This window comes from Sorangium sp. So ce296 (assembly GCF_051529605.1).
Classification (GTDB): Bacteria; Myxococcota_A; Polyangia; order Polyangiales; family Polyangiaceae; genus Sorangium; species Sorangium cellulosum_D.
Map to the genome: position 1 here is coordinate 3,398,117 of NZ_CP150325.1, position 115,343 is coordinate 3,513,459.

Below are 115,343 nucleotides of genomic sequence, written 5' to 3' on the forward strand. Positions count from 1 at the left end.
AGAGGCGAGGACCGTGCGCGGGGCTACCGCACCAGCTCGTCTGGATCGCGGCTGCGGCGCAGGCACCAGAGCACCCACGACGAGGAAGATCCTTTTATTTCTTCACCCAGGTCTGGGTCCTGCCGAGGAGGGAGATGCCCAAGAAGCCGCGCACCTTCAGCTTCTTCCCGCCCTCGATCGCCTCGAGCTTGCAGCTATAGGTCTCGCCGTTGTTCGGATCCAGGATCGTACCGTCATCGTACTCGTCGTCATCGCGGACCATGTTCTTGATGATGACGAGCCCCACAAGGGGCTTGTTCTTGTCGGCACCCTCACAGGCGGTGCAGAGCTTCGGCTTCCCCTTCGCGTCGAGCGGCTGCTTCAGGCTCACGATCTTGCCGAAGATCTTCCCGCCCTTCTCGTAGATCTCTACCACCGACTGCTCGACCCCCTGCTCATCGATCGTCCGCCACTGGCCGGTCACAGGGAGAGGACCCGCGAGCGCGAGCGAGGTGGCGAGGGAGCACCCCAAGGCCGCAAAAAGAGCCAAGAACCTCTTCATGTCGTCAGAACTCCTTTCATCGGTCTGCGAAGCCACGGCGTTCGGCCCTGGCGCGGTGGACGCCATTTTTCCTCCCAGGGTACCGAGCGGGCTGGTGGACCGCAACGGCGCCGTGCAGCGTGGCGCCGGGACGTTTGGTGGCCAGCCAACGGTTGATTCCAGGGGTCTGGAGCCCGCCGTGGCCAAGCTGCCCATGACCCGCGCCTCGGCCGCGCGCGTCCGTCCTGCGCGGGTACGATCTCGCCGACGGAGGCGGTCATGTAAGGTTTTCTATGTCAATCAGCGCAGCCCCCCGTCCCCTCGCGCGCGCTCCGCCTGCCGCCTCGCCAGGTAGCGGCTCAGCAGGACCCACCCGCCCGCGACCGGCACCATCAGGAGCGACAGCCCCGCCGCCTTCACCCCGAGCGCCGACAGCCCCGACAGCGCCCACGCGCTCGCGGCGTCCCCGCCCCGGAACGCCACGGTGTCGATGAAGCTCTTCGCCTTGTACTTCTCCTCTCGCGCGACCACCGTGAATAGGATCTCCCGCGCCGGCCGGTCCACCGCGTAGTGGATCGCCCGCCGGAGCCCCTGGAGCCCGGCGATCATCGAGAGGGTCGGCCGCGCCGCGAGCGCGAGGAACCCGACGCCCGTGACCACCGGGACCACCGCGAGCGCGACCCCGAGGCCCACCCGCGTCATGAGCCTCCCGGTCACGAGCACCTGCACGACGATGGTGATCACGTTCACGGTGAGATCGATGGAGGCGAACATCGCGGTCCGCCGCGCAGGATCCATCGACTCCGCGGAGACGATCCGCGCCTGCTCGAAGTAGAGCACCGTCGCGGTGATCGACAAGAAGAGCGTCTGCGCGCAGATCCCGAGGAGGTACGGCGACCCGAGGACAAGCGTCACCCCGCGGAATGCGCCCCCGCCGATGCGCTCCTCCGCGGCGCTCGCCTCGGGCGGCGCCGCGCCGCCGGCGAGCCGGCCCGCGAGGCGGTTCAGCCGCGTCACGCAGAGCACGGCGAGCTCGAGCAGCGCCGCCGACAGGAGCAGGAGGTTCGCGGTCCCGATCTGCCGCGCCTGCGCGGCCGTGACGAGCGAGCCGACGAGCGCGCCGGCGCTGCCGCCGGCGGCGATGACGCCGAAGAGGCGCTTGCCTTGCTCGCTGCGCCAGACGTCGGCCATGAACTGCCAGAACACCGACACGACGAACAGGTTGAAGACGCTCAGCCAGACATAGAATACCTTGCCCACCTCGACGCGCGGCGCGCCGAGCGCGAGCAGCCCGAAGAAGACGAGGAGGTTCGACGCGAAGAAGCGATAGACGATCGGGATGAACCGCCGCCGCGGCAGCCGCGCCACGAGCGCGGAGAAGGCCGGCACGGCCGCGAGCATCGCCGCGAACACCGCCGTGAACAGCCAAGGCAGCTTGTCCATGCCGCCCGAGATGCCCATCTCCTCGCGGACGGGCCGCAGGATGTAATAGCTGCAGAGGACGCAGAAGAAGTACGCGAAGCTCCAGAGCAGCGCGGAGACCTCGCCCTCCCTCACGTCGCAGACCCGCCGGAGCAGCGCGGCCGCCGGGCTCAACGGTCCGCCGCCCTCCCCCCGGCGGGGCGTCGCGCCGCAGGCGGCGTGAGGCGTGACGGCGGGCGCAGCATCGGACGCTCACTGCACGACAGCCCGCCCCGCGCGTCAAGGCGAGCGCCGGCGCCGGCCGCCCGCGGGCGCGAACCTCATCGGATGAGCAGCGCTCCCGGCGCGGAGCGGCTAAGCTCGGGCCGCGCAGCCCATGAAGTTCGTCCACGCCGCCGACCTCCACATCGACAGCCCCCTCCGCGGGCTCGACCGTTACCCGGGCGCCCCGGTCGAGCAGATCCGCGGGGCCACCCGCCGCGCGCTCGAGAACCTCGTGAGCCTCTGCCTCACCGAGGAGGTCGACCTCCTGCTGCTCGCCGGCGACATCTACGACGGCGACTGGAAGGACTACAGCACGGGCCTGTTCTTCGCCTCGCAGCTCTCCCGGCTGCGCGCCGCCCGGGTGGAGGTGGTGCTCCTGAGCGGCAACCACGACGCCGAGAGCCACATCACGCGTCACCTGGAGCTCCCCGAGAACGCCCGCCGGCTCGACCCGAAGAGCCCCGAGACGGTCCTCTTCGAGCGGCTCGGGGTCGCGGTGCACGGGCAGAGCTTCGCGACAAAGGCGGTCACCGACGATCTCGCCGCCGGCTACCCGGACGCGCGGACGGGCCTCTTCAACATCGGCCTGCTCCACACCTGCCTGGGCGGCCGCGAGGGCCACGACAACTACGCTCCTTGCAGCCTGAACACCCTCGTCGGGAAGCGATACGACTACTGGGCGCTCGGCCACGTGCACACCCGGGAGGTGCTCTCGGAGGATCCGTACATCGCCTTTTCCGGCAACCTCCAGGGCCGCCACGCCCGCGAGACCGGCGAGAAGGGCGCCCTCCTCGTCACCGTGGACGACGGGCGCGTCGCCTCCGTCGAGCACCGCCCCCTCGACGTCGTCCGCTGGTGCGCCTGCGAGGTCGATCTCTCCCCGGCCGCGAGCGCCGACGACATCGTGGATCTGACGCGCGAGCAGCTCGAGCAGCGCCTCGCGGAGGCGGACGGGCGCACGCTGGCCGCGCGGGTGATCCTGTGCGGCGCGACGCCGGCCCACGCCGCGCTCCGCGCCGACTTCGAGCGCTGGACAGGGCAGATCCGCGCGATCGCCAACGACCTCGGCGGCGGGCTCTGGATCGAGCGCGTGCTCTCCCGGACGCTGGCCCCGCTCCAGGTCGGCGCGCTCGAGGAGCGGGACGACGCCATCGGCCAGCTCACGCGGTCGCTGCGCGCGCTGCGCGACGACGAGGCGGGCCTCTCCTCGCTCCTGCGCGAGTTCGCGAGCCTCAAGAACAAGCTCCCCGCCGAGGCGCGCGAGGGCGACGACGCCATCCGCCTCGACGACCCGACGTACCTGCGCGAGGCGCTCGACGACGTGGAGCACACGCTGATCTCGCGGCTGCTCGGCGCCGGCGAGGCGCCGTGAGCGCCGGCGCGGCGGCCTGGGTCGGAGCCGGCCGCGAAGGCGGAAATCAGGAAATAAACTCAGCAATTTCCGCAACTTATCGTGTTCTCGCGAGCGCTGCACGGACGGCCGCGGCCGCGGCCCGCGCGGCTTGACGGCACGTCGATCTCCACCATGCACTCCTCCTGACGCGCCCTGCGCACGCGAGCATCGCCTCGGACAGCCGGACGCGACGGGACGGGGGAGTCATGGACGGGGGAGTCACGATCGACCAGAGCGCTTTTTCGGAGCTGTTCCGTCCGAGGGGCCGCGCCGAGCCGCACTCCATCTACGCGCGCATGCGGGCCGCGGGGCGCATCCATCGCCTCATCCACCCTCGCCTCAACGTGCCTATCTGGACGGCCACGCGCTACGACGACTGCGTGGAGCTCCTCAAGGATCCTCGTCTGATCCGGGATTGCCGCAAGCTCCCCGCCGAGCTGCGCGCGAGCTACCGCCCGCTCGGCGAGCGCTCGGTCCTGCTGAGTCATCACATGCTCGAGGCCGACCCGCCGGATCACACCCGGCTCCGGGGCATCGTCCAGCGGGCCTTCTCGACGCGGGCGATGGAGGGGCTGCGCCCGCGCATCCACGCCATCGTGGGTGAGCTCATCGACGCCGTGGCGGACCAGCGCCGCATGGATCTCGTGGCCGACTTCGCGTTCCCGCTCCCCATCGCGGTCATCTCGGAGCTGCTCGGCCTCCCGCGCGAGGATCGCGACCGATTCCGCCACTGGACCAAGCTCCTCCTCGCCGCCACGAGCGATCGAGCGCTCCTCGAGCCCGCGATGCCCGCGGTGAAGGAGATCGAGGCGTACTTCGAGGCGCTGTTCGCGGTCCGCCGCAAGGCCCCGCGCGACGACCTGATCAGCGCGATCGTGCTCGCCGAGGAGCAGGAGCACAAGCTGAGCTCGGCGGAGGTCATGAGCATGGTGTTCCTGCTGCTGGTCGCGGGCCACGAGACCACGGTGCACCTCATCGCGAGCGGCGCGCTCCTCCTGCTCTCGCACCCCGAGCAGCGGCGGCGGCTCGAGGCGGAGCCCGAGCTCATCGGCTCCGCGGTCGAGGAGACGCTGCGCTGCGAGGGGCCGGCCGAGATCTCGGTGGTCCGCTGGCCGCTCGAGGACGTCGATCTGCTCGGCGCGCGCGTGCCGGCGGGAGAAGGGGTCGTGGCGGGGCTCCTCGCCGCGAACCGGGATCCGGAGCAGTTTCCGGATCCGGACCGCTTCGACATCGGCCGCTCGCCGAACCGGCACCTCGCCTTCGGGAGCGGGATCCACTTCTGCCTGGGCGCGACGCTCGCGCGGATCGAGGCGGCCATCGCCCTCTCGACCCTCTTCCAGCGGCTCCCGGGGCTCGAGCTCGACACCTCGCCCGACGAGATCGAATGGGGCGAGTGGGCCGTGCTCCGCGGCCCGGCTGCGGTGCCCGTCGTGTTCTGAGAGACGGCGACGCGAGCGGCGCTCCGCCGGCCCCGGGACCTCGGCCCCGGGGCCCGCGCTCAGCCCGCCGAGCGGGCCGTCCGGGCGTAGGCCCGGAGCACCTCGGCCACGCTCCACGCCTGGGCGACGCACCCGCGGGGCGTGAACGGCGGCTCGGCGTCGAAGATCTCGCTGATCGACCCGGCGCAGGCCTCGTCGAGGTGCGGGGTGAAGCCCTCGAGCAGGCTCCGCGCCCCGGCGAGATCGGCCGGATACACCTTCAGCCAGGCGTCGATGAAGGGGCCCATGAGCCACCCCCACACGGTGCCCTGGTGATAGGCCATGTCCCGCGCGCGGAGATCGCCGAAATACTTCGGCTTGTAATCGGGGTGCCCAGGGGCGAGCGACCTGAGGCCCACGGGCGTCCAGAGCCGCTCCTTCACCTGATCGACGATCCCCTTCCAGCGGGCGGCGTCGAGGACCGGGTGCGGCAGCGAGATCGCGAAGATCTGGTTGGGCCGGAAGGCGTCGTCGTTGCCCTGCTCGCCGTCGAGCACGTCGTAGAGATAGCCCAGCTCGTCGGACCAGAAGCGCCGGTTGAACGAGGCCTTGACCTGCTCGGCGGCCGCGCTGTAGCGCCGCGCGGCGCCGTCGCCCTCGGCCTCGCGCACCCAGCGCTCGATGAGGCGCAGGGCGTTGTACCAGAGCGCGTTGATCTCCACGGCCTTCCCGCGGCGGGGCGTGACCACGTAATCGCCGACCTTGGCGTCCATCCAGGTCAGCTGATAACCCTCTTCCCCCTGACGGACGAGGCCGTCCTTGGGATCGACGCCGATCCCGAAGCGCGTCCCGCGGGTGTGGTGCTCGACGATATCGATCAACGTCGGGAGCACGAGCCGGAGCGTCTCGCGATCGCCGGTGTAGGTCAGGTAGCGATCGAGCGCGTGGAAGAACCAGAGGGTGGCGTCGGCGGTGTGGTAGAGCCCGTCGTTCTTGCCCTCCGGGAACATGTTGGGGATGAGCCCGTCCTTCACGTAATGGGCGAACGTGCGCAGGATGTAGCCCGCCTCGGTGTGGCGACCGGTGACGAGCGTCAGCCCCTCGAGGCTGATCATGGTGTCTCGCCCCCAGTCGGTGAACCAGTGATAGCCCGCGATGACGGTGCGCACCTCGTCCCCGGCGGCCCGCGCGCGGGCGGCGTCCTCGACGCGGCCCGCGGGGGTGATGAGGAACTGATCCGCGCCGAGGATGAGCTCCGCCGGCGGCCCGGAGCGGACCTCGGGCGCCGCGGCGAGCAGGAGCCGGGTGCGGCGCTTGCGCTCGGCGCGCTGCACCTGCTCCGTGGAGAGGGCGTTGATCGTCTCCCAGGGCTCGGTCGACGCGACGAGGGTCACGCTGCCGGAGACGGGGAGCTCGAGGCCGAAGCGGCCGGGGCTGTAGAACTCGCCGACCGCGTCGTACCCGCGGCTCTGCTCGATCCGGTAGCGCACGTTGCGCAGGCGGGCGCTGTCGATCCGGAATTCGGCCCGGGCGCCCTGGACCTTGAGCCGGAGCGGCGGCAGGTCGCTCGGCGAGGCGAGCTCGTAGCGATCCTCGACCACGGTGAGCGCGTACGGGCCCGCGACCGGCCGATCGAGCGCGCCCTCGTGCGGGCGGAAGTTCACCCACGGCTGGAGCTCGATCTGGACCGGCCCTTCGCCCTTGAGGAGCGTGTACGTGACGTGGACCGTGTTCTGCCCGTGGGGCAGGAGGAGGCGCCGCTCGAACGCCATCCCGGCGCCCTCGTAGCGCCACACCGGGAGCCCGGCCTCCAGGCGGAACTCGGCGAGCTCGATGACCTGCGCGGCGCTGTCGTCGAGCCAGGGCTCCTGACCGCCGACCTGAACCACCTTGCCGTCCGCGGTGATGACCCGGGTCGACAGATCGCTGAGCATCATGGTGCGGCCGAGGGGGGCCGGCAGCGCGGAGATCAAGAGCCCGTGGAAGCGGCGGGTCACCGCGCCGGAGATGGTGCCTGACGCGTAGCCGCCGAGGCCGTTCGTGACGAGCCATTCCCGCGTGAGCGGGTCCGACCCGTGCTCGGCGTCGTCGTGCGAGGCGGGGCCGGTGCCCCGGGACCAGACCATCATCCGGCAGATCTCGTCAGCGTACATGCTTTTTGGGCTCCTCTGGGCGAGGGTTGGCGCTCGTCTTCTCGGGCACCGGCGTCCCGACCACGGGGTGCAGGAGGATCGCCGCGTCACCCTGGATGTGGACGCCATCCTCGGTGATGACAGGTGGACTGCCTTGTCCCCCGTAACGGGGGGATTCGCTGGACCACAACGTCTCCCAGCGGCGCCCCGGCGGCGGGGCGATGAGCGGCTCCGGCAAGGACCCTCGATGGATGTCCCGCCCGAGGTTGACGAGGAGCAGGCGGTCGTCGCCGTCGTCGCCGAAGTAGCGGAGGAGGAACGCGTGGCCCGAGAGGACGGCCCCGTCGACGCCGCGCGGGCGCTGGGCCCGGATCACGGGATCGCGCCGGCGGAGCGCGATCAGGTCCTCGTGGAGGGCGTAGATGCCGGCGTTGCGCTCGCGCTCGGAGAAATCGAGCTTGCAGCGCTCGAACGTCCGCGGGTCGTCGGGGGCGTCGAGCCGCGAGGCGACCTCGGGCGAGGCGCACGAGGGGAACTGCGCCAGGAACTCCGCCCTGCCCTTGCGCACGAGCGGCGCGAGATCGCGGTTGTGGTCCGCGAAGAAGAGGAACGGCGCCGACGACCCGAACTCCTGCCCTTGAAAGAGCATGGGCGTCCCCGGGGCGAGCAAGAGGAGCGCCGACATCGCCCGGAACTTCCCCGGGCAGGCGAGGTGATAGAGCCGCTCGCCCTTGGCCGTGTTGGCGACCTGATCGTGGTTCTCCAGGAAGAGGACGAAGCGGGCCGGATCCACGTCGAGCGCGGGGGTGCCTCGCCGCTGCTTCTGCCACTGGTAGCGCTGCCCCTGGAAGAGGAACCCCCGCTTGACGGCGGAGATGAACTCCTGCGGGGAGCCCTCGTGATCCGTGTAGTACGCCTCGCTGTGGCCGGTGAGCGCCACCTTGGCGCTGTGGTGGAAGTCGTCGTTCCAGATGGCGTCGAGCCCGTAGCCGCCCCGCTCCGGGCCGCGGATCAGCCATTCTTCCTGGGACTCGTTCTCGGCCACGATGAACGTCTCCTTGCCCTTCGCGGCCTCCCGGACGCGGCGCGCGATCGCGGCGAGGATGTGGTCCTTCGAGCTGTCGTAGATGTTCTGGGTCGCGTCGAGCCGCAGGCCGTCGAGGTGGTACTCGTCGATCCAGTGGCCGGCGTTCGCGAGGAAGAACTCCCTCACCGCCTCGGATCGCGGGCCGTCGAAGTTGATGGCCGCGCCCCAGTCGGTCTTGTGGCGATCGGAGAAGTAGTCCTTGGAGAACTGGCCGAGGTAGTTGCCGTCCGGGCCGAGGTGGTTGTAGACGACATCGAGGATCACCCCGATCCCGACGCGGTGCGCCGCGTCGACGAAGCGGCGGAAATCGTCGGGGCTGCCGTAGAGGCGCGTCGGCGCGAAGAGGTTCACGCCGTCGTACCCCCAGTTGAACCGGCCGGGGACCTCGTTCACCGGGAGCAGCTCGATCAAGGAGATGCCGATCCGGGCGAGCTCGGGCAGCTCGCGCGCCGCGGACTCCCAGGTGCCCTCCCGGGTGAAGGTGCCGACGTGCATCTCGTACACGACTTGCCCCTTGAGCGGGGCGCCCGGGAAGCCCGCGTCGCTCCACGCGAACGCGGCGGGGTCGATCACCTCCGAGGGCCCGTGCGGCCCCTCCGGCTGCGAGCGCGAGGCGGGATCGGGATAGAGCTTCTCGTCGTCGTCGAGCCGGAACCGGTAGCGGGTGCCGGCCGCCGCGGCCGGGACGAGCGCCGCGAAGTAACCGCCCTCCTCGGGCCGCAGCGGCGCGGTCTCGCCGCTCCCCGGCCCGGCCTCCAGGACCACCTCGACCCGGCGCCGGGAGGGCGCCCAGACGCGGAAGTGCACTCCTTTTCCGGCTCCGGCGAGCACCTCAGCGCCGACAGGCAACCGTCTTTCCATCTTCTCCGGCATTGAGTTGCATTCTAAGCGCAACACACGTGACGTCCAGCGCCCATAGGCTCGGCGGTCCCCTTTGCAGCGGTCCTGTTCATGAAGCTCACCTGGCGAGCGATAACCCCTTACGGGGTCGCCTGAGAGGGATCGGGGATCGACCGACGATGAGAGACGGCACAGGCGAAGTGGTCTGCATTGCACAGATCGAGCGGACCCGGAGCGCGCGCGTGCCTCACCCAGGCTGGCGGGCTCCGAGGAGGAGAGCAGTGTCGATTCGCCTCATCGAGCGAGCGCCGGGAGGAGCGGACTCCGCGCCGGCGGGCCTCCGCGATCACGGGTGCGCGATGACCACGAGCGTGCGCGCGCGCCGCAGAACGCAGCGCAGCGCCTGCTCCAGCGTCTCGGGGTCGAGCGCCGCGAAGCTCTCGTCGAGCACGACGACCTCGGCGCCCTGGAGCAGCGCGCGCGCGATGTAGAGCCGGCTCCGCTCGCCGTGCGAGAGCTGCCAGCCCGTCTCGCCCACCACCTGCTCCAGCCCGGCGGGCATCCGGCCGAGCAGCTCGCCGAGGCCGAGCTCGCGGCAGATCTCCTCGGCCTCGGCGAGATCGTCGGGCCTCGGCGGCCAGCGCCGGCCCATCAGCAGGTTGTACGCGAACGTCCCGCCGAGGACGTAGTTCTCGTGGAACTGCGGCGCCGCGGCCACGCGGCGGCGCCACGCGGCGGCGCCCAGCATGTGGCGGTCGAGCCCGTTCAAAAGGAGCAGCCCCGCGTCGGGCGCGCGCAGCCCCGAGAGCAGCGCGCTCAGCGTCGACTTCCCTCCCCCCGAGGGCCCCTCGAGCAGGATGCGCTCGCCCGCGGCGATCCGCAGCGAGGCGTCGATCACGGCGGGGCGCGGCCTGCCCTTGTGGCGGAACGACAGCTCGTGCGCCTCCAGGACCGGCGCGCGGCGCTCCGCGTCCCCCGCGCTGCCCGCGCCGGGCGGCGTGCGCCCCGCGTCGGGCGGCAGGGGCGGCGGCGGCGCCCCGCCGCGGGCGGCCGCCTTGAAGAGCGTGGCGACCTGCTCCCACGCGATCGCCGCGCTGGCGAGGCTCGACAGGCCGGCCGACAGGCCCTGGAGCGCGCGGCTCGCGAGCAGGACGCCGCCGAGCGCCACCGCGTACGCCGCGGCCGAGCCGGTGCCCGCGAGGAACGGCGGCACGAGGCCGGCGATCCCCGCGATGAGCCAGCCGCGCGGCATCAGCGCGCCGATCTCGATCTGGCTCCGGTCGAGCTCGCGCGATCGCGCGAGGTACTGGGAGAGCGCCTCGTCCTCGCCGTGGTGCCAACGGCCGCTCCGCTCCTGGGCGAGGCGGGTGCGGTGGCCGACCAGGCGCTCGATGAGATCGTGGGTCATCGCGAGCCGCGCGGCGGTCCAGCGCGCGCGGCGCCGGTAGAAGCGCGCGCAGAGCGCGACGACGAGGACCGCCCAGGCGACGAGCAGGAGCGCGTGGAGGGCGCCCGCCGCGCCCTGGGCGAGCACGACCGCCGCCGCCGCGAGCTCGAACGCCGCCGCGACGGCCCCGACGCCGCCGCCCATCGCGAGCGCCTCGATCGCCTCGGACTCGATCACGCGCCCGAGGAAGCGGCCCGCGCCCTCGCTGCGCACCTCCTCGGCGTCGAGCGCGAGCGCGCCCGCGAGCAGGCGCTGCTTGATCAGCGCGCTGGCGTCGATCGCGACCACGCCGGACAGCCACGCCATGAGCTGGCGCAGCGGGACCACCGTCGCGAGCAGCAGCGCCCCGGCGTAGAGCCACCCCTCGTCGAGGTGGTCGTCGAGGATGCTGCGCCCCACGGTCGTCCACACCAGGATCCAGAGCGTGTAGGCCGACGCGTGGGCGGCCAGCAGGCCGAGGAGGCGGCGCGGGATCCGCGCGGCCGCGAGCTGCCGCCCGAACGAGGCGCCGGGCGGCGGGCGCAGGCTCCAGATGCCGTCGAGGACCACGGGCCCGAGCCGCTCGCGGAGCAGGGCCTGCCGCGCGCGGGCGCGCCGCCGCGGCCGCACGCCCGCGCGGTCGAGGATGCGATCGACCTCGGGGAGCACCTGCGCCTCGAGCGGGCGGGCGATGCGGCGGAGGATCGCCTCGACCGGCACACGCGCGGTGGAGCGGTCGGCGCGGAGCACCGAGAGGGCCTGCCCGCTGCGCCCCACGACGGCGAGGAAGCGCTGCGCCTCGCCGCCGCGCAGCCACACGAGCGCGGGCGCGACGCGCAGGAGCGCGTCGGCGACCTCGTCGTAGCGCGCCGCGATCGGCTCCGCCTCGACGCCGAGGTAGCCCGCGGCCTGATCGATCCACGCGCCGAGCGCGTCCGCGCTGCGGAGGTGCCCGGCGGTGGGGATGGGCGCCGCGACCGCGCGCGGGCGGAGGCCGCCCTGGAGCGCGAGCGCCTCGAGCGCGTCGCCGAGGCGCTCCGCCGGCCACTCGAGGGCGCCGAGCGCGTCGGCCGCCTCGTCCGGCCGAGCGCCCCAGCCGCGTCGCGCGTGCGCGCCGTCCGGCTCGGCCCCCCACCCGGGTTGCGCCTCCGCCGTCACCTCCGCTCGCCCTCCGGCGCTGCCGCGGCGGCCTCGGCCGCCGTCCCCGCGCCCTCCGCCGCCGCTCCGGCGATGCGCCCGCGCACGACCTTCAGCCGGCGCCACCCGCCGCTCGACCAGAGCCCTCGCTGCACGGCCGCCTCGGCGTCCAGCAGCGCGCGGTAGCGGGAGCCGGGGCGCGCCGCGAGCTCGGCCGGTGCCCCGTCCTCGACCACGCGCCCGCCGTCCACGACGAGCACGCGCTCGAACCCGCGCGTCTCGCCGACGTCGTGGGTGACGCAGAGGAGCGTCGCGCGACGGAAGCGCCGCCGCGCCCGGGCGAGCAGCGCGCGGCGGCGCTCCCGGTCGAGGCCGCGGAACGGCTCGTCGAGGATCGCGAGCCGCGCCTCGCTCCGCAGCATCGCCCGGCCGAAGCGCACGCGCTGCCCCTCGCCGCCGGAGACGAGCCCTCCGCCCTCGCCGAGCAGGGTCTTCTGCCCTTCGGGCAGCCGCTCCAGCACCTCGCGCAGCTCGGCCTCCTCGACGACCGCGCCGAAGTCGGCCGCGTCGTCGGGCGCGCCGTAGCGGAGGTTGTCGAGGAACGACCGGTTCCAGATCTGCACCGCCGGGTCGACCCACGCGGTCTCCTCGCGCAGGGCGTGGAGCCGCTCGCCGTCGAGCGGGCGGCCGTCGACGAGCACCCTGCCCTCGCTCGCCCGGTGCCACCCGAGCAGCACCCCGACGAGGCTCGACTTGCCCGCGCCCGAGGCCCCCACGATCGCCACGTGGCTGCCCGCCGCGATCCGGAGATCCACCCCGTCGAGGATCACGTGGCCGGCGGCCTGGATGCGCACGCGCTCGAAGGCGATCGCGCAGCCCGCGCCCTCGGCGCCGGGCCGCGAAGGCGGCGCGTCGGCCGCGGCGCCGCCGGCGCGCGGCTCCTCCGGCGCGCCGAGCGGCTCGAGCAGGCGCAGCGCCGTGTTGCGCTGCGCCGGGTACTGGAGCAGCGCGCCCGCGAGCGCCTGCCCGATGGCCGGCAGCGCGAGCGCCCAGTAGAAGAGCAGGAGCGCCCGCGAGAGCGCGCCCCCGCGGGCGAGGAAGTCGCCGAGGATCCACGCGGCGAGCGCGAAGCCGAGCAGCGCCTGCGCCCCGTCGACGGCGAGGGCCGCGCGGAGCAGCGTGCGCCCGGCGAGCGCCCACTCCCCGAGCAGGCCCGCGTGCTGCCGCCGCACGGCCCGCTCCGCCGCGTGCGCCCGGATCGGCACGAGGCCGAGCAGCGCGTCGAGGTAGAAGCTCGTGAGCGCGCCGGCGTGCGTGCGGACGCGCAGGTCCCGCTCGACGAGGACGCGGTTCCCCGCGAACGGCAGCGCCAGCGCGAGCGCGGCGCACGGCACGGCGAGGCGCGCGCTCGCGGGATCGATCCAGACGATCGCGGCCGTGGTGACCGCGAGATCGAGCGCCGAGCGCGCGATCTGGCCGCCGAACGCCGGCAGGGCGCGGAGCACGTGCAGGCTGTGGCCGCGCTGCGCCATGTCCGAGGCCGGGCGGCTGTGGAAGTAGCGATCGCCGATGCGCGGGATCTTCGCGAGGAACGCCATCCGCAGCCGCGCCTCGAGGTGCCGCCCGAGCCGGATCACCCCGGTGGTCAGCGAGAGATCGAGGGCGAGCTCCACCGCGAGGAACATGGCGAGGGCGCCGATGGCGGCGAGGCGCTGTTCGAACAGCGCGAGATCGTTCGAGATCTGGAGCAGCCCGCGGAAGAGGAGGCTCTCCAGCACCACCGTGGCGACGCTGAGCGCGAGCGCGCCGGCGAGCACGGCGGGCGTGAGCAGCCCGTCCTCGCGGATCATTCGGAAGAGCTCGCTCGCGGGCCGGGCCGGGCGCTCCGCGAGGGCGGCGGCGACGTCGGGGGGGAGGCGCGCCTCGACGCTCGGGCTCGCTTCGTCGGCGCGGGGCGGCGGCGCGGGCGCGGCGGCGCGCAGCCCGCGGATCCGCACGAGCACCGCGCCCCGCGCGACGACCCGATCCTCCCCACGCGGGCCTGCCGGCCCGGGGTGCGCCGTCCAGAAGGTGGGCGGGATCATCTGTTCCCGCGCGGCCTCGGGCCCCTGCTCGAGCAGCGCGCCCAGCACGCGCGCGGCCTCGCGACCGCGGTCGAGGCCGCCGGAGCGCACGAGCGACGTGACCAGGCGCGCGCCGGCGTCGAGCGCCGCGATCGCGCGCCACCCCGGGTCCGAGAGCGCCGCCTCGAGCGGCCGCGCCCCCGCGCCGAGCCAGGCGAGCCGGCGCTCGAGCGGCCGCGTGAACCCGTCGCTCGCCGCCCAGTCGCGGAAGTCCGCCGCCGACAGCGGCAGCTCGTGCTGGTAGAGCTCGCCCTCGAGCTGCCGTCGCGTGAGCCAGCGGCGCCCGGTGGCCGGGTCCATCACCTGCACGAGGCCGCCGTGCCGGCGCCAGAGCACGACCACGTGGAGCGGCCCGGCCGACTGCCGCACGATCGCCAGGGCGGGCAGCGCCTGCGCCTCGTCGAGCAGCACGTGCTCGGTCGGGACGAGGATCTGCTGGGCCACGAGCCCGAGCTGCCCCGCGAGGTCCTCCAGGGTGTCGATGGAGGTGCCGTCGACGTCGGTCTGGCAGGCCTCGCGCAGGCGGCCGTAGCTCACGCCGATGCCGAAGCCCTCGAGCACGCACTTGAGCGTGGCCGGCCCGCAATCCATCGCCGAGGTCTGCACGACCTCCGGCGCGAGGAGCCGCCGCTCCGGGCTCGACGCCCGGCGACGGGGGTTAGGTGATCGCTCCGGCGCGGATCGGGGATCGGCGTTCGTCGTCCCCTCCTTCACCCGCCCGCTCCGCCGCGGACCCTCACGATCTGCCCCGCGGCGCGCAGCACGAGCGAGGCCGGGGAGACACGCTCGGTCTCGATGACCACGCTGCCGGGGAGCCCGTGCTGCATCGGGATCGGCGACGCCGGGTCGGGCCGCACGCCGAGCTCCACGCGGATGCGGCCCTCCTGCGTCTCGCTGGCGACGCGGTCGACGGTGGTGGAGAGGGTGCCGTACTCGGTCCACGGGAACGCGTCGAGGCGCAGGCGCCCCTCCTGCCCCGCGCGGATCCGCCCGACGGAGGCGGGCGGGAACTCCGCGATCACCCGGAGCTCGCCGGGCGGCACGACGGCGGCCACGACGTCCCCTTCGCTCACGAAGGAGCCGGCGCGCAGCACCGTGATGTCGCCGACCCGCCCGGCAATCGGCGAGCGGATCTTGCGCCGGTCGATCTCGGCGAGCAGCCCCTTGATCGCCGCCTCCAGCACGAGCCGCTCGCCCTCGAGGGTGGCCGCCTCGCGGTCGAGCCGCGCGAGCTCGGCCTGCTGCTCGCTCTGCCCGGCGCGCCGCTCCACGTAGGCCCGCGCGGCGGCGCGGTCGAGCGCCTCGGTCGCCGAGCGCCTCGACAGCGCGTCGGCCGCGAGCCGCGCCGCCTCGGCCTCGGACACGAGCCCGTCCTGGCGCAGGCGCACGGCCCGCTCCGCCTCGAGCTCCTGGAACCGCGCGCCCGCCTCGGCCTCCCGCAGCCGCGCCTTCGCCTCGTCGACGTGCGCGCGCGCCGCCTCCTCCCCGTCGCGCAGCGCCCGCCCTCGCGCCGCGATCTCGGCCCGGAGCGGCCCCATCTGCCCCGCGATCGCCTCGAGCCGGGCCTGTTTGTCGTCGATCTCGCGGCGGAGCGGCTCGACGTCGAGCTCGATGAGGACGTCGCCCGCGGCGACCTCGGCCCCGAGGGCGAGGTGGACCGCGGCGACCTTCCCGCCGAGCGGCGCCTCGACGCGGTGCGCCGCCTGGCCCACCTCGAGTCGGGCGCTCACGCTCGCCTCGTAGCGCCCGACGCGCGCGAGGAAGAACCACGCGAGCCAGGCGGAGAGCAGGACCGCGCCGATCGCGACGCCGGCGATCGAGCCGCGGTGGCCGTCGGTGGCGATCGCGTGAATCGAGCGTGAGAACCCGGCGGGCATGGTGGTTGTGCAAAGGTACACGAGCGAAGCAGGCTCAGGAAGTCACGCCCATCGCCCGGGTGAGTCGATGAGCATAGCAAAACTTAACGTGCGCAGCGGGTCGGCTCAATCCATCCTGCCCACGGCGGCTCTGCCGCATGGCAGTACATCCACTCTGGAGGTTTCCCATGGCTGATATCGATCGCGATCCCGAGCAGGTCCCCTTCTTCGCTCGCTTCCTGGAGGATCAGAAGCGTGTCCGCACCGGCGTCAAAGCCGGCGGGTGTGTCACGACGATGAAATTCCCCTCGGACGGTGAGGATACCGGTGGTGGTGAGGCCGTCACCCTCAAGTTCCCCTCCGACAACGACGAAGATCTGGGCGTGAAGTGATCCGCGCGCCGCGCGGCGCAGATCACGCGATCGAGGCGCCGCGCGGCCGGGTTCGCCGACACGCGACCAGGCTCGACGACACGCAACCCAGCGCAACGAACTTTAACAATATTCAACACAGCCGAGCACCCCGCGACTGAAAGACGACCGCAGCAGCGGAATCGGTCGCAGCCACCGTGTTCAGGGTGCCCGCGGGCTTGCCTACCCGCCTGGTTGCTCGTTTAATTATCCCTCTTATCCTCGACGGCGCCGCCGTCCCAATCTGGAGGTATCCCATGGCTGATGTCGATCTCCGTGAGCCCGAGCAGCAGGAGCAGGAGGCCGCCGAGGCGGTGCCCTTCTTCGCCCGTTTCCTGGAGGACCAGAAGCGCGTCCGGACCGGCGTCAAGGCCGGCGGGGGCGCCGTGACGAAGAAGTTCCCCTCGGACAGCGATGACGATCCGCCCATCTACACCACGCTGAAGTACCCGTCGGACGGCGAAGACTCCGGCTCCGGGGTATGAGCCGCCCGGGCCCGTGCGAGAGAGGCAACCCGACGTGACGACCGCGGGCGAAAACGTCCTCCTGGTCTCGCATTCACAGGACGACTTCGGGATCGAGCGCGTGGCGGAGGCGCTGCGACGGCGCGGCGCCCGCCCCGTTCGCCTGAACGTCGACCGGTTTCCTCGCGACATCGCCCTCTCGACGGCGCTCGGGGCCGGCGGCGTTCGCCGCCGCCTGGAGGGCGCCGGGGCCGCGCTCGGCGGGGACGAGATCTCCGCCGTCTGGCTCCGGCGCGTCTGGGCGCCGAACCTCGGCGAGGGCGTCCCGGAGGCGTACCGCGCCGCCTGCGTGCGCGAGTCGATGGCGGCGCTGGCCGGCTGGCTGCGCGGGCTCCCCGCGCGGCAGTGGATCAACGAGCCGGCGGCCGAGGAGCGCGCCCAGGACAAGCTGCGCCAGCTCGCGGTGGCCGCGTCGGTCGGCCTGCGCATCCCCGAGACGCTGGTGACGAACGACGCGGCCGAGGCCCGCGCCTTCTTCGCGCGCCTCGGCGGGAACGTGGTCGCCAAGATGCTCACGCCCTTCTCGACGAGCCTCTCGGGCAACACTCCCTTCGTCTTCACGCACGCCGTCACGGCGGCCGACCTCGACGCCCTCTCCGGCCTGCGCCAGAGCCCGATGGTCTTCCAGGAGCGCATCCCCAAGGCGCGCGAGCTGCGCGTCGCCTGCGTCGGCGGCCGGTGCTTCCCCGGCGCGCTCGACGCCTCCCGCTACGAGTCGATCGCCGTCGACTGGCGCCACCCGAACGTCAGCGCCGCCGGCATCGCGTGGGAGCAGGACGCGCTCCCGCGCGACGTCGAAGCGCAGCTCGGCGCGCTCCTCCGCGCCCTCGGGCTCGCCTTCGGGGCCGTCGACCTCATCCGGACGCCCGAGGGACAGCACGTCTTTCTCGAGATCAACCCCGCCGGCGAGTGGGGCATGCTGGAGCGGGACCTCGGCCTGCCGATCGCCGACGCGCTGGCGGAGGCGCTGCTCGCTCCGACGGAGAACCCGTGACCGTCCTCATCATCACGCACAGCGAAGACAACGAGTGCATCGCCCGCGTCGCCGCCGCGATCGAGCGGCTGGGGGGCCGGGCCTTCCGCTTCAACACCGACCTCTTCCCCGGCGGGGCGCATCTCGCGCTCGCCTCGGGGCCCGGGGTGCGCCGCTCCACGCTGCGCGCCGGCGGTGGCGAGCTCGATCTCAGCGACGTGACCGCCGTCTGGTACCGCCGGGTCGCGTTCGGCCGCGGGCTGCCCGCGTCGATGGACCCGCAGCTGCGGAGCGCGTCGGTCGAGGAGGCGAAGCGAACCGTGGAGGGCCTGCTGGCGGCGCTCCGCGTCCCGCAGGTCGACCCGCTGCCGGCGGTGCGCTTCGCGTCGAACAAGCAGGTGCAGCTCGACATCGCCCGCGAGGTCGGCCTCGACACGCCGCGCACGCTCACCACCAACGACGAAGATGCGGCGCGGGCCTTCGCCGCGACCTGCCCGGGCGGGGTGATCGCCAAGATGCTCTCGTCGTTCGCCGTCTACCGCGGCGGCGAGGAGCACGTGGTCTTCACGAACGCCCTCCGGGACGAGGATCTCGCGGACATGCGGGGGCTCTCGCTCTGCCCGATGACGTTCCAGGAGAGGATCCCGAAGGCGCGCGAGCTGCGGGTGACGGTCGTGGGCGAGCGCGTGTTCGCGGCCTCGATCGATCCGGAGGCGGCTCCCGGCGCCGAGGTCGACTGGCGGCGGCAGGGGCTCGAGCTCATCGACGCGTGGCGCAAGGACGCGCTCCCGCCCGACGTCGAGACCGCGGTGCTCCGGCTGATGGATCAGCTCGGCCTCAACTACGGCGCCCTCGACATCCTCCGCACACCGGACGGCCGGCACGTCTTCCTCGAGGTCAACCCCGTCGGCGAGTTCTTCTGGCTGGAGCGGAGCCCCGGGCTGCCGATCAGCGAAGCGCTCGCCGAGGTGCTGCTCGGCAAGGCGCCGCGCCGCGGCTCGTGGAGCGCCTTCCTGCACGCCCCCGTCACGCAGCCCCGCTGAGCCGGACGGATAGCGTACAGCGCCGCCCGCCCGCCACCTCCAGCAGAACCCGCCCGCCCTCCGGCGGACCGAGCACGCGCGCCGCGAGGAGCGGCCTTGACATCGCGCGGAGGTTTCGCACTTGCTATCCGTTCAGGGGAGGGCACCCCCCCCTGGCCGGCGACCTCGTGAAGATCCTAGAGCTCCACCTCCTCGCGTTCGGCCCTTTCACGGATCTCCGGCTCGATTTCTCCTCGCCGTCGCCGGGCCTGCACGTCATCTACGGCCCCAACGAGGCCGGCAAGAGCACCGCGCTCCGGGCGATCCGCGGCCTGCTCTACGGCATCCCGCACATCACGCCCGACGCCCACCTGCACCACAACACCGATCTGCGCGTCGGCGGGCGGCTCGCGGGCAGGGGGGACGCGGCGCTCGCGTTCGTCCGCCGCAAGGGGCGCGTGAAGACGCTCCGCGATCCGGACGACAACCCCCTCGAGGACGCGGCGCTCGCGCCGCTGCTCGGCGGCGTCACGGAGGAGCTCTTCCGCACCTCCTTCGGGCTGGATCACGACACGCTCCGGCAGGGCGCCGAGGCGCTGCTCCAGGGCAAGGGCGACGTCGGCCAGAGCCTGTTCGGCGCGGGGCTCGGCGGGCCGGGGCTGCAGCAGCTGCTCGGCACGCTGCGCCAGGAGGCGGACGAGATCTTCACGCCCCAGGCGAGGACCCGCCCGCTCAACGAGGCGATCAAGGCGTTCGAGGAGGCGCGGGGCCGCGCCAAGGCCGCCGCGCGGCCGCCCGCGGACTGGACGCGCAAGCGGCAGGAGATCGACGAGGCCAAGGCCGAGCAGGAGCGCGTCGACGCGGAGCTCCGCGCGCTCCGGGCGACCGACAAGCGGCTGCGGCGCGCGCTCCGGGTGCTCCCGCTGCTCGAGGCGCGGCGCGCGATCGTCGGCCGGCGCGCCGCCCTCGGCGACGTCGTCCTCCTGCCGGAGGGCGCGCAGCGGGATCGCGAGGACGCGCAGGAGCGCGCCGCCGACGCGGCCGAGCAGGCGGCGCGGCTCCGCGCCGACATCGAGGAGCTCGAGGCCCGCCACGCCGCGCTGCACGTCCCCGCGTCGCTCGCCGAGCTCGATCCGGGCGCGATCGACGGCCTCGTGACCCGGCTCGGGAGCCACCGCAAGGCCGCCGTCGACCTGCCGCGGGTCCGCGCGGAGCTCCACGGCATCGAGGAGGAGGCGCGCGCGATCCTCCGCAGGCTCGGGCGGGACGCCTCGCTCGTCGGCGGCGCGGAGGCCGAGCGGATCGAGGCGATGCGCGTCGACGTCGCCACCGAGGCGCGCATCAAGAAGCTCGCCCGCGAGCGCGGCGCGGTCGAGGCCAAGCCGCGCGAGGTGGAGCGGCTGCTCGCGGCGAACCGCGCGCGGCGCGACGCGTGCGCGCGCCGGCTCGCCGAGCTGCCGCCGAGCGAGGACCCCGCCCCGCTCCGGGGCGCGCTCTCGCGCGCGCAGAAGCAGGGCGACCTCGAGCACCGCCGCCGCGAGGCCGCCGCCGCGGCGGCGCAGCTCGCGCGCGAGGCCGACGCGCAGCGCGGCCGGCTCGGGCTCGGCGCGCCTGCGCAGCGGGCGCGCCTCGACGTCGACAGCGCGCCGGCGCGCCTCGACGACGACGGCGCGGCCGGCGACGCCGCCGCTCCGGCGAGGCGGCCGCTCTCCGCCGCCGAGGCGAGCGCCCTGCCCGTCCCGCTCCCCGAGACGGTCGACCAGGCGGCGGCGCAGTGGGGCGCCATCGCGCGCGAGCGGGAGCGGCTCGCCGAGCGCGCGGCCGAGGTCGAGGCGCGCCTGCGCGAGAGCGCGCGCGAGATCGACGCCCTCCAGCGCGCCGGCGCGGTGCCCACGGAGGCCGACCTCGCCGAGGCGCGCGAGCGCCGCGACGCCGCCTTCAAGGCGCTCGTGCGCGCGCTCCAGGCCAAGGGGAGCGCCCGCGCGGCGGCGGCGATCCACACCGCCACGCTCTTCGACCTCGGCGCGGACGTGGCCGCCTCGCCCGGCGCGGGGCGCAGGCCGGCGCTCGGCGCGTCGGGCGAGGCGGCCGCGCGCGGCAAGGCCGACGAGTATGCCGAGCTGGTCCGCGTCGCGGACGCTTTGGCCGATCGGCTGCGCCGCGAGGCCGACCGGGTCGCCCGCCTGGCGCGGCTGCTCGCGGACAAGGCGCGGGCCGAGGCGGATCAGGCGCAGCTCGCCGCGGAGCGCGCCGCGCTGGCGCGCCGCGCGGAGGAGGCCGAGGCCGCGTGGGTCGAGCTGTGGCGGCCGGCGGGCGTCGCGCCGCGCTCGCCCGAGGAGATGCGCGGCTGGCTCGGCCGCCACGCGGGCCTGACCGCCACGGTCGACCGGCTGCGCGCGGCGGAGGCGGAGGCCGAGGCGCTGCGGGCGCGGATGCAGGCCCACGCGGCCGAGCTCCACGCGGCGATCCAGGGCGCCCGCGCCGCGTCGGGCGGCGCGCGCGGGGACGGCGGCGGCGCGGGCGCGGGCGCCGGCCCCGCCGGGCCGCTGGAGGACGCGGCCGCGCGCCTCCCGGCGCTCATCGAGGCGGCGGAGCAGAAGCTCGCGGCCATCGAGGGCGCGGCCCGCGAGCGCCGCGAGCTCGCGCGGGAGCGCAAGGAGCTCGAGCGCGAGCTCGAGGACCTCGAGCGGGAGCGGGCGGAGCACGCGCGCGCGCTCGAGGCGTGGCGGGCCGGCTGGGCGGAGAGCGTGCGGGCGCTCGGCCTGCCCGGCGACGCGTCCGCGGACGAGGCCACGGCGATCCTCGACGAGCTCGGCGCGCTGTTCCGCAAGGTGGACAGCGCGGCCCACGAGCGCCGCCGGGTGCTCGGGATGGAGCGCGACGCCCTGGCGTTCGCGGCCGACGTGGCCGCGCTCGCGGCCCGGCACGCGCCGGATCTGGCCGAGCTGCCGGCGGATCAGGCCGCCGATCAGCTGATCAAGCGCCACCACAAGGCGCGCGCCGACCTCCGCGAGCGCGGCGAGATCGAAGTGCGTATGGCCGAGAAGCGCCGCGAGCGGGACCAGCAGGAGGCGCGGCGCGCGGCCGCCGAGGCGCGCCTCGCGAAGCTGTTCGAGGCGGCGGGCGTCGCGCGCACGGGCGACGTCGCCGGCGACCTCGCGGCGCTGTCGCTTTCGGAGGAGCGCTCGCGCGAGGCGCGCCGGCTCGACCGCGAGCTCGTCGAGAACGAGGGCAAGCTCCTCGAGGCGGGCGAGGGCGCGGGCGTCGCGGCGCTGGAGCAGGAGACCGCGGGGGCGGAGCGGGACGCGCTCGCGCTCGAGCTCGACCGCGCGGAGCAGCGGCTCGCGGCGCTGGAGGACGAGCGGCGCCGGATCGATCGGGCGCTCGGGAGCCTGGAGCAGGAGCGCGAGCACCTCAGGGCGACGGTGGGCGCCGCGGAGGCCGCCGTGGAGGCGCAGATCTGCCTGTCGCACCTGCGCGGCGAGGTGCGCCGCTACGTGCGGGCGCGCCTCGCCGCGGTGCTGCTCGATCGGGAGATCGAGCGCTACCGGGAGCGCAACCAGGGGCCGATCCTGGCGCGCGCGAGCGCGCTCTTCCATCGCCTGACGCTGGGCGCCTTCGCCGGCCTCCGGGTGGGTTACGACGAGAGCGAGCAGGCGATCCTCCGCTGCGTCCGCGCGGCGCCGTCTGTCGCCGCCGCTCCCGCCGGCGGGGCGGCGCCGGCGTCGGCGGACGCGGCGGCGGAGCCCGCGAAGGCACCGGTGCAGCGCGAGGTGGACGTGACCGGCCTGAGCGACGGCACGCGCGACCAGCTTTACCTCGCGCTGCGCCTCGCGAGCCTGGAGCACCACGCGCGGACGGGCGAGCCGATGCCGCTCATCCTGGACGACCTCCTGATCCATTTCGACGACGACCGCGCCCGGGCGGCCCTCGCGGTGCTCGGCGAGCTGACGGCGACGACGCAGGTGCTGTTCTTCACGCACCACGCGCGTCTCTGCGAGCTCGCGCGGGAGGCAGTGCCGGCCGACGTGCTGCGCGAGCACCGGCTGCGGTGAAGCGCTCATCGCGCGTGCATCGCGCGTGCGCCGGCGCGGGAAGCCTGGCAGCGCCGCGTTCAGGCACTCATGATCCGCTGACAGTCCCGGTGGCGAGGGATGAAAGGCTTCTACTTCGCCTCGCGGCGCGCTCCCAGGCGGCGGTGCGGGTGGGGAGGTGCCCCGTCCTCCAGCCATCTGGAACACCCCTCTGGCTCGCGGCCGGGGTTGGCCCAGACGACGCGTTTCAAGGCGCGCACCTGCGTCGAGGCTGCGCTGAAGAGCGCTCGTACTTGCTCATCCAGCGAGACCACGATGTGGTCCGTCGCCTGTGCGGCCTCGATGAGGTGCGCGTCCTTCAGCATGGCGCGCCGATCGCGCTCGGTCGCCGACGCGCCGTCGATCGCATCGCGCAGCTCAACGTCCTCTGGAACATTGAGGAACAGCGACTGCTTGCGGGCGACCATCGTGGTTCGCCACTGCATCGCAAAACCGGACGCGTGTTTCTTCCACTCCGAGCTGACAGCGGGCGTGAGCACGACATGATGACCTACGGCGAGCGTCGTCTTGAGGAAGTCGCGGCACTGCTTGGGGAGGGGGTATGCAGCGTCCTCGCCGCCTGCGGCCCGGGCCACCGAGGCGTCGATGACGAGTCGACGCGAGACCTTGGTCCGCATCTCAGCGCTTGGCCTTGGCCATCCGCCTCTCGGCAGCGTCCAGGTAGCGGGCCTGCGCGTCGAGCGCCACCTCGGCGAAGTCTTCAGGCCAGTCGCCGAAGGCGCCGGCCTCGTCGAGGTCCGCGCTCCGCACCTGCGTCACGCCGTCCTTGGTGAGGGAGAACCAGTGCAGCGCGACGAGCTCGGGCCGGAGCGCTCCTTCGGCGACGAGCGCCTGCACGCCGAGCAACAGGAGCGAGCTGTGGGTCTCGATCACGACCCGGACACCGCGGCTCGCGGCGTCGGCGAGAATCTGCGCCAGCGCCACCTGCGCCCGCGGGTGCAGGTGGATCTCCGGCTCCTCGATGTAGACGAGCTGGCCAGGTCGAGCGGTCAACAAGGCCACGAGCACGGGGAGGCACTGCGAGACGCCGAAGCCTACATCCGCGATGCTCACGAGATCCTGCGCGCGGCCGCGCGCTCGCTGCTTCAGGCGGCCGACGCGCAGCTCGACACGCGTGTCGTCGATGCGAGCGGCCTTGATCGTCCAGTTCAGGCCGAGCTTCTCGAGCGCGGCCCCGAGCTGCTTCAGGCGGATGTCCTTCGTGGCCTGCCAGTGATGGATGATGCTTGCCACGTATGGCTCGAAGGGGCCGGGGAAGTCGCTGCCCACCGCGGTGGTCCTGTACGTCCGCTCGGGAATGCCGCGCAGCGCGGCGACATGGATGATGGCGCGCAGGTCGTCGGGAGCGCTCCGGAGCGCGCGCGGGACATAGCCGGAGCCGTCGTTCGTCTCGACAACGCTCAGCGTTTCTCCGGTCCGCTCGGACAGTTGGTACCAGAGAAAACATCGCTTACGGACAACAGAAATAACGTGTTCCCTATAATCGTGAACGATGCCGCGCCGCAACCTATCGCCCCTGCCGAGTGGGACGGCGACTGTCGTGTCGACCACGTCGAGGCCGCCCTTGGCCTGCCTCTGAAAACGGACATCGACCTTGCCCGTAGGCAGGTCGATGCCGACCGAGAATTGATTGCTGCTCCGTCCGCCAAAGCGCGAGAATAGCTGCTCGACCGCCGTGAAGCGGACGTGCGGGCCGTCGAGCAGCAGCGCCCCCGGGTCATAAAGCGCATCCAGCGTCTGCTTCATGAGCAGAGGGGGCTGCATGATGCTGGATTTGCCCGAGCTGTTGGTGCCGGCGAGGAGCGTCAGCGGCCGGACGGCGATCTGCGTGCGCTTGCGGATCGATTTGAACCCCTCGACCGTGATGGCCGAGATGCCGCCCAGCTCCGCTGGGCGGATCACGCTTGACTTGTCCGCCACCCTGCTCCTCCGCGTGCTGCGGCGACTATTTCACATGCCAGGACGCGGATCCAGCGGACACTCGACGGACGCACCGTCCGGCCCAGCCCAGGTGCGCGCCGGTGGGCCCGCCGATGCGGACGCCGCGGCCCGGGGCACGAGGAGCGGGCCTCACGTCATCGATTCGGCGCTCTTCAGCCTGACGCACTCGCCCATGCTTCCGGATCGCGGCGGAGCGCTTCGTCTTCAGCAGCTCACGACGTGAACAGCCAGGCGACGCTCGCCGCGCCGATCAGGAAGATCGCGGCCGTGAAGATCAGGATCGCCGTCCTGTCGGGCCGGTATGCCCCGCGCTCGATATCGCTGTACGCCCGCAGGTACCGCACCGCGGCCCACGCCATCAGCGCCATCCCGAGCAGGACCATCCCCGCGCCGAGGCCCACCACCTCCCGCAGCATCGACCGCGATCCCACCTGCGCGGCCCCGGGCGCCGCCTCCAGGAAGTACAGGCTGAACCTGTTTAGCGTGATGCCGAAGCTGAGCAGCGCGATCGCCGTGCGCACATAGGCGAGGTGCGTCCGCTCGTTGGCCAGGTGCTCCCGCGCATAGGCCTCCGTCCGCTTCGCGCTCTCCTCACCGGGCATGGCCGACCGCCCTCCTCACCGCGCCGGCGTGACAGCCGCTCACCCGCCCGACGCGCCCGCGCTCACCCGCCCTTGCGCCCCGAGAGCTCGACCGACGCCGAGTCCACCGACACCGACGTCGGGGGGCCGAACTTCTTCACCTGAACGGTGACCCCGAGGGCCGGCGTGTCGTCGAGCACGCGCTCGATGATCCGCTGGGCGAGTGTCTCGAGCAGCTTGTACGAGGCGCTCGTGCCCGCCTCGACGACCAGGCTCGCCAGCCCGTCGTAATCGAACACCCGCGCCCGCGCGTCGGCGCGGGGCAACAAGGCGACCGGGAGCTCCACCTCCAGGCACACCACGAAATCCTGGGGCAAGTCGCGCTCGGCGCGGGACACGCCGTGCTTGGCGCGAAAGCGGATGCCGTCGAGGCGGATCCGGTACGTCTGGATCGCAGACTCCATCCGCGCCCCCCTAGCACGCCTTCCGGCCGGCTTCCGCCGAAGGTTGCGCGGCCGCAGGCTCGCCCGCCCGCGGCGGCCCCCCGGGCGCGCTCCGACCGGGCGCGCGGCGCGCGGCGCCGCGCGCCCGGTCAGAGAGGCCGCTTGAAGCACACGGCGTCGATCTTCGCGGCGAGCTCGCTGCGCAGGAACTGCACCGGCTCCCAGCCCTCCTGCCCGAACCGCTTGAGGACCGGGTTCCACCCGGACGCGCTCGTCACCTCGAGGAGCTGGGCGTCGCTGACCTGCGCCGTCTCGGCGTCCACGCACCGCACCTCCCACCGGGGCGGATCGCTCCCCGCGTGCACCGGCGGCACCAGGAAGCGCGGCGCCACGTACGACGCGGAGCAACCGAAGAGAAACGCGACGGCGATGGCTGTTCCGGAGCTGAGCTTCGGCATGAGCAATCCTTTCCTGCGAGGTCGACTCGCGAAGGCGTATCGGCGCTTCGTGCGCCACGTCAACAGGGAACGGCGCGCGCGAGGGCGCGAGCGGCCGCGCGCCAGCGCGCATGTCCAGCGCGACATGGCCGAGGATCTCGCCGCTCGCGCCACCTCCGACGCCATCCGCGCATAGCGGCGCCGCGCGCCGGCGCGATCCGCGTCCACTACCGCTTCCGGGCGAGCGCCTCGCGATCCTTCACGATCAGCCGCCGCCCGGCCACGTCGAGCACCCCCTCCTTCCGCAGCGCGCCCAGCGTCAGCGTCACCGTCTCCCGCGTCGAGCCGATCACCTGCGCGATCTCGGCGTGCGTGATCGGCGCCGAGATCAGCGTCCCCCGCGGCGTCGGCACGCCCCAGCGCTCCGCCGCGTGCAGGAGGAACTCGGCCAGCCTCCCGCCCACGTTCTTGAACAGCATCGACTCGATCCGGTCCTCGGTCTCGCGCTGCCGCGCGACGAGGAGCGCGAACACCGCCCCCCCGAACCCCGGGTGCTGGGCGCAGAGCTCGCGGATGAGCGCGAGCGGCACGCGGACCACCTCGGCCTCGTCCATCGCGACGGCGCGCTCCGTCCGCGTCTCCAGCCCGCCGAGGCACGACTCGCCGAGCACGTCGCCCGTGCCGCGGTAGCTGAGCGGGAACGCGGCGCCCGCGTCGTTGATGCGCTCGACACGCGCCCGGCCCCGGCCGAGCACCACGAGCGTGTCCGCAGGGGCGCCCTGCTCGAAGATCGCCGCGTCGGACGCCACCACCTCGAGCACGGCGGCGTCGGTGACCGCGTCGCGCACCGCGCGGTCGACCTGCGCGAAGAGCGAGGAGAGCCGGAAAGCGCGCGCCACCCGCGCCTTCACGGGATCGGTCGGCGGGCGCCCGGTATCCGGCGCGTACTGGGAATCCAGATCGCTCACGGGTAGAGCAAAAGCGTAATCCATACTGCGTAGGTTGGCACACAGGAATCCCCGGGACCGGGGCGCTCGAAGAGGACGCGCGGGCGCCGGGATCAGCGTCCGTCGCGGTCGAGCAGCACGACGATGTCCCGGTCGAGCGCGCCGTCCGCCGCGCGGGCGAACTGCTGAAACCGCGGGTAAGCGTCCGGTTGCACGCGCCCCGCGGGCAGCTCCAGGAAGCGGTCGAGGAGCAGCGCGCCGCCGTCGAGGCGATCGTTCACCCGCACGGTGCGCCCGTCATTGTCCGCCGCAAACGGAGCGAGCCGCGTGGCCACGCGCGCGCCCGGGGGGAGCTTGACGCGGAGCCGCACCTCCGAGCGGGTCGCGATCTGCTCGGACAGGTAGAGCGGCGTCTCCCGGACCGGCAGGCTGGCGAGGCTGGCCACGCGCACGCCGAAGGGCGGCGAGAGCACGAGCTCCGGGCCCTGCGCGCGCGCGAAGCTCGCGGCCGAGATCTTCATCTTCAGGGTGAGCGGCCGGTCGATCTCGGTCAGCTCCTTCACCTGGATCTCCTGGAGCCGCGCCCCCGGCACCATCTGCGGCAGGAGCCGCGACTCGACCGCGTCCCGGAGCTGCGCGTCGGGGAGCGACTCCAGCGCCGAGCGCAGCGCGATCGCGAGCTTGCCCTCGTAGCGCTGCTCGATCGACAGCGACGCCGAGCCGTCCCGGGCCACCTCGGCGACGCCCTCGGTGACCACGCCGTCGTGCGCGCCGGACGAGGGCGTCACCTCGCGGGGCGCCCCGGGCCGCAGCACGATCGCCGGCTGCCCGCGGAGGGAGCTCGGCAGGTAGCCGTACGGCGCGAACTTGTCGCGCACGAACATCCAGCGGGCCGCGCTCGCGCCGGGCTTCTCGCCGGTGTCGACGCGCACCGCGAGCGCGCTCCACGTCTCGGCCTCGCTCATGGGGCCGCGCGGCGGCGGCGCGAGCCGGTCGCTCACGACGCCGTAGCCGGCGTCGATCCCGACCAGGCGGCACAGGTAGAGGAACGCCTCGGTCCGGTTGCCGCTCTTGCCGATGACCACGCGGCGGCCGTCGTTCTCGCGCCCCGCCTCCACGTTGGCGAGCACCCACCGGTAGATGCGGCGCGCCTGCTCGTCCTTCGACGGCGCCGCCCCGGCCTCGCCCCCCGCCGCGCCGCCGCCACCGGCGGCCTTCCCCGCCCCGCCGCCCGCGGCCGCGCCGGAGGCCCCCGGCGCGATCGGCGTCCGCGCGATCGCCCGCGCGATGCGCACGAGCCGCGGATCGCGCGGCGTCTCGTCGGCGGCCGCGTCGACCATGCGCGCGATCGTGTCCGCCAGGGTGATGCCCCAGCCGACGCGGACGTTCGGCAGGAACTCCGCCATCGGCGCGCTCGCCGGCTCCTCCGGGAGCGCGGGGCTCTTGTCGACGCGGTAGCGGCGGGTGACGAGCGCGCCGGACTCGACGATCTCCGGGGCGGGCACCGGGCCGGAGACCTCCACGTCGAGGGGCCGGCTCTTCGGCGACACGATGATGAACTCGCTCCGCCAGTACGGGACCTTCTCCTCGCGGAAGAACCAGCGCGGGCCCTGGAACGTGAGGCCCCCCTGGCCGTCGCCGCGCAGGACGAACAGGTTCTCCACCTCGATGTAATCGCCGACCTCGAGGTGCGGCATGGTCACGGTCGGCTTGTCCTCGATGAACTCCGGCTCGTGGATCGACCCGTCGCGCTTGACCGTGCGCAGCTTGAGCACGAGCCCGTCTGGCACGCGCTGCTCGGCGTGCTCCTGGATGGCCTCGCGCGACTGGATCCGGATGATCTCGTGCTGGAGCATCCGCGCCGAGCCGTCCTCGTGGATCCACAGGGCCGCGTAGTCGAGCACGCGCGCCGCCGTGCCCGGCATGACCTCGCCCGAGGCCTCGTGCTCGGCGATCACCCGCTTCCCGTCGAGCCGGTAGGGGCTGAGCTCGGTCGTGCCGTCGAGCAGCTCGATCGCGTCGCGCAGGCTCGAGGTGTCCGAGCCCGTCCGGATCGCCTCGATGAGCGCCTTCTGGAGCGCGTCGCGCTCCCCCCGGGCGAAGCGCGCGTCGGCGAGCGCGAGGCGCGCGTCCGCGTCGTCCGGCGACCTCGCGAGCGCGCGCTCGAGCTGCTCGAACGACTCGGCGCGCTTGCCGGCGCGGGTCAGGAGGTCGGCGATGCGCAGCGCGATGTCCTTGCGGTCCCGGCGGACGGCGCCGAGGCGCTGGAGCTCCTGGATGGCCGCCGCGTAGTCGCGCCGATCGATCGCCCGCTCCAGCTCGATCTCCGCGTCGGGGTCGAGCCCCCGGATGCGGGCGGCGAGCTCGTCCGCCTGCGCGACGTGCCCGTCGGCGTCGTGGATGCGGAGGAGCGCGCCCAGCACCTCGACGTCGTCCGGGAAGCGCGCGGCGGCCTCCTTCACGGTGCGGACCTGCTCGACGCGCCAGCCGAGCCGCGAGTACATCGCGGCGAGCGTCTTCAGGAGGTCGGGTACCTCGCGGAACTGATCGGCGAGCGCCTCGACCGTGCGGGTCACCTCGGACAGGCCCGCCTTGTCGGCCTCCTCGAGCGCGAGCCAGAAGCGGGGGTACCAGAGCTCCGGGTCCTTCGCCGCGGCGCGGGCGCGCACGTCCTTCACGAGGTCGCGGCCGTCGGACGGCGGGAAGATCGGGTCCTTCTCGAGGAAGACGGCCTGCGTCGCGAGCGCGGGGCCGGTGGCGCGCGCCGGATCGGCCACGAGCGGCTCGATCAGCACCGCGCTCACGTCGTCCTGGCCCTCGAGGTGCGCGATGGTCGCGGCGAGGTAGCGGGAGATCGGGTCGTTCACGTCGCGCTCGGGGCGCGGCGCGCCGCGCAGCCCGAGCGCGCGCGCCACCTTCGGCGCGGGCTGCGGCGGCACCCCGAGCGCGGTGAGGAACGGCTCGATGGGGTTGGGATCCGGCAGGACCTCGGGCGGGAAGAGCGAGTACGGGGGCGTCGGATCGGCGGACGTGGCCACGCCGAGGGGCGTGCCGTCCGGCGCGAGCAGCCGGATGGAGGTCTCGCCGCTCCCGACGCGGGCGAGGATGCGGTGCCGGCCCGGGCCGAGGCGCAGGCGCGCGCCGAACCTCGGCCAGATCCCCCACTGCTTCATGTCGCGCGTCAGCACCTCGACGTCGTCCACGAGGATGGCGAAGGCGCCCTGGACCGCGATGATCAGCTCGCGCTCGGCGGGCAGGTCGACGAAGGTCTCGACGTAGAAGATGCCCCTGGCCCTGCCCTCGCCGCGCGCGTCGGGCGCGACCGCGGAGAGCTGGCAGCCGCGGCGCTCGGCGCCGAGCACGCGCGGCGGGTCGGCGCGGCGGGGATCGCGCGGGAACACGGGCGGCCAGGGGCCGGCGCGCTCCGCCTCGTAGCGCACGCGGTGGTCGCTCTCGGCCAGGTGGCCGAACGGGCCGGCGAAGCGGGCGTCCTCGATGCACCCGTAGCGGCGCGCCGCGACGTCGATGAGCGGCGCGGCGGGCGCGGCGCCGGCGTCGCCAGCGCCGCCGGCGCTGTCCGCGCGCGCCGCGGCGGCCGCCTCCTCGGGCAGCCCCTCGATGCTCCACCACTCGACGAGCTCGGCCCGCGCGCGCCAGCCGAGGTTGCCGGGGCGGTCGATCGCGCGCAGGACGACCTCGCGGGACGTTTTCCAGAGGCCGACGACGCTGGACCGCAGCCCGAGCAGGTGATTGGCGGCGAACCAGCCCACGAGGGGGGCGTCGGGGTGCGCGCTCACCCGCGCCGCGTCCACCGCCTCGAGGTAGGCCGCCGCCGCACGCGCGTTGCGGCCGTGCGCCTCGTCGTCGATCGCGCGGCCCAGCGACGCGAGCATGGACTTCGCCCCGATCCCGTCGAGGCGCTTGCGCGCCGCCTTGACGCCCGCGGGCGTGCCGCCCGGGACGAGGAGCTCCCCGAGCAGCCAGCGGCCGACGACCTCGCCGTCGGTCGAGCGCGCGCCCGCGTCGCGGAGCGAGGCGATGGGGTCTGGCGCGCGGGGCGCGGTGGCCGCGCTGCATGCGCCGAGCGCGAGGGCCAGGGCGGCGGCGCCGGCGAGCCGGAGGAGCGAGGAGAGGGGGCGAGGTGCGCGCATCGGCTCGGTCCTTAGCGCGAGCGACCGCGTGCGCACAGGTACCCCGCGTTCACGCGGGTCGGGTGGGCCACAGCCCGCGGCGTCCTCGCTCACGCCCCCGCTTCGACAGCGCTGGCGACCTGCTGAAGGAGCACCGCCTGCTCGATCACCTCGGGCGGCACGCCCAGATCCTCGCGCGTGCCGGCCACGTCGTCGCGCGCCCCGGCCACGTCGTCGCGCGCCGCGCTCACATGGTGCGCCGCGCCCGCCTCCTCGCGCGCCGCGCCCGCCTCCTCGCGCGCCTCGCCGGCGTCCTCGGGCGCCGCGCTCGCGTCCTGGCGCGCCTCGCCCGCCGCGCTCCCGCCCACATCCTGGCGCGCCTCGCCCGCCTCTTCGCGCTCCGCCGCCCGGCGCAGCGCCGCGATCTCCGCCTGCGCGGCGACGAGCGCCTGCTCGAGCGCGTCGTGGAGCGCCTGGGGCGCGCCGGCCGTATCGCGCGCCTCGGACAGCTCGCGCTCGAGCTGCGCGACCTTCCAGCTCGCGGCGCGCAGGTCGGCCTCGCTCGCGGCGGCGCTCCGCGCCAGCGCGTCGAGCTGCTGCCGGAGCGCCTCCACGGCGTCGCCCTGCCCGCCGTTGCCCGGGAGCGCCCCGCCCGGCCCACCGCCCGTGGCCTGGCCCGGCCCGCCGCTCTCGGCCGTGCCCGACGCGAAGGCCGTCCCGAGCTCGTCGACGAGCTCCTTGCCCACGCGCTCGCTCTCGAGAAGCTGCGCCTTGAGCGACGCGATGACGTGGCCCCGGTCGCGGAGCGCCGCCTCGAGGCTCGCGATCTCGGCGGCCGCCGCCTCGCCGGGGTCGCGCTTCTCCAGCTCCGCGGCCCGCTGCTCCAGCGCGACGACGCGCTGCTCGAGCTCGACGATCCGCGCCTCCAGCAGCAGCCTGCGCGCGTCGAGGGCGCTCCGCTGCTCCTCCAGCGCGCGGTTCTCCCGCTCGATCCGCTCCACGCGCTCCTTGAGCCGGTCGCGCTCGCGCGCGAGCTCGGCCCGGGCGGCCTCGAGCTCCTCGTGCTTCGCCGCCGCGCGCCGCGCCTCCTCCAGCGCGCGCTCGCTCTCCTGCGCGCGCCTGCGCGCGGCGTCCCGATCCGCCGTGATCTTCGAGAGCTCCCGCCGCGCCCCCGCCGCGGCCGCCTCGAGCTCGTCGACGCGCGCCGAGAGCGCCGGGTCCGGCGCCGCGACGGCGGGCCTCGCCTCGAGCTCGGCGATCCTGGCGCGCGCGGCCTCGAGCTCGGCCGTCGCCGCGTCGAGGCGGTCGCGGGCGCCGGCGATCTCCGGCTTGTTGCGGATCATGCCGAGCTCGAGCTCGACCTTGGTCCGCGCCCGCTTCTCGTCGTCGAGCTGCTTGGCGAGCCGGGTCGCGCGGTCGCGCTGGCTGCGGAGCTCCTCCTCCATGTCGCGGATCTGGTGCGCCAGGCGCTCGGCCCGGACGTGGGCGTCGCCCGCCCTCGCCTCGACCTCCCGCAGGCGCGCCCCCCGCGCCTCGAGCTCGGCCTCCGTCTCGGCGAGGCGCGCGGCCGTGGCGACCGCGCTCTCGGCGCGGGCCCCCGCGTCCTCGCGGTCGCGCTGGTGCCGGGTGCGCAGCGCGGCGAGCTCGCCCCCGAGCCGCTCCGCGCGGCCCTCGGCCTCGGTGAGCGCCTCGGCCGACGGGCCGGCGGCCGCGACCGGGAACTCGGCGAACGGCAGCTCGATGACGGCGAACGCGTCGAGCCGCGGCAGGCGCTCGCCGGCCACGGCGATGAACCACTCCGGCTCCTCGGACCCGTCGAGGATCGACGTGTCCACGCTCACCTCGGGCTCGCCCTTCGGCGCGAACTCCGCGACCGTGTAGCCGACGAACGGCGCCTGGCCGACCATCCGCACCTGTTTGAACTGGAGCGCCACGAGGTCGTAGAGCGCGTAGTAGCCGGGCGCCGCGCCGCGCCGCGCGCCCGCGGGGAGCAGGCCCCGGGCGACGTCCGGGTTCGGCGACGCGATGATGGCGGCGCCGCTCGCGGCGGTGAGGCGGCGGGCGCGCCGGAGGATCTCGGCCGGGTCGGCGAAGATCGAGAGGTCGGGGATGACGAGGGTGTCGAAGGCGCCGTCGCGCACGCCGAGGTCGCCGTCGAACACGGCGAAGCTCGGGTGCGGCAGCCGGCCGGGCGCCGTTCGCGCGAGCTTCTCCGCGACGCGCGCGGCGTCCGGATCGTAGGCGTGGACGAGGCGCGCGCCGCGCTGGAGCAGCCGGTCGGCGAGGCCGATGGTGGCGTCACCCAGGACCGCGACCCGCCGGCCGCGCACGAGCGGCTCGAGGTACGCGCTCAGCACCAGGGCGGGGTGGAGCGCAGCGGGGGCGGCGTGCCGCGGCGAACCGGCGGCTGCGAGGGAGGACTCCGTCGTCATGGTCCCGTCCTCTTACGGCGCTGGGGGCCGGGAGTCCACAAAGCGCCGTGCAGAGTTGCAACGAGGCGCCTGGCGCCGGCCCCGCGCGCCCCGCCTCGAAGCTCGGCGGCCGCCGCCCATGACGCTGTGCGTCTTGCCCAACGCCGTGTTCCCCAACCCCGTGTTCCCCAACCCCGTTCGTCGCTCCCGGTGTCATCTCCATGACACGCGCGCGTCGCGGCAAGCGCTGCGATACGACACGCGCACGTCGCGGCAAGCGCTGCGAGGTCCCATTGCATGCGACCGGGCTCGACAATGCCGCTGCACCGAGAGAACCCGGAAGTCGACTTCTTGGCTCCTCGTCGCCTCGGCGGCTCAACGTTCGTCTTCTCGTGACGAGCATCTCGTGACGAGCGTCGCTCTGGCGCCGAGCGGGCTCTGCCGAGCGCGGTCAGCGGAGCACGGTCTCACAGCCGAGGAGGATCTGGATCTTCGCGGCGGACGCGTTCCTCGCGGCGTCGCAGGTGTCGGGGCATAGCACGAGCGCCGTGGGCGAGCTCGGGTTGTCGTAGCGCCAGCCTGGACCGTCGCAGCCGGGGCTCTGCGGCAGGATCTCTTGCGGCGCGCCGTCGAGCCCGAACAGGACGTTGACGTCGTTGAACGCGATCTGCCCGCCGGCCACCTCGGACGGGACCTCGTACTCGCACGGGAGCGCCTGGCCCGTCACCTTCGCGAGCGCGCTCTGGAACTCGACGGCGATGTTCGTCGCCTTGACGAGGACCGCGGTGTCGGTGCCGCCTGCCGCGGCGATCTGGTTGGCGATGCTCTGGTCGACGCCCGGCAGCCCGATGACGAAGGTGCGCACCGGCGGTCGATAGCGCGCGCCCGCCGCCGCGAGGGCCGCGATGGCCGCCGGATCTTCCGGGTTCGCGCCGCCGCACTGGGGCGCGGGCCCCTGCGGCTTCCCGTCGGTGACGAGCAGCACGGCGGAGGCCTCGTCGGGGTGGTTCTGTGCCACCTCGATGCCGTGGAGCAGCGCCCCGCCCAGCGCCGGGTAGATGGGCGTGCTCGGCCCGTCCGGCGACTCGTCCTCAATGGCGTCCACGATCGCGCCCGCGTTGCCCGGGAGCGGGCCGAACGGGACGAGCGGCGTCTTGTAGGCATTTTGGTCACACGCCGGCACGTCGTCCGCGGCGCGCGGGAAGAAGCGCAGCGCCACGCGCACGCCGGCGAACCGCGCGCTGTTGACGAACGCGGTCAGGCCGACCTTCGCGCTATCCCATTTGTCTCCCTGCATGGAGGAGGATTTGTCCATCATGATGTAGAGATTGAGGGGGACGGCGATCGCCTCCTCGGTGACGAGCCCGCAGGCGGCGTCCGGGTCGGGGCGGGTATCGATGGGCGCGTCGCCCAACAGCCCTCCATCCGGATCGAGGTCTCCGCCCGAGCCGGCCCCTTCCGACGAGGACGACGCCGCGCCGATCCCCGAATCCGGGGCGCAGGCACCGTGGAGCCCGGCGGCGGCAGCGAGCCCGAGCAGGGAGGCGAGCGAGAGTCGGTGGAGCGGTTCGAGGCGCATGGGCGTGCTGGCGTACGGCAGGGACGGCGCGGAGGCGGCGCAGGGGCGCAGGGGCGCAGACCCAGACTACCGGAGTCGGTGACGGGCGCGAGGGGCGAATCGCGGGATCGTGAGCTGGCTCGCGGCGGCGCAGCGCGGCACGGCGGTGTCGGTGCGTGCGGCACGGCGCGATGGGTCCATGGGGCGCGTGGGGCGATTACCGCCAGCGTGACAAAGTCTTTCCGAAAAGCGCGCGAAGGTGCAGAATTAAGCATGCGCGTGCGCTCCCTCCTCGGAACGGCTTCTGTGCTTGCGATGCTCTCCGCGCTCGGCTGCGCCGAGAGCAGCTCGATCGACGGTCCCATCGGGCCGGTCTCGGGCACCGGCGGCGGTTCCGGATCGGGCGGAGCGCCGAGCGCGAGCAGCGCAACGACGACGTCATCGAGCAGCAGCGCGGCTGTCACGAGCGGCACGAGTGGCGCGGGCGGCGAGGGCGGCGCGGGTGGGGAGGCGGGCAGCGGAGACGGGGGCGGCGGGGGCGAGGTCACCGACCCTTGCGCGATGGGGTGCCTCCCGGGCACGCACGATATCGACGGCAACCCGCTCACGGGCGAGTGCGGCTGTGAATACGCGTGTACGCCGACCTCGACGACCGAGGATCCGATCGACGGTGATTTCGTGGACGCCAACTGCGATGGCGGCGACGGGCTCGTGGAGCGGTGCGTCTACGTCTCGGCCAGCATCGGGGATGACGCCAACAGCGGGACGCGCACGGCCCCGGTGCAGACGATCGCCACGGCGATCCAGGTGGCGCAGGAGAGCGCGGTGCCGGCGGTCTGTCTCTCCGGCGAGCTGTACGAGGAGGCCGTCACGGTCGTGTCCGGCATCAGCATCTATGGCGGGTTCGACCACAACGACCCTGACTTCAAGTTCCGCAGGACCTCCGCGGTGACGACGACGGTGCGCGCGCCAGGCACGGTGTTCCATGCGCCGTCGATCGAGCAGCCGACGCACATCGAGGGCATCATGATCGAGGCGTTGAGCCCGACGTCGCCCGGCGCGAGTACCTATGGAGTGCGCCTGGGCGGCGGGCGCGCGCAGCTCTTCGTGCGGTACAACATCATCGACGTGGACGACGGCCAGGACGGCGCCCCGGGAGCGAATGGAGCGCCGCCCACAGCGGGGACGGCGCCGGGGGGGAACGCGGGAGAGGCCGGCTGCGACGCATGCAGCGGCTATGGATACGGGGGCGCGCAGACCACGTGCACCGAGTTCGGCGGCGCCGGCGGCCGGGGCGGCTACAACAATGGCACTGGCTCCACGGGCTCACCGGGGAGTGGCGGCGCGGCAGGCGGTCCGGGAGGCGCTTCGTCACGCGAGTGCGGTCCCAATAGCGCGGACGGCGGAACCGGCGTGGCGGGTGCAACTGGCGCGCAGGGAAATCCTGGCACCGGGGGGGCGAGCCTGGGCACCATCGCATCGGGCATCTACCAGCCGGCGAGCGGCACCAACGGACAGAACGGGGCAACTGGCCGTGGCGGCGGCGGCGGCGGCGGCGGCGGCGGTGGCTCGTGCGGGGTCGGTTGCTTTTGCTATGAAGATCGCGGCGGCGGCGGCGGCAGTGGCGGATGCGGCGGACTCGGCGGCCGCCCCGGGCTCGGCGGAAAAGGCGGCGGGGGGAGCTTCGGTGTCTTTGCGGCGGGCGGACGGGTGGTAGTCTCTGGCAATGTCATTACGGCCGGCGCGGGCGGCACGGGCGGTCCAGGCGGGAACGGTGGCGCGGGCCAGCTTGGAGGGAGCGGGGGCGTCGGTGGCCCGGCCCGCGAGGACTCCGGCGGCGGCGGCAGCGGCGGCCGGGGAGGCAACGGCGGCGCCGGCGGCCCTGGCGCCGGCGGCGGGGGCGGCCCGAGTGCCTGCCTGGCGCGGTCCGGCGGGGTAGACTTCACGTTCGCGGACAACAGCTGCACGACCGGCACGCCCGGCTTTGGCGGCGCGGGCGGCACGAGCACGGGCGGCGGCGTTGCGGGCGCGGGGCGGAACGGCATGGCGGCAGCGAATTTGCAGATCAACTGACCAGTTCCGCTACGTTCGACGAGCTATCTCCCGACCCGCTGAAGGTCGACTTTCGCCACAACAGAGCTGAAGCCGCCGGCAACCGCGGCCTTGATCTCATTGCCAAAATCCAGTACCCCATCGTTGATTCCAACGACTACGAGCGCCTTGGTCGCTGGATCGGTGTCAATGCCGGCGATCCCTTGCCCTGCCGCGGCATCGCCGAAACGCCTGCTCCAGAGATGCTCCCCGCCAGCGCTCAGCTTAGCGATCGTCCAGTCGCGATCCTGCCTCCCGCCGAGCGGCCCGCCCCCAAAGTCGACAGCGCTTGCAATCCCAGCACCAAGCACGACGTCTCCGGCGGCGTCGGCGGCGACGTGAATCCCGAAAGGCGACATGTAGCGGAAGCCCGCATCGATATGGAACTGAGGCAAATCGTCCCCGAATTTTAGCGACCACAGGTGGGTTCCCGCGGACGACAGCTTCACGAGCAGGAGGTCCGAATCTGCCAGTCCGCTGGTCTGCTGGGCGCCCCTAACCCCGTGCGTGGCTACATCGATCGCTCCTGCGAAAGCCGCAGCCGCAACGACATCCCCTCGCGCATCAACGTCGATATCCTTCAACCAGGCATCACCCTCTCCTTGGATGACAACGGACCAGTCCCTCTTCCCGGTGGGTGAGAGCTTAAGCAGGAAGGAGCCGGCCCCCGATGGGCTCGAGGCGGAGCTCTCGTCGAAGCCAACCTCGGTGAATCCCGTGAAGCGGCCCCCAACGACGATGTTACCGTCGCGATCTATGGCCACCGCCATCGCCTCGATGGTCGTCATCGTGGCTTCAGGTCCTCCCAAATGAAGATTCCATCGCACGTCACCTGTCTCGCCGTCCAATTTCACAATGAAGGCATCCCTCGATGCGGTCGTCAGGGTCGATGAACCTAGGCGCACTTCTCCGTCGAAAAAGCCGACCAGTACCACGTCACCGTCGTGCGTAGCCGATGAATCCATGACAGTGAGGCGCCCCGTCCCCGTGAACAGGTTGTGGCTCCAGATCAGCTCGCTGCTGGACAGGAATCTGGCCACGAAGCACCCATCCTCACCGGCAGTGGGCGCCGTGAGGGTAACACCGGAGCCGAAGTCGATGGCTTCCGCGTATGAGCCCGACAAGACGAGGCTATCGTCAGGCAGCACCGAAAGGCGCGATGCCAATGCACCATCGGAGTCAGCCACCGACAACCCCCGACTGAATACATGGCTGCCGTCCGGCTTCAACTTGGCGAAAAAGAAAGCATTATGCGACGATACCAGCGGCGGGCCGCCGAAATCCGTGGTACCTTGGAAGATCCCTGAGAGGAGGATGTTCCCCTTCGAGTCGACCCGAACGCTCTCGGCAAAGACGAGCTCATGGCTCTCGAAGCTCTTCGCCCAAACGACTCCCGAGCACGAGTCCGCATCACAGTCCTGGAACTCGTCGAGGCTCAGGACCTGAGCGCACGACGCGGTGCCCAGGAGGGCACCCAGGGCGAGCACGCGGGTGGCGTGAACAAGGGGCGGAGAAGACGGAGTGCGGCGCATGGTGATTTATGAGGCCCCAAGTTCCAACGCCCGTCAAGGGCGAAGCAAGGCGCACACGAGCCCCGCTGGCTCGCGCCGCAAGGCATCCTCGCGCGGCGTCTCCGCCGAACACCGGGCGGGCTTCTTCCGGTTCCGGCGGGTTCGCGGCGGGTGGACCGGTCGGAGCCGCTCGCGGCAGGCTCAAGCGACTGCCGTCGCTCGCGCGCGCACACCGCGACAGGCGCAGGCGATTCATGCGGATCGTCGACGGCGCTCACGGTCTCGGAGAACGCGACTGTCGTCGAGAGGGCGCCGTCACGCACCCGAGCGCGCGCAGTGGATGAACCGATGTGGCCGCCGTGTCAGCCGCAGCGACGGGCGAAGCGGAGGTGGGGGGCACCGGCGCTGGAGCAGGCCGCCCGGCCCAGCTCGCGCCCGCAGCGTCCCGCTCGCCCCGCGTCGGGCCGTCGTGCCCGCCGTACCCTCCCTGTCTGGCCGGGACGCAGCTCGCGAGCGTAGCCCAGGAGGAGCGGCCCGTCGCCATAGCGGACGCTCGTCCGCTCGAAACGCCCGCGCCTCCAAGCCCGTGGAGGCGCCTCCGCTAGACTGGAGCAAAGTGATGGGCGCCGGTGTGAACGCGTTGCTCGCGCACGAAGGCCGGCTAGAACGGCTCCCGGCTGCGACCAGCGCCGAAGACAGGAAGGCCCCCCATGACCACCGCGATGCAGATGCCCATGATGCCGCAGACGATGACCCCGATGATGGCGACGCCGGAGATGGCCGCTGGCGCATCAATGATGCCCAGCATGATGGGCATGGGCATGATGCCCAGCATGATGGGCATGGGAATGCCGATGATGCCCATGATGGGCATGCCGATGATGTCCAATATGATGGGCATGGGCATGGGCATGGGAATGCCGATGATGCCCAGCATGATGGGCATGGGCATGATGCCCAGCATGATGGGCATGGGCATGCCGATGATGTGCAAGATGTCCTGTGAGATGACGAAGGACGGAATGACCTGCAAGATGATGCCGGCCGAGGGCATGTCCATGGACATGCTCAAGGAGCGCTGCGAGGCCATGACGCGGATGATGTCGTCCGGGATGCCGATGATGATGATGTGCGGCGGGATGCCCATGATGATGGGCATGTCCGCCATGACCAAGTAGCACCGCCACAAGGCCTTTCTTTCTTGCAGCAAAAAAAACGCCGGCGACCGCCGGCGTTTTTTTGTCCTCCCCTCCACCCCCCGGGGGAGACCCGCCCTCAGGGGGCCGACAGCGAATACGTCATCACCAGGTACATCAGCGAATCGACGTTCGCCGGGTTGCGGTAGACGTGCGGGACGTCCGCCTGAAACACGAGCGCATCGCCGGTCGCGAGCAGGAACCGCTGTCCGTCGACGCTGATCTCGACCGTCCCCTGGTTCACGATGATGTTTTCCATCGTGCCGGGCGGATGCGGATCGGCATTCTCGATGCCCAGCGCGGCCAGGCGCAGCTCGTAGAACTCGACCGTTCTCGGCGCATCGAACGGGAAGAGCGCGCGCGACGTGAACTTTCCGTCGTGAGAGGTCAGCCGCTTCGCGCGGTCCCCGCGCAGCAGCATCGGCCCGCCGGACGAGCGATTGCTGACGAGCGCCGAGAACGGCACGCCGAGCGCACGGGCGATCTTCCACACGACGTTGATCGTGGGCGCGCTGCGGCCGAGCTCGACCTGTCCCAGCATGGCGCGGCTGACGCCCGAGACCTTCGAGAGCCGCTCCAGAGAGAGCCCGCGCCGCGTGCGGAGCCGCCGGAGATTCTCCCCGACCACAGCCGTGAGATCCGCCGGCGAGTCGGGGTGGGCGACCTCATACGTCCACGACTCGTCCAGCTCCGGATCGGGCGCGCCGGGCTTGGCCTGCTGCACGTCGAGCGCGACCGGCAACGCGCTGCTCACCGGAGGAAGATCGCTGTTCTGTCGGACGGATCTCATATCGCGATGGGCGCCACTCTACACGGAATCACCAAGCCAGCAACACAGCCAAGTTCGTCACTTCGGCGTAACGACTGTAAGCATCATCAGGTGATTTCCGTGACTCCTAGGATGATGCCTGAGCCCGCACGCAATGTCCCTGTCGCATTTCCCCGACGGCGCGCTCGCCTCAGCAGGCTCGCCCTCCCTCCCTGCGCGCCCTCCCTCCCCGCGCCCGGCGGCCGGCCGGCCTGGGGCCCCATCCAACCGTCCCTACCGCCAGGGCGCCGGAGCGGCTACAACCTGAGCTCGTTCCGCGGGCATGCTGGCGCAGCGCTCTCGGAACAGCGAGGACCTGCCGATGGACCACGACATCGACGACGTCATCGACGGCCGGTACAAGCTGATCGAGGTGGTCGGCCAGGGAGGCCATGGCGTCGTCTACCGCGCCCTGGACCAAGAGGCCGGCACGCACGTCGCAGTCAAGTACCTGAGGCCCGAGTTCTCCAGCGATCCCGCCCTGAAAGCCCGCATGCGGCGCGAGGCCAGCGCCATGGGCGCGCTCTCCGGCACCAGCGCGACGCAGGTCTTCGCCTTCAGCGAGGCCCCCGACGGCACGCTCTACATCGTGATGGAGTTCCTGAAGGGCAGCGACCTCGAGACGACGCTGCGCCGGCTCGAGGCGCGCAACCAGCGGCTCCCCCTCGCCCGGCTCCGCGAGCTCTTCCGTCCGATCATCGACACGCTCGACGCCGCGCACGCCCGCGGCATCGTCCACCGCGACCTGAAGCCGGCGAACATCTTCGTCCTCGACATCGACGCAAGCGGCCCGCCTTCTTCACGCTCGCCTCGCCACAAAGGTAATCCAGGACACGCGGCTCATGGCAGCCCCCCGGCCGGCGACCCGATCCGCGCTGCGGGCGCCGGCGGCGGCGCGCCGGCCGATCGCGGGGCAGCGAACCGAGGATGCGTGCGTTTGCTTGATTTCGGGCTTGTCAAGGTGATGCAGGCCGACCCCCTCACCCGCGAGGGGGCGATCCCGGGCTCGCCGAGCTACATCGCGCCCGAGGTCTGGAAGGGCCGGCCCCAGGAGATCGACCACCGGATCGACATCTACTCGCTCGGCGCGGTGATCTTCCGCGCGCTCGCGGGCCGCGTGCCCTTCGCCGGGGCGAGCCGGGTCGACATCCTGCTCGCGGCCGCGCGCGGCCCACGTCCCAGCCTGCACGCCTTCCGGCCGGATCTGCCGCCCGAGGTGGACGCCTGGGTGGCCCGGGCGCTCGCCGTCATCCCGGAGGAGCGCTTCCAGGACGTCCGCGCCCTCTGGAGCGCGCTGGAGCCGCTCCTCGACCGCGCCGCTCGGGCCGAGGCCGAGGCGGCCGGCGGCGGCGCGATCCCGCGGTGAGCACGTTCCCTACCCGTGCGCCTTGCGACGCAGGAAGCGGCGCTGGTAGCGTGTTCCAGACCATGTCTCAATCGAGGGCCGCAGGATGAGCTCCTCGCCCGGTCTGCTGCAGCCGAATACGCGGTTTCGCGATCGCTATCAGGTGCTGCGCGTCATCAAGGCGGGCGGCATGGGCGCCGTGTACGAGGTGATGGACGACGTCACCGCGGCGCGCCGCGCGCTCAAGGTGATGCTGCCCAGCCTCCTCGACAGCGAGGAGCTGCGCGCCCGCTTCGCCCTCGAGGCCCGCATCACCGGCATCATCGAGAGCGACCACATCGTCCGGACCTCGGACGCCGGGGTCGACGACGAGACCGGCACGCCGTTCATCGTCATGGAGCTGCTCCGCGGCGAGGAGCTCGGCAGCCTCCTCAAGAAGCGCGGCTCCCTCCCCCCCGAGGAGGTCGCGATCTACCTGTTCCAGGCCGCGCTCGCGCTCGACAAGACGCACGCGGCGAACATCGTCCACCGCGACCTCAAGCCGGACAACCTGTTCGTCACGGTCCGCGACGACGGCTCGCCGTGCGTGAAGATCCTCGACTTCGGGATCGCCAAGGTCATCGAGCAGCACCACGCCTCCACGCTGACCCGGCAGATGCTCGGCACGCCCGTGTACATGGCGCCCGAGCAGATCCGGGCCGAGCGCAACGTCGGCCCCCGCGCCGACATCTACGCGCTCGGGCACGTCGCGTACGCGCTCCTCGTCGGCGAGTCGTACTGGTCCCAGGAGGCCGAGGCGATCCCGTCGCCGTACCTGCTCGCGGCCGAGCTCCTGCGCGGGGCGATGGAGTCGCCCAGCGTTCGCGCGGCGCGCCGGCGCTCCATCACGCTGCCGAGCGCGTTCGACGGCTGGTTCTTCAAGGCCACGGCGCTCAAGCCCGAGGACCGCTTCGACCGCGCGTCCACCGCGGTGAGCGCGCTCGCCGTCGCGCTCGAGGTGCCGCTCCCGCGGGCGTCTCGCGTCGTGCTCCTGCCCGATCCGCCGTCGCCGCGCCCGAGCCCGAGCGTGAACCCGAGCCCCACCGACCCGACGCAGCCCTCGCGGCCCGGCAAGTCGGCGGGCTTCGCCGACGTGCCGACCGTCACCGTGCCCGAGCTGTCGAAGACGCCGCCGTCGCGCCGCACCCCGCTCTCGCCCCCCTCGCCGACGCCCACGTCGAGGGCCCCGGAGACCCGGCCGCGGCCCTCGGAGGCGCCGGGCCGGACGAGCTCCTCCGCGGGCGAGCCGTCGAGGAAGTCCGATCCCACGTCGCGGCGCGAGCGCGCCGGGCAGCGGCGGTTCCACGTCCGGGCCGACACGACGACGGGGGTCCTCCACGTGAAGGTGTGGGGGTTCTGGGACATCGACGAGGGCAAGGCGTACCTCGACGACTTCCGCCAGAAGGCCGCGACGCTGCTCACGCTCGGGAAGCCCTGGTACGTGCTCGCCGACATCGCGGACTTCCCGCCGCAGAAGCCCGACGTGAGCCCCTATGTCGAGCAGACCATGGCGTACGCGGTCGAGCACGGCATGCGCAAGGCGGCGAACCTCGTGAACAGCGCGCTCTCGAAGATGCAGATCTCCCGCCTGTCGGCCGCCATGGGGCTGCCCGAGTACTCGTTCTTCACCGCGGAGGCCGACGCCCTCGCGTGGCTCCTGAAGGGCTGAGCGCCCCCGGGCCGGGCGCGAGGGGCCGATCGCCTCGCCGGGCGCTCGAGCCCCGCGCCAAGCCGGCTCGCGAGCGGCCGCTCGCCCGGCCGGGGCGCGAGCGGCCCCGCGCTCAGCCGAGGACGAACCGCCGGATGCGCCCGGCGAGGCTCCGCACCTTCTCCTCGGCCTCGATGTAGCGCTCGGCCGCGTCGCGCAGGTGGGCCTGGCGCGAGGCCATGAGCAGGCTGAGCTCGATCACGAGCTGCGGGCGCGCCTCGATGATCGGCTGCAGCGCCTCCTTCGTGATCTGGTAGAGCACCACCTCGTCGACGGCGCGCACCGTCGCGGTGCGCTCCTCGCCCGTGAGCAGCGCGAACTCGCCGAACACGGCGCCCTTCTCGAGCGCCGCCACCGTCGAGTCCTGCCCGTCCGGGTGCCGCACCAGGACCTCGACCGCGCCCGACGCGACCACGAACATCGACGAGTCCCGCTGCCCCTGCAGCACGATCCGGTCGAGCGGGCCGTACTCGATCCGGCGCACCTTCGTGGCGAGCTTGCGGAGCTCGCGATCGAGCAGCGGCTTGAAGACCGGCGTCCGCCGGAGCAGCGTCATGATGTCCTCGGCGGTCGCCTCGCGCGGCGCCTTGCTCGGCTCGTCGAGCTCGATCGACGCCGCGGCCCCGTAGCCGTCGCGCCGCTGCAGCGCGGCGAGCAGCGACGGGTTCTTCTCCATGTACGCCTCGAGCAGGCTCGCGTTCCGCGGGATGCACTCGTCGCCCGTGTAATCCATGAGGCTCCGCTCGGCGGCCCAGCGGGCCACGTCGTTCATCGACTTGCGGTACTGCCGGCACGCGGCGGGGAAGATGCCGTCCTGATCGCCGAAGAGCGCGGTCAGCGCCTCGGGCATGAGGCTGAGCCCGAACAGCCGCATGTCGCCGCGCTGGTGCCAGAGCGCGAAGTCGCGCCACCGCGGGTCGAGGTGCGCGAGCTCCGGGAACGCGAGCACGCTGTTCTTGAGCACCGCCCGCTCCGCGTCGCGGAACACCCGGTGCCACGTCTCCTGCGCGTTCCACAGGTTGTTGCCGGCGAGCTCGATCGCCTTCTGCAGGTCGGCGTGGTGGGCGTGCAGGAAGGCGAGCGTGGCCTTCTGCTTGCGCATCAGGTTCGTCAGGCTCACCGGGCCCGCCGCGAAGAAGCCGGCGGCGCGCGGCGCGATGTGCCGCAGCTCCCAGACCTGCTTCCACGCCGCGACGTCGACCGCGGCGCGGATGGGCGCGAACGCCTCGCCGCGCTCGAACGCCTCGCGCTCCCCGGGCGACAGCATGTCCGGGTACTGATCCTTCACCGCCTCGAAGATGCCGAGGCACGTGAGCAGCTCGAGGTAGAGCCCCACCCGGAGGAGCCACCGGGGGTCCGGGAGGTTGCGCCGGTGCTGCTCGAGGTCCTGATGGATGGCCCGCAGGTACAGGAGGGCCTTATCCATGCCGATGGTGAGCACGGGGAACCACGGGTGATAGCCGACGTGGAGCTCGTCGATCCCGAGCGCCCGCTGCTGGATCTCCGTGTCCGCCTTGACGAGCCGGTCGAGCAGGCGCGCGTAGAGCGAGCCGAACCGGCCGGTGTCGAAGATCTCGATGTCCGTCGACTCGGAGGAGACCGTCCTGCCCGCCTCGCTGAGCTTGATCTCGACCCGGAGCTGCTGCCGGAACAGGCTCGCGAAGGTGAACGGATCGGCGCCGTCGGTGATGCGCCGCCGGAAGGACTCGGGCAGGTCGATCCAGTGATAGCCGCCGCCCGTGTCCTCGCCCGGGGGGTGCGGCACGAGGTGCCGCGCCGGGGCGATGGTGGCGACGTAGACCGTCTGGTGGAACGAGTTCCACGGCGCGGGCTCGAGCATCGGGACCGGGTAGGACGACGTCGAGACCATCTGCGGGCTGAGCGGCAGGTCGATGATGCCGGGCACGGGGCACGGCTCGCCGTCGCCGGGGCTCGCCGGGAGGAACCACGCCGACATGGTCACCTCGAACGATCGCTCGAACGGCGCGACGAACGCGTAGAGGTCGCGCAGCCGGTAGAGCAGCCACACCTCGTCGCCGAGCTCCGACGGGTCGCCCGAGGTGTTGATGCAGCCGACGCGCTCGCTGCACCCGTGCCCCGGGTAGAGCGCCTCGTCGACCGGCCGCTTGCCCGGCTCGAACGGGATGAGCTCCAGCGACGGCGAGAGCTCGGCCGACTCTTCCTCCGGGCTCTGGCGCGCCTCGAGCTGCCGCAGGTACTGGCGGACCCGGGCGAGCTTGTCCTCCCAATCCATGCCTTCAACGCGGCTCATCAGCAGCCGCTTGAACTGCCTCTGGAACTCCTTCGGGGTCATCATGGTGCGTCCACCTGAGTTGCCGGGGGGCCGGACAGCCGCCCTCCGCGAGAGCTTACCGGCTCCGCGCGCGCCGCGCGCTGCGATCAGCGCCGGCCCGCGCCCGCGCGATCCCCTTGCGGCGCCGCGCCCCGGAAGGTACGGGCTTGCGCCGTATGGCCATCGAGATCCGCGAGCTTCGGAAGGGCGACAAGAAGGTCCTCAAGGACTTCCTCAACGTTGTCGACACGGTCTACGAGGGTGAGCCCAACTATATCCGGCCGCTCGACTTGGACATCTCCGATCGGCTCGACAAGAAGAAGAACCCGTTCTTCGAGCACGCCGAGGGCACGGCCTGGGTGGCGTACAAGGACGGCCGGCCGGCGGGGCGGATCACCGCGCAGGTCGACCACGAGCACCTCCGGGTCCACCGCGACGAGACGGGCATGTTCGGCTTCTTCGATACCATCGACGACGCCGAGACGGCGCAGGCGCTGCTCGCCGAGGCCGCGGGCTGGCTGCGCGCGCGCGGGATGAAGCGCATGCGGGGGCCCTACTCGCTCTCGATCAACGAGGAGATCGGCTGCCTCATCGAGGGCTTCGATCGCCCGGCGGTGCTGATGATGCCCTACCACCGGCCGCACCAGGGCCAGCTCATCGAGGGCGCGGGGTTCGAGAAGGTGAAGGACCTCTACGCGTGGCGCTACGAGGTCGGCGACATCCCCGCCCGGGCGCAGAAGGCCCACGCCGAGATCCTGGCGATGCCGGAGGTGCACACGCGCTGCGGCGATCCGAAGAACCTTCTCCACGATATCCGGATCCTCATGGACGTCTTCAACGACGCCTGGAGCGACAACTGGGGCTTCGTCCCGATGACCGAGAAGGAGCTCGTCAAGTGGGCGGAGGACGTGCGGCTCATCCTGATGCCCGAGCTCACGAGGTACACGTTCATCGACGGCGAGCCGGCGGCCGTGTCGCTCGGGCTGCCGGATCTCAACGACCTGATCAAGGACTTCCACGGCAAGCTCCTCCCGACCGGGATCTTCAAGCTGCTGTGGCGGCTGCGCGTGCGCGGCCCCAAGAACGGGCGCCTCGTCGTGCTCGGCATCCGCAAGAAGTGGCGCAACGTACGGCGCTACGCCGGGCTCAGCGCCTTCCTGTACGTCGAGATGAACCGCGCGGCGCAGCTGCTCGGCATGACGGGCGGGGAGCTCGGGTGGACGCTGGAGGACAACGCCGCCATCAACGCGGGCATCCGGCTGATGGGCGGCCGGCTCTACAAGAAATTCCGGATCTACGAGCGGGCGCTGTGAGCGACAGGGGCGCGGGCGCGGGAGGAGCGGATCGATGAGGGTGCTGGTCACGGGCGCGAGCGGGTTCCTCGGCTCGCACGTCGCCGAGCAGCTCGTGCAGAAGGGCCACAGCGTGGTGGCCCTCGTGCGGCGCTCGTCGAGCACGAAGTTCCTGTCGTCGCTGCGCGGCGTCGAGCTCGCGTACGGCGCCATCGAGGACGCGGAGAGCGTCCGCCGCGCGGTCCTGGACGCGCCGGGCGTCGACGCGATCGTGCACTCGGCCGGGCTGGTCAAGGCGCGCGACGAGGCGGAGTTCTTCCGGGTCAACGTCGGCGGCACGCGGAACATGCTCGACGCCGCGAAGGCGGCGCCGTCCATGAAGCGGTTCGTGTTCGTCTCGAGCCTCGCCGCCATCGGCCCGAGCCTCGACGGGCGCCCCGTCGCCGCCGACGCGCGCCCCTCCCCGGTGACGCGCTACGGGCGCTCGAAGCTCGAGGCCGAGCGGCTGGTCCTGGCCGAGAAGGACGCGCTGCCCGTCGTCGTCCTGCGCCCCCCGATGATCTACGGCCCGCGCGATCAGGAGTCGTTCGCGTTCTTCCAGAGCGTCGCGCGCCGCTTCCTCCCGATGCTCGGCGACGGCACGAACACGCTCAGCGTCATCTACGCCTCGGACGCGGCCGCGGCGTGCATCCGCGCGCTCGAGGCCGACGTGCCGAGCGGCCGGGCCTACTTCATCGACGACGGCGGCGTGTACGTGTGGCGCGACATGCTGGCGCACGTCGAGGCGGCGCTCGGCGCGCGAGCGCTCGTCCGCTTCGGCGTGCCGTTCTCGCTCGTGCGGGGCGCCGCGCTCGCGAGCGAGGGGCTCGGCCGCCTCACGGGCAAACCCGTGATGCTGACGCGCGACAAGCTGAACGAGCTCGCCGCGTCGCACTGGGTCTGCGACTCGGGCGACGCCCGCCGCGAGCTCGGCTGGGAGCCGCAGGTGGGATGGGCGGAGGGGACGCGCCGGGCGGTCGCCTGGTACCGCGAGCACGGCTGGCTGTGACGTGACGCCGCGCCGCGCGCCGTTTGACGCTCGCCCGCGGCCTCCGTACGGTAAACGCATGTCCCGCTGTCCGCCGGCTGCCCCGGGCCTCGTCGCGATGGCGCTCGGCCTGGCGGCCGCGCCGGCGCTGGCCGACGCTCCGCCTGGCGGCGGGGCCGCCGCGCCGCTGGCGCCGCGCGACGGAGGCGCCGCCGCGGCGGAGGTCCCGTCGGGCGCCGCGCCGAGCGCCGTCGCGCCCCGGTCGGCCCTTCGCGGCGCCGTCGTCGTGGCGGTGGACGACGCGAGCGCCGAGGCCGCTCGCGCGCTCGCGCGCGCGATCTACCGCGACCCCGCGCTGCGCCCGCCCATCGACGAGGCGGCCGCGCAGGTGCTCACCGGCGATCCTCCGCGGCCCGACGCGCCGGCCGCCGTGAAGGAGCTCGCCGAGGTGCGCCGCTCCGCCGGTCGCGCCGAGTCCGAGCCGGTCGCCCGCAGCCTGCTCGCGTCGCTCGGCGCGGGCGCGGGCGCGGCGCTCGTCGTGGCGGTGACCACGGCGCACGGCCACCCCGTGGCCCGCGTGCTCCGGGTCGCGGGCGCGAGCTACGCGCCGCTCGAGCTCGGCGCGACGGTCCAGCGCGCCGCGGGCGGCGCGGGCGCGACTGCGGGCGGCGCGGCCGCCCCCGCCGACGCGACGTTCGACTGGCCCGGCGCGGGCGCGGCCGTCCGCGCGCTGCTCGCCGGCGACGAGCGCGCGGCCGATCGCGCCGCCGCGCCGCCCGCATCCGCCCACGCGGCGCCGCAGCGCGGCCCCGTGGGCCCTCGCGCGGGCGTCGACCTGACGGCATCCAAGGCGCCGGCGGGCGGCCAGGGCGCGCCGGCGCAGCGCTCGATGTGGAGCTCTCCCTGGTTCTGGGGTCCGCTCGCGGGCGTGGTCGCGACCGGGATCGTGGTGCTCGTGCTCGCCCAGACGGGCGACGGCGACGGCGAGACCGTGCACCTCCGGGGTCGGATCGCTCCATGACGCGCTCCGGCCGGCGCAGCTCGGCGGCGTTGGGGCTGCGGCTCACCGCGCTCCTGTGCCTCGCGCTCGGCGCCGCGCCCTCGCGCGCCGCCAGCGCCGCGCCCCGCGTCTACGACGCGCCCGCCGCGGCGGAGAGCGGCGCGGCCGCTCCCTCCGTCCCGCCGCCCCCGCCGGAGTACCTCACCCAGGATCTCGGCTGGATCGAGCTCGCCTACCACCCGTCGACCCGCGATCGCGTCCGCCCCTTGTTCTCCCGGGCCGACGCCGTCCGCGCCGAGCTCGGCGCCCTGCTCGGCCGCGAGGCGCTGGCCGCTCCGGTGAAGGTCCGGATCGCCGCCTCCCCCGCCGAGCTCGACCGGCTCGTCCCTGGCGGCGTCGCGGGCCCGGCGACCGCCGTCTCCTTCGGCGCGCTGCGGCTCGCCGTCCTGAGCGACGCCCCGCGGCTCGGCGTCGACGCGCCCGATCTCGAGAGCGCCTTCCGCCACGCGCTCGCGCACCTGGCCCTCGACGAGGCGACGGGCGGCGCCCCGATCCCGCGCTGGTTCCACGAGGGGTTCGCCGCGCACGCCGCGGGCGACGGCGTCGTCGGTCGCGCGCAGCGGCTCTCCATCGCCGCGCTCCGGGGCCGCCTCCTCCCGCTCGACGAGCTCGAGGCGAGCCTCTCGGACGCCGGGGACACGGCCGGCTCCCTGGCGCTCGCGCAGGCGGCCGACGTCGTCCGCTACCTCGTCGACATCGAGCGCCGGCAGCGCTTCGCGCGCGCCCTCGACGAGGTGCGCGCCGGGGCCCCGCTCGCGGCCGCGCTCGAGGTCGCGTACGCCTCCACCGGCCGCGAGCTCGAGCTCGCGTGGCGCGCCGACGTCGCGCGTCGCTACGGCTTCGTCCCGGTGCTGGCCGGCTCGCTGCTGCTGATCGCGCTGGTCGTGGCGGGCAAGCTGGCCGTGCAGCGGCTCCGCGCCCGGAGGTCGCTGCCGCCGCCGGCGCCGCGCCGGCGGCTCCGCGCGGCGCGCGAGGCGGTGGAGATGCGCCACCGGTCCTCGCGCCCGTCCACGGCCCAGCTCGTGGCGACCCTGGGCGCCCGGCATCGCGGCGACGGGGACGGCGACGCGGACGTCCCGAAGGTGGAGCACAACGGCCAGTGGCACACGCTCCACTGAACGCCGCGGAGCAAGGCCGCCCCCGGCCCGGCCGCGCCCAGCCGCAGCGCCGTCGCCTGGTCGAGCTCGCGCTCGGCGCGGCCTGGCTCGTCGGCCTCGCCGCCGCCTTGCAGCTCGTCTCCGCGCTCCTGTCGTCCAGCCCGCTCGCCGCGGCGCTCGCCGGCGCCGTCGTCGCGGACCTCGTCGCGTCGCGGGCGGGCGTGCCGTGGATCGACCCACTGGAGCCGGAGGGCCCGGGCCGCCGCGCGCGCCTCGCCCGCCGCGTCGGGCTCGGCGCGGCCGTGGGCGCCCTGGCCGTGCTGCTGACGCTCGGCGTCTCCGCGCTCCTCGGCTGGGCGGCCGTCGACGCTGGCGCGCCCTCGGCGAGCTTCGGCTTCGCCGTGGTGCGCGCGATCGCGCTCGCCGTGCGCGACGAGCTCCTGCTCACCGGCATTCCGTTCGCCACCGCGGCGCGCGCCGGCATCTCGACCCGCCACGCGATCGCCTTCTCCGCCCTCGCGCACGGCGCCGCCCTCGGGCTCGCGCCGGGCGCGACCGTGTCGAGCTTCACCCTCGCCGCGGCGCTCGGCGCGCTCGCCGCGGCGCTCTTCCTGCGCGGCCGCGGCGTGCTCGCGCCGATCGCCGCCCACGCGAGCTTCACCGCGCTCGCGGGCGCGGGCCTGCGCGGCTCCCTGCTCGACGTCACGTGGGTCGACGGCGCCCTCGCGGCGGGGACGCGGGCCTTCGGCCGGCCTGCCTGGCTCGCCGCGGCCGCGCTCGCGGCCCTGGCCGCGCTCGTCCTCCGCGCCGGCGCGCCCCGCCCTCGCCGCCCGGCGCCGTGAGCGCCCCCGCCCCGCGGCCGCCGCCGGGCGCCCCCTGACGCTCGCCGCGCCGGCATGAGATGCCCCTCGCCCGCGTTGAAGCTCCGGACAGCGGCGCTGGGGGGCGCCGCGCGCATCGCGGCCGCGCGCTCGACCTCTCCCTCATCCCGCTTCTGGCGCCCGGCGCGCCAACGTCCGCCGAACCGACACCGACAGTTCACAGCAGCGTGCGAGGACGCGCCGCGCGCCGCGAAACCTGTGTAGCGCGCTGCGCACCATCCCACAGCGCCTCACCCCCCGGACACGGCTATGTCATATTCCAGCGCACCGCGTCAAATGCACGTTGACGCGACGCCTTCGAGGCATCAACGATCGGATATGCATTGGAAGGGAATCCGTCAGATTGCGCCGGTGACGCTGCTCGTCCTCGCGTCGACGGGCTGCGGCATGGCGACGATGGTCGACACGAACACGCGCTCCATCCAGGCGACCACCGAGGAGATGAGGCGCACGCGGTCGACGATCGAGGATTCGAATCGGACGCTGCGGGACTCGCAGCAGAGCCTCGATCGGCTGGCCGAGCTGCGCCAGCCGATGGAGAAGGTCGCCGAGATGCAGGAGGCGATGGATCGGTTGGCCGAGCTCAAGGGCTCGATGGACGCGATGCAGCAGAGCCTGCGGCAGACCGCGAGCCTCGAGCAGTCGATGGACCGGCTGAGCGAAATGAAGGCGACGATCGCGGCGATGAACGAGAGCCTCGCGGGCATCCGCGCCCCGCTCGAGGACGTCGCCGCCCTGAACGCCCCGATGCGCGACGTCGCCGCCCTGAACGCGCCGATGCGCGACGTCGCCGGGCTGCGGCAGCCGATGGAGCAGGTCGCGACGCTGCGCGAGCCGATGAAGGAGGTGAGCAAGCTGTCGGCGCCGATGGAGGAGATGAGCCAGCTCGGCAGCGACGCCTCGCGCCAGACCGGCCTCATCGCCGCCGGCCTGCTCGGCTGGGGTCTCGTGACGTTCCTCGGCGTCTACTTCGGTGTCCAGGCCGGCACCCGCCGCCAGCAGCGCATCGCGCAGGGCGACGACGGCGAGAGCGCGCCCCAGGCGAAACCCGCGCCCCGCGTCCTCCCCGAGAGCCAGCGGTTCGAGGGCCGGGCGCAGGTCAAGTCGGCGTGATCGTCCTCTGACGATCGCGCCTCGCCGGCCGGCGAGGCGTGATCGTCCTCTGACGATCGCGCCTCGCTAGCCGGCGAGTGGCGGACTTCTCCGCCGCTCGCCGGCTGTGCTCCCACATCATCTCCCGTTCAACGATACGCGTCCCAGAGCGCCGACATGCGAGCAGCCTGACCCGCAGTGAACGAGTTCATGCAGTAATCGTCGGTGTAATCCATGAAGTTTGTGATCGGGTCGACACCACCGCCCCCGCAGGTGTCCCGGCCCATCGGGCAGCCATACGAGGCGCTGCGCTCAGGCGGCGTGTCGTCGACCCCGTCGTTGGTCTTTTTGCAGCCACCCTGGAAGGTGTGGTAGAGCCCGAGCCAGTGTCCGACCTCGTGCGTGCCCGTATCTCCCTCGTTGTACGGGGCCGCGCTGCCGCCCGGCAACGAGGAGTACAGGATGACGACGCCGTCATCGCTCGGCTTCGCCGCGTAGTCCGAGGGGAACGTCGCCCAGCCGAGTAGACCGCCGCCCAGGTTCGCGGTGTAGAGGTTGAGGTGGTCCGGACCACCCTGACGGAGCGCCCTCTTGGCTTGCCGTTCGGCCGTGGAGCCGAGCGACATGGTGTACCAGGTCGCGTTCGTGGTCCGGTCGACCGACTCCAGAACGAAGCTGAAGCGCGTGGTCGCGTACGCCTCGTTGAGCACCCTGATCTGGTCGTTGATCATGGAATCGGGCACGTCGCCGTTCCGTATACCCGTTCCCTTGTTGATGACGTGGAAGTGCACGGGGATCTGGACCGGCCCTTCCACGGTGAATCCGGCCGCCACCCGGCTGCGGACGAACTGATCGACCGCATCCCTCTCAGCCTCGCTCAGCTCGACGGTCGCGCAGCTGCGCCGGAGGGGAGCCGGCGCGGCCTCCACCTGCTCGGGCTCGGCGTCGACGACGGCCGGCGCTTCCTGCTCCGCCGGGGCGGCGGGCTCGCCGTTGCACGCGGCGGCACTCAAGGCAGCGATCAAGACTAAGGCAAGTACCTCCGCACGCGTCCGAGCTCGCATGGACATTCTCCTTGGTTCAGGCCCCGCAAAGGAAGCAGGAATATATATCCGCGATGACAATCAGTTCAATTCCAAAAGGGCTGATTTCACGCACGACGACAAGGTGAGATTCCACGTCTTGGTCGTCTTGCGTCATCTCGCCGAACGCCAGAGGGTCCGTCGAGCGCGCACCCTCCCATGACGCGGCGCAACGATACGCGCAGAGCGACACCTCGGCTGCTCCAACATGGAGCGATCGCTCCATTATGGAGCACGCGCCGAGATCGGCGCTCTCCAGAAGTGACCCTCGAGTCGAGACCAGACGCGACGACCGGGACGATGGCGGCTCCGCCGGTTCCATGTCCTCTGCGTATTCGGCAGCAGGCTCGGGGAGCTCACCCAGGTTTCGAAAAGCCTTCTGAGGAACACCGCGCCGCGGCACATCCGCCTTGCCTGTGCAGTTTGAGCCACGCTCGAATCGAGGCCCCACAAGGTTGTCCAACTCGCCATCTGCCATCTTCATCGACCTCGGGCTTACGGCCGCGCTCGCTGCGCCGGCTCGCCCCGGGCTGCGCGGCGCACGCGCGCCCGCGGCCGCGGCGGGGCGGGAGAGGGCGCGGTCGCCGGCCTGGTGGTCCCTCGGCGGCGGCCTCGCCGAGCACGGGCGCGGCGGGGCGAGCCGCGCGGCGGTCGGGCGATCTCACTCGCCCCTGCGGCCGGCCCGGGGCGCGCGTCCGGTGAGCTCCGAGCATCCTGATTGCAGTACTGTCCTGGCGACGGTAGATGTCTCGCATGGCGCGTACGAAAGCAGGTCAGTCCGCGGAGCAGCTCCGCGAGCAGATCCGGGCGACCGGCCTACGAGCCACCTCGCCGCGCATCGCCGTGCTGCAGAGCCTCGGCCGCTCGCGGACGCCCGTGAGCCACGCCGAGCTCGCGGCCGAGCTCGCTCCCAAGGGGTGGGATCGCGCCACCATCTACCGGAACCTGATCGATCTCACGAATGCGGGGCTCGTGCGCCGCACCGACATGGGCGACCACCTGTGGCGGTTCGAGCTGCGCGAGGGCAGCGGCGAGCACGCGAAGGACGAGCACCCCCACTTCATGTGCGACACGTGCGGAGATGTGCTCTGCCTCCCCGACGAGAGCATCGAGATCAAGGCGGCGCGCGGCGCGCCCCGCGCGCTGCGCCGCAAGGGTCTCCAGATCCAGATCAAGGGTCGCTGCGACCGGTGCGTGCAGCCCTGAGCCGGGCGCGCGGGCTCGCGCGGCGGCCCTGAGCCGCGGGCCGGCCTGAGCCGCGGGCCGCTCCGAGCCGCGCGTCGGTCCGAGCCGCGCGTCGGTCCGAGCCGGAGCCAGCGGAGCCGCGCGGCAGCCCTGAGCTCAGGCCTGCCGGGGCCGCGTGACGAGCCCGAGGATCGCGAAAAGGCGCCGCCGCGCGGGGGGCGCGGCGGCTGTTTGCAGCTCGATTGCAACATCAATTTGATGTTGATTGGGGTCCGTCGCTCGGGCATAGCGCCAAGCGCCCATGCTCGCGCTCGTCGTCGCCCTGTCGATCGTCGGCCTCGCCACCGGGCCGCTCCTCGTGGCGCTCGGCCGGCGCAGGGCGCTGCCGACGTCGGCGCTCGACGGGCTGACGCTCGGGCTCGTCCCCACCCTGGTCCTCGCGCGCCACCTCCCCCACGCCGTCGAGGAGATCGGGCCGCAGGCGGTCCTCTGGACGGCGCTCGGGTACGTCGCGCTCTCGCTCGCGGAGCACCGGCGGCGCGACACCGGCGAGGTCCTGGGCCGGGAGATCGCGTTCTCGGCGCTCGCCGTCCACGGTCTGCTCGACGGCGCCGGGCTCGCGCTGGCCGCGGCCGCGGCCGACGGCGGCGCAGACGGGCTGCTCATCGCGAGCGCCGTGCTCGTGCATCGGCTCCCCGAGGGGCTCTCGCTCGCGGCGCGCTTCCTGCCCGCCTGGGGGTGGCGGCAGCTCGCCCTGCGCCTCGGTCTCCTCGGGTTGCTGACGCTGCTCGGCGCCCTCCTCGGGCAGCGCCTCATGGACGGCCTCCCGCACGCGTCGCTCGAGGTGTTCATCGCCCTCGGCCTCGGCGTCCTCCTGCGGCTCGTCGTCCACACGCACGAGGCGCCGCCCCGGAGCCAGACGGCGCGGGCCGCGAGCGCCGTCGCCTTCGTCTCGGGGCTCTGCGCCGCGCTCGCGCTCCCCGGCGAGGAGAGCGTCTTCACGCACGCGCACGGGCCCGAGCCGTCGATCGCCGGGTCGCTGGGCTCGCTGTTCGTCGCGACCGCGCCCGCGATGCTCGCGGGGCTCGCCGCGGTGGGGCTCCTGCGCGCGTTCGTCCCGCATCGCGCGACCGGACGACCGCGCGGCGGCCCTCCGGTCGCCGCGATGGTCTCCCTCGCCGCGCTCGCGCCGGCGCTCGACGTGGGCGGCGCGCTGATGTCGCTGCAGCTGCTCGGCCTGCCGTTCACCGCGGCGCGTATCGCGGGCAGCGCCCTCCTCGCCGTGCTGCTCGCGCGCCTCGTCGCCAGGGCGGCCGGCGCTCCCGGCGCGGCGCCGCGCAGCAGCGCGCCGCCCGCCGTCGCGGGCGCCGTCGCGTCGCTGGGCGCGCGGCTCCGCGCCGCCGCCGCCGAGGCCGCTGGTCCGGCGCTCGACCGCGTGGCCGCGTGGTACGTCGTCGGCCTCGCGCTCGCCGCCGCGCTCGAGGCGACGCTCGAGCCGGCCGCTGCGCGCGCGCTCGGCGCGCCGGCCGGCGTCGTGGTGAGCGCCCTCATCGCGGCGCCCGTCTACGTGTGCGCGCAGGGCGCGACGCCGCTCGCCGCGGTGATGGTCCACAAGGGGCTCTCGGTCGGCGCGGCGCTCGCGCTCCTCGTGATGGGGCCCTCGACCAGCGCCGCGGCGCTCGCCGCGCTGAAGCGGTCGCTCGGCGCGCGCGCCGCCGCCGCCTTCGCGCTCGCCAGCGTCGCCCTCTCCGTCGCGATGGGCCTCGCCGCGAACGCGCTCGTCCCCGCCGCCGCGGTCCCTGAGCTCCACGGCCTCGCGGCCCGCGAGCACGCCCCCGTCGCGTGGATCTGCGCGGCGGCGCTCGGCGCGCTGCTGCTCTCGAGCTTCGCGCGGCTCGGGCCTCGCGCGTGGTTCGGCGGCATGCTCGGCGATGGCGACGCGCCTGCGCCCGGGCCGGCGGAGCCGCGCGCGCCCGATGCGCACGCGCATCGCTGCGACGCGCTGGGCGACCGCCGCGCGCACGCGCCCGCCGCGAGCACGAGCGCGCCGCGCCTCTGACGTCGAGCGCGCGACCCTTCGCTGCACGAGACGCCGCCCGACGCCCGCCGCCGGCGCGCGCGGGCCGCTCGCCGCCGTCCACCGGCCCGCGCGCGGGAGCACGCCGCTCGCGGTGGCAGGGGGCCGCGGCCGAGGGCGCCGCTCAGCGGGTCCAGTACCTGCCGAGGAGCACGAGCACCATCGCCCAGAACACGACGCCGAGCCCCGCTGCGACGAGCATCGCCGGGGGAAGCCGCCTGCCGTGCTGCACGAGCCGCCCCAGCGTCCCGGCGGCGCCACCGCCGCGCATCGCGGCGCTCTCCGGCGCGAGGGTGTCGCCCAGCACGACGTCCGAGGCGCGCCGCCCCCGCCGCCCCCGGAAGCGCGCGGCGCGCAGCTCGCGGAGCAAGGCCTCGAGCTCCTTCGCGAGCACGCCCGCCGAGGCGATCCGCTCGTCGCGCTCGCGCCGGAGGCAGGCGTCGACGATGTGGCAGAGGCGCGGCGGTAGCCCAGGCCGGCGCGAGGCGATCGGATCGCAGTCCTTGCTCAGGATGCGGACCATGAGCGCGTTGTAGTTCGGCGCCTGGTGCGGGAGCGTCCCTGTCAGCGCCTCGTACATGACGACGCCCAGCGACCAGATGTCGGCGCGGCCGTCGAGGTCCTCGCGCCCCGCGGCCTGCTCCGGCGACATGTACGCCGGCGATCCGACGACGCAGCCCGTGTGGGTCAGCGAGAAGTTGTGCTCCCTCTCCAGCACCTTGCTGATCCCGAAGTCGAGGATCTTCCCCACGAGCTCGCCCAGGTGATTCCTGTGCACGTAGATGTTCGCGGGCTTGAGATCGCGGTGGATGATCCCCTGCTGGTGCGCCATGTCGAGCGCCCGCGCGAGGCCGATGAAGATCTCGACGAGCGTCTCCGGCTCGAGCGTGTGCTCGCGGCGCAGCCACTCGTCGAGCCCCTCGCCGACGAGCAGCTCGAACACGAGGAACGGCGAGCCGTCCTCGGCCTGACCGAGGTCGAGGATCTCGACGATGCTGGGGCTCCGCACGCGCCCGCTCGCCTTCGCCTCGTTGAAGAACCGCTGGAGCGCGACGGCGTCCTCGGCCACCTCGGGGCGCATCACCTTGAGCGCCACGTCGCGATCGATGAGCTCGTTCTTCGCGGCCCACACCGACCCGCTGGCGCCTCGGCCCAGGAGCTTCACGAGCCGGTAGCGAGACTGGATGAGATCGCCGGGGTTCACTGCTACGCCGAGGTGTCTCCGGGGAAGCTCCGGGAGGGGGATGCCTTACCCCCGACCCACATCGGAGACGGGCCGGAGGATAACCCGGCGCATGGACGAGCGGTACCGCGGGCCGCTCGGTCCAGCCGGAAGCAAAAGTTCGCGACCCGCGGAGACGGCAGCCGGCCTCGCGGCCCGAGGGGCCGCGGCGATGGACGGAAAAGCCTGGATGTCGAGGCGCCGCGGCGCCTCTCGCGTCACCGGCGCTCGACGAACGGGGCGGCGAGCGATGAAGAGCGCGGGCAGCGAGGGTCGCAGCGCGGTTTCCCGTGCGCCGGACCCTGCGCTGCCCCTCGGGCGGGGGTGATCAGACGTCGTAGTAGAGGAAGAACTCGTGCGGGACCGGGCGGAGCCGGATCGCGTCGACCTCGCGCTCGCGCTTGTAGTCGATCCAGGTCTTGATGATGTCGCGGGTGAAGACGTCGCCGCGGAGGAGGAACTCGTGGTCGCGCTCGAGGGAGCTGAGCGCCTCGTCGAGCGAGCCCGGCATGTGCGGCACTTCCTTGAGCTCCTCGGGCGAGAGCGCGTAGATGTCCTTGTCGAGCGGGTCGCCCGGGTCGATCCGGTTCTGGATGCCGTCGAGGCCGGCCATCATCATGGCCGCGAAGGCGAGGTACGGGTTGCAGCTCGCGTCCGGGAAGCGGACCTCGATGCGGCGGCCCTTCGGGCTGTTGCCGGGCGGCAGCGGGATGCGGATCGACGCCGAGCGGTTGCGGCTCGAGTACGCGAGGTTCACGGGCGCCTCGTAGCCCGGGACGAGCCGGCGGTAGCTGTTCGTCGTCGGGTTGGTGAGCGCCGCGATCGACTTCGCGTGCTTCAGGATGCCGCCGATGTACCAGAGGCCCGTGTCGGACAGCCCGGCGTAGCCGTCGCCGGCGAAGAGCGGCTTGCCCTCCTTCCAGAGCGACTGGTGGCAGTGCATGCCGCTGCCGTTGTCGCCGAAGAGCGGCTTCGGCATGAACGTCACCGACTTGCCGTGCTTGCGGCCGACGTTCTTGATGACGTACTTGAACCACATGAGGTTGTCGGCCATCGTGGTCAGCGTCGAGAACTTGATGCCGATCTCGCACTGCCCGGCCGACGCCACCTCGTGGTGGCCGACCTCGACCGCGATGCCGGTCTCGATCAGCGTGGACATCATGTCCGCGCGCAGATCCGCGAGCGTGTCGGTCGGCGGAACGGGGAAGTAGCCCTCCTTCGACCGGATCTTGTGGCCGAGGTTCAGGCCGGCCTTGCCGGTGTTCCAGACCGCCTCGTCGCTGTCGATCTCGTAGAAGGCGCCGCGCGGCGAGCTCTCGTAGCGGATCGAGTCGAAGACGAAGAACTCGGCCTCGGGCCCGAAGTAGGTCGTGTCAGCGATGCCGCTCTGACGGAGGTGGTTCTCCGCCTTCTGGGCGATGTAACGGGGGTCGCGGCCGTAGGGCTGGCCGGTGACGGGGTCGCTGATCTTGCAGATCAGGCTGAGCGTCTTCTGGGCGTGGAAGGGGTCGAGCTTCGCCGTCGTCGGATCGGGCGTCATCAGCATGTCGCTCGCGTTGATCGGCTGCCAGCCGCGCACCGACGAGCCGTCGAAGCCGATCCCCTCCTCGAAGATGTCCTCGTTCAGACGGGACACCGGGACGGTCGTGTGCTGCCAGATGCCGGGCAGATCGATGAACTTGAGATCGACAAATTTTACGTCGTTTTCCTTCGCAAACGCGACGACATCTTTGGCCTTCATGATCTTCTCTTTCCTCGCTGACTCGCTGCTCTCGCTGGATGTGATTCTACGGCGCGCTGGCTCGTGCTCGCTGTTGGCTGCCTGGGTTGTCGAGCCTGCGACCCGCTGCGAATGCCCTGTGACGCTCTGCCCGCGGCTCGCCTAGATGGCGTCCTCGCCGCGCTCCCCCGTTCGGATCCGCACGGCCTCCTCGACGGGGACGACGAAGATCTTGCCGTCGCCGATCCGACCCGTCTTGGCGCTCTTCTCGATGGCGTCGATCACGTCGCCGACCATGCTGTCCGGCACGACGATGTCGACCTTCACCTTCGGGACGAAGTCGACGACATACGCCGACCCTCGATAGACCTCCTTCTTGCCGCCGGTCCGACCGAAGCCCTTTACCTCGGTCACCGTCATGCCCTGAATCCCGACCTCGGCGAGGGCGTCCTTGACCTCGTCGAGCTTGAACGGCTTGATGATCGCCTCGACCTTTTTCATTGCGCACGCCTGTGGTGACCGGGTGCCCGCCAGGGTAAAATCCCGGGCGAGCACCCGAAAAGCCCCGCCGGAGCAGAGCCGGTAAAGGGGGGACGCCTCCGCCGGCGGCCTCCCGTCGATGTGCCGGGCGCCGCCCGGCCTCCGATCCGTGACGGGGTCCGCCCGGCCTGCCGAGCATTGCCCCGACGCTTGTCAACGACTCAGGGGCCCATCCAGCAGAGCTGGATCGGCGACCCTTCACCCCGGGCGCTGGCGCAGCAACCCGAGGTCCAGGCTGGTGTACCCAAGCTCATGTTTCCGGAATGTTTCGCGCACTGCGCGTGCGTGAGAAAAGTGGTTCCGGCCTCCGGAAATCAGAGCCCGCTTACTTTTTTCACCGCCCCGGGGCCCCGCCCCGGGGAGCCCGAGGAGGGGCCCCGGGCGGGAGCGCGCCCGCCCCCCTCGCCCAGGCGCCGGGGTGGGTCCGCCTCCTCCTTCCCCGGGCCGGCGCCGCCCCCCGGCTCCGTCCGGGCGATGGCAGAGCCCGCCTCCACGGCGCCCCGAGGGGGTGGCTCCCCCCTCCCGGACGGGTCCCCCCGCGCTCGCCATTGTTCTTGCGACCCGGCTCGAATAGTCTCCGCTGGCGAATCCAGTCGCGGGACAGCCCTGCCTGATGGCTTTGCCGAACAAAGCGAAGATCCCGGTAGGCACGGTCCTCGCCGGAAAATACCGCATCACACGCGAGATCGGGCGCGGCGGCATGGCCGCCGTGTACGAGGCCGAGCACATCGACATCGGCAAGCGCGTGGCGATCAAGGTGCTCGCACAGGAGCTGACGACCTCCGCCGTTGTGGTCGAGCGCTTCCTCCGCGAGGCCCGAGCCGCCGCGTCGATCCGTAGCCCGTTCATCTGCGACGTCTACGACTCCGGCAAGCTCGACGACGGGCGGCCCTTCCTCGTGCTTGAGCTCCTGGAAGGCGAGTCGCTCTACGAGCGCATGACCGTGGTCAGGTACCTCGATCCGGAGACCACCGTCGCGGTGGTGTCCCAGGTGTGTCGAGGGCTCACGAAGGCGCACGCCGCCTCGATCGTCCACCGCGACCTCAAGCCGGAGAACATCTTCCTCACGAAAGACGAAGAGGGCCGGCTCTGCGCGAAGATCCTCGATTTCGGGCTCGCGAAGTTCTACGCGCCCGTCGACGGCGGCGACGCGCAGGCGCGCCTCACCCGCGAGGGCGCGGTCTTCGGAACGCCGGCGTACATGAGCCCGGAGCAGGTGCGCGGGCAGGGGGCGGTCGATCATCGCGCCGACCTCTGGGCCCTCGGCTGCATCACCTACGAGTGCCTCACCGGCCGCACCGTCTGGCAGACCGAGCAGGGCGTCGCGATGACGTTCGCGCAGATCGCGAACGCGCCGCTGCCGCAGCCCTCGGCGCTCCGCCCGGATCTGCCGCCGAGCTTCACCGTGTGGTTCGAGAAGGCGCTCGACCGCTCGATCGATCGCCGCTTCCAGACCGCGAAGGAGTTCGCCGACGAGCTCTCGATCGCGCTCGGCGTCGCGCAGCCGACGCCCCCGCGCGGCGCGGAGCCGTCGCAGGCGGGGGTCCTGCCGACCGGCGGCGACCCGCCAGCGGACGTGACGTTCGATCCGCCGGGGGTCGTCCGTGTGACCCCCAACGAAGCGCGGCGCACCGTCCCCTCGGGCCCGGCGGAGCGCGGGCTGGATCCGTTCGCCGGGCTGGACTTCTCGAGCTCACCGGGCGGCACGCCGGCCGGGCGCGTGAGCCAGGGCGCGGGGCAGCAGATCACGTTCTCCGGGGGCTCGGGCGAGGCCTCGGTGTCCGATCCGCTCGCGCAGCGCTCGCCGCCGAGGCGCGGCGGGGCCGGTCGCGCGCTCGTCGTCTTCGGCGTGCTCGTGCTCGCCGCGGGCGCCGCGTACGCGGGCTACCGCCAGTTCCTCAAGCCGACGACGCTGCCGCCCGTCTCGTCGAGCGCCGCGCCGCCGCCGGTCGTCAGCGCGCCTTCGTCCTCCGCGTCGGCGGCCGCCGTGCCGGCGCGCGCCGACGCCCAGCCCGAGCCGCCGGGCCTGCAGTGGCCGCCGCTCGTCGCGCAGGCGCAGGAGTCGATCGCCGCCGGCGATCTCAAGGCCGCGCTCCGGCTGCTGAGGGACGCTCAGGAGAAGGGCAACCACCCCGTGCCTCGGACCTTGATCGAGCACGTGCAGGTCGCCCTGAAGGACGCGAGCGGCAAGGCGCCGTGCCAGCTCACCGGGCTCGCCCGGCCGCGCACGCACGATCTCGTGCGCGAGGGCGGCCGCGCCATCGGCGCCAGCCGGCCCTCGATCTCGCTCGGGCCGCGCGGCGCGGTGATCACCTGGACGGACTCGCACGAGGGCACCGAGCACGCGTACACGGCGGCGCTCGACAGCGCGATGCGCCCGTCGTCCCCCGCGCTCGACGTGACGCCCGAGGGCCGCGCCATCGGTCGCCCCGAGCTGACGACCGCCGGCGATCGGCTGGTGCTCACGTACTGGGACGGCAAAGGGCCCGAGGCCGGCGTGTACGTGCGCTGGCTCGACGCCAGCGGCCGGATCGACGGCCCCGCGATGATGGTCGCCCGCTTCCCTCGCGGGGGGAACTCCTGGCCCTCGCTCACGCGCGCCCCCGAGGGGTTCGTGATCGCGTGGTCGGACGACGGGGACAACGCCTCCTCCGAGGACCTCTTCATGCGCCGCCTCTCGCCGAACCTCGATCCGGTCGGCGAGATCATCCGGCTCACGGACGTGACCCCGACGGGCCCGTCGAAGCCGCGCGTCCGCTTGCCCTCGATCGCGGTGACGAGCGACGTGATGCACCTCGCCTTCCGCTTCGATCGCGATCCGATGCGGGTCATCCAGTACATGCGCCTCCCGCTCGCGAGCGCCGACAAGGGGCTCCCGCCGGCCGCGCCCGGCAAGCGCGCCGACCGCGCCCTCGGCGAGCTGTCGCTCGTGAACAGCGACCGGGCCCGCAGCGACAGCCCCTCGCTCGCGTGCGGCGCGGCCGGCTGTTTCGTCGTCTGGCACGGCGAGGCGCCGATCGGGGGCGCGTCGGCTGCGTACATCGATCCGGCCAAGGGGCAGCCGCTCTGGCGCAAGAGGTTCTCGAAGACCGGCGCGCGCCCGTCGGTCGCGATCGCGCCGAGCGGTCAGGCCCAGCTCGTCTGGTTCGAGCAGGGCCGCATGCTGACCGCATCGATCAACCGCGACGGCATCGGCGCGCCCACGAAGTTCGCCCGCGTCAGCGGCGATCAGCCGGCGCCATCGATCAGCCCCGGCGCGAAGCCCGGAGAGTGGTATGTCGCCTGGCTCGACTACGAGGCGGGTCATCTCGAGCCCTACGCCGCTCGCATCCAGTGCCGGTGACCCCATGCTCATCCTCCCACCTCGAAGCGAGGTCCGCGCCCGCCCCATCGAGACCGAGCGGCTGCTCCTCGTGCCGATCGATCCGTCCGACGGACCGGAGCTCTGGCTCGCGGTCAGCGGCTCGCGCGCGACGCTCCAGCGCTGGCTGCCCTGGGTGCAGTTCCACACGGATCCGGCCGCGAGCGTGCGCTTCGCCGAGGCGTGCGCCGCCGACTGGGATCACGGCAGGGCGCTGCGCTTCGTCATCCGCGAGCGCGCGCACCGCACGCTCGCGGGGGTGGTCGGGCTCGAGTCGTGCGTGCACCTGCACCGCTCCTGCGAGCTCGGGTACTGGCTGCGCAAGGAGGCGACCGGACGCGGCCTGATGACCGAGGCCGCGAAGGCCGCGCTCGGGTTCGCGTTCGGCCACATGGGCGCGCACCGGGTGCGGGTCGCGGCCGCCACGGACAACCACGCCTCCCTCGCGGTCATCGGGCGGCTCGGGTTTCGCTTCGAGGGCATCGCCCGGCAGGCCGAGTGGTGCGACGGCCGCTGGCTCGACCACTCCGTCTTCGCGCTCCTGGCGACCGATCCCAGGTGAGGCGGGTAAGCCCCATCGCGCTCCGGGCGCCTGAGGCGGCCCGTACGCCGCCCGAAGCGCGCTAGCATCCTGCCCTCGCCGTGGCTCGCCGTCGCCTCATCCGCTGGCCTCGCGGCACGATGCCGCTCGTGCCGCTCGCGCCCGCGATCGTGATCGTCGTGGGGATCGCCACCGCGGTGGCGATCGCGCTGATCGGCATCCGCCAGCTCGCCAGGATGAGCGATCAGGCCGCGAGCCTGCGCGCGGAGGTGCTGGCCGCGACGCTCGCGGCGCGGCTCCATGGGACCGCCGACGCGGAGCGGACCGAGGTCCTCGGTCAGGCGGCGCGGCGGACCGGGTCGGAGATCCTGCTCGTCGAGCAGAACGGCCACGTGCTGGTGAACGAGAGCTTCGGCGCGCCGGCCAAGGCCGACATCTTCCAGATGCTCACGCGGGGCAAGGGCGAGGAGACGACCTCGCTCGGCCGCGTCCGGTTCGCGGCGCGCCCGCTCCGCCCGCCCCTGTCCCACCTCTCGGTGCTCACCTTCGTCTCGGCGCCGACCCCGCCGCCCGACTCGCTCGCCCTCGGCAACGCGGTCGCGGCGCTCACGACGCTGCTGCTCGGCGTGGCGGTCGCGGTCGCGCTCTCGTTCACCAAGGCGGCGCGCGACGACGTCGACTACCTGCGCGAGCGCATCACCGCGATGGCGCGCGGGCACGGCCAGAGCGCGTCGAGCACCGACCTCATCCAGACCGAGCCGGTGCCGATCAGGTCGCTCGACCAGGTGGGCCTCCTGACGGCGGCCTTCAACCTGCTGATCACCCGCTTCGCCGCGGCGGAGCGCTCCTACCGGGCGGATCTCCAGCAAGCGTCCGCGATGGACCGCGAGCGCTCGGCGTTCCTCGCGGGGCTCAGCCACGAGCTGCGCACGCCGCTCAACGCCATCCTCGGGTTCGCGCACGTGCTCGAGAGCGAGGTCGACGGGCCGCTCAGCCAGGACGCGCGCGAGGCGCTGTCCGTCATCCGGCAGAGCGGCGAGCACCTGCGCACGCTCATCGACGACATCCTCGATCTGTCGGCGCTCGAGACGGGCAAGCTCCAGCTCTCCCGCCGCGCCGTCAACCTCCGCGTCGTCGTCGATCAGGTGATGCGGGAGGCGTCCGCCGCCGCGCGCGACAAGCCCATCCAGCTGCGCGTCACCGGGGAGCACGGCCTCCTCGCGCACGCCGATCCGCGGAGGGTGCGGCAGATCCTGACGAACCTCGTCTCGAACGCCGTCAAGTTCACGGCGCGCGGCTCGGTGGCGGTCCACATCGCGGCGCGCGGCCGCTACGCGACCATCGCCGTCCAGGACACCGGCCCCGGCATCCCGCCGGAGGAGACGTCGGCGGTCTTCGAGGAGTACCGGCAGACCGGCGACGTGCGCTCTCGCCGGGCCGGGACGGGGCTCGGGCTCTCGATCGCGCGGCGCCTCGTGATGATGCACGGCGGGACGATCCAGCTGGAGAGCGAGCTCGGGCGGGGCTCGACCTTCACGATCACCCTGCCGCTCTGGGTCGCCCCGCCCCCCCAGCCCGCGCCGGTCCAGCCGCCCTCGCCGGACGCGGCGGCGACGCCCGTGAGCGAGCCGGGCGGCGGCCGGCCAGGTGGGAGGATCGTATGAACGAAGAGCGCATGAGGGACGACGCGATCCACTTCGCGCGGCGCGTGCTCGTCCGCCAGGCGCTGGTCGGCGTCGCCGCGTTCGGGGCGATCGCGGCGCTCGCGCCGAAGCTGCTCATCCTGGAGCAGGACGTCGCCGCGAGCGTGCTCTCGGTCGGCGCCAAGATCGCGCTCGCCGCGATCGTCGCGACCACGCTGCTGACGCTGCTCCGGCTGCGCACGCACCGGAACCTGCTGCGCTCGCTCATGATCGGCTCGCGCGACATCGATCACGAGGAGCTCGAGCGGTTCGCCGAGCTGCCGCCGTCCTTGGCGCTGCGCTTCGTGCTGGCGAGCTCGACGATCTCGAGCCTCACGATGATCCCGGGGATCAGGCCGGAGAAGCTCGACGACGGCCGGGCGGTCAGCCTGCTCATCCTCGCGATCACGATCCTCTGCGCGTCCGCGATCCCGCACTACGTGTTGACGCGCGCCACGACGTTCAGCCTCTTCGAGATCAGCCCGGCCGAGGCGATCGGCTCGTTGCTCGAAACGGCCGAGTTTTACCAGACGCCGCGCCGGCGGGTCACCTACAAGCTGCTCCTCGCCGTCGCCGCGCCGGTGCTGCTCGTCGGCGTCGGGGCGGTGCTGATCGCGAACGCGCACCTCCAGACGTTCATCGAGCGGAGCCGGCGCACGACCGCGGGGCTCATCGCGCGGACGGCGCTCGATCCGTCGCTCGGGGCCATCGCGGAGGCCGATCGCAACGACGTCGTGGCCGCCGCGGCGGAGTACGGGTTCCTCGCGCGCGTGCAGCACGACTGCGTGAGCGCGGAGCCCTCCTTCGGCCGCGAGGCCGACGGGCAGATCGCCGTGATCACGCCGCTCGACGGCGGCTGCGCCAACATCCGGTTCTCGGCCGACCTCGAGCCCTCCGCGGCGATCTGGGGCGCGCTCGTCGCGCTGCTCGCGGTGCTGGTCGCCGGCGTGCTCGGCAACCTGTTCGGCCGCGTCCTCGCCGCCGATCTCGTACACGCCACGAAGCAGGTGCGCCTGCTCGGCACGGACAGCGTGCTCCGCGGCGCCACGCAGATCGCCCGCCCCGCCCGGTTCGCCGTCGTCGCCCGGCTCGGGCACGCCATCGAGGATCTCGCCGAGCGCTTCCGCGTCTTCGCCGCGGCGCAGGAGCGCGCGCTCGAGGCCCGCGAGGCGGCGCAGCGCATGCGCGGCCTCCTGTTCGCGAGCGTGAGCCACGATCTCAAGAGCCCGCTGAACGCGATCCTCGGGTTCGCCGAGCTCGTGGGCCAGGAGGACCTGACCGCCGCCCAGCGCGAGAGCCTGGAGCTCATCTCGACGCGCGGCCGCGAGCTCCTCGGTCTCATCGAGTCGATCCTCGACGCCGCGCGCGTCGAGGCCGGCCAGCTCACGCTCGAGCCTCAGCCGACGTCCGTCGGCGCGCTCATCGCGGGCGCGATCCGCAAGGCGCGCGAGCTCGCGAGCGACGCCGACGGGGAGGTCGTCGTGGAGGTCGGCGACACGCTGCCGCTGATCCCCGTCGACCAGGCGTACGCGACGCGCGCGATCGCCGTCATCGTGGCGCACGCGCTCCGGACCGGCGCGGCCGACCCGTCCGCGCGCCTCGTGCGCCTCACCGCGACGATGGCCGGCGAGTTCAACAGCGAGGTCCGCATCGACATCGAGTACGGCAGCCGCGACGTGCCGCCCGACGAGCTGGAGGCGCTGTTCAGCCGGCAGACCACGGCGCGCGGGCGCGGCCTGACCCTCGGCCTCAGCCATGCGCGCTCGGTGATCGAGCTCCACGGCGGCTCGCTCGAGGTCGACGGAGCCCCGGACGGCCGCCCGCTCTGCCGCGCGCGGCTGCCGCGCGTCCCGCCGCCGCGCCGCCCTCGCCTCTCGTCGGTCCCCGCGCTCGGCTGACCTCGCCCGCAGCCGCCGGCGGCGCGCGACCCACGCTCCTTCCGCGCGCGGGATCGCTTCCCTTCGCCCTCTGCCCGCGGTACTCCCGGGGCATGCCTGAACGGGCGCTCTCTCCTGCCGAGACAGGCGACGACGATCGCTTCGACCGTCTCTTCCGGCCGGCCTCGCTCGCCGAGTACGTCGGCCAGGCCAAGCACACGGAGAACCTGAAGGTCTTCGTCGAGGCCGCGCGCCGCCGGCACGAGCCGCTGGACCACATGCTCTTCTGCGGCCCGCCCGGGCTCGGCAAGACGACGCTCGCCCACATCCTCGCCCGCGAGATGGGCGTCACCCTCCACGTCACGAGCGGGCCGGCGATCGAGCACAAGGGCGCGCTGGCCGGGCTGCTCACCAAGCTGGAGCGGAACGACGTGCTCTTCATCGACGAGATCCACCGGCTCACGCCGGCGGTCGAGGAGAGCCTCTACCCCGCGATCGAGTCGTTCAAGATCGACATCATGACCGGCGACGGCCCGTACGCGACGACCATCCAGCTCGCGTTGAAGCCGTTCACGCTCGTCGGCGCCACGACCCGCACCGGGCTGCTCACCGCGCCGCTGCTGTCGCGGTTCGGCCACGTCGTCCGCCTCGATTTCTACCCGGTCGAGGAGCTCGAGCGCATCGTGCAGCGCAGCGCCGGCCTGCTCGACGTGCCGATCGACGCCGGGGGAGCGCGCGAGATCGCCGCGCGTTCGCGGGGCACCCCCCGCGTCGCCAACCGCCTCCTGCGCCGGGTGCGCGACTTCGCCGAGGTGCTCGGCGACGGCGCGATCACCATGGCGATCGCGCGCAAGACCGCGGAGCGGCTCGAGATCGACGCGGCCGGCCTCGACGAGATGGACCGCAGGCTGCTGCGCGTCATCATCGATCACTACGACGGCGGCCCGGTGGGCGTCGACACCCTGGCCGCGGCGCTCAGTGAGCCGCGCGACACCATCGAGGACGTATACGAGCCGTTCCTGCTGCAGCAGGGCTTCCTCGGCCGCACGCCCCGGGGCAGGATCGCGACCCGCCGCGCGTACGAGCACCTGGGCATCGCGGCTCCCGCGGCCAAGCAGGGGGATCTCTTCTCTTGACCCACGCCGCGCGCGCGGCGCCCCGATGCGCCGCGCCGCCCGCCACGTTTGGTGAGCGGGCCAGCGTTGCGCCGTGAGCCGGAATTCTCTCATCGCTCCAGCGTGGAATCGATAAGCTTGCGGTGTGTCTCGCCGTGATCCTGTGCTCGTCGTGGATGACGACGCCGTCAGCCGGCAGATGCTGCTGCACGCGCTGGCCGACGCGGGCATCGAGACCGTCGCGGTCACCTCGGGCGCGGAGGCGCTCGCCTGGCTCAAGGCGAGCGTGCCCGCGCTCGTGCTGCTCGATCTGGTGATGCCGCCCCCGGACGGCTACGTGGTCCTCAGCGCCGTACGGGACGATCGCCGCACGCAGGACGTGCCGGTCGTCGTGTTGACGGCGCTCGACGCGGACGAGGACGTCGCCCGCGCCTTCGAGCTCGGCGCGGACGACTTCATCCGCAAGCCGTTTCGCCCGGCCGAGCTCATCGCCCGCATCCGCGGGCAGCTCCGGATCCGCGATTACGTCGACGCCCTGGCGCGCAAGGAGCACGACGCGAAGGTCGTCCTCGAGCTGACGCAGGCGCTCGCCTCGACGCTCGACTTCCGGAACATCCTCTTCACGGTCGTGCGCCGCATCGCCGAGGTGGCGCGCGTCGATCGCTGCAGCATCGTGCTCGTGCGCGACTCGGGCGACGTCGGCTACGTGGTCGCCGCGAGCGACGACAAGGAGCTCCGCGATCTGCCGATCGATCTCGGGAAGTACCCGGAGATCCAGCGCGTCATGCGCACGGGCGACGTGCTCGTGATCGACGACGCGAAGGCGCACCCGCTGTTCGACATCGTGCGCGCCGAGCTCCCGGAGAACGCGTTCCGCTCGCTCGCCCTCCTGCCGATCCTGTTCGAGGACAAACCGCTCGGCGTGCTCTTTCTGCGCGGGCGGCAGCCGGTGGCCCCCCACACGCACGAGCTCTCGCTGGCGCGCACGGTCGCGAGCGCCACCGCGATCGCCCTGCGCAACGCGCGCATCCTGCAGTCGCTCCGCGATCAGACGCAGCAGAGCACCTTCGCCCGGTTCGAGGCGGAGCGCCGGCTCAAGGCGCTCCAGCGCTACGCCGACTTCTTCCACTCGACCGCGGACGGCATCATCGTCGTCGATCCCGACGGCCACATCCTCTTCTCCAACCCGCGCGCCCAGGCGATCACCGGGCGCACGGCGGAGGACCTCGAGAAGGCGAACCTGGCCGACCTCGTCGATCCCCGCGAGCACCCGCTCCTCGAGGAGATCCGCGCCGGCTTCGCCAAGGGGTCGTTCCCGCACATGGTGGACTTCACCGTGAGGCGGGGCGAGCCCGAGCACGAGAAGCTCATCCTGAGCTTCAGCTTCAGCAGCGTCCTCCGGGAGGAGAGCGGCGCCGTCCTCGTCAGCTTCCGCGACGTCACCACGGAGCGCGCCACCGAGGCGGAGCTCACCAAGACCAAGGAGTTCTTGGAGCGGGTCATCGAGAGCTCCGTCGACGCCATCGTCTCGGCCGACATGGCGGGCGTCGTCCTGCTCTTCAACCGCGCCGCCGAGCGGATCTACGGCTATGACGCGAAGGAGGTCGTCGGCGCGATGAACGTCCGCGCGCTCTACCCCGACCACAACGCCGAGCAGATCATGAGGCTCATCCACGCGAAGGAGCACGGCGGCCCCGGCCGGCTCGAGGGCTACCGGACCGAGGTCCTCGCCAAGGATGGGTCGCGCATCCCGGTGCACCTCTCCGCGGCGTTGATCTTCGAGAACGGCGTCCCGGTCGGCTCCGTCGGCATCTTCACCGACCTGCGCGAGCGGATGCGGATGGAGGCCCGCCTCACCGAGGCGCAGGAGGAGCTCCGCGCTCGCGAGAAGCAGGCCATCATCGCGGAGCTCGCGGGCGCGGCCGCGCACGAGCTGAACCAGCCCCTCACCAGCGTGCTCGGCTACGCCGAGCTGATCTGCCGCCGGATCGACGACGCGTCCCCCATCAAGGGGGCGGCGGCCACGATCCGCAGCGAGGCCGAGCGGATGGCGGAGATCGTCCGCAAGATCGGCAAGATCACCCGCTACGAAACGAAATCCTATGTCGGCGCCGCGAAGATCATCGATCTCGACCGGTCGAGCGGCGACGACCCGAACAGGGGGATCGGGTGAGCGGGAGGAGCGCGGAGCGCCTGGGGAAGCGGCCGTTGTCCGACGCTCCCGTCACGCTTCGAAAGCCCCTCACCCGGGACCTCCCGCTCGAGTGGATCGACAACCTGCTGATCGCGTCGAGCGAGCTGGATCCGTCCGCTTCCATCGAGCAGCGCGCCTCGGCGCTGCTCGGCGCAGCCGCGAAGATGCTGCCCGGCTGCGGTCTCGGCGTGTACATCCCGGGCGCGACGGGCGCGCAGGCGGTCGTCCGGGTGTCGCCGCGCGCTCGCCGCGACGACGGCCGCGATCCGGCGCGGCTCCTCCCGGAGTTCGCCTTCGAGCGCGTCGCGGCCATCGAGCCTGAAGGGCGCTCGACGATGCACATCGCTGCAGACGACGCCGTGTACCTCGACAGCGCGCCCATCCAGGCGCTGGTCGACCGGCTCGTGCTCACCCTGGGCGCCTCGCTCCGCGAGGCGCGCGCGCACGAGTCGCTGCGCGCGCAGGTCATCCAGGCCGAGAAGCTGGCCTCCCTCGGGAAGATGGCCGCCGGCGTGGTGCACGAGCTCAACAACCCGCTCACCTCGATCCTCGCCTACTCCGAGTACCTGCGCCGCAAGGGCGAGCGCAGCGGCTTCGATCCCTCGGACATCGAGCGGCTCGCGAGGATCAACGAGGCGGCGGACCGCATCCTCCGCTTCTCGCGCGACCTCATCACCTACGCGCGGCCGTCCACGGAGAAGCCGGGCGCCGTCTCCCTCCACGACATCATCGAGCGCGCGCTGGTCTTCTGCGAGCACCTGCTCGACCAGACGGGCGTCACCGTCGAGCGATGCTTCGGCGAGATACCTCCGGTGCGGGGCGTCATCGACCCGCTGACGCAGGTGTTCGTCAACCTGTTCACGAACGCCGCGCACGCGATGCACGAGCACGGCGGCTGTCTCGGCATCACCACCGCGACGTCGCCGGAGGACGGTTACATCACGGTGACCATCCGGGACGAGGGGCACGGGATCGACATCGAGCACCTGCCGAGGATCTTCGACCCCTTCTTCACGACCAAGACCGACGGGAGCGGCACCGGGCTCGGCCTGAGCATCGTCAGGAACATCGTCGCCTCGCACGGCGGCAGCATCCGCGCGGAGGCGTGCGCCCCGCGCGGGACGGCCTTCTACCTCGACCTGCCCGTCGCGCTGCCGTCCTCGGGCCGTCGCTGAGCGGGAGCCGAGCGCCCTCGGCTCAGGGCGCGACCTTGATGCCGAGCACGAGCACGCCGCCCTGGTGCTGCTGACCCGCCACGAAGAAATTCTCGCCCGCCTTGGCGTTCACCTCGAGCAGCGGCAGGAACGTGTTGCCGCCTGGCTTCTGGATGCTCGCGCTGACGACGAAGCGCTTCGGCTCGTCCTGCTTCTTCGCGGCCACGACGTCCTTCAGCGACACCATGAGGACACTGCCGTTCGGCAGCTTCGTCGTGGTCGGCTTGCCCTTCTGCAGGCTGATCTTCAGCCGATCGAGGAGTTTGTAGCTGTTGTACGCCGAGAACGGCGGCTTCCCGAGCTCGGGCATCTTGCCGATCTTCGGATCGATGCCGGACCCGTCGTTCGTCGCGTGGAGGACCACGACCTCGGTCGTGATCGCGGCGTCGGACGGCGCCGCCGGGGCGGGCGCCGGCGGCTTGCCTTGCGCGACGGCGGGGGAAGGGCTCACGCCGAGCGCCAGGACCATGATCGCGGTGATCGCACTCGCAAGAAATCTCATCACTGTCCTCCCGGACCCTCATCGGAGAGCCAAACCACCGTGGTCGTCGGGCCTGAGGCCGCGGCCTCCCGCGGAACGTAGAAGATGGACCCCATGCGCGCCCCGAAGTCGACCGCGGCGACCTCGACGCCCGGCTCGATCTCGCCCTCGGCGCTCGGCGCGGCGACGGGCTCGTGCGTCGGTGCGGCGGGCGGCGGGGCGAGCTCCGCGGAGGACGCCGGCGCGGTCAGCGCCGCGCTGGGCGCCTCCACGTCGGTCCGACCCCAGACCATCATCGCGGCGGCCGCGGCCACGGCGAGCGCCGTCAGCGCGAAGATCCCGCGCGCGTTGTCGTTGGCCGGCGATCCCTGGAGCTGCGCCCGCGCGCGCGGCGGAGCGGCCGGCGGCGACGCCGCGAGCGGCTGCACCGCAGCGCCTCCGTTGGCCTTCGCGGCCGCCCCCTGCCCTTCGAGGATCTTCGCCATGACCCCGTCGGCGATGCCGTCGGCCGCGCTGGAGGCGAGCGCGCTGTCCCGGATCATGTCGGCTGCGGTGACGAGCCCCGCGACCTTCGCTCGGCAGCGCGGGTCGTGGAGCACATACTCCTCCACCTGCCGATGGCGCGCCTCATCGAGCTCACCGTCGACATAGAGCATCAGCTCCAGATCCGTCGGCGGGGCGCTCGCATCCCCGTGATTCGCCTTGCTGCTGTTGGCGGTGCTCACGCGATCTCCTCCGGGTCCTCTGCGGCTCCCTTGCCCTCTTCCTCCGCGTAGCAGTCAGCGAGGGCGCGCTGAAGCTTCTGACGGGCGTGGAACAGGCGGCTCATGATCGTCCCCTTCGAGACCCCCATCGCCTGCGCCATCTCCTCGTAGGACATCCCCTCGACCTCCCGCATCAGGATCACGCCTCGGTGGTAAGGCGGCAGCGCGTCGAGCGCGGCCTGGATGCGCCCGGCGATCTCCCGACGGCGGACGACGTTGAGGGGGTCGGCTCCGTCGATCCGGGCGACGAGCGGGAAGTCGGACTGCTCTTCAGCCGCCTGGTTTTCCTGGAGCTCGAGGTCGCGGCGCCCCGGCTTGCGCATGAGGTCGATCGCCAGGTTGGTGACGATCCGGTAAAGCCAAGTAAAAAACGAGGAGCCGCCCTGAAAGGAGCCGAGCCCCTTGTAGACGCGGAGAAACGCGTCCTGCACGAGCTCGCGCGCGTCGTTCTCGTCGCGGACGAGCCCCATCGCGATCGCGAACGCCCGGCGCTGGTGCCGTTCCACGAGCGAGCGGAACGCCGCCTGGTCCCCCTTCTGCGCCCGCTCGATGAGCTCACGATCTTCCTCCGCTTCCCGCCGTCGTGCCTCGCGATTGGACGCACGGGCGGAAGCGCTATTCAGGCGCGCGTGGAGCTGCTCCGCTCGGCGGTGGTCGCCCCCCGCGGGCAGGTCGTCACCCGCCATGTCGCCCGGCGCGTCGCCGGGAGGGCCGGGAGGTGCGACCGGCTCGAGCTCGTCCGGGGAGGAAGGTAGAGAGGCCACGGGGTCAGCTTACCTGAGGAGGCTGGGGGGCAAGGAACGTCGCGCGGCGGATGCCCCGGCCGGGCGCGCGGTGGCCGGCGGGCGTGCCGGGCACAAGGTCGTTACGCTCCGCGTTGCCCGGCTCACGGCTCATCGGCCTCCTCGTTGAGCTCGGGGAGCTCGCCAAGCGTGAGGCGCACATCGAAGACCCGCTCGAGCCGCGCGACGCGGAGCGTAACGACCTTGTTCACGCCGGCGATGCTCGCCATCCACCTGAGCTCGTTCGGGTCGGAAATCGGCTTTCCCTCGAAGCCGATGATCACGTCGTCCGGCGCGATGCCGGCCCGGTCCGCGGGCCCCCCCGCCACCACGGTCTTCACCCATGCCCCCTTTCGATCCGGCCGCTTGAGCCGCCCCGCCTCGATCGAGTTGAGGACATCGACGATCACCCCGACCTGGCTCCGGCGGATCTTCCCGTCGCGCAGCAGCATCGGCAGGAGCTGCCGCACCATGTTGATCGGGATCGCGAACCCGATGTTGTTCGCGTTGGCGCGCACGGCCGCGTTGATACCGACCACCTCGCCCTTGAGGTTCAGGAGCGGGCCGCCGGAGTTGCCCGGGTTGATGCTCGCGTCCGTCTGGAGGAAGTTGAAATAACCGCTCGGATCGAGCCCCTTCACGTCGTCCCGGGTGCGGCCCTTGGCCGAGAGGATGCCCGCCGACACCGTGTGGGAGAGGCCGAAGGGGTTGCCGATCGCGACCACCCAGTCGCCGACCTCAATGGTGTCCGAGTCGCCAAGCGGCAGCGACGGGAGCCCCTTCTCCTCGACCTTCAGCACGGCGACGTCCGTGTGCTTGTCGCGGCCGACGACGGTCGCCTTGATGTCGCGTCCGTCGACGAAGCTCACGAGGATGTCCGTCGCGCCCTCGATGACGTGGTTGTTCGTCAGCAGGAAGCCCTCGGGGTCGTAGACGAAGGCCGTCCCGAGCCCCTCGGCGACCGTCCGGCGGCGGCCGCCCGGGTGCTGCTGCCGCTCGACGCGGGCCTTGACCGTGGCGACCGCTGGGTCGGCCCTGCGCGCGAGCGGCGCGAAGGAGCCGGGCATGCCCTCGGACCGGACGATCGGAGGAGGCGACGTAGGAGGAGGCGGGGGGAGGCTGACCACCGGCACGGCGCCCGGAGGGACGGCGGAGCTGCTCGCGCCGGAAGAGTGGCCGGGAGAGGCCTTGTTGCACGCGGCGACCAGCCAGGCGAGGAGGACCCACGAAAGAGCCCTGGCGCCGGCGGTCACGAGCGTTTCGAGACCTCGAGGTAGCGCATCCGCAGATCGTAGAGCGCCTGCTCGAGCAGGCGCTCCTCGTCACCCGTGAGGTTCCCCTTGGTCTTCTCCTGGAGCAGGGAGAGCAGATCGATGTCCTGATGCGCGAGGACCAGGTTCTGCTCTTCCCTGCCGTCAGGGCTGGGTGCGTCGCCCAGGTGCACGTACGCGGAGCCGATGATCGACAGCACGAACGTCGAGAAGTCGAGCGTCGGCAGCTCCGGGGGGCCCCCGGCCGGAGGGAGATCCTCCTGCTCCTTCGCGTCGCTCACTCGGACCCTTCGTCGTCGAGCTCAGGCTCGACCCGCGGCGCGTGCGCTGCCCCGCCGAGCGCCGGCTGATCGACCGCGATCGTCTCGGCCTGCTCTTCTGCATCCGGCAAGCTCGCGAGGTGCGCCTCGATGGTCGCAGCGCTGAGCGTACCGCTCGCCAGGAGGCGCTCGCGCACCCGGCGATCGAGCTGCAGCTCCGTCAGCTTGCCCTTCTCACCTACGGTCATGATGTGATCTCCTCGGACAACCCGCCCGTTTGCGGCGGGCTTAGGACGACTTCTTCGAGAGCGTCACGAGCGCCTCTCCATGGCCGTGCTCGTGAGGATGGCCGTGCTCGTGGTCATGGTCGTGATCGTGATCGCAGCAGCCCCCGCTCTCGGACTCCTCGATGCGCTCCTCCAGCTCGGCTTGAGCCTGCGCGATCTCCTCCTCGCTGGCGGCGCGCACATCGCTGACCTGGACCTGGAAGCGCACCTTCTGGCCTGCCAGCGGGTGGTTCGTGTCGACCCGGAAGCCGTCGGGGAGGATGTCGACCACGCGGAGCGCGACCGGCTCGCCGTCCGGCCCCTGGGCGACGAACTCGTCGCCGACCTCGACCTCGCCCGCGTCGGGGAAATCGGCCTTGTCGACCTCGAAGATGCCGGAGTCCTCGCGCTCGCCGAACGCCTCTGCCGGCTCGACGGTGATCTCGCGCTGCTCGCCGGCGCGCAGGCCCTCCAGGGCGCGCTCCAGGCCAGGCACGATCTGGGCGTATCCGTGCACGTAGATGAGCGGCTCCGCGGTCGACGCCTGGTCCACCGCCTCGCCGTTTTCGTTGAACAGGACGTAGGACAGCGTGACGACCGTGTCCGTTGCGATGGGCAGCGACTCCATAGGCGGCGGATGGTTTGCCATGGCGGTTCCGCGGTTTCAAGCGAGCCGCGCCTGCGCAGCGGCATGCTATGAGGACGTCCGATGGCCGATTCCATGGCTCGGGCGACCGGTCGCGACCCTCTCGACGCGTCGGCCCCTGCGACGCAGGCCACCCCGGAAACGGAGCGCGTCCGCCCCGGCGAGGCGCAGCCGGGCGGGGCACGACCGGCCTCGGCAGCGCCTCCCCCGCGCGGCGGCGCGTCGGTCCAGGGCCCGCGCGCGGGTGGACCGCCTCCCGGTCGCGGACGGGAGAGCCTCGAGCAGGAGCTCTCGAAGGTGGGGACGAAGCGCTGGCTCGGGCGGCTCGGTGTTCTGGCGATCATCGCCGCGCTCGTCGCGGGGATCGTCGTGTGGAGGATCCGGACGAGGCCGCCGCCGCCGCCGCGCTACGTCACGGGCGACATCACGACGGGCGACGTGATCGAGCTGGTGCAGTCGACGGGGCAGGTCAAGCCGCTCACCGAGGTGCAGGTCGGCGCGCAGGTCTCGGGGCGAATCACCAAGGTTTACGTGGACTTCAACAGCATCGTGAAGGCCGGCGACGTGCTGGCCGAGATCGATCCGACGCTCTTCGGGGCGCAGATCGACTCCAACCAGGCGCAGCTCGAGGCGGCCAACGCGAGCGTCGTGCGCTCCGAGGCCTCGCTGGGGACCGCCAAGCAGCGGCTCGAGCGCGCGAAGAAGATGGTCGCGGAGGGGGTGGGCTCGCAGGCCGATCTCGACACGGCGCAGGGCGCCTACGACGTGGCGCTCGCCGACCTCGCGGCCGCGAAGGCGCAGGTGGCGCAGCTCAGGGCGGTGCTCCGCTCCTCCACGACGAACCTCCAGTACACGCGCATCTTCTCGCCCATCGACGGCGTCGTCATCAGCCGCGCGATCGATCCCGGGCAGACCGTGGCGGCGAGCTTCCAGGCGCCCACGCTCTTCGTGATCGCCCAGGATCTGCGCAAGATGCGCGTGCTCGCCGACATCGACGAGGCGGACGTGGGGCGGCTCCGCGAGGGCATCGAGGCGGACGTCAGCGTCGACGCCTTTCCGGGCGAGACGTTCCGGGGGACGGTGAGCCAGGTGCGTTACAGCCCGCTCAACCAGTCCGGCGTCGTGACGTACGCGGCGGTCGTCGAGGTCGACAACCCGGACGTCAAGCTGCGGCCGGGCATGACGGCCACGGTGAGCATCCGGTCCGCCGAGGCCAAGGGGGCGCGGCGGCTGCCGAACGCGGCGCTCCGGTTCAAGCCGGCCCCGGAGCGGGACAAGGACGGCAAGGAGATCAAGGCGCCGCCCATCGAGCCGCTCCCGCCGAAGAAGGGCCGCGTCTACGTGCTGACCGACGCCACGCCGGGCGCGGAGAAGATCGAGCCCCGCGTCGTCGACGTCGGGATCACCGACGGCATCTTCACCGCGCTGCTCACCGATCTCGGGCCGGTCAAGGTCGTCATCGACGAGAACGACGGTCCATCCACGGGCGGCAGGGGGCGCGGCCCCCGGCTGTTCTGAGGCGCCGATGCTGCCCCAGAGCCAGGCCGTCGCCGCGGTGCTCCGAGACGAGCCGCTCATCGAGCTCTCGAGCGTCGGCAAGGACTACACGACCGAGGCGGTCGTCGTGCGGGCGCTCCGCCACGTCGATCTGACCATCCAGCACGGCGACTTCGTCGCCATCGTCGGGCAGAGCGGCTCGGGCAAGAGCACCCTGATGAACATCATCGGGTGCCTCGATCGGCCGACCCGGGGCACGTACCGGCTGGACGGGCTCGACGTGACCCGGCGCAGCAACGACGCGCGCGCGATCGTGAGGAACCGCCTCATCGGGTTCGTCTTCCAGGGCTTCAACCTGCTGCCGCGCACCACGGCGCTCGAGAACGTGGAGCTGCCGCTCGTCTACCGGGGCGTCGGCGCGGCGGAGCGGCGCACGCGCGCGCTCGAGGCGCTCAGCGCGGTGGGGCTAGCCGAGCGCCTGCACCACACGCCGAACCAGCTCTCGGGCGGCCAGCAGCAGCGCGTCGCCATCGCGCGAGCGCTCGTCACCTCCCCGCCGCTGCTCCTCGCCGACGAGCCTACGGGCAACCTCGACACCCGCACGAGCTACGAGGTGCTCGGGCTCCTGCAGCGGCTCAACCTGGAAGGGATCACCATCGTCCTCGTGACCCACGAGCCGGACATCGCCGCCTGCGCGAGCCGCGTGATCACGATGCGCGACGGCGAGGTCCGCAGCGATCTCAGGAACGAGCGCCCCGTCGACGCGGCGGTGGCCCTGGCCGCGCTGCCGCCCTCCGGGGCGGAGCTCGACGAGCAGGCGCCGTGAGGGGCTACCTTGCCGCCGTCCGGATCGCCCTGCGCGCCATCGTCCGCTCGAAGCTCCGCGCCGCGCTCACGGTGCTCGGCATCCTGATCGGGGTCGCGGCCGTGGTGATCGTGGTGGCGCTCGGGACGGGCGTACGCAACCGCGTCCTCGGCGAGATCTCGGGCCTGGGCGCGAGCTCGATCTACATCTTCCCGCAGTCGACGCAGGCCTCCGGGCTGAAGCGCCGCGAGAACGTGCGGATGTCGGAGGCCGACGGGCTCGCGATCGTGAAGGAGTCGACGAGCGTGGCCGCGCTGAGCCCGTTCAGCTCCACGTCGATGCAGATCGTGGCCGGAGAGGCCAACGTCGCGACCCAGGTCATGGGCGTGACGCGGAGCTACCTCACGATCCTCTCCTACCGCGTCGCCAAGGGCGACGGCTGGACCGAGTCGGACGAGCAGCTCAAGACGAAGGTCTGCGTGATCGGCGAGACCGTCCGGGAGAACCTGTTCGGCTCCGGCGAGGCCGTGGGGCAGTACATCCGGATCGGCAAGCACCCGTTCCGGGTCATCGGGGTGCTCGAGAAGAAGGGGCAATCGCCATTCGGCGAGGACCAGGACGACCGGCTGCTCATGCCGATCGGCAGCTTCCGGTCGCGCGTCGTGCCGAGCGCGCCGGGCAGGGTGCAGATGCTCGTCGCGGCCGCGACCAGCGAGCTGACCGTCGATCGCGCGGTGGACCAGATCGACAGGATCCTCCGGCAGCGCCACGAGATCGACCCCGAGGACGAGCCGGATTTTGTGATCCGTACGCAGGCGGAGTTCCGGGCGTCGCAGGAGCGGATCCTGGACACCCTGACGATGCTCCTGTCGTCGATCGCCGCGGTGTCGCTCCTCGTCGGCGGGATCGGGGTCATGAACATCATGCTCGTCAGCGTCACCGAGCGGACGCGCGAGATCGGCATCCGCATGGCGATCGGCGCCTCCGAGGGCGACATCCTGGTCCAGTTCCTGGTCGAGGCGATCACCCTGTCGCTCATCGGCGGCGTGATGGGGCTCGGCGCGGGGCTCGTCGTCATCCAGCTCTTCGCCGCGGCGCTCGGGTGGAGCATGACGTTGCCGGCCAGCGCGGTCGTCGTCGCGGTGGGGACGAGCGCGACGATCGGGATCGTCTTCGGGTTCTTCCCGGCGCGCCGCGCCGCGCGCCAGGACCCGATCACCGCCCTGAGGCACGAGTGAGGGCGACGCTCACCCGCGTCCTGTCGGCGATCGTGATCGCGATGCGCGCCGTGCGCCGGAACAAGCTCCGCGCGGGGCTCACGATCCTGGGGATCACGATCGGCGTCGCGGCCGTGGTCACGGTCACCGCGCTGGCGAGCGGCGCGCGCGCCAACGTGAACGCGCAGATCTCGAACCTCGGCTCCAACTCGCTCATCGTCTTCGCGCGCTCCGCGCGCGCCTCGGGCGTCCGCAGCACCACCGGCGCCCGGCTCTCGGAGCTCGACGGCCAGGCGCTCGTGCGCGAGTCGACGAGCATCCGGATCGCGGCGCCGTTCCTCAGGTCGAGCGCCCAGGTCATCTACGAAGGCCAGAACGCGAGCCCGACGCTCGTCGGCACCCGCCTCAACTACTTCGAGATCCGGAGCTGGAAGGTGGCACGGGGAGAGCCGTGGAGCCCCGCCTCGGAGAACCTCTCCGAGAAGGTCGTCGTCATCGGCGCCCAGACCGCGCGCGACCTGTTCGGGTCGCTCGATCCGGTCGGCCGGATGGTGCGGATCGGCCGCCACACCTACCGCGTGCTCGGGGTCCTGGAGGAGAAGGGGGCGTCGCCCTTCGGGCAGAGCCAGGACGACATCGTGCTGATGCCCATCACCACGATGCGATCGCACGTCGTCGCCACGCGGCCCGGAGAAGTGCACGCGATCCTCCTGAGCTCGACGTCCGCGGAGACGTCGGAGCGCGCCAAGCAGCAGGCCGAGGCGATCCTCCGCCAGCGGCACCGCATCGACGAGGGCGAGGAGGACGACTTCGCCGTCCGGAGCCAGGCGGAGTTCCAGGCCATGCAGGACGCGATCTTCGCGGCGCTCTCGGCGCTGCTCGTGAGCATCGCGGCGGTGTCGCTCGTCGTCGGCGGCATCGGCGTCATGAACATCATGCTGGTGTCGGTCACCGAGCGCACCCGCGAGATCGGCATCCGGATGGCCATCGGCGCCCGGGAGATCGACATCCTGCTGCAGTTCCTGCTCGAGGCGCTCGTGCTCGCCACGCTGGGCGGCATCGTCGGCAGCGCGCTCGGGTACGGCGTCATCCTCGGGTTCTCGAGCGCCCTCGACTGGCCGATGAGGCTTGAGCCGACGGCGCTCGGCGTCGCGCTCGGGGTGAGCACGGCGATCGGGATCGTCTTCGGGTTCTTCCCCGCGCGACGGGCCGCGCGCATGGATCCCGTGAACGCACTCGGGCGCGAGTAGCGCGAACCCCCGCGGATCCCCGCAGCGACCGGAGGGTGGCGGGGGCGCGGCCGCGCAGGCGGCGCGCGCCTCCCGGGATCAGCTCTTCTTCATGAGGTCGGCGAAGGTGCCGAACTTGGCCTCGCGCGCGACGCCCGCGCGGTACTGCTGGTACGCCTGCTTCTCGGCGTCTTCCTTGAGGGCGCGGATCGACAGCTTGGCCTCTCCCCGGCGCGGATCCACCTCGATGACCTTCGCGTCGAACTGGGTCCCGATGGGGAACTCCTTGCGCAGGTCGGTGCCGCGCTGCGTGCCGGTGTGACCGGCCGGGATGAAGCCGCGGGCCGCTCGCCCCGTCGTGCCGAGCACCCGGACGACGAGCCCCCCTTCGGTCACCTGCGTGACGGCCACCTTCACCGCCCTGCCCTGCTGCACGCGCTGGCGCGGCTCGCTCTCCTCGCCCTCGGGCGGGGCGGGGTGGAGACCGATCCGCCGACCCGCCGGGTCGCAGCTCGCGACGACCACGTCGACATCGTCGCCGACCGTCACCACCTCGCTCGGGTGCTGGATCGGCTTCATCGAGAGGTCGGCCGTGTGGATGAGCCCATCGATGCCCGGCTCGAGCTCGACGAACGCACCGAACGGCTGCAAGCGGGCGATCTTGCCCTTGTGGCGCGAGCCGACCGCGTACTTGTCCTTCACCGCGTCCCAAGGATCGACGGTGGCGGCCTTGCGGCTCAGCCAGAGCTTGCCCTTGTCGTCGACGCGCAGGACCTTCACGTCGATCTCCGCGCCCGGCTTGAACAGGTCGGCCAGCTTGGCGCCGCGGTCGTGGCTCGCCTCGCTCATGTGGACCAGCCCCTCGACGCCGCCGGCGTCGGGGAGCGCGACGAACACGCCCCACGCGACGACCTTGCGCACCACGCCCTTGTGCAGCGAGCCGGGCTCGATCGACGTGAGCGCCTCGGTGCGCGCCCTCCGGGTCTCCTCCTCGAGCATCTTGCGGCGGGACACGACGATGTCGCGCCCCTTCTTCGCGAACTGCGTCACGATGAAATCGAGCCGCTGCCCCACGAGGTAGTTGAGGTCGGCGCCGTGGCGCAGATCGACGTGCGACGCCGGCGCGAAGGCGCGGAGGCCGCCGAGGTCGACCTCGAGCCCGCCCTTCACCGCCCCGGTCACGAACCCTTCGATCGGCTCGCCGCTCTGGAGCGCGGCCTCGGCGCGCGCCCGCGCCTGATCGAGCTGCACCGGCGCCCTCGACAGGAGCAGCATGCCCCCGCGCACGCCGGTGCTCGCCACCGTCGCGATGAACTGATCGCCATCGACGGGCGGCTCTTCATCGAGGATCTCGCGGCGGTCGAAGAGCCCCGTGGCCTTCCCGGCGATGTCGATCCAGATGGCGTGGTCAGTGATCTTGCTGACCTTGCCGAACACCTCCTCGCCGATGCTGAAGGCGGGGCGCTCGCGCGGCGGCGGCGCTCCCTGCCCCTTGCGCCGCTTGCGCTTCTCGCCGCCGGGCTGGGGCTGCCCCCCCGCTTCGTCGGCCGCCTGCTCCTCCTCGCCTTCCTCGTCGCCGGCATCGGCCGCCTCGGCGTCGTTGGCCTCGGCGTCGCTGGCCTCGGCCGCCTCGGCCGCCTCGGCGCCCGGCGGACCGGCCTCCTCCGCGCCCTTGCGGCGGCGGCGGCGGCGGCGCTTCTTTCCAGCGCCCCCCTCCGCCAGTGCGGCCGCGCCCGCTTCTCCCGCCGGCGCGGGCTTCGCGCCTTGCGCGGGTTTCGCGCCTTGCGCGGGCTTCGCGCCCTGCGCGGGCTTCCCGCCCGCCGGAGCGCCCCGCCTGCCCTGGCCCTGGGGGGCCCCCGGCTTGCGGTTGCCGATATCATCCCGCGGCAGGCCGGGGACGCGGTTGCCGATGTCGTCGCCGGGCTGCTCTTCCCAGTCGTCGTCGTCGTCGGCAGCGCTCGCCGGGGCGGCGGGTGCCGCCGCGGCCGGTGCTGCCTCGGGCTGGGTCGAGCTCGCCTGCGGCGAGGTTTCTCCGCCGGACGCGCCGCTCGCCTCGGACGGGGTGGTGGACCCCGCTTCATGAGCCTGGGTTGCTTGCTGGGACGCCGCGTTCGACGCCTCGAGCGTGCCGCCCTGGTCGGCCGGAGCTTCCGGCGCGTCCGCCGGCGTGGTGGTATTTTCGTGGGTATTCATCCGCGCCTCGCGCGACAACGCATGCCGATGGGGGCGAAACGTGCTCGCGTTCTCTCCAGCGGCCCCCTCGGTTCAATTGGGGGGAAGGGGCCGGAACCATAACGTACCCGGGACGTTTACGCGAGAGCCTACCGCATGATGGGCAGGTGCTTGTTCGTCCCCCCGCTCCGGTCGATGCGCAGGCCACCCCCGCTCGCGAGGTTGTGGGCGCTGATCTGGCCGGCCAGCCGCTCCGCCACATCCAGGAACGCGCGCGCGATCGGGCTGGCCGGGGCGGCCTGAACGACCGGCGTGCCGGCGTCGCCCCACTCCCGGATGGCGGGGTCCATCGGGATCTGGCCGAGCAGCGGCGCCTCGGCGAACTCGGCGATCTTCTGCCCGCCGCCGGCCCCGAAGAGTTCGTGCCGCTTGCTGCACCCGTCGCACACGAAGTAGCTCTCGTTCTCGACCACGCCGAGCAGGGCGATCCCGACCTTCTGGGCCATGGAGACCGATTTGTACACGTCCTGGAGGGCCACCTCCTGCGGCGTCGTCACGACGATCGCGCCCGTGGTCCTCATTTTCTGGGAGATCGTCAGCGCGATGTCACCGGTCCCGGGCGGCAGATCCAGCACCAGGTAATCGAGCTCACCCCATTCCACATCGCGCATGAACTGGAGCAGCGCGTTCTGGAGCATCGGGCCGCGCCAGACGACGGCTGACCTCGGATCCTCCAGGAGGAAGCCGATCGACATGAGCTTCACGCCGAAGCGCTCGAGCGGCAGGAATTTCTGGCCGTCGGCGGAGGTCGGGCGGCCCATCACGCCGAGCATGGTCGGGACGCTCGGCCCGTACATGTCCGCGTCGAGCAGGCCGACCTTGGCCCCCTCGCGGCTCAGCGCCAGCGTCAGGTTGGCGGCGACCGTGCTCTTGCCGACGCCGCCCTTGCCGCTCATCACGAGGACGATGTTGCGCACGCCCGGCGACGGGTCGTCCGGGAGGATGGTGCGCTGCGGGACGGCGACGTCCCACGCGATCCGGATGTCCTTCGCGCCGGCGCCCTTCAGCGCCGCCTCGATGTCCGCGGCGAGCCGCTGCTTGAAGTGGCTGGTCAGCTCGACCGTGAGCGAGGCGGCCTCGCCCTCGATCGAGAGCTCCCGGACGCGCCCGAGGTCTGTGAGCGGGCGCTGGAGATCCGGCGCGATGACCTTTGCCAGCGCGGCGAGCGCGGCATCCTTCGTGATGGGCATGGGGCGAAGGAGTTAGGACCGCTCCGGATTCCCGTCAACCGGCGAGCGCGCCACGCTCGCGGCCGTTCGATTTCGCCTCGCCTTCGCCTCGCCTTCGCCTGGCCGGGCGGCGCACCGGCCGCCCCGCGCCCGGCCGGCCCCGTCACCAGCAGGAGGTGACCACGGACTGCGGGTCGCTCGGGTCGAGCCGGCGCGACGGCAGGTAGCACCGCGAGTCCACGCACTCCCCGCTCCCGTTCGCCTCGACGCACACGCACGCGCCGGAGAGCCCGCTGGGCGACTTCGGGCAGACCTCGGCCGCGTTCTCCTCGGTGCACCGGATGGGGAGCGCCGCGTCGAGGCACGCCCGCTGGCCGCGCAGCGTGGTGGTGCACTCCATCGTGGAGTCCGCGTCGCCGCAGTCGGTGTCGTTGCGGCACGGATGGCAGAAGCCGCCGGGATCGCCGACGCAGCGGTCGAACCGCGGCTTGCACACGTCGCCGTCGCACCTGTAGTCGAGGTCGCAGTCGGAGTCCTCGCTGCACGACCTGGCGCACCGGCTCTCGCCGCCGATCGTGACGCAGCGCTGCCCCAGGACGAGCGAGCAGTCGACATCGGAGCTGCACGGCGCGCACTGCGTGCGCTTGACGCACGTCTTTCGCAGCAGGCAGAGCGAGCCCTCCTCGTAGGTGTTGCCTTCGCCGAACGTGGAGGGGTCGATGCACTCCTCGTCGGTCTCGCCGCAGAAGCTGCTATTCCCCTTGTCGGTGCCGCAGATCGCGTGAGGGTCGCGGGTCACGGCGCACTCGAAGCCGCCGGGGCAGTCGGCGTCGCTCTCGCAATGCGGCTGCGTGCAGTACGCCTCGGCGTCGCCCTCTCCCTTGCCGAGGCACTCCAGGCCGAGCGAAGAGCACTGCTCGGGAGCGCAGGTCGGGATGAAACAGTAGCTGCCGTCGCTGCACTTGCCGGCGGTGCAGGCGGGGTTGTCGCCGCACGCCGCGGCGTCGCGCTGACACTCGCCGGGATTGCCGTTGCACTGCATCGGGTTGCACGGCGTGTCGTCGGGGCAGCGCCCGAAGTGCCCGCATTCGAAACCGAACGGACACGGCGCCCCAAAACCCACCATTTTCCCGTTCGGCCTACAAACGGAAATCTTGGCTTCCGTGTCGTCTTCCACGGCGGGCACACAGTCCTGGAGACCCGGGGCGCACTCGAGGTGGCTGCTGCACTCGAGCACGCAGCGGTTTCCGACGCAGGTATTGCCCGCCAGGCAGAGCTCCGGCCTGCACTTGCCCTCACAGACGCCGTTGACGACGACGCCTCCGAAGCATTCGTCCCGCGGCGCGTCCGACGACGAGCAGGCGCCGCTCGCGAGGGCCGCCCCGCTCGCCAGCAAGCCCAGCATCAGGAAGGCGTGGATACGACGGAGACGGGGCCGACGGGCGCTGTGAGTGGCGACAACCTGCTGCATAGGACCTCAGCGCGGGAAACACCCGCGGATCGGGGCAGGCACGGCGGGCCTGGCCGGAGATTGCGGAAACGAGCCCCCGAGCGAAGCGGCGGCGACAAGGTTGCCCTTGACGCCCCCCGTGCCGCCCAGAAGAATGAGCACTCCTACACCATACTTCAGGCGGTGGCATCATGCGAATGGACGCAGTTCTCGTTTGGATGGGCCTTGGCGTCGTCGCAGCCCTGGGGCTCGTCGGCTGCGGGGGAGAAGAGGATCCCATCCCGGCTCCTCCTTTTCCTGAAGGGACGGGTCAGCCTGCGGCCAACGCTGCTCAATATCCGGCTGGGCCGTATGGGATCAGCCCCGGCCGGGTGATCGCGAATTATCAGTTCGTCGGGTACGCCAACGCCGCCGAACACAAAGACACGATGCAGCCGATTCAGCTCGCCGACTTCTACAACCCGACCGGGGAGGAGGTCTTTCCCGAGGGCTCGCCCTACGGCGCTGGCGAGCCGAAGCCGAAGGTGCTGCTGATCGACGTCTCATCCGTGTGGTGCGGCCCCTGCAAGATCGAGGCGGAGTCCGTCCTGCCCAGGCTGTACGAGAAGTATCAACCGCTCGGCGGCGAGTTCCTGGTCCAGCTCGCCGACGGGAGGAACCCGGGTGAGCCCGCGGTGCCGCGCGACCTGTACCGCTGGACGACCACGTACGACGTGCAGTACCCGTCGGCGATCGACCCTTCGTACAAGCTCGGCGCGCTCTTCCAGGCCGATGCGTTCCCGGCGAACATGCTGGTCAGGACGAAGGACATGACCATCATCGAGGTCGTCTCCGGCGTGCCCGCGGAGGACAGCAGTTTCTGGCGGAAGTTCGAGAAGATCATGAACGGCGAGCTCTGAAAGAACCGCCGCGCGGGCGCGCCGCCGAGCCACCGTTCGGCGCGCCCGCGGGAGAACCTGTCAGGGCGCCGCTCGCGGCGTCCGCAACGTTGAGACCTCAAGCCGGTCGGCCGCTCAGGCCGGCCCTCCGCGACGGAAGCCCTCGATGAACCGAATTACCCGCTGCGCGCTCTCGCTGGCGTTCACTGTCCTCGGCCTCGCGACCGCCTCGTGCGGCGCCGCCTCCGGAGGCCCGGCGGCGAGCCCTGCGCCGGACTTCTCGCTCCCCGCCCTGGACGGCAAGACCGTCAGGCTCTCGGATTATGCCGGCAAGAGCGTCGTATTGATCGACTTCTGGTCGACCACCTGCGATCCGTGCTTGGCGGAGATGCCCCACATCGTCGAGCTCTACAAGAAGCACAAGGACAAGGGGTTCGTCGTGCTCGCCGTTTCCCTCGATGGGCCGGAGTCCCGCGCGCAGGTGAGCAGCACGGCGCACGACAGAGAGATGATTTTCCCCGTGCTCCTCGACGAGGAGACGACCGTTGCCGCCAAGTACAACCCGAAGCGCGAGCTCCCGTTCTCCGTGCTCATCGGCCGAGACGGCTCGATTCTGCACAAGCGCGGCGGCTACCAGCCCGGCGACGAGGCGCTGCTCGCCGAGCATGTCGAGAAGGCGCTCGGTCAGCCGTAAGCGCGGAGGGCTCGCGCTCGACGCCGCGCCGGGCTCCACGGGCGGTGGGTCCGTGGTAGGAAACCGAGGTGCGCTCCCTGCTCCACGCCGCCGTCGCCGGTCTGCCCGCGGCGTCCCTCCTCCTCGCCGCCGGCTCCGCGGCGGCGGTCGATTTCCAGGACGTCGGCGGCCAGCCGATGGCCGTCGACATCGTGAACACCGCGGCCGCGGTGTACCACTTCGACAACCGGAACGACGATCCTCGCTACGCGTCGCGCTACCTCGACGACCGCTACGGCGAGATCCTCGACCGGCTGGACGCGCAGATCAGCTGGTGGCGTCTTCAGCTCGGCGCCCGGATCGACGCCGCCTTCTATGTCGGCACGCCGTCGGCGACCAGCTTCGACCTGCTGGAGAAGATCCGGGACGAGGAGGTCTTGTTCGAGGTCAACGACGCCAGGCGGGAGCTCCACTCGCGGTACCGGAACACGGTCTATCCGTCGAAGCTCTGGATAACCTACACGCAGCCAGGCATCGAGGCGACGGTAGGTGATTTTTACGCCCAGCTCGGGCGCGGTCTGGTCTTCAGCGTGCGCAAGATGGACGAGCTCGCCATCGACACGACGGTCCGAGGTGGCAGGCTCGCGCTCGAGCACGATTTCACGGTCCTCCGGCTCAAGGCCACGGCCTTCGCCGGGCAGCTGAACCCGCTGCGCATCGACAGCGCGAGCGGCAGGCGGCTGCACGGCTCCGGGTCACCCCTCTTCTTCGGGTTCCCCGACGCGGACAGCGCGGGCGACCTGCGCACGTACGAGTCGACCGTGGACCCGCAGGGGAATCCGCGCCCGGTCACGCATGTCGCGGAGGCGCAGCCGAGCTACGTCGAGGACACCGTGCTCGGCGGAAGCCTGGAGGTGGCGGCGAAGGGCGTGCAGCTCGCCGCGAACGGAGCGCTCCTCCGCGGCGAGATCGGCACGTTCAGCGGCTCGATCGGCGTTCCCTCGATCGCGGAGCACGGCGACGTGTACGTCGAGGTGGCCGGCCAGCCGGGCCGAACGGAAGAGGGCCAGCGCGTCCGGCCGGGCTACGCGATCTACGCGGCGGCGAACGCCCGCAGCGGGCCGGTCGCCGTGTCGCTCGAGGGGAAGCACTATCGCCGCTTCGCGTCGCTCTTGGCCAACATCGATGTCGACCCGCTGAACCCTGGCTTCAGCGCGCCCGAGTACAAGGGCCTCGCGTACAACCAACCTCCCACGGCGGAGCCCGTCTACGTGGAGCCGATCGGCGCGCCGAACGTCTGCGTGACGGGCGGGCGCGGTCGGGTCGACTACCGCTTCGACCGGAGCCTGGCCGTGTACGCCTGGGTCGGTCGTTACGTGAGCTTCACGGAGAAGGCGAGCGACGGCTGCATCGAAGACGACGCGAACCGCACCGACACGTGGGACGTCGCGGCGGGCACCGAGCTCCACTTCGACCGCAGCCGCTCGCACGTGCGCGCGTGGGCCGGAGCTCGACAATCCGACGAGGCCGAGCCGGAGCGCGCCTTCTACAGCGAGGGCTACGTCCGTTACGACATCGTGAAGCACCTCGCTGGCGCGTTCTCTGTCCAGGTGCAGGGCAACAACCGCCGCCGCTACAGGCCAGAGAATTTCGAGTCGTCCTGGGTCGAAGGGGACAACTACCTCGCGCTCCAGTGGTCGCCCCACCTGGCAGCAATTTTCGGCTACGAGTACACGTCTCAACCTGGTTGCGCGCCCGGCAAGGACGGCGAGCTCTGCCACTTCTTCAGCGGGGGCCTGCAATGGAAATCCGGCTCGAGGCGGACGGCGCTCGATCAGATCGTCGACACGGCGCAGCTCTTCGTCGGCCAGCGGCGCGGGGGCCTGCGCTGCGTCTCCGGCGTGTGCCGGACCTTCCCGCCGTTCGAGGGCGCGCGGCTCGAGCTCGTCTCGAGGTTCTGAGCGGACGAGCGCACCGCGCGCGGCCACCGGCGGCGATCAGGACGCGGTGAGGATCGCGCAGGCCACCGCGCTCCTGACCCGGGGATCGGCGTCGGCGACCAGCGGAGCAGCGCGCGGGATCTCACCGAGATCGACCAGGCCGACGCCGGCCGCCTCGCGGACCGGGATCTCCCGGGACTGGAGATCGCGCTCCAGGAGCGGCACGACGGACCTGACGCCCGCGCGGGCGAGGACGCCCCGCGCGAGCACCGCGCGGGTCGATGTGCCCGTGGCGAGCTTCGTCAGCCATGCGGTCGCGGCGGTGCGCTCGCGCGCTGCGATGAGGTGCGGCGGGGCATCGACGTGGCGGGAGTGAACAGCGAAGGCGACCGCGTCATCCGGATCGGCCCGCGCCTCGAGGAGCGCGGCTCGCACCGCGGCATCCTCGAGCGGCGCGGAGAGGATGGCGTAGACGCGGTCCCTCGTCTGGCTGGTGCGGATCGCGCTGATGAGGACGGCGACGGCTTCCCCGGCGCCGTCGCCGCCAGCGCGGACCAGCCCGCGCGCGGCGGCGATCGCGGGCGCGCCGCGCTGGGTGGAGATCGCCCAGAGGAGCTGCGCGCGCCCGCCGGCGTCGATCGCGCGCGGCGCCGCCCACGCCTCGGCGATCGCTTCACGCCCGGGTTCATCCGAGAGGGTCCAGAGATCGCGCAACGCCAGCACGATCTCTCGACCGCCGAGCGCACCGGCGGCGCGGATCGCGAGCGTCCGCGCGAGCGGGTACGGGTCGAGCCGCGCCGCTTCGAGCAGCGCGCCTCGGTCGCTCGGGTCCGCCGCCGCGATCGCGGCGCGGAGCGCCGAGACGCGCACCTCCTGATCGCCGTCGAGCATCCGCGCGCGCCGCGCCGCGCCGTCCTCGGCTGCGACGAAGGCCCGCGCCTCCAGCGCGCGGAGCGCCGCGTTCTTGTCAGGGGACCTCCCGGCCGCCGCGTCGTTTGCGTACAGCTTCGCGCGCTCTGGCTCGGTGAGCCCTGCCTCGAGGAGGATCATCGCTGCGGCTGTCGCGACCGCGTCCGAGCCCGCGGCGCGCTCGGCGAGCGCGTCCTCCAGCGGGCGCGCGCAGGTCCGGAGCTCGCGCAGGAGATCGATCCCGGACGGCGGCGTCGCGCGCGCGATCTCCCCCTCCGCGACCGCGCGGGCGATCGCGCGCGCGTCGTCGCTGTCGAGCGCGCCGCGGCGCAGCTCGTCGTGGAGCGCGCGGCGCAGCTCGTCGAACCTGCCCGCCTCGGCCGCGCGCATCGAGGCCGAGCTCGCGCAGCCGACGACCGCGGCGAGCGAGAGGAGGCCGGCGAGGATCGACCCGGGGAGCGCGCGGTGCATGAGGCGACTCTTACCGCGCCGAAGTTCGCGCTCGAAGCCCCTTCGGCTCGACCACCCGGGGAATCCGTTCTATACGGCGCTCACGCCCCGGCACCATGCGTATCGACGTCATCGTCAACACCACAGCGCGCCGGTACCGGGCGAAGCCCTCGCTCATCGACCGCATGTCGGCCGCCTGCGCTGGCGCTGCGGAGCTCCATCCGACCTCGAGCGTCGCGGAGCTCGCGGAGGTCTGCGACCGGATCGCGCGGCGTGGCACGGATCTGGTCGCGCTCTCCGGCGGAGACGGCAGCTTCATGGCGGGCGTCACGGCGCTCGCCCGCGCCTTCGGCGAGCGCTCCTTGCCGCCCCTCGTCCTCCTGCCTGGCGGGACCGTGGCGACCGTCGCGCGCAACTGGGGCATGACGGGCGATCCGGCCGTGCTCCTCGAGCGGATCATCCACGAAGCTCGCGGCCTTCGCAGCGGCGCCGCCCTCCCCGGGGTTGTCCGTCGGCCCACCTTGCGCGCGCGAGCGACGACGCGCGGCGGTGGCGTCGAGGAGCGCATCGGCTTCATCTTCGGCACCGGGCTCGTGGCCAGCTTCTTCGACGTCTACTACGAGCGCGGAGGAGACGGATACGGCGCCGCCGCGCGCATCGTGTCGCGGGTGTTCATCGAGTCGTTCTACGGCGGCTCTTATGCGCGGCGCGTGCTCGAACCGCTGCCCTGCACGATCGAGGTGGAGGGGCGGCGGCTCGCCCCGCGCGCCTGGTCGCTCGTCTGCTCGTCGGTGGTGCGCGATCTCGGCATCCACATGCGGGTCACCTACCGGGCCGGTGAGGATCTCGAGCGCCCGCACCTCGTCGCCAGCGCGCTACCCCCCCGGGAGCTGGGCCCGCGCGCCCCGCTCGTCCTTGCGGGCCGGCGCATCGGCGGTCGGGATCACTTCGACGATCTCGTCCGCGATTTCACGGTCCGTTTCGACGGCGCGCCGGCGCCCGGCGACGGCCCCTACATCCTCGACGGAGATCCCCTCCGGGCGAGCGAGGTCCGGATCTCGGCCGGGCCGGCCATCGACGTCCTGACCCCGCGTCCCTGAGCCCGCGCGCTCGTCGGCGACGTGCGCCCGATCTGCCGGGTGCCGGGCGGCGCGTTGCGTGACGGAATCATGACCGGCGTCGTGAACCCCAGTGACGGGCGTGCTCGATGCTCCATGCACCTTGGAAACCATCACGCAAGCCCCTGCATCGAGCCCTACACGAGTCGTCGTACCGAAGCCTGGCCCGAGCTTCGGCCAGCTCTTCAACGTGCTGGGGATCGTTGCGATCCACGCGGGCACCGTGGTCGCCATCGTCCGAGGCGCCACGTGGAAGCTCGCGGCGCTCGCTGCGGCGACGTACTTCGTCCGGATGTTCGCGATCACGGCGGTCTACCACCGGTACTTCTCGCACCGGAGCTACAAGACGAGCCGTGGCCTCCAGTTCCTGCTCGCGCTGCTCGGGACCACGGCGACGCAGAAGGGCCCGCTGTGGTGGGGGGGCACGCACCGCGTCCACCACAAGTACTCGGACACCGAGCGCGACGTTCACAGCCCGCTCCGTCGCGGGTTCTGGTACGCGCACATCGGCTGGTGGCTCGGCCGCGAGCACGAGGAGCTCGACCTGAAGCGGATCCCTGACTTCGCGGGCTTTCCTGAGCTCCGCTGGCTGGATCGCTACCACGTGGTCGGGCCGCTCGGAATGATCGCGCTGCTCTTCGCGCTGGGCGGTTACGACGCCTTCCTGTGGGGCTACGTCGTGTCGACGTGCGCCCTCATGCACGGCACGTTCACGATCAACTCGCTCGCGCACGTGTTCGGCTCGCGGCGCTACGCGACGACCGACACGAGCCGCAACAACTTCTGGCTCGCGCTGGTCACGCTCGGCGAGGGCTGGCACAACAACCACCACCACTACATGAGCAGCGCCAACCAGGGCTTCTTCTGGTGGGAGATCGACGTCAGCTTCTACATCCTGCGCGGGATGGAGAAGCTCGGCTTGATCTGGGACCTCAGGACGGCGCCGGCGCACGTGCTGCAGCGGAACCTGATCAAGGAGGTCGGCGAGCGCTCGCCGCTCCTCGCCCCTCAGGCCGCGCCGGTCGAGCCGCTCGACGCCCCGCCGCTGGGCCGGCCGAGCCTCGGCGACGTCTGACCGCCCGCGCCGCTCGGCATCGAACCTCTCCCGGTCGGAGGCTTTTGGTCAGCCTTCGCCGGGAGCGCTCGCGACAGCCCGCTCAATGAACAGCGCCGTCCCCGCGCATCTGCGGAGGCGCGGCGGCCGGAGATCCATCGCGGCTCTCCGGCGTGGGACGCGAGCTAATTCACCGACGAGGCAGCCTGCTGGCTGTGAGCGGTGGCGGAGTCGCCAGGCTTCGGCTTCTCGGCCTTGCTGCGCTCGCGCTGGCGCTCCAGACCGGCGCGGACGAAGCGAGCGAAGAGCGGGTGCGCGCTGTGGGGGCGGCTCTTGAACTCCGGGTGGAACTGACAGCCCACGAAGTACGGGTGCTCGCGCAGCTCGATCATCTCGACGAGCCGCTGATCGGGCGACGTTCCGGAGAGCACGAGCCCCTTCTGCACCATCGCCTCGCGGTACTTGTTGGCCACCTCGTACCGGTGCCGGTGCCGCTCGCTGATGCTCGTCTGCCCGTACGCCTCCGCGGCGACCGAGCCCTTGTCCAGCACGCACGGGTACGCGCCGAGGCGCATCGTCCCGCCCTTCTCGACGACCCCCTTCTGGTCGGGCATCAGATCGATCACCGGGTAGGGGGCGTTCCGATCGAACTCCACGGAGTTCGCTCCCGCCATGCCGCAGACGTGCCGCGCGAACTCGACGACCGCGAGCTGCATGCCGAGGCAGATCCCGAAGAACGGGATCTTCTCCTCGCGCGCGAACCGGATGGCCTCGATCTTCCCCTCGGTCCCACGATCTCCGAAGCCGCCGGGCACGAGGATCGCGTCGAGGTTCGACAGCACCTCGGGCGCGCCGCGCGCCTCGATCTGCTCGGAGTCGATGTACTCGAGCTCGACCCGCACGTCGTTGTGGAGCCCGCCGTGGACGAGGGCCTCGTGGAGCGACTTGTAGGAGTCGCGCAGGTGCACGTACTTACCGACGACGCCGATCTTCACGATGCCGCGAGACGGCTTCTTGAACCGCTCGACGATGCGTTGCCAGGACGACAGGTCCGGCTGCCTCGCCCAGATGTTGAGCAGCTCCGTGATCTTCTCGTCGATCCCCTCGGCGTGGAGGACCAGCGGGAGCTCGTAGATGCAGTCGACGTCGACGGCCGCGATCACGCAGTCGACGGCGACGTTCGAGAAGAGGGAGATCTTCTCCTTCATGCTGCGCGGGAGCGGCCGATCGCAGCGGCAGAGCAGGATGTCCGGCTGGATGCCGATCTCGCGCATCTCCTTGACCGAGTGCTGGGTGGGCTTCGTCTTCAGCTCGCCCGCCGTCGCGATGAACGGCACGAGCGTGACGTGCACCGAGATGGCGTTCTGCGCGCCCGACTCCACCTTGAGCTGGCGGATCGCCTCGATGAACGGGAGCGACTCGATGTCGCCCACCGTGCCGCCGACCTCCACGATCGCCACGTCGGCCCCATCCGCCGCGGAGCGGATGCGGAGCTTGATCTCGTCCGTGACGTGCGGGATCACCTGCACCGTCGCCCCGAGGTACTCGCCGCGGCGCTCTTTGGAGATGACCGCCTCGTAGACGCGGCCCGTGGTGAAGTTGTTCTGCCTCGTCATCCGGGCGAGCGTGAAGCGCTCGTAGTGCCCCAGATCGAGGTCGGTCTCTGCGCCGTCGTCCGTGACGAAGACCTCGCCGTGCTGGTAGGGCGACATCGTGCCGGGATCGACATTGATGTACGGGTCCAGCTTGAGGTGGGTGACCTTCAACCCACGGGACTCCATCAGCGCCCCGATCGAGGCCGCGGCCAGTCCCTTGCCGATCGACGATACGACTCCGCCTGTGACGAAGACGAATTTGGTCCGCTTGCTCATGACCCATCGCTCCGCTGCGCCGTGTGCGCGCCTGTAACCAGTTCCTCGGCGGCGCTCAAAGGTGAGCGACGCGAGGTTCGGCTGTCCACGGCAAATACCTTGCCCGGCTTACAAGCCGCACGGCCGCGTCAACAGGACCGAAGCCAGAGGAATCCCCCGCGAGGGGGATCCCGCGCCGGCAACAGAACCTGACCTGCCGTGCGAGCCCGTCTGCAACCGGATGAGCTCGAGGCAAGCCTGCGCGACGTGATGCCGCTCTGAATCCGCCGGCATTCTAGGCCGCTCTCTCAGCTCGTCAATGCAAAGGGCAATCCGATCTCCCAAGAAGGGCCGAGCCCCCTCCGGATCGAGCCCGACCGCGCCCGCGGCCGCGGGGGCTCCGTCGGCCCGGGGCGTCGGCGGACCGGGATGGTACGCTCCGCCGGCTCTCCGCGGCCTGGCCACGCCATGAGAATCGCCCACGTGCTCCAGCTCGCGACGTCCACCCCGATCGTCGCGCTGGAACGGGACGGCACGCTCTACGACGTCGCGGAGCTCGAGCGCCACTTCGGGACGAAGCTCGCGGAGATCCGCGGCGTGTCCGATTTTCACACGCGCGTGGTGGCGCTCCGCGGTGCCGGTCTCCATGCGCTGGACGATCGGCTCCTCAGCGGAGATCGCCCCTCGTCGACGGAGCTGCACCCGTCCACCGTCCTCTGGCTGCCGCCCTGCGCCACGGATCGCGCGGCGTACATCCAGCTCGGCCCTTACGCGCACGGCGCGGAGCGCCCCTGGTATCGGTTCGGCAACAGCCGCGCGCTGCTCGGGCACGATGCGGCGATCCCCTTCCCCGCGCTCGAGGACGAGCCCGACTACGAGCTGAACCTGGCGGCGCTCCTCGGCGAGGATCTGCGGCGCGCCACGCCGGACGATGTGGAGCGCGCGATCGCGGGGTACACCGTGCTGAACGACTGGACCGCGCGCGGCCTGGAGGCGCGCTCGCTGGCGTGCGGCCTTCCGCCGTCGGAAGCGAGGGACTTCGCGACGCAGCTCGGTCCGGTTCTGGTCACGCCCGACGAGCTCGGCCCGGTCGAGGTGCTGCGGACCCAGGTCCGCGTCGGCGCCGTGTCGCGCCCCTGCTCTCGCATCGGCGAGTGGGCCTTCTCGCTGGCCGAATCCGTCGCGTACATCAGCAACCACATCGAGCTGCGCGCAGGCGACGTGGTCGGAGCAGGCCGGGTCTTCGGCGGGAGCGCCGGCCAGCGCGTACCGTACGGAGCCAGCGTGGAGCTGATGATCGAGCGCATCGGACGGCTGAGCGGCAAACCGGTCCGAGGCCCTGCCCCGTTGCCGTGGCACCGCGGGTGAGCGCGCCGGCGCATCGCCGAGGTCCTCGGTGGATCAGAACGTGCCGACGACGCCGGCTCCCATGCCGGTCGCGGTGATCACCGGAGCCGGACGCACCGTGATCGCCGCGGGCTGCGCAGAGCGCGCCTCCGTGGTCATGAAGATGCCCTCGGCGACGAGGCCGAGGCCAGCGAGCTGCGCGAGCCCACCGACGATGGTGAGCGCCCCGCGCAGGTACAGCTTCGCTCCACAGTCCGGATCATCCGAAGCGCAGCCGTTCTTGGCGAGCGCCATCCACGGGCCCGCGATCGGGATCTTCAGCTCGCTCGACCCGGGCACCTCGGGCCACGAGGTCGCGGCCAGGAACGCCGCACCATAGGAGAGCGCCGTCACGGCCACCCCGCCGACGATGACCTTCGCGCGCGCCGACGACGGCGGGTACCGGGGAGGCGCCGCTGGCTCCTCCGCGCCGGCGGAAGCCGCGGAGAGCGCGAGCGCAGCGGCGACAGCGAGCGCGACGCTCTTCATGGGGCCTTCTTGCTGGAGGGTGCGGAGCCGGCCTTCTTCGACGGCAGCTTCACCGTGTAGGGGACCTCGAGCGGCTCGCCTTCGAACGGCAGCACGATCTCTCCGACGAAGGCGCGCTTGACGCATGCTTCGGCGGGCGTCCCTGCGAACGGCGGTCCGACCAGCACGTCGGTCACGCGCCCCTTCTGGCCGTCGAACACGACCTTGACCTCGCCCTCGCCGGTCGGCGCGTTGGGCACGACCTCGGCGCAGTTGGCCGCCTTGTCGCCGCCGCGCCGCAGCGCGATCTCCATCTGCTTCTTCTGGTCGTCGTTGAGCCCGCCGCCGCTGTCCGAGGGCGCGCTCGCCTCGGCGGCGTCGGAGCTGCCCGTCTCGGCCGGTGCGGCCTCGCCGGTATATGCCTGGTCGAAGTTGTAGTCTTCCCCTGCCTGCTTGGGCTTGGCGCCGGAGCATGCCGCCGCCGCGAGGATGATGAGCGGCAAGATGGCGCGGGTCGAATGCTGCTGGGACACGGTGTCCTCCCTTCGAACAGAGCGTGAAGGAGTGCTGCGCGCACCCTAGCAAGCTCTCCTTTGCGAGGACAACTCCGAGAAGCATCGCCCAGCCCGCGCCGAGCGGTCGACCGGAGGAGGCGCCCGCGGCGAAGACATTGTAGAGCCGGAGAGCCGTCATGCCTCGACATCCCCGCCGCGCCCTCTCCGTGGTCGCGCTCGTGCTCTCGTCGATCCTCGCCCGCCCGGGCGGCTCGCAGCCGCTCGACGGCGGCGCGGCTCCCGCGGAGCGCTCGACCCGCACCGCGAAGCCCACGCTCGACGTACCCGGGGACCCGAGCGCCCCCCGCTCGCCCCTCGGCGCGCTTGGGCCTCAAAAATTCGACCCTGGGCGTGCTCGAGAGCAGGTCGAGAAGCTCGCCGCCGAAGTGCGGCGCGCGGGGGGGCGGGTCGGCGTGCTCGCGCTCGACATCGCGAGCGGAGCGACCCTCACCGCCCTCGACGAGCGCGGACTGTACAACCCTGCGTCCAACGCGAAGCTCTTCACCGCCGCCGCTGCGCTGCGCCTGCTCGGCCCGGGCTACCGCTACCTGACCGGCCTCTACGGGGACGCGTCGAACGGAAGCGTCGCCGAGCTCGTGCTCCGAGGTTCGGGAGATCCGTCGCTCAGGACCCGCGATCTCTGGGAGATGGCGCGCGATCTGCGCGCGGCCGGCGTCCGCAAGGTCGCGGCGATCTCGATCGATCAGGGCTACTTCGACGCGCGCTTCGTGCCTCCAGCCTTCGAGCAGCAGCCGGACGAGTGGGCGGCTTTCCGTGCCCCCGTCGCGGCGGCGTCGCTGAACGCGAACGCCCTGCTCTTCACGGTGCGGCCATCCAAGGCGGGCCAGCCCGCCTCCGTGGCGATCGATCCCCCGGGCTTCGTGGTGCTCCGTGGCGCCGTGACCACCGCGAAGCGCGACACACCGGAGCGGATCGGCGTCCGGCTCGAGCCGAGCGGACATCGCCTCGTCGCGCACCTCAGCGGGCACGTCCCGGAGGGCGGCCGCGCGGTGAGCGTGGCGAGACGCGTCGATGATCCGCGCCTCCTCGTTGCGTACACGCTCAAGGAGATGCTGCAGGAAGTGGGCGTCGAGGTCCCGGGGGAGATACGGCTCGGCGGCGAGCATCAGAAGCGGCTCCTCGTGGCTCACCGCTCGGCGCCTCTCGGCGAGCTCCTCGCCGCCCTCGGGAAGGACAGCGACAACTTCTACGCGGAGACGATCTTCAAGACGCTCGCCGCCGAGAAGCGCGGACGCCCCGGCACGGCCGAGGCTGCGGCGGCGCTGGTCGGCGAGACGCTCGGCGAGCTCGACGCCTTCGCAGAGGGCGTCGTCCTGCGGAACGGCTCCGGCTTGTTCGACGCGGCCCGTGCGTCGCCAGAGGCCATCGTGCGGCTGCTCCGCGCCGCCTTCCTCGATCCGGCGCTCGGCGCGGACTTCACCGCGCAGCTCGCGATCGGCGGGGTGGACGGGACCTTGCGCGGCCGCTTCCGCGGGTGGTCGAAGGAGCGCGCCATCCGGGCCAAGACGGGGACGCTCGCCTCGGTCGTGGCCCTCTCCGGCTACGTCCTCCCGCCGCCCGGCCGATCTCCGATCGCCTTCGCCGTCCTGGTCGCGGATGTCCCGGGGAAGATCGATCCGGTGCGGAGGGCCATCGACGACTTCGTCGGAGCGCTCGCCGACGAGCTCTGGCGGGGTGCACGCACGCCGTGAGGTCGCGGCCGGCCGCTGCCGTCACGTCGCTGCCGAGGCGCGCTCCCGAGCCCCGCTCGCCTCGGCGCGCTCCCACGGACGGTCGGGATCCGGCGGCTCGAGCAGCGCGGCCGCGCAGCATTGCGCTGCGCGGCCGCATCGTCGCACCTGCTGAGCTCGTCGCTCAGTAGTCGCGCATCTGCTTCCGGATCTTGCCGAGCGCCTGCTCCTGGAGCTGGCGGATGCGCTCGCGCGACAGGTTGTACTTGTCGCCGATCTCCTTGAGCGTGAGCTCATCCTCATCGTCGAGACCGAAGCGCCAGCGGATGATCCGCGACTCGATCGGCGTGAGGGTGGTCAGGAGCCGTCGGACCTCGTCGCTCCACTTCCTGTTCGCCAGGTGATCGAACGGCGACAGCGCGTTCTCCTCCTGGAGGAAGTCGATGAACTTTCGCCCGTCCTCGTCGCCGACCGGGCGGTCGAGAGAGAACGGCGTCTCCGCGTAGAAGTCCTTCACCTTGTCGAGCTTCTCGCGCGGGACCCCCGTCTCCTTCTCGAGCTCCTCGATCGTCGGCTCGTGCCCCGTGCGCGCGATGATCGCCTGCGTCGCCCGCGCCACGCGGTTGTACGTGTCGAGCATGTGGACCGGGATGCGGACCGCGCGGCCCTTGTCGGCGAGCGCGCGGCTGATCGCATGCCTGATCCACCAGGACGCGTAGGTCGAGAAGCGGTAGCCGCGGCTGTGGTCGAAGCGCTCGACCGCCTTCATCAGCCCGATGTTGCCCTCCTGGATCAGGTCGATGAGCGGCAGACGCCCGCGGTTGTACCGGCGCGCGATCGACACGACGAGCCGCAGGTTGGCCTTCACGAAGCGGTTCTTCGCGTCGTGCTGCGCCTGGAAGGTCCGCTCGACCCGATCGAGGTACCGACGGTAGGAGCTGGACATCGGGAGCCTCGGCCGCGTGGGACGCGTCTCCTCGGGATCGCTCACGTCGTCCTCGAAGTCCGGCTCGCGCACGAGATCGCGCGCGATGGTGAAGGCCCGCGCCATCCAGAGGCGATCCGAGTCCGGCAGCCGGACGGCTGCAGCGAGCTCCTCGGAGAGCTGCGTCCACGGCTTCTCCTGCTCGGGCAGGAGCTTGCCCTTCTGCTTCTTCGCCAGGCGGACGAGCTTCTGCAGCTCCGCGATCTGCGGAGCCTTCACCTCGTCCTCGCCAGCCTTGGCGACATCCTCCTCGAGCGCGGTGAGGATGTACTCGGCCGCAGGCAGGTACGAGAGGAGGGCCACCCAGTGGTCCACCTCGGTGCGCTCGACCGCGCGCGCGGTGTCGAGCTCCTCGTCCGGCCCCATCACCGGGTGCAGCGCCATGTCGCGGAAGTAGCGGGCGAGCATCGAGTCGCCCCCGCCGTCCTCGACATCCTTCAGCTCCCGATCCTGGTTCCTCGCCCGCTCGGGCTGCGGCAGCCGATCGAGCGGTCCGAGGTCCAGATCCATGAAGTCAGCCGCCCGATCCTCGTCGAGGATCTCCGCCGGGCGGGGTCGGACGACGGTCTCCTCCGTCTGGTCGTCTTCCAGAAGGCTGAGGGCTCCGATTTCCGGCGTGGCCGTCCCACCCTGAGCGAGCGGGTCGCCCTTCACTACAGTGGCGTTGCTCTTGGTCGACCTCATGGCGGCTCCCTCCACGGTGGTAGCTCCTTGAAAGTGCGAGCGCGGCGACTGGCTGTCCCCGAATTCTTCGACATCGGAGACCCCCGGATCGGTGGTCTGCGATGCCGCCCGCCGGGGAGCCGATGCGGTCTCGGCTCCCTGCGAGCTCTTGGATGCCGCGAGCCGCGCAGAGGTACCTACAGCAGAGGACTTGGCGTTTCTCCGCGCAGTTTCTGGACGGCGGGCGGTCGACGTGCTCATCTTGGTCTTTGTGTCGGCGTTCACTTCTAAACGGCTGACCTTGCGAGATTGAAATGCCTCGCCACCTTTCGACGGCGAGCGAGACGATTTCGTGCCAAACAGGGAGCAGGAGCTGACCGAAGGAGCCCCTGTTGAAACCGGCAACCGCTGGTGCTTTCTTTTGATTCCGGTCGAACTCTTCTCGCCTGAGGCAGACCTGCTCTTGCAGAGTGATGCTCTCGAGCCGGCTCCCGATGGCAGCCCAACTCCAGAAGCAAGAACAGTGCCCTTTTTGGCGTGCGTTCCGTGTTCTCCCGTTTGAGAGCTCGCCCTGGGTGCGGTATGTAGAGTGGAAGGTGCCGTCCGTGTCGTGTCGAGCGAAACATTTCGCTGCGACCGAGCCGAACTGCATGGCTGGGTACGCTTTCGGGGACGCAACAACATCGGCAACCTGTCTCCTTGAGGACATCGAGCTCGCCGGCCTCTCATGGGCTCCGGCGGGGTCGGCCTCGCGGCACGGGCAAGGGAATATGCTGTCGTTTCCGACCCTTAGAGGGCCGGACCCGACCGTTGAGGCCGTCCTGTCAGCGCGCTTCGATGTTTCCTGAACCTGGGCCTCCCGATGCCAATGTCGAGCCCTCACCCGACAGCCGAAGGCGGAGAAGGTTATTTTTCCCGACAGATCCACCTGGAAAGTTAGTATTTCCAGGCGGCGGATCAGGCACAGCGGAATTCGCAGCTACGTGCAACCCGGGGGAGCGGGGTCGGGAACGGCCTAAGGCTCCTCCGGCCTCGCATGTGCGAAGAGCCCGTCGCGAGGACGATGTACGACGCTGGAGCCGTCGAAGATCTGGGAGCTGGGTCTCAGCTCACCCTGGCAGCAGGGTCATAGGGTGCCATCAAAGATGCGTAGCCGGCGTGCAGGATGTGCACACTGTGCATCCGTTCGGTGCTGGCTCGCCTCACCTGACGGCAGAGCCGTTCATGCCAGGGACGGGGAGCGGCGTGCCTTCACCCTAAAGATGGATCTGGACCTCCATGCCCACAGCGCGGTGGCCAGAGCAGCCTGCTTCACCAGGCAGCTTGATGCGAAAAATACTACGATCTTGAAATTCTCAGCCCCGGATGGGGCGGTCTGGCAGGCTCGACCGACTCAGGAAGGTGCGGCCGGATGCGCGTGCAGACCGCCCGGGACCGTCACCTGGCCGACGAGGGCGCGGCGAGCTTCGCCACAGCACCGAACGACGCGGGATCGTGGATCGCGATCTCGGACAGGATCTTTCGATCGAGCGCGATGCCCGCCTTCTTGAGCCCGCTGACGAGGCGGGAGTAGGTCGTGCCATTCAGGCGCGCGGCGGCGTTGATCCGAGTAATCCAGAGACGACGGAAATCCCGCTTCTTGAGCTTGCGGCTGATGTAGCCGTACTCCCAGGCGTGACGCAGGACCTCGACCGCCTGGCGGAAGCGATTTTTCCGGCCGAGGAAGTAGCCCTCGGTCTGATTGAGGACGCGGTTGCGACGGCGACGGGCCTTGAACCCTCTTTTTACACGCGGCATCGGAGCTCTACCTCACTGATCCAGGGTCAGCCGTAGGGAAGAAGCAGCTTGACGCGCTTCTCCATCGCAGAGTCGACCATGTCGTTCTTGCGGAGACGACGCAGGCGCTTCTTGCTCTTCTCCTGCATGCAGTGGTTGAGGCCGCTCTTGCTGCGGCGAATCCGGCCGGAGCCGGTCACCTTGAACCGCTTGGCCGCGGCGCGGTTCGTCTTCATCTTCGGCATGACGCCCTCGATCCGAGTGCCTACCGCTCCCAGCGGCCACCGCTCCGAACCACCGGAGCGGCTGTTCTGTGCCGCAGGGATGCGTAGAGGGGGCGCTTTATGGCGACCCACCGCAAGATTGTCAAGGCCGAGGCAGGGGCCGGCGCCGGTCATCGACGAACTGCCGGGGCTCGGGCATGGTTCGGGCGGTCGCTCACTTGCCGAGCACGACCCGCTGGCCGAACGCACGGTCCGCGGTCTCGCAGAACAGCCTGAACTCCATGTACTCGGACGGCTTGATCCGGGACTTGGCGAGGGAGATCTGGCTGCGAACGACGACCTTCCCCGCGGACTGCTCGACCGAGATGGAGAACTTGCCGAAGGGGGTGTCCACCTCCTGGGGCAGCGGCGCCCTGGTGACGCGCCACCCCGCAGGGAGGCGGATCGACCACTCGTCCCGGCGCGTGGTGAGCGCAGGGATGATCACGTCGCGGGTACGTACCGACAGGGAGGCGAACTCCGTGGCGAGGCGCTGGGCGGGGACAGCGGGGATCGACAGGCTGTCGCCCTCCCGGCGAGCGAGCGCGACGGCCTTTCCCCTCGCCCGCAGCTTCACCGGCTGCTCGATGTCCTCGAGGTCGTTCACCTCGACGCCCGCCTTGCCGGGAGCCAGCTCGACCGTCCCGAAGTCCACGGCGAGGTCCCGACCTGCCCGATCGCGGCGCGTCCCCTCGGCCATGTAACGGGTCCGCCACTCCGGCGCGAACGCGCCGGCCACCTGGACGTCGACCCCGAGCTGGGCTGACCCGTCGGCCCCGAGCGCGATGTCGACGGTCCGCTGCACGACGGAAGCCTCCGGCGGGGGCTCCGGGAGGCGAACGAGCTTCGGCTTGCCCTCGTTGATCTGAAGCGCGATCGCGCCGCGATCCATGATCGGCAGCTCGGTCGAGCCGGAGTGCTCCGCCGTCCCGTCGAGGTAGAGGTCGAGCGAGGGCACGTACGCGATGGCGTGGTCGAACGGCGCGAGGCTCGCGGGCTCCGGCTCGATGCCGCCTCGCATGCGGGTGCGCACGAGCACGATCGTCGCCGGGATGCCGAGCTCGCGGAGCATCGTCACGATCAGCGTCGCCTTGTCCTTGCAGTCACCCCAGCCGCGAGCGAGCGTCTGGGCGCACCTCCTCGGGCGGATGCCTTCGATGCCGAACTCGAGCGCCACGTAGCGCGTCTCGGTCGCGTACTTGTAGATCGCGCGGACCTTGCTCAGATCGTCGCTGAGGCCCTTCGTGATCTCGCGCACCCGCTTGCGCACCTCGTCGTCCACGTCGAACTGCTCCCGCGCGAGGCCCCAGTACCAGGAGCCGACCTCGTCCCAGCTCTTGAACGTCGAGACGTGGACATGCGCGAGGATCTCGGACCACGCGGGCATCGCCGGCTCGGGGGCGACCGCCGGGACCGAGGCGGCGGAGAAGCGGAAGATGCGCCGTTCGGCGTCTTCCTTGGTCTCACGCACGAGTCCGGGCAGCGGGGACGCGAAGACGTGGAACGGCTTCGCCTTCGGCGTGATCAGCACGTACTCGCTGCTGGCGATCGGCTCGTCGCTCTGGAGGTACTCGATCTCGCCGAAGTGATCGGCGATCTCGTTGCGAGGGCTGACGTCGTCGATGCGGTAGCGCAGCTCGACGACGTCGCCGGCGTTGAGCCGCGGGAAGCTGACGTAGAACGTGCGCGCCGAGGTGTACATCGCGAGCGCCGGGTTGTTCGCGCCCGCCTCGCCGCTCTCGATCGCCCCGTCGACCTTGCCGTCGGCCCGGTAGACCTTCGCGGCCCGGAGGCTCACGGTCTGGCGATCGGCCTGGTACTCGAACGCGTACTGCCGGGCGCTCGCCGCGGCCTCGTCCGTGAGCGGCTGGAAGACCACCTGACGGAAGCGGCTGGCGAGGCCGTTCGGGAAGACGGTGGTCACCGTCAGGCTGCGGAGCGTGCGCTTGGGATACTGCCGGTCAGCGCTGCGCCGCATCGGGAGGAAGCGGTCGGGCGCCCAGGCGTAGGCCTCATCGGCGCGCGGCTTCGGCGGCTCGATGTGCTCGATGTACTCGCGCACGTCCTTCGCCTGAGGGCTGATCGCCAGGATCTGCTGCAGCATCTCGAGCTGCGCTTCCCGGTTGCCCTCCTCGCCGTAGAGATCCGAGAGCGCGCGCAGCGTGCCGATGTCCTCCGGCGCCATGGCGAGCGCTCGCTGATGCGCGGCGAGGGCGCGATCGCCCTGACCGAGCGCCCGGTACGTGCGCGCCGCGACCGAACGGGCCCAGACGGAGTCGGGCTCGCTGCGGAGGAAGCGCTCGAGCCAGCGCTCCGCTCCGGCAGGATCGCGCCGCGCCACCGCGAGCTCGACCTGCTGGTGCAGGAAGCTCGAGTCGTCGAAGCGAAGCGCCGCGTAGCGCGCCTCCGTCTCGGCGGCCTCCGTGTCGCGGCCGAGGGCGCGGAGCTGCGCCGCCGACGCGCGGAGCAGCGAGACGCTGCTCGGCTGGCGCGACAGCGCTCGCTCCAGCGTGGCGAGGGCGGTGCGCTTCAGCCCCGCCTCCACGTAGAGGTCGACGAGCCCGAGGACAGCGACGACGTGGTCGGGGTCTGCGGCCAGGATGCGCTCGTAGATGGGGGCCGCTTCCCGCCAGTTCGGGCTCGTCTGCGCGAGCCGCGCTTGGGCGAGCAGGACGTCGACGTCCTCGCGCCCACGGCCCGCGAGCTGCGTGGCGCGCTCGATCCACGCGCGCTGCTGGTTCCTGTCCTCCGAGAGCTGGCCCGCGAGCAAGTAGCGTCGCACGCTCGGCTCGGCCTCGGCGGAGCGGCGCGCGAGATCGCGCGCCCTGTGCTCGCCCTCGGCGTCGCCGCCGGTGAGCATGAGGTAGCGCGCGAACGCCTCCAGCAGCGCAGGCGAGGGCCGGGCGGCGCCCGCGGCGCGCTCGAACGCCTGCATGGGCCCCTCGACGGCGAGCGCACGCGTGGCGAGCGTCGCGCCCGAGCCCGGCGCTCCAGCCTGTGCCCGCGCGTCGGAAGGAGGCCTGGCGACGCCCGCTTGCCCCTGAGGCGCCGTCACCTGCGTCCCGATGTTGGAGGTCACCTCCAGATCGAGATCCGGAGCTCCCTTCTCGTCGCCGATGCGGAGCGCGAACTTGGGCGCCGACGCACCTCCGCAGACCTTGATCGTCAGGCGGTTGTAGCCCGGCTTCAGCGACACGAGCGCGGCGAACCGATCGATGTCGAGCTCGCGGTACCCCGGATCGGCGAGGACCTTCTCGCCGTTCCAGAACAGCTTGAAGGCGCCGTCGGCGCCGACCCAGACCGAGATCGGCCGAGGCGCGCGCGTCCCTGGCTTCGCGCGCACGAACGTCGTCGCGTAGCCGCAGACGCCCTCCACCGGGCGGATGACATCGCCGAAATCGAACCACCCGTATTGCGGCGCCTCGGGCGGCACGCGCCAGCGGACCGCCCGCGCCTTGCCGTCGTACATCCTGCCCGCCACGATCGGCTGTTCGAGCTCTTCCTCGGGCCCGAACGCGCGATCGAAGCCCCCCTTGTTCTCGTTGTCGAACGGGCCGATCGTCGCCCAGCGACCGATGAACCCGAGCCGTTGGATCTTCGCGACCGCGCCGTCGAGATCGCCTCGCCGCCTGCGCGCGTACGCCGAGAGGAGCTCCGCGTAGACGCGGGCAGGCGCGCTGGTCGCGCCGCTCTCCGCGATCGACGCGATCGCCTCCTCGACCTGCGTCGGATCGGCGCGGTCCCACGTGCGCCAGAGCTCGCGCAGCGCGCCGTAAACCTCCGGCCCCCTCGCGGAGCGGACAGCCGCGTGCGCGGCGAGCACCTCGGGGTGCACCGCGCCGAGCTCCGCGCGAGCATCCGAGCCGATCGACGCGGCGCACGCCAGGACCGCCGCCCCCGCGGCGAGCGCGCAGGAGAAGCGCTTCCTCGTCGTCCCCGCGTCGAGCTCGATTCCACGGGGCTCGGTCCGGTTGAGCACGTCACGCATCCAGGGCGCTATCCCGTGGCCGAAGCCATCGGTCAAGCGCAAGCCTCGCCCGCACAGGCCATGAAGCGGCCCAGGTCAAGCGCTGACGCTCACGGCCAGCAAAGCGCGCCGGCAGGCAACGTTCCCGGGCTCTCGCACGTCGAGGAGCGCGTTCATGAGCCCGCCGCGCCGCCCGCGCTGATCCCAGGAATTTTCCCGACCTTCTGCCCAGCACACAGGAGCGCTGCTCGGCGCGCCCGCGAGCAGCGGGCCCCCAGAGCGGGGCGCAGCGGCGGTCCGGCAGCGGTCCGCCGCGCCCCTCGGGTCGCAAAAAATCTTTTTAATTCATATAGTTGGGCGAGAAGAACGCTCGGCCTGCAGCCGCGGAGCGGCGCCTGGAAAGCGCCAGGAACGGGGCCGACGGGGGCCGGGGTGGGAGCGAGGTCCGTCGACCTCGAGCAGCGCTCGGAGGGGCCCCGCTGCGCGATCCTCCAACTTCCAGAAAGGGCCGCCTTGCTCCGCCGCACCTGCTTCGGATAGAAACGTCCCAAGATGTACGGGCGCACGGTCGAGGAGCAGCGGCACTGCGCGCCGCGAACCGGTCATGCAAGCCCCAGGCAGCGAGCGTGGCGCCGCGAACGTGGTACCGGTGGTAAGGCAGGCCCGCACAGCGGGAAGCCGGTTGGATGACGATGGTCGGGGACCGCACGTGCGGCGCCCGGTGATGACAAGGGCTACAGAGCCCGCAATGCCCAGGGCCCCATCGCGAGAGCGCTGGCGGAGGAACGATGGTCAACCCTCAGATGGTGATGTACGAGGAGGAATTCAATCAGATCCAGAGCGTGGTGGATCGCCTCGTCAAGGACGCCAATGCGAAGGTCGTCTTCATCGTTGACAAGAACGGGCAACTGATCGCCGCGAGCGGGGACGTCGACAACCTCGACACCACGTCGCTCGCCTCGCTGACGGCGGGGAACATCGCCGCCACGGGCGGGATGGCGAAGCTCCTCAAGGAGAACGAGTTCGCCACTCAGTTCCACGAGGGTGAGAAGGCGAACATCCACATCCAGCTGGTCGGGAACCGCGTCATCCTCGTGGTGATCTTCGACTCAAAGTCGAGCCTCGGGTTGGTGAGGCTCCGGGTGCGAAAGGCGAGCGAGGAGCTCAACCACATCTTCGAGGCGCTGCTCAAGAAGGTGCAGGAGCCGGGCGCTGACTCGCCGTTCGCCGAGATCACCGACGAGGACATCGACAACCTCTTCAACGACTAGGAGCGCGGTCGATGAGCTTCATCAATTACATGGCGCGCGAGATCAACTGCAAGATCGTCTATTACGGCCCGGGTCTCTGCGGCAAGACGACGAACCTGCAGTACATCTATGAGCGCACCAACCCGGACGCGAAGGGGAAGATGATCTCCCTCGCCACCGAGACCGACCGGACACTCTTCTTCGACTTCCTCCCGCTCGCGCTGGGCGAGATCCGCGGCTTCAAGACGCGGTTCCACCTGTACACGGTGCCGGGGCAGGTCTTCTACGACGCGAGCCGCAAGCTCATCCTGAAGGGCGTCGACGGCGTGGTCTTCGTGGCGGACTCGCAGCTCGGTCGCATCGAGGCGAACCAGGAGTCGGTGGAGAACCTCCGCACGAACCTGGCCGAGCAGGGCTACTCGCTCGACAAGATCCCGTACGTCATCCAGTACAACAAGCGGGACCTGCCGGAGATCGGCACCGTCGAGGAGCTCCGGTCGCTGCTCAACCCGACCAACGTCCCCGACTTCGAGGGCGTCGCCCGGACCGGCGTCGGGGTGTTCGACACGCTCAAGGCGGTCGCGAAGCTGGTGCTGACCGAGCTGAAAAAGGGCGGCCCCTAAGACAAGGGGCAGCCCCACGAGCGAAGCACAGCGGGGCGGGCGAGGCGCGAAGGCCCGCTCGCGCCTCGCTGCAACCATCAGGCGCGCTGGTAGATGCGGTTCCGCCGGTTGCGGTTCTTCGCCTTCAGCTTGGACCGGTAGCGCTTCGACTTGGAGCGCGTGGTCTTCCGAGGACCTTTCGACAGCATGAGGAACATGGACAGGCTCCGTTGAGGCGCCCGGCGCGGAGGCGTCGTGCCGCCGCCGCCGGTGCGAAGGGGCGGCAAGGTACGGCATCGCAGGGCAAAGTTCAACCGGAGAGCACCTCGGCCCGTCGACCCACGCGGTCCCGGAGCCGGCGAGCCAGGGGGCACACCGGGGCCGAGCTTTTCTGCTATCGGTGTTCGTAGCTCGTGCGGTTCAGGACCCTCCTCTGCCTCGCCGCCTCGGTGACCGCGTGCGGCGCGAGCATCAACGCGGTCTACGAGGGGGACGTACGCTTCGAGCACTGCATGGCGCTCGACTCGCTGGCCGACGTGAAGCCGACGCTGCGGCGCGCGTGCTGGGACGAGTGGCTCCAGTTCTACACGTTCGGGCAGACGCGCGATCGCGTCGAGTACGCCGCGCTCCGCGCGAGGCAGCTGAGCCACGCCAGCGACTTCGACGAAGGCGAGTGGAGCCCGCCCAGCAGCCGGGCTCCCGCCGTGCCGGAGCCGACGAGCGCGCTCGCCCCGCCGCCCAGGCTCCTGACCGCCGACGTGGCCGCGCCCGCGGAGGTGGCGGACGCTGGTGCCCCCGACACGGCGCCGAGCGCCGCCGAGGACGCAGCGCCGCCGGGGGCGGAGTGCAGCGCGGCGTGCGAGGCGAGCTGGAAGGGGTGCCTGCAGGACTGCAGGTCCGCCGGCTGCGAGAAGGGATGCTCCGGCAAGTACACGCGGTGCATGCGCGGCTGCTTCTGACCGGCGGCGCTGCGCTCTGCGAACATGCCTCACCTTGTCGCACCAAGATGGCCTGGAATCTTGACCCGCGATCGAGCGTAGGGCTATCCGCGTACACGATGTCCGCTTCGCACGCGCCCACAGAGCTCAGCAGCACGACCTCCGATCGCAACGGCACGGCGTCGCCCGTCGAAGGGCTCGGCTCGAGCGCCGGCCCCGTGCGGGTCCTGCGGCCGCGCCGGGCGGCGCCAGCGGACGCGGTACGGCCGACCCGCGCGGAGGTGAACCTCGCCCACCTGCGGCACAACCTCCGGGTCCTCGAGCGCGCGCTGACCGGCGCGAAGCGGCCGCAGATCTGGGGCGTGCTGAAGGCCGACGCGTACGGGCACGGCGCGCCGGCCGTCGCGAGGACGCTCGAGCGCACCGGGATCCCCGGTCTGTGCGTCGCGCTCCTGGAGGAGGCCATCGAGCTGCGGGACGCCGGCATCCGGCTGCCCATCCTCGTCATGGGCGGCTACTACGGCCCCCGCCGCGAGGGGTTCGAGGAGATCATGGCGCGCGATCTCGTGCCCGTCGTCTACGACGCCGGACAGATCGAGCGCCTCGCGAACGTGGTGCGGCTCGAGCAGCGCGGCCGCGTCGGCGTCCACCTGAAGGTGGACACCGGCATGGGTCGGCTCGGGGCCGCGAGCTCGGAGATCGAGGCGGTGTTCGCGATGCTCGCCAAGCACCCGGAGGTGAGGCTCGACGGGCTCATGACCCACCTCGCCTGCGCGGACGCCGACGATCTCGGCGTGACGATCGAGCAGATGAGGCGCTTCGAGGAGATCGAGCAGCGGGCGAAGAGCTTCGGCCTCGCGCCGCGGATCCGGCACGCGTCGAACAGCGCGGCCATGCTGCGCCTCCCCGCCGCGTGGCTCGACGTCGTTCGACCCGGGGTCGCGCTGTTCGGCATCTCGCCGTGCCCAGGGCTCGCGCCCGACCTCAAGCCGGTGATCCGGGTGCGCAGCGAGATCGTCGCGCTCCGCACGATCGCGAAGGGCGACAGGATCGGCTACGGCCACACCTGGCAGGCGTCGCGGGAGAGCGTCGTGGCGACCGTGCCGATGGGGTACGCCGACGGCCTGAGCCGCCAGCTGTCGAACCGCGGGGCGGCCCTCGTGCGCGGTCAGCGCGCGCCGATCGCGGGCGCCGTGTCGATGGATCTCACGATGCTCGACGTGACGGACGCGCCGGGAGCCCGCGTGGGCGACGAGGTGGTGTTCCTCGGGACCCAGGACGGCCCGCTCGGGCGCGCGACGATCAGTGCGGAAGAGATCGCCGGGCTCACGGGGACGATCGCCTGGGAGGTGCTGACGAGCATCTCTCGCCGCGTGCCCAGGTTCTACCGAGAGCCCTGAGCTCGCGCGCGGCGGCGCTCGCCGCCCGCGCCGGCGCTGCCGGTGCGAACGGGCGTGGTACGCTGCTCTCCATGAAGACGGCCGTGAAGCAGCGCGCCGGCGTCTACGGCATGCTCTGCGGCCTCGCGGCCGCGCTCGCGCTCGGCGGCGCGGCGCTGTCCGCCTGCGAGGATGAAGGTCAGGCGCAGCGTCCACGCAACGGCGGGGGCCAGGGCGCGCAGGAGCCGGAGGACGAGTTCGACCCTGGCCCCGGGGGCTCGAGCGGGCCGCCGCCCGTGGACGCGGGTGGGCTCTGCGGCAACCAGGTCCACGAGGTGACGATCGCCGAGGCGCCGAACCTCTACTTCGTCCTCGACGCGTCGGGCAGCATGCTCAGCCCTGCCTCGTCGCGCGCGACCCGCTACGACCGGGTGCGCGAGGCGGCGGTCGACCTAGTGCGCAACCTGGGCCCGCTGATCAACGTCGGCGCCGCCGTGTTCCCGCTGGACGCGACCTCCGATGCGCCGTGCAAGCCCGGCGGCGAGGTGTTCCCCGTCACGCCGGGAGATCCCTTCGCCGCCTCGCAGGAAGGCGCCACGACGACCTCGAGGTTCCGCTCGGCGACGCGCGTCGAGCCGCTCGGCGGGACGCCGACCGCGGCGACGCTCGCGGCGCTCACGCCGAGCCTCGTGGAGCTCCCGGGCAAGACGATCGTGGTGCTCGCGACCGACGGCGGCCCGAACTGCAACAGCGCCGCGACGTGCGGCGCCGAGGAGTGCATCGCCAACATCGAGCAACAATGCCCCCAGGAGAACTGCTGCACACCGTCAGGCCTCTCGGGGCCAGGAGGGTGCCTCGACCGCGGCGATACGGTCGCCGCGATCGAGCGGCTCGCGGCGAGCGGGATCGAGGTCTACGTCGTCGGCATCCCGGGGAGCGAGTTCTACGGCGACGTCCTCGACCAGATGGCGCTCGCCGGCGGCACGGCGCAGTTCGTGAGCCCGTTCTATTTCAAGGTGGACGACCTCGACACGCTCGGCAACGTCCTCTCGAAGATCGCCAGCATCGTCGTCTCCTGCGAGTTCGACCTCGTCGACCCGCCGCCCGAGGACGGGCAGACCAACGTCTACCTGGACGAAGAGCTGGTCCCGTACGACCCGGAGGACGGCTGGCGCTGGAGCTCTCCCGCGGTCGTCGAGCTCCTCGGGGACGCGTGCCAGAAGCTCAAGAGCGGGCGGGTCGGGCAGGTGCAGATCGTCTCCGGCTGCCCCACGGAGGTGGCGAGGTGAGGCGCGACGCGGCGAAGAGCGCGCCCACGCTGATCCAGCTGACGGCCGAGTCCGCGGACGACGCCGCGCTCGACGAGATCGACGCGGTCGCGTCCGCGGCCTTCGACGTGCCGCAGTTCTCCGCGCGAGAGGAGCTGGGCCGCCCCTGGACGCGGTGCTGGGTCGCGCGCGAGGAGCGGCGCGCGCTCGCCTTCCTCATCGCGTGGCACGTGGCCGACGAGCTGCACGTGCTCAACGTCGCCACCTGCCCGACCGAGCGGCGGCGCGGGCTCGCAACGGCGCTGATGCGCCGCTCGCTCGAGTACGCGCAGGAGCAGCGCGTGCGGCTGGTCCTGCTCGAGGTGCGCCGCTCCAACCGGGCGGCGATCCGGCTCTACCGGAAGCTCGGCTTCACGGCGATGGGCGTGCGCCCCCGGTACTACAGCGACAATGGCGAGGACGCGGTCGAGATGGTCCTCACGTTCGATCCCGCGACCGGCGCGGTGCAGCCAGGCCGCGACGAGATCCGCATCGAGGTCTGAGCGGCGCCGCGCCGCTCAGCGCTGCGCAGCTGCCGACGCCGCAGGAAAGCGGGAGGTGGCCGACAGCGGCGGCAGCCGCGCGGCCACCACCTGGAGCGGGGTCAGCAAGAGCGGCCGGAGCAGCGTCTTGGCCCGCTCGTCGAAGGGCTGGAGGAGCGCGTCCGCCTGCCGTATCGCCTCGACCAGCCGCTCGGCAATGAGGCGCGCGTCGACGTTGGGGTTCACGTCCTCGAGCCGCTGGATCTCGTCGCGCAGGGAGCTGAGCAGCGAGATGTACCTCGCCAGCGGCGTGTCCGTGATCGGTGCGGAGCCGCTCGACGCAGCGGGAACGCCGAACTCGACGGTCCGCTTGAACGCGTCCGGGACCGGGCTCGGACGGTTCCGGATGAGCTTTACGTCGATGGGGACCTTAAACCTCGTCGTCTGCTCGATCTTCCTCTCGACGCGCTGCTTCCCCAGCTTGAGCAAGCCCGAGTCCTCGATCGCGCTGCGATCCCGCTTCCATTGCGTGTTGTCCTCGAGCGCGCGGAGGATGCGGAGGTACGGGTAGTCCGGCTTGGCGAGCTCCATGTAGAGCTCCTTCGCCTCCTTGAGGTTGGCCGGCATCCGCACGGTCAGGTCCGCCATCCAGTCGGTCCACTGCGCGATGTACCGGGCGTCGTAGTCGGCCGCGAGGCCGTCCAGATCCTTGTCGATCGCGGCGCTCTCTCCGGGCGCGAGCGGCACGACCCACTCTTCTGCCCTCAAGAGGTCGGCGCCCTGGCGGATCTTATCGAGCACCTCGAAGTGCCCGCTCTCGGTGTACGGACCGTCGACCTCTTTCCAGCGCTTCTCCTTGGCGAACTGCTTGCTGCTGATGACCTTCAGCACGTCCGGGCGGTCGGCGAACATGTCGGCCAGCGTGAGCGGCGGGTACTTGCGGTTCGCGCGGCTGTTGTCGCCCGTCTCGTCGTACTTCTCCTCGATGATCGAGTTGACGAAGAAGTCGTAGTAGCGCTTCCGCACCGGCACGGCCTGCAGCGTCGCGCGCACGCTCGCGACCAGCTCTGCCTTGGGCGCGACGGGCGTGACCCTCTTCTGCTTGATGAGCGACAGGTAGTACCTGACGTGCGGCTCGAGCTGCTTCTTCAGGTCGCTCTCGTTGAGGTTCGACGTCGGTCGGAGCACCTCGGCCCAGAGCGAGGTGAGCCTGTCCTTCGCCCAGTTGATGTCGAGGTGCTCGACGTCGCTCAGCATCAGGTACAGCTTGAGGTCGTTGCGCTCGCGCAGGTAGTGCTCTCCCTTCGCGAGCTTGAGGCGGTCCTCGAGCCGCTGCTTGCACGGGATCACGAAGCCGTTCTGGAGGCTCGCGACGTAGACGTGCAAGAGCGGGGGGTAGACCGTCTCGCCCTGGAACATCGTCCAGCCCATCCCGTCCGGCGGCCCCTCCTCGCGCGCCTTGTCGATCTCTTGCAGCCGATCCAGCGCGGGGCTTAGCGCGGCGAGCTTGTCCGAGAGCGGCCGCGTGTCCTCCCACCGGAGCGCGCTCACGGCGCGCGCGTCGGCCTCGACCCCGCGCAGGAACTCGCGGTTGTTGCCGAACGACACCACGCTCGGGATCGCGAGGATGACCCCGAGGGCCGCGGCCGCCGCGCTGATCGCGCCGCGCACGACGCGCTGGCGCCGGATCTCGCTCGCGCTCCTCGCGGCGATGTCCCCGTCCGGGAACACGACGTTCATGAACACGTCGTGGAGGAAGTAGCTCTTCGACTCCACGTTCTGCTGAGCCGCCGCCTCGTGCGTGCGGATCCCCATCGCCTGGCCCATGCGCTGGAGCACCCGGTCGAGCGGCCTGCCCTCTTGCGTGCCGCTCGTGAAGTAGAAGCCGCGGAAGATGGGCGTGCCCTGGAAGGCGTTGACCATGAAGACGGTCGAGACCAGATCGGAGAGGTTCCGGCGGATGCCCGAGAACTCGAGCGGGAACTGGTAGACGCGCTCGCGCACCTCCCGGCTGCGCTCCATGACGAGCCGCTTCAGCGAGCGGCCGTGGATCTGCTTCGCGAGGGCGTCGAACTCGGCGTCGAAGAGCCTCCCCGGGTCGGCCTTGTCCGCGCTCAGCTTGAGCGTCGCCCCCCACGCCTGGGCGCGGTCGCTCTTGCGCATGTCGCCGAAGAACTCCGAGAAGCCCGCGATGAGATCGCACTTGGTGAACAGGAGGTAGACGGGCAGCACCATGTGGAGCTGCGTCATGACCTCGTCGATGCGCGCCCGGAGCTTCTTCCCCATCTGCTCGATGTGCTGCTCGCTCGCGTCGATGACGTCCGTCACGCTGACGGCGACGAGGATGCCGTT

Annotated in this window: 86 protein-coding genes (1 of these 86 cut by a window edge); 43 read left to right on the plus strand and 43 right to left on the minus strand. The window is 72.0% G+C overall.

Annotation, left to right across the window (positions count from 1 at the left end):
- Positions 1-94: 94 nt before the first annotated feature.
- Together WME98_RS12755 and WME98_RS12760 are read right to left on the minus strand one after the other, a co-directional pair.
- On the minus strand, positions 95-541 hold the full coding sequence (locus WME98_RS12755) for a DUF2147 domain-containing protein (RefSeq protein WP_437951582.1): 447 nt from the start codon (positions 539-541) through the stop codon (positions 95-97).
- Positions 542-820: 279 nt separating this feature from the next.
- Positions 821-2,116 (minus strand): NTP/NDP exchange transporter, encoded by a 1,296-nt coding sequence (locus tag WME98_RS12760; protein WP_437951583.1) that lies wholly within the window; start codon positions 2,114-2,116, stop codon positions 821-823.
- 202 nt (positions 2,117-2,318) lie between these two features.
- On the opposite strand from WME98_RS12760, the gene WME98_RS12765 reads away from it, so the two are divergent.
- Both WME98_RS12765 and WME98_RS12770 read left to right on the plus strand, forming a co-directional pair.
- Entirely contained in the window at positions 2,319-3,578 is a 1,260-nt protein-coding gene (locus tag WME98_RS12765) for a metallophosphoesterase family protein (protein ID WP_437951584.1), read from the plus strand.
- 227 nt (positions 3,579-3,805) lie between these two features.
- On the plus strand, positions 3,806-5,038 hold the full coding sequence (locus WME98_RS12770) for a cytochrome P450 family protein (protein ID WP_437951585.1): 1,233 nt from the start codon (positions 3,806-3,808) through the stop codon (positions 5,036-5,038).
- A gap of 59 nt (positions 5,039-5,097) precedes the next feature.
- Here the strand turns inward: WME98_RS12770 and WME98_RS12775 are convergent, their stop codons facing one another.
- The 5 genes from WME98_RS12775 to WME98_RS12795 all read right to left on the minus strand — a co-directional run bounded on the left by WME98_RS12775 (position 5,098) and on the right by WME98_RS12795 (position 15,639).
- Positions 5,098-7,170 carry an amylo-alpha-1,6-glucosidase gene (locus WME98_RS12775; RefSeq protein ID WP_437951586.1) on the minus strand — a complete coding sequence of 691 codons (2,073 nt, stop codon included), beginning with the start codon at positions 7,168-7,170 and terminating at the stop codon, positions 5,098-5,100.
- Positions 7,160-9,097, minus strand: coding sequence for a malto-oligosyltrehalose trehalohydrolase (treZ, locus tag WME98_RS12780; RefSeq protein WP_437951587.1), 1,938 nt, complete (start codon positions 9,095-9,097; stop codon positions 7,160-7,162). Before treZ ends, WME98_RS12775 begins: the two co-directional genes overlap by 11 nt.
- 325 nt (positions 9,098-9,422) lie before the next feature.
- On the minus strand, positions 9,423-11,660 hold the full coding sequence (locus WME98_RS12785; RefSeq protein WP_437951588.1) for an ATP-binding cassette domain-containing protein: 2,238 nt from the start codon (positions 11,658-11,660) through the stop codon (positions 9,423-9,425).
- The gene (locus WME98_RS12790) at positions 11,657-14,476 is read right to left on the minus strand and encodes an ATP-binding cassette domain-containing protein (protein WP_437951589.1); all 2,820 of its coding nucleotides are present in this window, start codon (positions 14,474-14,476) and stop codon (positions 11,657-11,659) included. The genes WME98_RS12785 and WME98_RS12790 overlap by 4 nt, the downstream gene beginning before the upstream one ends.
- Positions 14,473-15,639 (minus strand): HlyD family secretion protein, encoded by a 1,167-nt coding sequence (locus WME98_RS12795; protein ID WP_061624682.1) that lies wholly within the window; start codon positions 15,637-15,639, stop codon positions 14,473-14,475. Before WME98_RS12795 ends, WME98_RS12790 begins: the two co-directional genes overlap by 4 nt.
- 167 nt (positions 15,640-15,806) lie before the next feature.
- On the opposite strand from WME98_RS12795, the gene WME98_RS12800 reads away from it, so the two are divergent.
- From WME98_RS12800 to WME98_RS12820, 5 genes are all read left to right on the plus strand, one after another.
- Positions 15,807-16,010 (plus strand): microviridin/marinostatin family tricyclic proteinase inhibitor, encoded by a 204-nt coding sequence (locus WME98_RS12800; protein ID WP_061624683.1) that lies wholly within the window; start codon positions 15,807-15,809, stop codon positions 16,008-16,010.
- Between the two features lie 275 nt (positions 16,011-16,285).
- Positions 16,286-16,513 (plus strand): microviridin/marinostatin family tricyclic proteinase inhibitor, encoded by a 228-nt coding sequence (locus tag WME98_RS12805; protein ID WP_061624684.1) that lies wholly within the window; start codon positions 16,286-16,288, stop codon positions 16,511-16,513.
- 13 nt (positions 16,514-16,526) lie between these two features.
- Positions 16,527-17,546 (plus strand): MvdC family ATP-grasp ribosomal peptide maturase, encoded by a 1,020-nt coding sequence (locus WME98_RS12810; protein ID WP_437951590.1) that lies wholly within the window; start codon positions 16,527-16,529, stop codon positions 17,544-17,546.
- Positions 17,543-18,568, plus strand: a complete 1,026-nt coding sequence (locus WME98_RS12815) for an MvdD family ATP-grasp ribosomal peptide maturase (protein WP_437951591.1) — start codon at positions 17,543-17,545, stop codon at positions 18,566-18,568. The genes WME98_RS12810 and WME98_RS12815 overlap by 4 nt, the downstream gene beginning before the upstream one ends.
- Before the next feature lie 167 nt (positions 18,569-18,735).
- Positions 18,736-22,602: an AAA family ATPase gene (locus WME98_RS12820; RefSeq protein ID WP_437951592.1), complete on the plus strand. Its 3,867-nt coding sequence runs from the start codon at positions 18,736-18,738 to the stop codon at positions 22,600-22,602.
- A gap of 110 nt (positions 22,603-22,712) precedes the next feature.
- Here WME98_RS12820 and WME98_RS12825 read toward each other — a convergent pair whose 3' ends face one another.
- The 9 genes from WME98_RS12825 to WME98_RS12865 form a co-directional block, all read right to left on the minus strand.
- The gene (locus tag WME98_RS12825) at positions 22,713-23,258 is read right to left on the minus strand and encodes a hypothetical protein (protein WP_437951593.1); all 546 of its coding nucleotides are present in this window, start codon (positions 23,256-23,258) and stop codon (positions 22,713-22,715) included.
- Position 23,259: 1 nt separating this feature from the next.
- Positions 23,260-24,561 carry an AAA family ATPase gene (locus WME98_RS12830; protein ID WP_437951594.1) on the minus strand — a complete coding sequence of 434 codons (1,302 nt, stop codon included), beginning with the start codon at positions 24,559-24,561 and terminating at the stop codon, positions 23,260-23,262.
- A gap of 233 nt (positions 24,562-24,794) precedes the next feature.
- A complete protein-coding gene (locus WME98_RS12835; protein WP_061628536.1) occupies positions 24,795-25,184 on the minus strand; it encodes a YidH family protein in 390 nt (129 codons plus the stop codon).
- Between the two features lie 62 nt (positions 25,185-25,246).
- Positions 25,247-25,627 (minus strand): dihydroneopterin aldolase, encoded by a 381-nt coding sequence (locus WME98_RS12840; protein WP_061628537.1) that lies wholly within the window; start codon positions 25,625-25,627, stop codon positions 25,247-25,249.
- A gap of 128 nt (positions 25,628-25,755) precedes the next feature.
- On the minus strand, positions 25,756-26,064 hold the full coding sequence (locus tag WME98_RS12845; RefSeq protein WP_020740254.1) for a hypothetical protein: 309 nt from the start codon (positions 26,062-26,064) through the stop codon (positions 25,756-25,758).
- A gap of 206 nt (positions 26,065-26,270) precedes the next feature.
- A complete protein-coding gene (locus WME98_RS12850) occupies positions 26,271-27,011 on the minus strand; it encodes a Crp/Fnr family transcriptional regulator (protein WP_061628538.1) in 741 nt (246 codons plus the stop codon).
- A gap of 92 nt (positions 27,012-27,103) precedes the next feature.
- On the minus strand, positions 27,104-31,141 hold the full coding sequence (locus tag WME98_RS12855; RefSeq protein ID WP_437951595.1) for a hypothetical protein: 4,038 nt from the start codon (positions 31,139-31,141) through the stop codon (positions 27,104-27,106).
- Between the two features lie 89 nt (positions 31,142-31,230).
- Positions 31,231-33,552, minus strand: a complete 2,322-nt coding sequence (locus tag WME98_RS12860; protein ID WP_437951596.1) for a hypothetical protein — start codon at positions 33,550-33,552, stop codon at positions 31,231-31,233.
- A gap of 430 nt (positions 33,553-33,982) precedes the next feature.
- On the minus strand, positions 33,983-35,110 hold the full coding sequence (locus WME98_RS12865; RefSeq protein WP_437951597.1) for a vWA domain-containing protein: 1,128 nt from the start codon (positions 35,108-35,110) through the stop codon (positions 33,983-33,985).
- A gap of 294 nt (positions 35,111-35,404) precedes the next feature.
- On the opposite strand from WME98_RS12865, the gene WME98_RS12870 reads away from it, so the two are divergent.
- On the plus strand, positions 35,405-37,162 hold the full coding sequence (locus tag WME98_RS12870; RefSeq protein ID WP_437951598.1) for a PE-PGRS family protein: 1,758 nt from the start codon (positions 35,405-35,407) through the stop codon (positions 37,160-37,162).
- A gap of 23 nt (positions 37,163-37,185) precedes the next feature.
- On the opposite strand, the gene WME98_RS12875 is transcribed toward WME98_RS12870, so the two are convergent.
- A complete protein-coding gene (locus tag WME98_RS12875) occupies positions 37,186-38,667 on the minus strand; it encodes a hypothetical protein (protein ID WP_437951599.1) in 1,482 nt (493 codons plus the stop codon).
- A 734-nt stretch (positions 38,668-39,401) separates the two neighbouring features.
- Here WME98_RS12875 and WME98_RS12880 point away from each other — a divergent pair.
- On the plus strand, positions 39,402-39,869 hold the full coding sequence (locus WME98_RS12880; protein ID WP_437951600.1) for a hypothetical protein: 468 nt from the start codon (positions 39,402-39,404) through the stop codon (positions 39,867-39,869).
- A 97-nt stretch (positions 39,870-39,966) separates the two neighbouring features.
- Here WME98_RS12880 and WME98_RS12885 read toward each other — a convergent pair whose 3' ends face one another.
- Positions 39,967-40,677, minus strand: coding sequence for a helix-turn-helix domain-containing protein (locus WME98_RS12885; protein ID WP_437951601.1), 711 nt, complete (start codon positions 40,675-40,677; stop codon positions 39,967-39,969).
- Between the two features lie 340 nt (positions 40,678-41,017).
- Here WME98_RS12885 and WME98_RS12890 point away from each other — a divergent pair, with 340 nt between their 5' ends.
- On the plus strand, positions 41,018-42,061 hold the full coding sequence (locus WME98_RS12890; protein ID WP_437951602.1) for a serine/threonine-protein kinase: 1,044 nt from the start codon (positions 41,018-41,020) through the stop codon (positions 42,059-42,061).
- Between the two features lie 85 nt (positions 42,062-42,146).
- The gene (locus tag WME98_RS12895; protein WP_437951603.1) at positions 42,147-43,748 is read left to right on the plus strand and encodes a serine/threonine-protein kinase; all 1,602 of its coding nucleotides are present in this window, start codon (positions 42,147-42,149) and stop codon (positions 43,746-43,748) included.
- A 112-nt stretch (positions 43,749-43,860) separates the two neighbouring features.
- Here the strand turns inward: WME98_RS12895 and WME98_RS12900 are convergent, their stop codons facing one another.
- Complete coding sequence (locus tag WME98_RS12900) at positions 43,861-46,104, minus strand: cyclic nucleotide-binding domain-containing protein (protein WP_437951604.1); 2,244 nt, start codon at positions 46,102-46,104, stop codon at positions 43,861-43,863.
- 152 nt (positions 46,105-46,256) lie between these two features.
- Between WME98_RS12900 and WME98_RS12905 the strand changes: the two genes are divergently transcribed.
- From WME98_RS12905 to WME98_RS12930, 6 genes are all read left to right on the plus strand, one after another.
- Positions 46,257-47,393, plus strand: coding sequence for a hypothetical protein (locus WME98_RS12905; protein WP_437951605.1), 1,137 nt, complete (start codon positions 46,257-46,259; stop codon positions 47,391-47,393).
- Positions 47,394-47,427: 34 nt separating this feature from the next.
- On the plus strand, positions 47,428-48,420 hold the full coding sequence (locus tag WME98_RS12910; RefSeq protein ID WP_437333616.1) for an NAD-dependent epimerase/dehydratase family protein: 993 nt from the start codon (positions 47,428-47,430) through the stop codon (positions 48,418-48,420).
- Between the two features lie 58 nt (positions 48,421-48,478).
- The gene (locus tag WME98_RS12915) at positions 48,479-49,420 is read left to right on the plus strand and encodes a hypothetical protein (protein ID WP_437951606.1); all 942 of its coding nucleotides are present in this window, start codon (positions 48,479-48,481) and stop codon (positions 49,418-49,420) included.
- Complete coding sequence (locus WME98_RS12920; protein ID WP_437951607.1) at positions 49,417-50,577, plus strand: peptidase MA family metallohydrolase; 1,161 nt, start codon at positions 49,417-49,419, stop codon at positions 50,575-50,577. Before WME98_RS12915 ends, WME98_RS12920 begins: the two co-directional genes overlap by 4 nt.
- The gene (locus tag WME98_RS12925) at positions 50,559-51,398 is read left to right on the plus strand and encodes a CPBP family glutamic-type intramembrane protease (protein WP_437951608.1); all 840 of its coding nucleotides are present in this window, start codon (positions 50,559-50,561) and stop codon (positions 51,396-51,398) included. Before WME98_RS12920 ends, WME98_RS12925 begins: the two co-directional genes overlap by 19 nt.
- Positions 51,399-51,755: 357 nt before the next feature.
- Positions 51,756-52,550: a hypothetical protein gene (locus WME98_RS12930; protein ID WP_437951609.1), complete on the plus strand. Its 795-nt coding sequence runs from the start codon at positions 51,756-51,758 to the stop codon at positions 52,548-52,550.
- 128 nt (positions 52,551-52,678) lie between these two features.
- Here the strand turns inward: WME98_RS12930 and WME98_RS12935 are convergent, their stop codons facing one another.
- Both WME98_RS12935 and WME98_RS12940 read right to left on the minus strand, forming a co-directional pair.
- A complete protein-coding gene (locus WME98_RS12935; RefSeq protein ID WP_437951610.1) occupies positions 52,679-53,542 on the minus strand; it encodes a zinc metalloprotease in 864 nt (287 codons plus the stop codon).
- A gap of 67 nt (positions 53,543-53,609) precedes the next feature.
- The gene (locus WME98_RS12940; RefSeq protein WP_437951611.1) at positions 53,610-54,095 is read right to left on the minus strand and encodes a hypothetical protein; all 486 of its coding nucleotides are present in this window, start codon (positions 54,093-54,095) and stop codon (positions 53,610-53,612) included.
- A gap of 269 nt (positions 54,096-54,364) precedes the next feature.
- On the opposite strand from WME98_RS12940, the gene WME98_RS12945 reads away from it, so the two are divergent.
- Both WME98_RS12945 and WME98_RS12950 read left to right on the plus strand, forming a co-directional pair.
- Positions 54,365-54,817: a Fur family transcriptional regulator gene (locus WME98_RS12945; RefSeq protein WP_020740272.1), complete on the plus strand. Its 453-nt coding sequence runs from the start codon at positions 54,365-54,367 to the stop codon at positions 54,815-54,817.
- A 280-nt stretch (positions 54,818-55,097) separates the two neighbouring features.
- The gene (locus tag WME98_RS12950) at positions 55,098-56,855 is read left to right on the plus strand and encodes a permease (protein WP_437951612.1); all 1,758 of its coding nucleotides are present in this window, start codon (positions 55,098-55,100) and stop codon (positions 56,853-56,855) included.
- Positions 56,856-56,997: 142 nt separating this feature from the next.
- Here WME98_RS12950 and WME98_RS12955 read toward each other — a convergent pair whose 3' ends face one another.
- The 3 genes from WME98_RS12955 to WME98_RS12965 all read right to left on the minus strand — a co-directional run bounded on the left by WME98_RS12955 (position 56,998) and on the right by WME98_RS12965 (position 60,316).
- Positions 56,998-58,077 (minus strand): serine/threonine-protein kinase, encoded by a 1,080-nt coding sequence (locus WME98_RS12955; protein ID WP_437951613.1) that lies wholly within the window; start codon positions 58,075-58,077, stop codon positions 56,998-57,000.
- A gap of 346 nt (positions 58,078-58,423) precedes the next feature.
- Positions 58,424-59,836, minus strand: a complete 1,413-nt coding sequence (gene glnA, locus WME98_RS12960) for a type I glutamate--ammonia ligase (protein ID WP_437333624.1) — start codon at positions 59,834-59,836, stop codon at positions 58,424-58,426.
- Between the two features lie 141 nt (positions 59,837-59,977).
- Positions 59,978-60,316: a P-II family nitrogen regulator gene (locus WME98_RS12965; RefSeq protein ID WP_020740275.1), complete on the minus strand. Its 339-nt coding sequence runs from the start codon at positions 60,314-60,316 to the stop codon at positions 59,978-59,980.
- Between the two features lie 652 nt (positions 60,317-60,968).
- Here WME98_RS12965 and WME98_RS12970 point away from each other — a divergent pair.
- The 7 genes from WME98_RS12970 to WME98_RS13000 all read left to right on the plus strand — a co-directional run bounded on the left by WME98_RS12970 (position 60,969) and on the right by WME98_RS13000 (position 72,300).
- Complete coding sequence (locus tag WME98_RS12970) at positions 60,969-63,698, plus strand: serine/threonine protein kinase (protein WP_437333625.1); 2,730 nt, start codon at positions 60,969-60,971, stop codon at positions 63,696-63,698.
- A gap of 4 nt (positions 63,699-63,702) precedes the next feature.
- The gene (locus tag WME98_RS12975) at positions 63,703-64,278 is read left to right on the plus strand and encodes a GNAT family N-acetyltransferase (protein WP_020740276.1); all 576 of its coding nucleotides are present in this window, start codon (positions 63,703-63,705) and stop codon (positions 64,276-64,278) included.
- A gap of 80 nt (positions 64,279-64,358) precedes the next feature.
- Positions 64,359-65,921: a sensor histidine kinase gene (locus WME98_RS12980; RefSeq protein WP_437951614.1), complete on the plus strand. Its 1,563-nt coding sequence runs from the start codon at positions 64,359-64,361 to the stop codon at positions 65,919-65,921.
- On the plus strand, positions 65,918-67,837 hold the full coding sequence (locus WME98_RS12985) for a sensor histidine kinase (RefSeq protein ID WP_437951615.1): 1,920 nt from the start codon (positions 65,918-65,920) through the stop codon (positions 67,835-67,837). Before WME98_RS12980 ends, WME98_RS12985 begins: the two co-directional genes overlap by 4 nt.
- A 92-nt stretch (positions 67,838-67,929) precedes the next feature.
- Positions 67,930-68,952, plus strand: a complete 1,023-nt coding sequence (gene ruvB / locus WME98_RS12990) for a Holliday junction branch migration DNA helicase RuvB (protein ID WP_437722582.1) — start codon at positions 67,930-67,932, stop codon at positions 68,950-68,952.
- A gap of 124 nt (positions 68,953-69,076) precedes the next feature.
- Positions 69,077-71,104 (plus strand): PAS domain S-box protein, encoded by a 2,028-nt coding sequence (locus WME98_RS12995; RefSeq protein ID WP_437951616.1) that lies wholly within the window; start codon positions 69,077-69,079, stop codon positions 71,102-71,104.
- 35 nt (positions 71,105-71,139) lie between these two features.
- Positions 71,140-72,300 carry a sensor histidine kinase gene (locus tag WME98_RS13000; protein ID WP_437951617.1) on the plus strand — a complete coding sequence of 387 codons (1,161 nt, stop codon included), beginning with the start codon at positions 71,140-71,142 and terminating at the stop codon, positions 72,298-72,300.
- Positions 72,301-72,322: 22 nt separating this feature from the next.
- Here the strand turns inward: WME98_RS13000 and WME98_RS13005 are convergent, their stop codons facing one another.
- From WME98_RS13005 to WME98_RS13035, 7 genes are all read right to left on the minus strand, one after another.
- On the minus strand, positions 72,323-72,841 hold the full coding sequence (locus WME98_RS13005) for a hypothetical protein (RefSeq protein ID WP_437951618.1): 519 nt from the start codon (positions 72,839-72,841) through the stop codon (positions 72,323-72,325).
- The gene (locus WME98_RS13010) at positions 72,841-73,545 is read right to left on the minus strand and encodes an anti-sigma factor family protein (protein ID WP_437951619.1); all 705 of its coding nucleotides are present in this window, start codon (positions 73,543-73,545) and stop codon (positions 72,841-72,843) included. The genes WME98_RS13005 and WME98_RS13010 overlap by 1 nt, the downstream gene beginning before the upstream one ends.
- Entirely contained in the window at positions 73,542-74,348 is an 807-nt protein-coding gene (locus tag WME98_RS13015; protein ID WP_437333632.1) for a sigma-70 family RNA polymerase sigma factor, read from the minus strand. Before WME98_RS13015 ends, WME98_RS13010 begins: the two co-directional genes overlap by 4 nt.
- A 122-nt stretch (positions 74,349-74,470) precedes the next feature.
- Positions 74,471-75,433 (minus strand): S1C family serine protease, encoded by a 963-nt coding sequence (locus WME98_RS13020; protein ID WP_061628275.1) that lies wholly within the window; start codon positions 75,431-75,433, stop codon positions 74,471-74,473.
- 182 nt (positions 75,434-75,615) lie between these two features.
- On the minus strand, positions 75,616-75,918 hold the full coding sequence (locus tag WME98_RS13025; protein ID WP_061628276.1) for a DUF1844 domain-containing protein: 303 nt from the start codon (positions 75,916-75,918) through the stop codon (positions 75,616-75,618).
- On the minus strand, positions 75,915-76,145 hold the full coding sequence (locus WME98_RS13030) for a hypothetical protein (protein WP_020740286.1): 231 nt from the start codon (positions 76,143-76,145) through the stop codon (positions 75,915-75,917). The genes WME98_RS13025 and WME98_RS13030 overlap by 4 nt, the downstream gene beginning before the upstream one ends.
- A 40-nt stretch (positions 76,146-76,185) precedes the next feature.
- Positions 76,186-76,791, minus strand: a complete 606-nt coding sequence (locus tag WME98_RS13035) for an FKBP-type peptidyl-prolyl cis-trans isomerase (RefSeq protein WP_437951620.1) — start codon at positions 76,789-76,791, stop codon at positions 76,186-76,188.
- Positions 76,792-77,106: 315 nt separating this feature from the next.
- Here WME98_RS13035 and WME98_RS13040 point away from each other — a divergent pair, with 315 nt between their 5' ends.
- The 4 genes from WME98_RS13040 to WME98_RS13055 are packed head-to-tail and all read left to right on the plus strand — an operon-like array spanning position 77,107 to position 81,578.
- Entirely contained in the window at positions 77,107-78,327 is a 1,221-nt protein-coding gene (locus WME98_RS13040; RefSeq protein ID WP_437951621.1) for an efflux RND transporter periplasmic adaptor subunit, read from the plus strand.
- Positions 78,328-78,334: 7 nt separating this feature from the next.
- Positions 78,335-79,132, plus strand: coding sequence for an ABC transporter ATP-binding protein (locus tag WME98_RS13045; protein WP_437333636.1), 798 nt, complete (start codon positions 78,335-78,337; stop codon positions 79,130-79,132).
- On the plus strand, positions 79,129-80,349 hold the full coding sequence (locus tag WME98_RS13050) for an ABC transporter permease (protein WP_437333637.1): 1,221 nt from the start codon (positions 79,129-79,131) through the stop codon (positions 80,347-80,349). The genes WME98_RS13045 and WME98_RS13050 overlap by 4 nt, the downstream gene beginning before the upstream one ends.
- Positions 80,346-81,578 (plus strand): ABC transporter permease, encoded by a 1,233-nt coding sequence (locus WME98_RS13055; RefSeq protein ID WP_437951622.1) that lies wholly within the window; start codon positions 80,346-80,348, stop codon positions 81,576-81,578. Before WME98_RS13050 ends, WME98_RS13055 begins: the two co-directional genes overlap by 4 nt.
- A 78-nt stretch (positions 81,579-81,656) precedes the next feature.
- Here WME98_RS13055 and WME98_RS13060 read toward each other — a convergent pair whose 3' ends face one another.
- From WME98_RS13060 to WME98_RS13070, 3 genes are all read right to left on the minus strand, one after another.
- Positions 81,657-83,750 (minus strand): S1 RNA-binding domain-containing protein, encoded by a 2,094-nt coding sequence (locus WME98_RS13060; RefSeq protein WP_437951623.1) that lies wholly within the window; start codon positions 83,748-83,750, stop codon positions 81,657-81,659.
- A gap of 128 nt (positions 83,751-83,878) precedes the next feature.
- Complete coding sequence (locus WME98_RS13065; protein WP_437951624.1) at positions 83,879-84,979, minus strand: P-loop NTPase; 1,101 nt, start codon at positions 84,977-84,979, stop codon at positions 83,879-83,881.
- A gap of 142 nt (positions 84,980-85,121) precedes the next feature.
- Entirely contained in the window at positions 85,122-86,363 is a 1,242-nt protein-coding gene (locus WME98_RS13070; RefSeq protein WP_437951625.1) for a hypothetical protein, read from the minus strand.
- A gap of 416 nt (positions 86,364-86,779) precedes the next feature.
- Here WME98_RS13070 and WME98_RS13075 point away from each other — a divergent pair, with 416 nt between their 5' ends.
- The 3 genes from WME98_RS13075 to WME98_RS13085 all read left to right on the plus strand — a co-directional run bounded on the left by WME98_RS13075 (position 86,780) and on the right by WME98_RS13085 (position 89,920).
- Positions 86,780-87,307 carry a TlpA family protein disulfide reductase gene (locus WME98_RS13075; RefSeq protein ID WP_061628282.1) on the plus strand — a complete coding sequence of 176 codons (528 nt, stop codon included), beginning with the start codon at positions 86,780-86,782 and terminating at the stop codon, positions 87,305-87,307.
- A gap of 145 nt (positions 87,308-87,452) precedes the next feature.
- On the plus strand, positions 87,453-87,980 hold the full coding sequence (locus WME98_RS13080; RefSeq protein ID WP_061628283.1) for a peroxiredoxin family protein: 528 nt from the start codon (positions 87,453-87,455) through the stop codon (positions 87,978-87,980).
- A gap of 68 nt (positions 87,981-88,048) precedes the next feature.
- Positions 88,049-89,920, plus strand: coding sequence for a hypothetical protein (locus WME98_RS13085; RefSeq protein ID WP_437951626.1), 1,872 nt, complete (start codon positions 88,049-88,051; stop codon positions 89,918-89,920).
- A gap of 36 nt (positions 89,921-89,956) precedes the next feature.
- Here the strand turns inward: WME98_RS13085 and WME98_RS13090 are convergent, their stop codons facing one another.
- Positions 89,957-91,279 (minus strand): hypothetical protein, encoded by a 1,323-nt coding sequence (locus WME98_RS13090; RefSeq protein WP_437951627.1) that lies wholly within the window; start codon positions 91,277-91,279, stop codon positions 89,957-89,959.
- Between the two features lie 95 nt (positions 91,280-91,374).
- On the opposite strand from WME98_RS13090, the gene WME98_RS13095 reads away from it, so the two are divergent.
- Positions 91,375-92,358: a diacylglycerol/lipid kinase family protein gene (locus WME98_RS13095; RefSeq protein ID WP_437951628.1), complete on the plus strand. Its 984-nt coding sequence runs from the start codon at positions 91,375-91,377 to the stop codon at positions 92,356-92,358.
- A 208-nt stretch (positions 92,359-92,566) separates the two neighbouring features.
- Complete coding sequence (locus WME98_RS13100) at positions 92,567-93,451, plus strand: acyl-CoA desaturase (RefSeq protein WP_437953976.1); 885 nt, start codon at positions 92,567-92,569, stop codon at positions 93,449-93,451.
- A 164-nt stretch (positions 93,452-93,615) separates the two neighbouring features.
- Here WME98_RS13100 and WME98_RS13105 read toward each other — a convergent pair whose 3' ends face one another.
- Positions 93,616-95,301, minus strand: coding sequence for a CTP synthase (locus tag WME98_RS13105; protein ID WP_437333646.1), 1,686 nt, complete (start codon positions 95,299-95,301; stop codon positions 93,616-93,618).
- Between the two features lie 447 nt (positions 95,302-95,748).
- On the opposite strand from WME98_RS13105, the gene WME98_RS13110 reads away from it, so the two are divergent.
- The gene (locus tag WME98_RS13110) at positions 95,749-96,648 is read left to right on the plus strand and encodes a fumarylacetoacetate hydrolase family protein (protein WP_437951629.1); all 900 of its coding nucleotides are present in this window, start codon (positions 95,749-95,751) and stop codon (positions 96,646-96,648) included.
- 33 nt (positions 96,649-96,681) lie between these two features.
- On the opposite strand, the gene WME98_RS13115 is transcribed toward WME98_RS13110, so the two are convergent.
- Positions 96,682-97,155 (minus strand): hypothetical protein, encoded by a 474-nt coding sequence (locus WME98_RS13115; protein ID WP_061628289.1) that lies wholly within the window; start codon positions 97,153-97,155, stop codon positions 96,682-96,684.
- Positions 97,152-97,667: a hypothetical protein gene (locus tag WME98_RS13120; RefSeq protein WP_061628290.1), complete on the minus strand. Its 516-nt coding sequence runs from the start codon at positions 97,665-97,667 to the stop codon at positions 97,152-97,154. The genes WME98_RS13115 and WME98_RS13120 overlap by 4 nt, the downstream gene beginning before the upstream one ends.
- Positions 97,668-97,825: 158 nt before the next feature.
- Between WME98_RS13120 and dacB the strand changes: the two genes are divergently transcribed.
- The gene (gene dacB, locus WME98_RS13125; protein ID WP_437951630.1) at positions 97,826-99,400 is read left to right on the plus strand and encodes a D-alanyl-D-alanine carboxypeptidase/D-alanyl-D-alanine endopeptidase; all 1,575 of its coding nucleotides are present in this window, start codon (positions 97,826-97,828) and stop codon (positions 99,398-99,400) included.
- 163 nt (positions 99,401-99,563) lie between these two features.
- Here the strand turns inward: dacB and WME98_RS13130 are convergent, their stop codons facing one another.
- The 4 genes from WME98_RS13130 to WME98_RS13145 form a co-directional block, all read right to left on the minus strand.
- Positions 99,564-101,048, minus strand: coding sequence for a sigma-70 family RNA polymerase sigma factor (locus tag WME98_RS13130; protein ID WP_187345762.1), 1,485 nt, complete (start codon positions 101,046-101,048; stop codon positions 99,564-99,566).
- 1,416 nt (positions 101,049-102,464) lie between these two features.
- A complete protein-coding gene (gene rplT, locus WME98_RS13135; protein ID WP_020740308.1) occupies positions 102,465-102,824 on the minus strand; it encodes a 50S ribosomal protein L20 in 360 nt (119 codons plus the stop codon).
- 26 nt (positions 102,825-102,850) lie between these two features.
- Positions 102,851-103,048 carry a 50S ribosomal protein L35 gene (rpmI, locus tag WME98_RS13140; protein ID WP_020740309.1) on the minus strand — a complete coding sequence of 66 codons (198 nt, stop codon included), beginning with the start codon at positions 103,046-103,048 and terminating at the stop codon, positions 102,851-102,853.
- 193 nt (positions 103,049-103,241) lie between these two features.
- Positions 103,242-107,054: a DUF3857 domain-containing protein gene (locus WME98_RS13145; RefSeq protein ID WP_437951631.1), complete on the minus strand. Its 3,813-nt coding sequence runs from the start codon at positions 107,052-107,054 to the stop codon at positions 103,242-103,244.
- A 767-nt stretch (positions 107,055-107,821) separates the two neighbouring features.
- Between WME98_RS13145 and WME98_RS13150 the strand changes: the two genes are divergently transcribed.
- The 6 genes from WME98_RS13150 to rimI all read left to right on the plus strand — a co-directional run bounded on the left by WME98_RS13150 (position 107,822) and on the right by rimI (position 113,012).
- Complete coding sequence (locus WME98_RS13150) at positions 107,822-108,304, plus strand: roadblock/LC7 domain-containing protein (RefSeq protein WP_012239856.1); 483 nt, start codon at positions 107,822-107,824, stop codon at positions 108,302-108,304.
- An 11-nt stretch (positions 108,305-108,315) separates the two neighbouring features.
- Positions 108,316-108,906, plus strand: coding sequence for a GTP-binding protein (locus WME98_RS13155; protein ID WP_012239857.1), 591 nt, complete (start codon positions 108,316-108,318; stop codon positions 108,904-108,906).
- A gap of 392 nt (positions 108,907-109,298) precedes the next feature.
- On the plus strand, positions 109,299-109,844 hold the full coding sequence (locus WME98_RS13160) for a hypothetical protein (protein WP_437951632.1): 546 nt from the start codon (positions 109,299-109,301) through the stop codon (positions 109,842-109,844).
- A 98-nt stretch (positions 109,845-109,942) separates the two neighbouring features.
- Positions 109,943-111,223, plus strand: a complete 1,281-nt coding sequence (gene alr, locus WME98_RS13165) for an alanine racemase (RefSeq protein ID WP_437333652.1) — start codon at positions 109,943-109,945, stop codon at positions 111,221-111,223.
- A gap of 71 nt (positions 111,224-111,294) precedes the next feature.
- A complete protein-coding gene (locus tag WME98_RS13170) occupies positions 111,295-112,491 on the plus strand; it encodes a vWA domain-containing protein (RefSeq protein ID WP_437951633.1) in 1,197 nt (398 codons plus the stop codon).
- On the plus strand, positions 112,488-113,012 hold the full coding sequence (gene rimI / locus WME98_RS13175) for a ribosomal protein S18-alanine N-acetyltransferase (RefSeq protein WP_437951634.1): 525 nt from the start codon (positions 112,488-112,490) through the stop codon (positions 113,010-113,012). The genes WME98_RS13170 and rimI overlap by 4 nt, the downstream gene beginning before the upstream one ends.
- Positions 113,013-113,027: 15 nt before the next feature.
- Here rimI and tssM read toward each other — a convergent pair whose 3' ends face one another.
- Positions 113,028-115,343, minus strand: partial view of a type VI secretion system membrane subunit TssM gene (gene tssM, locus WME98_RS13180; protein ID WP_437951635.1) — the 3' portion only. The gene runs 597 nt beyond the window's last position; 2,316 of the gene's 2,913 nt are visible here — the last part of the coding sequence; the start codon falls outside the window, past its right edge; it ends in the stop codon at positions 113,028-113,030.

What these genes read in the sequence shown, in the direction of transcription:
- WME98_RS12755 (WP_437951582.1), bottom strand. Translation starts at nt 541, where the DNA reads ATGAAGAGGTTCTTGGCTCTTTTTGCGGCCTTGGGGTGCTCCCTCGCC.
- WME98_RS12765 (WP_437951584.1), top strand. Translation starts at nt 2,319, where the DNA reads ATGAAGTTCGTCCACGCCGCCGACCTCCACATCGACAGCCCCCTCCGC.
- WME98_RS12770 (WP_437951585.1), top strand. Translation starts at nt 3,806, where the DNA reads ATGGACGGGGGAGTCACGATCGACCAGAGCGCTTTTTCGGAGCTGTTC.
- WME98_RS12775 (WP_437951586.1), bottom strand. Translation starts at nt 7,170, where the DNA reads ATGTACGCTGACGAGATCTGCCGGATGATGGTCTGGTCCCGGGGCACC.
- treZ (WP_437951587.1), bottom strand. Translation starts at nt 9,097, where the DNA reads ATGGAAAGACGGTTGCCTGTCGGCGCTGAGGTGCTCGCCGGAGCCGGA.
- WME98_RS12795 (WP_061624682.1), bottom strand. Translation starts at nt 15,639, where the DNA reads ATGCCCGCCGGGTTCTCACGCTCGATTCACGCGATCGCCACCGACGGC.
- WME98_RS12800 (WP_061624683.1), top strand. Translation starts at nt 15,807, where the DNA reads ATGGCTGATATCGATCGCGATCCCGAGCAGGTCCCCTTCTTCGCTCGC.
- WME98_RS12805 (WP_061624684.1), top strand. Translation starts at nt 16,286, where the DNA reads ATGGCTGATGTCGATCTCCGTGAGCCCGAGCAGCAGGAGCAGGAGGCC.
- WME98_RS12825 (WP_437951593.1), bottom strand. Translation starts at nt 23,258, where the DNA reads ATGCGGACCAAGGTCTCGCGTCGACTCGTCATCGACGCCTCGGTGGCC.
- WME98_RS12835 (WP_061628536.1), bottom strand. Translation starts at nt 25,184, where the DNA reads ATGCCCGGTGAGGAGAGCGCGAAGCGGACGGAGGCCTATGCGCGGGAG.
- WME98_RS12840 (WP_061628537.1), bottom strand. Translation starts at nt 25,627, where the DNA reads ATGGAGTCTGCGATCCAGACGTACCGGATCCGCCTCGACGGCATCCGC.
- WME98_RS12845 (WP_020740254.1), bottom strand. Translation starts at nt 26,064, where the DNA reads ATGCCGAAGCTCAGCTCCGGAACAGCCATCGCCGTCGCGTTTCTCTTC.
- WME98_RS12855 (WP_437951595.1), bottom strand. Translation starts at nt 31,141, where the DNA reads ATGCGCGCACCTCGCCCCCTCTCCTCGCTCCTCCGGCTCGCCGGCGCC.
- WME98_RS12860 (WP_437951596.1), bottom strand. Translation starts at nt 33,552, where the DNA reads ATGACGACGGAGTCCTCCCTCGCAGCCGCCGGTTCGCCGCGGCACGCC.
- WME98_RS12865 (WP_437951597.1), bottom strand. Translation starts at nt 35,110, where the DNA reads ATGCGCCTCGAACCGCTCCACCGACTCTCGCTCGCCTCCCTGCTCGGG.
- WME98_RS12870 (WP_437951598.1), top strand. Translation starts at nt 35,405, where the DNA reads ATGCTCTCCGCGCTCGGCTGCGCCGAGAGCAGCTCGATCGACGGTCCC.
- WME98_RS12880 (WP_437951600.1), top strand. Translation starts at nt 39,402, where the DNA reads ATGACCACCGCGATGCAGATGCCCATGATGCCGCAGACGATGACCCCG.
- WME98_RS12885 (WP_437951601.1), bottom strand. Translation starts at nt 40,677, where the DNA reads ATGAGATCCGTCCGACAGAACAGCGATCTTCCTCCGGTGAGCAGCGCG.
- WME98_RS12890 (WP_437951602.1), top strand. Translation starts at nt 41,018, where the DNA reads ATGGACCACGACATCGACGACGTCATCGACGGCCGGTACAAGCTGATC.
- WME98_RS12895 (WP_437951603.1), top strand. Translation starts at nt 42,147, where the DNA reads ATGAGCTCCTCGCCCGGTCTGCTGCAGCCGAATACGCGGTTTCGCGAT.
- WME98_RS12900 (WP_437951604.1), bottom strand. Translation starts at nt 46,104, where the DNA reads ATGATGACCCCGAAGGAGTTCCAGAGGCAGTTCAAGCGGCTGCTGATG.
- WME98_RS12905 (WP_437951605.1), top strand. Translation starts at nt 46,257, where the DNA reads ATGGCCATCGAGATCCGCGAGCTTCGGAAGGGCGACAAGAAGGTCCTC.
- WME98_RS12910 (WP_437333616.1), top strand. Translation starts at nt 47,428, where the DNA reads ATGAGGGTGCTGGTCACGGGCGCGAGCGGGTTCCTCGGCTCGCACGTC.
- WME98_RS12915 (WP_437951606.1), top strand. Translation starts at nt 48,479, where the DNA reads ATGTCCCGCTGTCCGCCGGCTGCCCCGGGCCTCGTCGCGATGGCGCTC.
- WME98_RS12920 (WP_437951607.1), top strand. Translation starts at nt 49,417, where the DNA reads ATGACGCGCTCCGGCCGGCGCAGCTCGGCGGCGTTGGGGCTGCGGCTC.
- WME98_RS12930 (WP_437951609.1), top strand. Translation starts at nt 51,756, where the DNA reads ATGCATTGGAAGGGAATCCGTCAGATTGCGCCGGTGACGCTGCTCGTC.
- WME98_RS12940 (WP_437951611.1), bottom strand. Translation starts at nt 54,095, where the DNA reads ATGAAGATGGCAGATGGCGAGTTGGACAACCTTGTGGGGCCTCGATTC.
- WME98_RS12945 (WP_020740272.1), top strand. Translation starts at nt 54,365, where the DNA reads ATGGCGCGTACGAAAGCAGGTCAGTCCGCGGAGCAGCTCCGCGAGCAG.
- WME98_RS12950 (WP_437951612.1), top strand. Translation starts at nt 55,098, where the DNA reads ATGCTCGCGCTCGTCGTCGCCCTGTCGATCGTCGGCCTCGCCACCGGG.
- glnA (WP_437333624.1), bottom strand. Translation starts at nt 59,836, where the DNA reads ATGAAGGCCAAAGATGTCGTCGCGTTTGCGAAGGAAAACGACGTAAAA.
- WME98_RS12965 (WP_020740275.1), bottom strand. Translation starts at nt 60,316, where the DNA reads ATGAAAAAGGTCGAGGCGATCATCAAGCCGTTCAAGCTCGACGAGGTC.
- WME98_RS12970 (WP_437333625.1), top strand. Translation starts at nt 60,969, where the DNA reads ATGGCTTTGCCGAACAAAGCGAAGATCCCGGTAGGCACGGTCCTCGCC.
- WME98_RS12975 (WP_020740276.1), top strand. Translation starts at nt 63,703, where the DNA reads ATGCTCATCCTCCCACCTCGAAGCGAGGTCCGCGCCCGCCCCATCGAG.
- WME98_RS12985 (WP_437951615.1), top strand. Translation starts at nt 65,918, where the DNA reads ATGAACGAAGAGCGCATGAGGGACGACGCGATCCACTTCGCGCGGCGC.
- ruvB (WP_437722582.1), top strand. Translation starts at nt 67,930, where the DNA reads ATGCCTGAACGGGCGCTCTCTCCTGCCGAGACAGGCGACGACGATCGC.
- WME98_RS13005 (WP_437951618.1), bottom strand. Translation starts at nt 72,841, where the DNA reads ATGAGATTTCTTGCGAGTGCGATCACCGCGATCATGGTCCTGGCGCTC.
- WME98_RS13020 (WP_061628275.1), bottom strand. Translation starts at nt 75,433, where the DNA reads ATGCCCGGCTCCTTCGCGCCGCTCGCGCGCAGGGCCGACCCAGCGGTC.
- WME98_RS13030 (WP_020740286.1), bottom strand. Translation starts at nt 76,145, where the DNA reads ATGACCGTAGGTGAGAAGGGCAAGCTGACGGAGCTGCAGCTCGATCGC.
- WME98_RS13035 (WP_437951620.1), bottom strand. Translation starts at nt 76,791, where the DNA reads ATGGAGTCGCTGCCCATCGCAACGGACACGGTCGTCACGCTGTCCTAC.
- WME98_RS13045 (WP_437333636.1), top strand. Translation starts at nt 78,335, where the DNA reads ATGCTGCCCCAGAGCCAGGCCGTCGCCGCGGTGCTCCGAGACGAGCCG.
- WME98_RS13060 (WP_437951623.1), bottom strand. Translation starts at nt 83,750, where the DNA reads ATGAATACCCACGAAAATACCACCACGCCGGCGGACGCGCCGGAAGCT.
- WME98_RS13065 (WP_437951624.1), bottom strand. Translation starts at nt 84,979, where the DNA reads ATGCCCATCACGAAGGATGCCGCGCTCGCCGCGCTGGCAAAGGTCATC.
- WME98_RS13070 (WP_437951625.1), bottom strand. Translation starts at nt 86,363, where the DNA reads ATGCTGGGCTTGCTGGCGAGCGGGGCGGCCCTCGCGAGCGGCGCCTGC.
- WME98_RS13080 (WP_061628283.1), top strand. Translation starts at nt 87,453, where the DNA reads ATGAACCGAATTACCCGCTGCGCGCTCTCGCTGGCGTTCACTGTCCTC.
- WME98_RS13090 (WP_437951627.1), bottom strand. Translation starts at nt 91,279, where the DNA reads ATGCACCGCGCGCTCCCCGGGTCGATCCTCGCCGGCCTCCTCTCGCTC.
- WME98_RS13095 (WP_437951628.1), top strand. Translation starts at nt 91,375, where the DNA reads ATGCGTATCGACGTCATCGTCAACACCACAGCGCGCCGGTACCGGGCG.
- WME98_RS13105 (WP_437333646.1), bottom strand. Translation starts at nt 95,301, where the DNA reads ATGAGCAAGCGGACCAAATTCGTCTTCGTCACAGGCGGAGTCGTATCG.
- WME98_RS13110 (WP_437951629.1), top strand. Translation starts at nt 95,749, where the DNA reads ATGAGAATCGCCCACGTGCTCCAGCTCGCGACGTCCACCCCGATCGTC.
- WME98_RS13115 (WP_061628289.1), bottom strand. Translation starts at nt 97,155, where the DNA reads ATGAAGAGCGTCGCGCTCGCTGTCGCCGCTGCGCTCGCGCTCTCCGCG.
- dacB (WP_437951630.1), top strand. Translation starts at nt 97,826, where the DNA reads ATGCCTCGACATCCCCGCCGCGCCCTCTCCGTGGTCGCGCTCGTGCTC.
- WME98_RS13130 (WP_187345762.1), bottom strand. Translation starts at nt 101,048, where the DNA reads ATGAGGTCGACCAAGAGCAACGCCACTGTAGTGAAGGGCGACCCGCTC.
- rplT (WP_020740308.1), bottom strand. Translation starts at nt 102,824, where the DNA reads ATGCCGCGTGTAAAAAGAGGGTTCAAGGCCCGTCGCCGTCGCAACCGC.
- rpmI (WP_020740309.1), bottom strand. Translation starts at nt 103,048, where the DNA reads ATGCCGAAGATGAAGACGAACCGCGCCGCGGCCAAGCGGTTCAAGGTG.
- WME98_RS13145 (WP_437951631.1), bottom strand. Translation starts at nt 107,054, where the DNA reads ATGCGTGACGTGCTCAACCGGACCGAGCCCCGTGGAATCGAGCTCGAC.
- WME98_RS13150 (WP_012239856.1), top strand. Translation starts at nt 107,822, where the DNA reads ATGGTCAACCCTCAGATGGTGATGTACGAGGAGGAATTCAATCAGATC.
- WME98_RS13155 (WP_012239857.1), top strand. Translation starts at nt 108,316, where the DNA reads ATGAGCTTCATCAATTACATGGCGCGCGAGATCAACTGCAAGATCGTC.
- alr (WP_437333652.1), top strand. Translation starts at nt 109,943, where the DNA reads ATGTCCGCTTCGCACGCGCCCACAGAGCTCAGCAGCACGACCTCCGAT.
- WME98_RS13170 (WP_437951633.1), top strand. Translation starts at nt 111,295, where the DNA reads ATGAAGACGGCCGTGAAGCAGCGCGCCGGCGTCTACGGCATGCTCTGC.